The sequence below is a fragment of the Sorangium sp. So ce128 genome, assembly GCF_051525245.1.
Taxonomy (GTDB): Bacteria; Myxococcota_A; Polyangia; order Polyangiales; family Polyangiaceae; genus Sorangium; species Sorangium cellulosum_B.
On sequence record NZ_CP150313.1, the window covers coordinates 8,960,897 to 9,076,239 of the forward strand.

94 protein-coding genes (2 of these 94 running past the window's edge) are annotated in these 115,343 nt (G+C 72.6%); 53 read left to right on the forward strand and 41 right to left on the reverse strand.

What is annotated here, in order from left to right; translation table 11 throughout:
- The 6 genes from WME82_RS34110 to WME82_RS34135 form a co-directional block, all read left to right on the forward strand.
- On the forward strand, positions 1-97 hold the 3' portion of the coding sequence (locus tag WME82_RS34110; RefSeq protein WP_438038709.1) for a VOC family protein. It extends 383 nt beyond the left edge of the window; only the last 97 of its 480 coding nucleotides appear in the window; its start codon lies beyond the left edge, outside the window; the stop codon is at positions 95-97.
- A 21-nt stretch (positions 98-118) separates the two neighbouring features.
- On the forward strand, positions 119-469 hold the full coding sequence (locus tag WME82_RS34115; protein ID WP_438038710.1) for an ArsR/SmtB family transcription factor: 351 nt from the start codon (positions 119-121) through the stop codon (positions 467-469).
- Positions 466-1,020 (forward strand): SRPBCC family protein, encoded by a 555-nt coding sequence (locus tag WME82_RS34120; RefSeq protein ID WP_438038711.1) that lies wholly within the window; start codon positions 466-468, stop codon positions 1,018-1,020. Before WME82_RS34115 ends, WME82_RS34120 begins: the two co-directional genes overlap by 4 nt.
- Before the next feature lie 234 nt (positions 1,021-1,254).
- Positions 1,255-2,748 (forward strand): phytase, encoded by a 1,494-nt coding sequence (locus WME82_RS34125; RefSeq protein WP_438038712.1) that lies wholly within the window; start codon positions 1,255-1,257, stop codon positions 2,746-2,748.
- Positions 2,749-3,111: 363 nt separating this feature from the next.
- On the forward strand, positions 3,112-3,435 hold the full coding sequence (locus WME82_RS34130; protein ID WP_438038713.1) for a Nif11-like leader peptide family RiPP precursor: 324 nt from the start codon (positions 3,112-3,114) through the stop codon (positions 3,433-3,435).
- A 124-nt stretch (positions 3,436-3,559) separates the two neighbouring features.
- Entirely contained in the window at positions 3,560-4,891 is a 1,332-nt protein-coding gene (locus WME82_RS34135; protein WP_438038714.1) for a cytochrome P450, read from the forward strand.
- A gap of 54 nt (positions 4,892-4,945) precedes the next feature.
- On the opposite strand, the gene WME82_RS34140 is transcribed toward WME82_RS34135, so the two are convergent.
- The 3 genes from WME82_RS34140 to WME82_RS34150 all read right to left on the reverse strand — a co-directional run bounded on the left by WME82_RS34140 (position 4,946) and on the right by WME82_RS34150 (position 8,666).
- Positions 4,946-6,376, reverse strand: coding sequence for a cytochrome P450 (locus WME82_RS34140; RefSeq protein ID WP_438038715.1), 1,431 nt, complete (start codon positions 6,374-6,376; stop codon positions 4,946-4,948).
- Between the two features lie 147 nt (positions 6,377-6,523).
- On the reverse strand, positions 6,524-7,723 hold the full coding sequence (thrS, locus tag WME82_RS34145) for a threonine--tRNA ligase (RefSeq protein ID WP_438038716.1): 1,200 nt from the start codon (positions 7,721-7,723) through the stop codon (positions 6,524-6,526).
- A gap of 331 nt (positions 7,724-8,054) precedes the next feature.
- Positions 8,055-8,666 carry a hypothetical protein gene (locus tag WME82_RS34150; protein ID WP_437851875.1) on the reverse strand — a complete coding sequence of 204 codons (612 nt, stop codon included), beginning with the start codon at positions 8,664-8,666 and terminating at the stop codon, positions 8,055-8,057.
- A 334-nt stretch (positions 8,667-9,000) separates the two neighbouring features.
- Between WME82_RS34150 and WME82_RS34155 the strand changes: the two genes are divergently transcribed.
- Entirely contained in the window at positions 9,001-9,990 is a 990-nt protein-coding gene (locus tag WME82_RS34155) for a hypothetical protein (protein WP_438038717.1), read from the forward strand.
- Positions 9,991-10,012: 22 nt separating this feature from the next.
- Here the strand turns inward: WME82_RS34155 and WME82_RS34160 are convergent, their stop codons facing one another.
- A complete protein-coding gene (locus WME82_RS34160) occupies positions 10,013-10,345 on the reverse strand; it encodes a transcriptional regulator (RefSeq protein ID WP_438038718.1) in 333 nt (110 codons plus the stop codon).
- A gap of 233 nt (positions 10,346-10,578) precedes the next feature.
- On the opposite strand from WME82_RS34160, the gene WME82_RS34165 reads away from it, so the two are divergent.
- Together WME82_RS34165 and WME82_RS34170 are read left to right on the forward strand one after the other, a co-directional pair.
- Positions 10,579-13,119: an alpha/beta fold hydrolase gene (locus tag WME82_RS34165; RefSeq protein WP_438038719.1), complete on the forward strand. Its 2,541-nt coding sequence runs from the start codon at positions 10,579-10,581 to the stop codon at positions 13,117-13,119.
- Between the two features lie 361 nt (positions 13,120-13,480).
- Entirely contained in the window at positions 13,481-15,202 is a 1,722-nt protein-coding gene (locus WME82_RS34170) for a hypothetical protein (RefSeq protein ID WP_438038720.1), read from the forward strand.
- Positions 15,203-15,252: 50 nt separating this feature from the next.
- Here the strand turns inward: WME82_RS34170 and WME82_RS34175 are convergent, their stop codons facing one another.
- On the reverse strand, positions 15,253-16,035 hold the full coding sequence (locus WME82_RS34175; protein ID WP_438038721.1) for a class I SAM-dependent methyltransferase: 783 nt from the start codon (positions 16,033-16,035) through the stop codon (positions 15,253-15,255).
- Positions 16,036-16,111: 76 nt separating this feature from the next.
- On the opposite strand from WME82_RS34175, the gene WME82_RS34180 reads away from it, so the two are divergent.
- The gene (locus WME82_RS34180; RefSeq protein WP_438038722.1) at positions 16,112-16,948 is read left to right on the forward strand and encodes an AraC family transcriptional regulator; all 837 of its coding nucleotides are present in this window, start codon (positions 16,112-16,114) and stop codon (positions 16,946-16,948) included.
- Positions 16,949-17,025: 77 nt separating this feature from the next.
- Here WME82_RS34180 and WME82_RS34185 read toward each other — a convergent pair whose 3' ends face one another.
- Positions 17,026-17,907, reverse strand: coding sequence for an OmpA family protein (locus tag WME82_RS34185; protein WP_438038723.1), 882 nt, complete (start codon positions 17,905-17,907; stop codon positions 17,026-17,028).
- A gap of 302 nt (positions 17,908-18,209) precedes the next feature.
- On the opposite strand from WME82_RS34185, the gene WME82_RS34190 reads away from it, so the two are divergent.
- Positions 18,210-19,226 (forward strand): isocitrate/isopropylmalate dehydrogenase family protein, encoded by a 1,017-nt coding sequence (locus WME82_RS34190; protein ID WP_438038724.1) that lies wholly within the window; start codon positions 18,210-18,212, stop codon positions 19,224-19,226.
- 25 nt (positions 19,227-19,251) lie between these two features.
- The gene (locus WME82_RS34195; protein WP_437740691.1) at positions 19,252-20,088 is read left to right on the forward strand and encodes a hypothetical protein; all 837 of its coding nucleotides are present in this window, start codon (positions 19,252-19,254) and stop codon (positions 20,086-20,088) included.
- A 48-nt stretch (positions 20,089-20,136) separates the two neighbouring features.
- Here the strand turns inward: WME82_RS34195 and WME82_RS34200 are convergent, their stop codons facing one another.
- From WME82_RS34200 to WME82_RS34225, 6 genes are all read right to left on the reverse strand, one after another.
- The gene (locus tag WME82_RS34200) at positions 20,137-20,847 is read right to left on the reverse strand and encodes a hypothetical protein (protein WP_438038725.1); all 711 of its coding nucleotides are present in this window, start codon (positions 20,845-20,847) and stop codon (positions 20,137-20,139) included.
- Positions 20,844-21,635: a Smr/MutS family protein gene (locus tag WME82_RS34205; RefSeq protein WP_438038726.1), complete on the reverse strand. Its 792-nt coding sequence runs from the start codon at positions 21,633-21,635 to the stop codon at positions 20,844-20,846. Before WME82_RS34205 ends, WME82_RS34200 begins: the two co-directional genes overlap by 4 nt.
- On the reverse strand, positions 21,628-22,005 hold the full coding sequence (locus WME82_RS34210) for a hypothetical protein (RefSeq protein WP_438038727.1): 378 nt from the start codon (positions 22,003-22,005) through the stop codon (positions 21,628-21,630). The genes WME82_RS34205 and WME82_RS34210 overlap by 8 nt, the downstream gene beginning before the upstream one ends.
- A 921-nt stretch (positions 22,006-22,926) precedes the next feature.
- Positions 22,927-24,135, reverse strand: coding sequence for a serine hydrolase domain-containing protein (locus WME82_RS34215; protein WP_438038728.1), 1,209 nt, complete (start codon positions 24,133-24,135; stop codon positions 22,927-22,929).
- A gap of 175 nt (positions 24,136-24,310) precedes the next feature.
- A complete protein-coding gene (locus WME82_RS34220; protein WP_438038729.1) occupies positions 24,311-24,883 on the reverse strand; it encodes an NUDIX hydrolase in 573 nt (190 codons plus the stop codon).
- A gap of 12 nt (positions 24,884-24,895) precedes the next feature.
- Positions 24,896-26,278: a YcbK family protein gene (locus WME82_RS34225; RefSeq protein ID WP_438038730.1), complete on the reverse strand. Its 1,383-nt coding sequence runs from the start codon at positions 26,276-26,278 to the stop codon at positions 24,896-24,898.
- Positions 26,279-27,067: 789 nt separating this feature from the next.
- Between WME82_RS34225 and WME82_RS34230 the strand changes: the two genes are divergently transcribed.
- The 4 genes from WME82_RS34230 (at position 27,068) to WME82_RS34245 (ending at position 29,739) form a co-directional block, all read left to right on the forward strand.
- Positions 27,068-27,751: a hypothetical protein gene (locus WME82_RS34230; RefSeq protein WP_437851903.1), complete on the forward strand. Its 684-nt coding sequence runs from the start codon at positions 27,068-27,070 to the stop codon at positions 27,749-27,751.
- Positions 27,748-28,221, forward strand: coding sequence for a hypothetical protein (locus WME82_RS34235; protein WP_437294268.1), 474 nt, complete (start codon positions 27,748-27,750; stop codon positions 28,219-28,221). Before WME82_RS34230 ends, WME82_RS34235 begins: the two co-directional genes overlap by 4 nt.
- Positions 28,222-28,223: 2 nt before the next feature.
- Complete coding sequence (gene dtd, locus WME82_RS34240) at positions 28,224-28,676, forward strand: D-aminoacyl-tRNA deacylase (protein WP_438038731.1); 453 nt, start codon at positions 28,224-28,226, stop codon at positions 28,674-28,676.
- 70 nt (positions 28,677-28,746) lie between these two features.
- Complete coding sequence (locus WME82_RS34245; RefSeq protein ID WP_438038732.1) at positions 28,747-29,739, forward strand: ketopantoate reductase family protein; 993 nt, start codon at positions 28,747-28,749, stop codon at positions 29,737-29,739.
- A 52-nt stretch (positions 29,740-29,791) separates the two neighbouring features.
- Here WME82_RS34245 and pdxA read toward each other — a convergent pair whose 3' ends face one another.
- The 3 genes from pdxA to WME82_RS34260 all read right to left on the reverse strand — a co-directional run bounded on the left by pdxA (position 29,792) and on the right by WME82_RS34260 (position 33,386).
- The gene (gene pdxA, locus WME82_RS34250; protein WP_438038733.1) at positions 29,792-30,895 is read right to left on the reverse strand and encodes a 4-hydroxythreonine-4-phosphate dehydrogenase PdxA; all 1,104 of its coding nucleotides are present in this window, start codon (positions 30,893-30,895) and stop codon (positions 29,792-29,794) included.
- On the reverse strand, positions 30,892-31,737 hold the full coding sequence (locus tag WME82_RS34255) for a winged helix-turn-helix domain-containing protein (RefSeq protein ID WP_438038734.1): 846 nt from the start codon (positions 31,735-31,737) through the stop codon (positions 30,892-30,894). Before WME82_RS34255 ends, pdxA begins: the two co-directional genes overlap by 4 nt.
- Positions 31,738-31,940: 203 nt before the next feature.
- Positions 31,941-33,386, reverse strand: a complete 1,446-nt coding sequence (locus WME82_RS34260) for a TldD/PmbA family protein (RefSeq protein WP_438038735.1) — start codon at positions 33,384-33,386, stop codon at positions 31,941-31,943.
- Between the two features lie 647 nt (positions 33,387-34,033).
- Between WME82_RS34260 and WME82_RS34265 the strand changes: the two genes are divergently transcribed.
- Together WME82_RS34265 and WME82_RS34270 are read left to right on the forward strand one after the other, a co-directional pair.
- A complete protein-coding gene (locus tag WME82_RS34265) occupies positions 34,034-36,793 on the forward strand; it encodes a tetratricopeptide repeat protein (protein WP_437912363.1) in 2,760 nt (919 codons plus the stop codon).
- Between the two features lie 85 nt (positions 36,794-36,878).
- The gene (locus WME82_RS34270) at positions 36,879-37,694 is read left to right on the forward strand and encodes a hypothetical protein (protein ID WP_438038736.1); all 816 of its coding nucleotides are present in this window, start codon (positions 36,879-36,881) and stop codon (positions 37,692-37,694) included.
- Here WME82_RS34270 and WME82_RS34275 read toward each other — a convergent pair.
- Entirely contained in the window at positions 37,682-38,653 is a 972-nt protein-coding gene (locus WME82_RS34275) for a uroporphyrinogen-III synthase (RefSeq protein WP_438038737.1), read from the reverse strand. The genes WME82_RS34270 and WME82_RS34275 overlap by 13 nt on opposite strands.
- Before the next feature lie 82 nt (positions 38,654-38,735).
- Between WME82_RS34275 and WME82_RS34280 the strand changes: the two genes are divergently transcribed.
- Entirely contained in the window at positions 38,736-39,041 is a 306-nt protein-coding gene (locus WME82_RS34280; protein ID WP_438038738.1) for a hypothetical protein, read from the forward strand.
- A gap of 171 nt (positions 39,042-39,212) precedes the next feature.
- On the opposite strand, the gene WME82_RS34285 is transcribed toward WME82_RS34280, so the two are convergent.
- From WME82_RS34285 to WME82_RS34295, 3 genes are all read right to left on the reverse strand, one after another.
- Complete coding sequence (locus WME82_RS34285) at positions 39,213-39,767, reverse strand: TerB family tellurite resistance protein (protein WP_438038739.1); 555 nt, start codon at positions 39,765-39,767, stop codon at positions 39,213-39,215.
- A 122-nt stretch (positions 39,768-39,889) separates the two neighbouring features.
- The gene (locus tag WME82_RS34290; RefSeq protein ID WP_438038740.1) at positions 39,890-43,036 is read right to left on the reverse strand and encodes an MXAN_5808 family serine peptidase; all 3,147 of its coding nucleotides are present in this window, start codon (positions 43,034-43,036) and stop codon (positions 39,890-39,892) included.
- Positions 43,037-43,132: 96 nt separating this feature from the next.
- Positions 43,133-43,345: a twin-arginine translocase TatA/TatE family subunit gene (locus tag WME82_RS34295; protein WP_437543838.1), complete on the reverse strand. Its 213-nt coding sequence runs from the start codon at positions 43,343-43,345 to the stop codon at positions 43,133-43,135.
- A 390-nt stretch (positions 43,346-43,735) separates the two neighbouring features.
- On the opposite strand from WME82_RS34295, the gene WME82_RS34300 reads away from it, so the two are divergent.
- The 4 genes from WME82_RS34300 (at position 43,736) to WME82_RS34315 (ending at position 48,020) form a co-directional block, all read left to right on the forward strand.
- A complete protein-coding gene (locus WME82_RS34300; protein WP_438038741.1) occupies positions 43,736-44,347 on the forward strand; it encodes a hypothetical protein in 612 nt (203 codons plus the stop codon).
- A gap of 101 nt (positions 44,348-44,448) precedes the next feature.
- Positions 44,449-45,102, forward strand: a complete 654-nt coding sequence (locus tag WME82_RS34305; protein ID WP_438038742.1) for a DUF2760 domain-containing protein — start codon at positions 44,449-44,451, stop codon at positions 45,100-45,102.
- Positions 45,099-46,976, forward strand: a complete 1,878-nt coding sequence (locus WME82_RS34310; RefSeq protein ID WP_438038743.1) for an Hsp70 family protein — start codon at positions 45,099-45,101, stop codon at positions 46,974-46,976. Before WME82_RS34305 ends, WME82_RS34310 begins: the two co-directional genes overlap by 4 nt.
- 165 nt (positions 46,977-47,141) lie before the next feature.
- Positions 47,142-48,020 carry a transglutaminase family protein gene (locus tag WME82_RS34315; RefSeq protein WP_438038744.1) on the forward strand — a complete coding sequence of 293 codons (879 nt, stop codon included), beginning with the start codon at positions 47,142-47,144 and terminating at the stop codon, positions 48,018-48,020.
- A gap of 178 nt (positions 48,021-48,198) precedes the next feature.
- On the opposite strand, the gene WME82_RS34320 is transcribed toward WME82_RS34315, so the two are convergent.
- Entirely contained in the window at positions 48,199-48,654 is a 456-nt protein-coding gene (locus WME82_RS34320) for a hypothetical protein (protein ID WP_437912366.1), read from the reverse strand.
- Positions 48,655-49,418: 764 nt separating this feature from the next.
- Here WME82_RS34320 and WME82_RS34325 point away from each other — a divergent pair.
- Positions 49,419-50,804: an amidohydrolase family protein gene (locus WME82_RS34325; RefSeq protein WP_438038745.1), complete on the forward strand. Its 1,386-nt coding sequence runs from the start codon at positions 49,419-49,421 to the stop codon at positions 50,802-50,804.
- Between the two features lie 119 nt (positions 50,805-50,923).
- Here the strand turns inward: WME82_RS34325 and WME82_RS34330 are convergent, their stop codons facing one another.
- From WME82_RS34330 to WME82_RS34345, 4 genes are all read right to left on the reverse strand, one after another.
- The gene (locus WME82_RS34330) at positions 50,924-53,365 is read right to left on the reverse strand and encodes a GH36-type glycosyl hydrolase domain-containing protein (RefSeq protein WP_437740715.1); all 2,442 of its coding nucleotides are present in this window, start codon (positions 53,363-53,365) and stop codon (positions 50,924-50,926) included.
- A 349-nt stretch (positions 53,366-53,714) separates the two neighbouring features.
- Positions 53,715-54,695, reverse strand: a complete 981-nt coding sequence (locus WME82_RS34335; protein ID WP_438038746.1) for an aldo/keto reductase — start codon at positions 54,693-54,695, stop codon at positions 53,715-53,717.
- Between the two features lie 219 nt (positions 54,696-54,914).
- Positions 54,915-55,568, reverse strand: coding sequence for a hypothetical protein (locus tag WME82_RS34340; RefSeq protein WP_438038747.1), 654 nt, complete (start codon positions 55,566-55,568; stop codon positions 54,915-54,917).
- Between the two features lie 613 nt (positions 55,569-56,181).
- Positions 56,182-56,691, reverse strand: coding sequence for an OmpA family protein (locus tag WME82_RS34345; RefSeq protein ID WP_438038748.1), 510 nt, complete (start codon positions 56,689-56,691; stop codon positions 56,182-56,184).
- A gap of 131 nt (positions 56,692-56,822) precedes the next feature.
- On the opposite strand from WME82_RS34345, the gene WME82_RS34350 reads away from it, so the two are divergent.
- Positions 56,823-59,684 carry an Hsp70 family protein gene (locus tag WME82_RS34350; protein WP_438038749.1) on the forward strand — a complete coding sequence of 954 codons (2,862 nt, stop codon included), beginning with the start codon at positions 56,823-56,825 and terminating at the stop codon, positions 59,682-59,684.
- Between the two features lie 195 nt (positions 59,685-59,879).
- Here WME82_RS34350 and WME82_RS34355 read toward each other — a convergent pair whose 3' ends face one another.
- Complete coding sequence (locus WME82_RS34355) at positions 59,880-60,749, reverse strand: hypothetical protein (protein ID WP_438038750.1); 870 nt, start codon at positions 60,747-60,749, stop codon at positions 59,880-59,882.
- Between the two features lie 475 nt (positions 60,750-61,224).
- Between WME82_RS34355 and WME82_RS34360 the strand changes: the two genes are divergently transcribed.
- On the forward strand, positions 61,225-64,248 hold the full coding sequence (locus WME82_RS34360) for a beta-propeller domain-containing protein (protein WP_438038751.1): 3,024 nt from the start codon (positions 61,225-61,227) through the stop codon (positions 64,246-64,248).
- A 67-nt stretch (positions 64,249-64,315) separates the two neighbouring features.
- Here WME82_RS34360 and WME82_RS34365 read toward each other — a convergent pair whose 3' ends face one another.
- Both WME82_RS34365 and WME82_RS34370 read right to left on the reverse strand, forming a co-directional pair.
- Positions 64,316-64,582, reverse strand: a complete 267-nt coding sequence (locus tag WME82_RS34365) for a hypothetical protein (RefSeq protein WP_438038752.1) — start codon at positions 64,580-64,582, stop codon at positions 64,316-64,318.
- Complete coding sequence (locus WME82_RS34370; protein WP_438038753.1) at positions 64,579-65,229, reverse strand: RNA polymerase sigma factor; 651 nt, start codon at positions 65,227-65,229, stop codon at positions 64,579-64,581. The genes WME82_RS34365 and WME82_RS34370 overlap by 4 nt, the downstream gene beginning before the upstream one ends.
- A gap of 152 nt (positions 65,230-65,381) precedes the next feature.
- Here WME82_RS34370 and WME82_RS34375 point away from each other — a divergent pair, with 152 nt between their 5' ends.
- The 6 genes from WME82_RS34375 to WME82_RS34400 all read left to right on the forward strand — a co-directional run bounded on the left by WME82_RS34375 (position 65,382) and on the right by WME82_RS34400 (position 70,091).
- Positions 65,382-65,738: a hypothetical protein gene (locus WME82_RS34375; protein ID WP_438038754.1), complete on the forward strand. Its 357-nt coding sequence runs from the start codon at positions 65,382-65,384 to the stop codon at positions 65,736-65,738.
- 187 nt (positions 65,739-65,925) lie between these two features.
- On the forward strand, positions 65,926-66,444 hold the full coding sequence (locus tag WME82_RS34380; protein ID WP_438038755.1) for a hypothetical protein: 519 nt from the start codon (positions 65,926-65,928) through the stop codon (positions 66,442-66,444).
- A gap of 154 nt (positions 66,445-66,598) precedes the next feature.
- Positions 66,599-67,525 carry a Grx4 family monothiol glutaredoxin gene (gene grxD / locus WME82_RS34385; protein ID WP_438038756.1) on the forward strand — a complete coding sequence of 309 codons (927 nt, stop codon included), beginning with the start codon at positions 66,599-66,601 and terminating at the stop codon, positions 67,523-67,525.
- Between the two features lie 149 nt (positions 67,526-67,674).
- On the forward strand, positions 67,675-69,066 hold the full coding sequence (locus WME82_RS34390; RefSeq protein ID WP_438038757.1) for a sigma 54-interacting transcriptional regulator: 1,392 nt from the start codon (positions 67,675-67,677) through the stop codon (positions 69,064-69,066).
- A gap of 64 nt (positions 69,067-69,130) precedes the next feature.
- Positions 69,131-69,613 (forward strand): ribonuclease E activity regulator RraA, encoded by a 483-nt coding sequence (rraA, locus tag WME82_RS34395; RefSeq protein WP_437740728.1) that lies wholly within the window; start codon positions 69,131-69,133, stop codon positions 69,611-69,613.
- 229 nt (positions 69,614-69,842) lie between these two features.
- Positions 69,843-70,091 (forward strand): hypothetical protein, encoded by a 249-nt coding sequence (locus WME82_RS34400; RefSeq protein WP_437543878.1) that lies wholly within the window; start codon positions 69,843-69,845, stop codon positions 70,089-70,091.
- 67 nt (positions 70,092-70,158) lie between these two features.
- Here WME82_RS34400 and WME82_RS34405 read toward each other — a convergent pair whose 3' ends face one another.
- Together WME82_RS34405 and WME82_RS34410 are read right to left on the reverse strand one after the other, a co-directional pair.
- Entirely contained in the window at positions 70,159-72,003 is a 1,845-nt protein-coding gene (locus WME82_RS34405; protein WP_438038758.1) for a hypothetical protein, read from the reverse strand.
- An 11-nt stretch (positions 72,004-72,014) separates the two neighbouring features.
- Positions 72,015-72,620: a hypothetical protein gene (locus WME82_RS34410; RefSeq protein ID WP_438038759.1), complete on the reverse strand. Its 606-nt coding sequence runs from the start codon at positions 72,618-72,620 to the stop codon at positions 72,015-72,017.
- Between the two features lie 42 nt (positions 72,621-72,662).
- Here WME82_RS34410 and WME82_RS34415 point away from each other — a divergent pair, with 42 nt between their 5' ends.
- The 4 genes from WME82_RS34415 to WME82_RS34430 all read left to right on the forward strand — a co-directional run bounded on the left by WME82_RS34415 (position 72,663) and on the right by WME82_RS34430 (position 79,244).
- Positions 72,663-73,205, forward strand: coding sequence for a hypothetical protein (locus tag WME82_RS34415; protein WP_157907074.1), 543 nt, complete (start codon positions 72,663-72,665; stop codon positions 73,203-73,205).
- Positions 73,206-73,343: 138 nt separating this feature from the next.
- On the forward strand, positions 73,344-75,260 hold the full coding sequence (locus WME82_RS34420) for a hypothetical protein (protein ID WP_438038760.1): 1,917 nt from the start codon (positions 73,344-73,346) through the stop codon (positions 75,258-75,260).
- Positions 75,261-75,378: 118 nt separating this feature from the next.
- Positions 75,379-76,488 carry an HPP family protein gene (locus WME82_RS34425; RefSeq protein ID WP_438038761.1) on the forward strand — a complete coding sequence of 370 codons (1,110 nt, stop codon included), beginning with the start codon at positions 75,379-75,381 and terminating at the stop codon, positions 76,486-76,488.
- Positions 76,489-76,943: 455 nt separating this feature from the next.
- Positions 76,944-79,244, forward strand: coding sequence for a CapA family protein (locus tag WME82_RS34430; protein ID WP_438038762.1), 2,301 nt, complete (start codon positions 76,944-76,946; stop codon positions 79,242-79,244).
- Here WME82_RS34430 and WME82_RS34435 read toward each other — a convergent pair.
- Complete coding sequence (locus WME82_RS34435) at positions 79,183-80,532, reverse strand: LA_2272 family surface repeat-containing protein (protein WP_438038763.1); 1,350 nt, start codon at positions 80,530-80,532, stop codon at positions 79,183-79,185. The two genes, WME82_RS34430 and WME82_RS34435, sit on opposite strands and share 62 nt — an antisense overlap.
- 240 nt (positions 80,533-80,772) lie before the next feature.
- On the opposite strand from WME82_RS34435, the gene WME82_RS34440 reads away from it, so the two are divergent.
- A complete protein-coding gene (locus tag WME82_RS34440; protein ID WP_438038764.1) occupies positions 80,773-81,681 on the forward strand; it encodes a M23 family metallopeptidase in 909 nt (302 codons plus the stop codon).
- An 18-nt stretch (positions 81,682-81,699) separates the two neighbouring features.
- On the opposite strand, the gene WME82_RS34445 is transcribed toward WME82_RS34440, so the two are convergent.
- From WME82_RS34445 to WME82_RS34460, 4 genes are all read right to left on the reverse strand, one after another.
- Entirely contained in the window at positions 81,700-82,644 is a 945-nt protein-coding gene (locus WME82_RS34445; protein WP_438038765.1) for an RluA family pseudouridine synthase, read from the reverse strand.
- Between the two features lie 5 nt (positions 82,645-82,649).
- Entirely contained in the window at positions 82,650-84,116 is a 1,467-nt protein-coding gene (locus WME82_RS34450; protein WP_438038766.1) for a hypothetical protein, read from the reverse strand.
- A 62-nt stretch (positions 84,117-84,178) separates the two neighbouring features.
- Positions 84,179-85,759, reverse strand: coding sequence for a hypothetical protein (locus WME82_RS34455; protein WP_437851974.1), 1,581 nt, complete (start codon positions 85,757-85,759; stop codon positions 84,179-84,181).
- Between the two features lie 165 nt (positions 85,760-85,924).
- Positions 85,925-87,262, reverse strand: a complete 1,338-nt coding sequence (locus WME82_RS34460; protein ID WP_012239102.1) for a Stp1/IreP family PP2C-type Ser/Thr phosphatase — start codon at positions 87,260-87,262, stop codon at positions 85,925-85,927.
- A gap of 279 nt (positions 87,263-87,541) precedes the next feature.
- Here WME82_RS34460 and WME82_RS34465 point away from each other — a divergent pair, with 279 nt between their 5' ends.
- Complete coding sequence (locus WME82_RS34465; RefSeq protein WP_437851976.1) at positions 87,542-88,279, forward strand: hypothetical protein; 738 nt, start codon at positions 87,542-87,544, stop codon at positions 88,277-88,279.
- Between the two features lie 108 nt (positions 88,280-88,387).
- Positions 88,388-89,587 carry a tetratricopeptide repeat protein gene (locus tag WME82_RS34470; protein ID WP_438038767.1) on the forward strand — a complete coding sequence of 400 codons (1,200 nt, stop codon included), beginning with the start codon at positions 88,388-88,390 and terminating at the stop codon, positions 89,585-89,587.
- On the opposite strand, the gene radC is transcribed toward WME82_RS34470, so the two are convergent.
- The 4 genes from radC to WME82_RS34490 form a co-directional block, all read right to left on the reverse strand.
- Positions 89,584-90,363, reverse strand: coding sequence for a RadC family protein (gene radC / locus WME82_RS34475; protein ID WP_437851981.1), 780 nt, complete (start codon positions 90,361-90,363; stop codon positions 89,584-89,586). The two genes, WME82_RS34470 and radC, sit on opposite strands and share 4 nt — an antisense overlap.
- Positions 90,364-90,513: 150 nt before the next feature.
- Positions 90,514-91,242, reverse strand: a complete 729-nt coding sequence (locus WME82_RS34480; RefSeq protein WP_437740741.1) for a competence/damage-inducible protein A — start codon at positions 91,240-91,242, stop codon at positions 90,514-90,516.
- A 16-nt stretch (positions 91,243-91,258) separates the two neighbouring features.
- On the reverse strand, positions 91,259-91,630 hold the full coding sequence (gene xseB, locus WME82_RS34485) for an exodeoxyribonuclease VII small subunit (RefSeq protein ID WP_438038768.1): 372 nt from the start codon (positions 91,628-91,630) through the stop codon (positions 91,259-91,261).
- Positions 91,627-93,852, reverse strand: coding sequence for a HEAT repeat domain-containing protein (locus tag WME82_RS34490; RefSeq protein WP_438038769.1), 2,226 nt, complete (start codon positions 93,850-93,852; stop codon positions 91,627-91,629). The genes xseB and WME82_RS34490 overlap by 4 nt, the downstream gene beginning before the upstream one ends.
- Before the next feature lie 153 nt (positions 93,853-94,005).
- Here WME82_RS34490 and WME82_RS34495 point away from each other — a divergent pair, with 153 nt between their 5' ends.
- The 3 genes from WME82_RS34495 (at position 94,006) to WME82_RS34505 (ending at position 98,607) form a co-directional block, all read left to right on the forward strand.
- Positions 94,006-95,898, forward strand: a complete 1,893-nt coding sequence (locus tag WME82_RS34495; protein ID WP_438038770.1) for a radical SAM protein — start codon at positions 94,006-94,008, stop codon at positions 95,896-95,898.
- Positions 95,899-96,115: 217 nt separating this feature from the next.
- Positions 96,116-97,909: a protein kinase domain-containing protein gene (locus WME82_RS34500; protein ID WP_438038771.1), complete on the forward strand. Its 1,794-nt coding sequence runs from the start codon at positions 96,116-96,118 to the stop codon at positions 97,907-97,909.
- Positions 97,910-98,286: 377 nt separating this feature from the next.
- On the forward strand, positions 98,287-98,607 hold the full coding sequence (locus WME82_RS34505) for a hypothetical protein (protein WP_437294315.1): 321 nt from the start codon (positions 98,287-98,289) through the stop codon (positions 98,605-98,607).
- Here the strand turns inward: WME82_RS34505 and WME82_RS34510 are convergent.
- Positions 98,574-99,044 carry a GNAT family N-acetyltransferase gene (locus WME82_RS34510; RefSeq protein WP_437555546.1) on the reverse strand — a complete coding sequence of 157 codons (471 nt, stop codon included), beginning with the start codon at positions 99,042-99,044 and terminating at the stop codon, positions 98,574-98,576. The genes WME82_RS34505 and WME82_RS34510 overlap by 34 nt on opposite strands.
- Before the next feature lie 391 nt (positions 99,045-99,435).
- Between WME82_RS34510 and WME82_RS34515 the strand changes: the two genes are divergently transcribed.
- From WME82_RS34515 to WME82_RS34525, 3 genes are read left to right on the forward strand one after another with little or no spacing between them, the layout of a single operon-like run.
- Complete coding sequence (locus WME82_RS34515; protein ID WP_437912392.1) at positions 99,436-100,299, forward strand: lysophospholipid acyltransferase family protein; 864 nt, start codon at positions 99,436-99,438, stop codon at positions 100,297-100,299.
- Positions 100,296-101,231, forward strand: a complete 936-nt coding sequence (locus tag WME82_RS34520) for an SDR family oxidoreductase (protein WP_438038772.1) — start codon at positions 100,296-100,298, stop codon at positions 101,229-101,231. The genes WME82_RS34515 and WME82_RS34520 overlap by 4 nt, the downstream gene beginning before the upstream one ends.
- Before the next feature lie 35 nt (positions 101,232-101,266).
- Positions 101,267-102,832: a dipeptidyl-peptidase 3 family protein gene (locus WME82_RS34525; RefSeq protein WP_438038773.1), complete on the forward strand. Its 1,566-nt coding sequence runs from the start codon at positions 101,267-101,269 to the stop codon at positions 102,830-102,832.
- 18 nt (positions 102,833-102,850) lie between these two features.
- Here WME82_RS34525 and WME82_RS34530 read toward each other — a convergent pair whose 3' ends face one another.
- Together WME82_RS34530 and WME82_RS34535 are read right to left on the reverse strand one after the other, a co-directional pair.
- The gene (locus WME82_RS34530) at positions 102,851-104,545 is read right to left on the reverse strand and encodes a hypothetical protein (protein ID WP_438038774.1); all 1,695 of its coding nucleotides are present in this window, start codon (positions 104,543-104,545) and stop codon (positions 102,851-102,853) included.
- On the reverse strand, positions 104,542-105,654 hold the full coding sequence (locus tag WME82_RS34535; protein WP_438038775.1) for a hypothetical protein: 1,113 nt from the start codon (positions 105,652-105,654) through the stop codon (positions 104,542-104,544). The genes WME82_RS34530 and WME82_RS34535 overlap by 4 nt, the downstream gene beginning before the upstream one ends.
- A 223-nt stretch (positions 105,655-105,877) precedes the next feature.
- Between WME82_RS34535 and WME82_RS34540 the strand changes: the two genes are divergently transcribed.
- From WME82_RS34540 to WME82_RS34575, 8 genes are all read left to right on the forward strand, one after another.
- Positions 105,878-107,224, forward strand: a complete 1,347-nt coding sequence (locus WME82_RS34540) for a serine/threonine-protein kinase (protein ID WP_437740751.1) — start codon at positions 105,878-105,880, stop codon at positions 107,222-107,224.
- 91 nt (positions 107,225-107,315) lie between these two features.
- Complete coding sequence (locus WME82_RS34545; protein WP_437740752.1) at positions 107,316-108,302, forward strand: AAA family ATPase; 987 nt, start codon at positions 107,316-107,318, stop codon at positions 108,300-108,302.
- Positions 108,299-109,207 carry a DUF58 domain-containing protein gene (locus WME82_RS34550; protein ID WP_437852004.1) on the forward strand — a complete coding sequence of 303 codons (909 nt, stop codon included), beginning with the start codon at positions 108,299-108,301 and terminating at the stop codon, positions 109,205-109,207. Before WME82_RS34545 ends, WME82_RS34550 begins: the two co-directional genes overlap by 4 nt.
- A complete protein-coding gene (locus tag WME82_RS34555) occupies positions 109,204-110,439 on the forward strand; it encodes a hypothetical protein (protein ID WP_438038776.1) in 1,236 nt (411 codons plus the stop codon). The genes WME82_RS34550 and WME82_RS34555 overlap by 4 nt, the downstream gene beginning before the upstream one ends.
- Positions 110,436-111,581, forward strand: coding sequence for a VWA domain-containing protein (locus WME82_RS34560; RefSeq protein WP_437852007.1), 1,146 nt, complete (start codon positions 110,436-110,438; stop codon positions 111,579-111,581). The genes WME82_RS34555 and WME82_RS34560 overlap by 4 nt, the downstream gene beginning before the upstream one ends.
- Positions 111,578-112,732, forward strand: coding sequence for a vWA domain-containing protein (locus tag WME82_RS34565; RefSeq protein ID WP_437543936.1), 1,155 nt, complete (start codon positions 111,578-111,580; stop codon positions 112,730-112,732). The genes WME82_RS34560 and WME82_RS34565 overlap by 4 nt, the downstream gene beginning before the upstream one ends.
- A complete protein-coding gene (locus tag WME82_RS34570; RefSeq protein ID WP_438038777.1) occupies positions 112,719-113,813 on the forward strand; it encodes a tetratricopeptide repeat protein in 1,095 nt (364 codons plus the stop codon). Before WME82_RS34565 ends, WME82_RS34570 begins: the two co-directional genes overlap by 14 nt.
- Positions 113,810-115,343, forward strand: partial view of a BatD family protein gene (locus tag WME82_RS34575; RefSeq protein WP_438038778.1) — the 5' portion only. Its footprint extends 410 nt past the window's final position; the window shows 1,534 of its 1,944 coding nt (coding positions 1-1,534); the start codon lies at positions 113,810-113,812; the stop codon falls past the right edge of the window. The genes WME82_RS34570 and WME82_RS34575 overlap by 4 nt, the downstream gene beginning before the upstream one ends.

The window sequence follows — 115,343 nt, forward strand, 5'->3', positions numbered from 1 at the left end:
GTTCGGCCACCGCTGGTCGCTCGCGACGCGGAAGAAGGCGGCCACGCAGCAGGAGCTGGACGCCGGCGCCCAGAAGCACTTCCCCGCGGCGACGTGAGGTGGCGCGAGGTGACGTGAGATGACGAGCGCGCGCTCCCCGGACGAGACGTTCCGCGCGATCGCGGACCCCACGCGGCGCGCGATCCTCGACGCGCTGGCCGGCGGGGAGCGCTCGGTCACCGAGCTGTGCGCGATGTTCGACGTGACCCAGTCGGCGATCTCGCAGCACCTCAAGGTGCTGCGGGACGCCGGGCTCGTCGCGCCTCGCCGGGAAGGTCGCTCGCGGCTCTACCGCGTCGAGGCCGCGCCGCTGCGCGCGGTCTACGACTGGGCCGCCCATTACGAGCGATTCTGGACGGCCAAGCTCAGCGCGCTCGGCGCGCTGCTCGATCGCGAGGCGGAGATCGCGCGCAGAGGAGGCAGATCATGAGACGCGACCTGCGCATCACCCGCGAATACCCCCACCCGCCCGAGCTCGTCTGGCGCGCCCTCACGGACCCGGCGCTCATCGCCGAGTGGCTGATGCAGAACGACTTTCGCCCCGAGCTCGGCCGCCGCTTCAAGCTCCGGTCGGATCCGGCTCCCGGCTTCGATGGCATCGTGCGCTGCGAGGTGCTGGAGCTCGACCCGCCCACGACGATGCGGTGGTCGTGGCGCGGAGGCCCGATCGACACGGTCGTGGCGTTCCGGCTCGAGGACACGCTCGTCCTCGGCCGCCGCGGCACGCGCCTCGTCGTGGAGCACACCGGCTTCGAGGGCCTGCCTGCGATCCTCGTGTCGTTCCTCCTCGGCGCCGGCAACCGCACCCTCTACGGCCGGACCCTCCCCGCCTTGCTCGACCGGCTCGCGCGCTCCGGGGCAGGCTCGCCCACGGACGCGCGGCGCGGATGCCACGAGGAGCGCGGCCTGTGGTGGGTGCTCGCGCAGGTCCTTGGGCCGATCATTCGGCGCACGGCGCAGAAGCGCGCGGACAGGGGATAGCCCACGTCGGGGCGACGCCGGCCCGTTCACGGGAGGCGCACCCAAAGTTCACGCAGCCGTGGCGCGAGCTCGTCGTGCGCACGGTAACAGCCGTGCGGCCGACAGCCACCACGCTCGTGGCTGCCCGAAAGGAGCCCATCCTCGATGAGAGCCGCTCGATTGCTCGTATCACCCGTCTTGGCGCTGTCCCTGACTCTCGGGTGCTCGCAGCACCTGAACGAGAACGTGAATGCAGTGGGTCACGCGACCTCCGGGTCGCCGGTGATCGGAGCGCGGGTCGAGACGGCGGCGCTGCACAGCTATGACGACGCGCCTCGCACGCCGGACGCGGACGACCCGGCGATCTGGGTGAACGCCAGCGCCTCCGGCGAGGGCCTGGTCATCGGCGTACTGAAGGACGCCGGGCTCCAGGTCTACGACCTCGAAGGAAACGTCGTGCAGACGATCCTGCCCCCGCGCCGGCCGGCGGTCACGTCAGAGGACCCGCCTGTGCCCGGCACGAAGCCCGAGAGCGGGACGAGCGCGTGCCCAGAGAGCGCGTCGGGCGAGACCTACAGCCGCTTCAACAACGTCGATGTGCAGTACGGCTTCGAGCTGATCAAGGCGAACGGATCGACAGAGACGGTCGACATCGCCGTGGTGACCGACCGGGGCTGCGATCGGCTCCGCATCTATGCGATCAAGCCGCAAAGCTCGAGCGGCCCCCTCATCGACATCACGGCGCCGAGCGCGCCGCGCGTGTTCCCGAGCCAGTTCGTTCAGCCGTCCTCGCTCCAGCCGACCGGCGAGCCGTCCGGGGTCCAGGACAACGACCTGGATGATCAGAACACCGCCTATGGGCTCGCGCTGTACCGCCCGGAGGACGACGACGACGGGTACCGCGCCTTCGTGACGCAGCGCAATCGAAGCGCCATCGCCGAGCTCGAGCTGTACGCCGCCGGCAGCGGCAAGGTCTCCTATACCAGGGTTCGTGAGCTCCGGTTCAATCCGGTCTTCACCGTCCCCGGGGCGAGCCCCGGGAGCCCGTCGATCCAGTGGACGCCCTGCCGCGAGGAGCCCGAGAGCGATCCGCAGTTCGAGGGGCTGGTCGTCGACCAGCAAGAGGGCGTGCTCTTCGCCGCGCAGGAGGTGGTCGGCCTCTGGCGCGTGCCGCTCAACGATGCGCTGCCGGCGACCGTCACCGTGCCGGCGAGCCGCCTGATCGCGAAGACCCGCTCGTTCGGCGAGCCGTGGTGGGCTGTCCCCGACGACGGCGAGTACGCCTGCGAGGACACGGCGCCAATAGCCCCGGTCGCCGGGACGATCGCGGCACCCGGCAACCCTTCGGCGGGAGGGTTGCACCTGGAGAGGGACGTCGAGGGGCTGGCGATCTATTACGGCGAGGACGAGGAGGGATATTTGCTCGTGTCGAGCCAGGGAGACGATACGTTTCACGTGTACGATCGGGAAGACCCGACGGACCATATCGCCGCTTTCCAGGTCGAGGGGACGGGGGAGACCGATGGTCACGACGTCGTGAACGTGCCAGCGGGCGGCGACTTCCCGTACGGCCTCTTCGTCGTTCAGAACGGGCAGGCGGGCGGGCCCGCCTCGGAGGATCCGATCAACGGCTTCGAGTACGACGGCTCGACGCAGTTCAAGCTTCTCGGCTGGGAGGATATCGCGGACGAGCTTGATCTCGACGTGGAAGAGGACGAGTTCGACCCCCGCGATCCGCACGACGACTGACCATCGTTTCCTTCCCGGTCCTCGACATCGCTTCTCCTTCTTCCGGGTGCGCAAGCGCCGGCAGGTCCGCGGGCCGCAGGGGCGGTCAGAGAGGAGCCGCTGCGCGAGTTGCGCGAGCGCTCGCGCAACTCGCGCGAGGGCGCGCGCTACGGGCCTCGTGAGGACCACCATCGCCGGCCATTTCCCCTGCCCGCAGCGCTGGCACGGGACCTGCTTTGGGGGAGGGAGACGACGGACCGCACGCGGCACGCCGCCGCCACGGTTCCGCGGCCTCAAGGGGCCCAAAGGAGGTCTGCGCACATGGACGGACAACTCGCCACGACCGGTCTTTCGAGTGTTGACCAGGGGACAAGGGCAGGAGTCGTGAACGACGTGAAGAGGAGCGACGCGCGCGCGTTTCTGGCGCGGGTCGAGGCGGACGAGCGCCTCGCCGAGAAGATGGCGGAGGCCGACGGGGACATGACGCGCATCCTCGCGATCGCCGCCGAGGCGGGCTGCTCGTGCACCGCGCAGGAGCTCGCGAGGGCTTACGAGGAGCACGTGCGCGCGGAGCCTTTCGCCTCGGCCTATGACTTCGGGTATCCCGTGGTCTACCTGAGCCTCCGCGCGCCCTCGGACCTGAGCCATGCGGCCGTGTATCTGAGCCTTCGCGCGCCTTCGGACGCCGGCGCGCCGCTGCCTTCCTGAACAACACGCGCGCACCCGCGCGATCCGGACGGCGACCTCCGCCGCAGCCGTGGAGGGAGGCGCCGTCCTCACCATCACGACCTCGCATTCAAACGACGGCTCTGCGCCCCCAGGAGAACTGGCCATGATCCGATCCCCCGGTCCGAAAGGGCACCCTCTGCACGGCTCCTGGCCGGAGTTCCGTGCGGATCCCCTCGCCTTCCTGCTGGACGGCACGCTGGCGCACGGCGATTTCTTCCAGTTCCGGCTGGGGCTGAAGAAGTGCTTTGCCGTCGCGGATCCGGCCGCGATCCAGAGGGTGTTCTCGGATCGGGAGGGCTTCACGGACAAGACGCCGCCGCACCGGATGCAGGACGCCTATCCGCGGAGCGTCGCCCGCCTCGAGGGGGGTGAGCACCTGGAACGCCGGAGGGCGCTCGCACCGGCGTTTCATCGCGAGGCGCTCCTAACGCGCGCCGAGGGCGCCGCGCGCGTGGTGCGCGAGGCGCTCGCGCGGCTGCGCACAGGCGAGGCGCGCGCGGTGCTGCCGGTGCTCGAGGACGTCGCCCTGCGGAGCGCGTCGATGCTGCTGCTCGGAGAGTCGGGAGAGCAGGTCGTGGAGCGCATCGCGACCGAGCTGCCCCGGGTGGAAGCGTGGCTCGGGCACGCCGCAGACGACGAGATAGCCTATGGCCAGGCGAGAGATGCGCTCGCGGCGTCCATCCTGGCGGCGGCAGAGCACCGCAGGGCAGCCGGGAACCGTGGGACGACCGATCTGCTGGATCCGCTCGTGCGCGCGGTGGACGACGGCCAGATCGACGAACGAGCCTTGATCGACGAGGTCGTGATGATGCTGGTGACGCACGTGCCGACGGCCGCGGCGTCGGCATGGGCGCTCCACGAGCTCGCGCAGCGCCCGGAGGTGCGAAGGCGCCTCGAGGAGGAGCTCGACGCGATCGGCACGCAGGGGATCGGCGCGCAGGGAGCGGAGGTGGAGCGCGCCTCGATCCTGTCGACGGTGGTGCAGGAGACCTTGCGGCTGCACCCGCCCGTATGGGTGCTGGCGCGCGAGGCGCGGAGGGAGTTCCGCCATGGGCCACACGCGGTGAGCGCGGGAGACGAGGTCCTCGTGAGCCCGTATGTCATGCAGCGGCTTCCGCGGTACTGGAAGCGCCCGGAGGCGTTCCTCCCGGAGCGTTTCGAGCCGGGCTCGCCATGGCACGAGGAGCGCCCGCCTTCGGCGTTCCTTCCCTTCGGGCTCGGGATGCGCAAGTGCATCGGCGAGCGGACCGCCGTGCTGCAGATGAAGCTCATGCTGGCGGCGCTGGTGCGGGAGTTCCGCTTCGACCTGCCCGCAGGGTACGAGGCGGGCGCAGGCGGCCGGCGGGCGCTCGTGCCGCGGGATGGGCTGCCGCTCGTCGTGGAGCGCCGCCGGAGGCCGGATCGGCGCCCCCGCGAGCACGAGCTGACGGGATGAAGGCCAGAGCGCGCCCCCAGCCGGCCGCGCGCAAGGAGACCCGGTGAGCGGCGCTCAGGAGAAGCCCATGGGGCACCGCCCAGCAGGCTGCGGCGCGGCGGGCCGGAGCGCCGGCTCCGCCGGGCTGCCCTGGACCGCAGCCGCGCCGCCCTCGTTCGCTCGCTCGCGCTCCCCTTCCAGGATCATCGCCACATCCCCGCTCGGCCCCATGGTGAGCCCGCGGCGCACGTGCTGAATGGGCGCCTGGCTCTCGAGCCGGAGCCGGTATCTCCCGAGGATCGTGCCGAGGACGACCTTCATCTCGTACATCGCGAACGCCGCGCCCAGGCACCGGCGGGCGCCGCCGCCGAAGGCGATGAACTCGAAGGGTGTGAATTTCCGATCGAGGAACCGCGAAGGGCGGAATCGCTCAGGCGACGGGTAGAGATCCTCGCGGCCGTGCAGGAGCAGCGGCGAGGCGGCGATCGCCTCGCCGGCCGGGATGGTATAGCCCTTGAGCTGGAACGGCCTCTTCACGACGCGGGCCACGTCCACCACCGGCGGGTGGAGGCGGAGCGCCTCCAGGCACACCGCCTCCAGGTACGGCAGCGACGCGAGCGCGTCCGCCTCGGGCGCGGGACCGAGCGCGTCGAGCTCGTCGAGGAGGCGCGCGAGCACGGCCGGCTCGCGGTGCAGCCAGTACATCGCCCACCCGAGCGACATGGCCGTCGTCTCATGGCCAGCGAACAGGAGCGCCCGGAGCTGGTCCGCGATCTCGACCTCACTCATGCCCGCGCCGTCGTCGCGGCGGGCGCTCATCATCAGGCCCAGGATGTCCTGAGAAGCGTCCCCCTCCGCGCGCCTTGCCCGGATCTCCTCGAAGAGCAGCGCGTCGAGCGCCCTGGCCGCGCGCTTGTGGCGCGCGTAGGGGCCGAAGCCGGCGAAGTCACGGCGGAGCGCAGGGATGATCATGAAGCTCGGGCTCAGCGACTCGATGAGCCCGAGCACGGCCTCGCGGGTCCTGCCGACGCGCGCCTCGCCCCGCACGCCGAAGACCACGCGGACGATCACGTCGAGCGCGATCGCCTGGGTCGCCGCGAGCATCGAGAACGAGCGGCCCGGCCGCCACCGCGACGCCACGTCCAGGCTGATCTCCGCGATCGCGCCGCCATAACCCCGCATCGCGCCGGCGCTGAACGGCGGGGCGAGCAGCCGCCGATCGCGCCGGTGCCGCGCGCCCGCCGTCACGACCACCGACGAGGTCCCGAAGACCGGCTCGGTCAGCTGGACACCCCAGACATCGAACTCGTCGGGGTCGGCCGTGTAGACCGCGCGGATCGCCTCCGGATCGCCCGTGATGGTCAGTATCCCGTTCGGCGACCTCAGGCGAAACGTGGGGCCGTACTCGGCGGCGTAGCGCCTGAAGACGGGCTCGGAGGAAATGAATCCTGCGCGAATGGTATCCACAAAGCTGAGCGACTTCGGCCCGGGCGGCAGATTTCCCATCGAGCTGCTCCGTGAGGGAACGAGGGTTGTCGGGATGTCCCCGGCCGGAGAAGACCAGGGCGCCGGGGACATTTGGACACGCGGACCGGCGTTCGGTTCCCTCGGTTCCGTGGGTTCCGTCGCTTCCGAGAGATCGCCGGCCCGCGCTCAGGCGAGCGGCGCGCACCGCTGCGCCACCTCGACGACGGCCTCGTCGAGCAGCAGCTCGCGCTGCTGCCCGCCCTCTCGCTCACGGATCGCCACGGAGCGGCGCTCGGCTTCGCGTCTCCCGATCACCGCGACGAGCGGGATCGCCGCCGCGTGCGCGAGGGCGATCTTCCGCGAGAGCGTGTCGTCCCCCGCATCGAGGATCGCGCGCACCCCCTTTCGCTGGAAGCCGAGGAGGACCTCTTCGGCATAGGCGCGCTGCGCGTCCGTCACAGGAACGACGACGAGCTGCTCGGGAGAGAGCCAGAGCGGCAGCGCGCCCCGAGTTTGCTCGAGCAGGATGCCCAGGAAGCGCTCCACGCTGCCGAACAGGGCGCGGTGCAGGATGGCCGGTCGCCGCCGCGCGCCCGACGCGTCGACATAGGTGATGTCGAAGCGCTCCGGCAGCACGAGATCGAGCTGGATCGTGCCGCATTGCCAGCTCCGCCCGAGCCGGTCGCGCAGCACGAACTCGAGCTTGGGCCCGTAGAAGGCCCCTTCCCCGGGCTGCAGCCTGTGCTCGAGCCCTGCGCTCCTCGCCGCGCCGGACAGCGCCGCCTCCGCCCTGTCCCAGACGGCATCGCTCCCGGAGCGCTCGGCGGGGCGCGTCGAGAAGCCGACCGCCATGTCGCGGAAGCCGAAGCCAGCGTAGAAGTCGCGCAGCGCGCTCGCGAAGCGCACGACCTCGGCCTCGACCTGCTCCTCGACACAGAAGATGTGGCCGTCGTCCTGTGTGAACTGGCGCAGGCGAAAGAGGCCGTGGAGCGTGCCGCTCGGCTCGTCCCTGTGCACCATGCCGAGCTCGCCGATCCGCAGCGGGAGATCCCGGTACGACGGCGCCATGCGCGCCACGATCTGCATGTGACCCGGGCAGTTCACGGGCTTGAGCGCGGCGGCGTGATCGTCTTCCTGCAGCCGGAACATGTTCGAGGAGAAATTGTCCCAGTGGCCGCTGGCCTTCCAGATCGCCTGCCGCAGGAGGAGCGGCGTGCGGACCTCTCGATAGCTGTCACGCATCATCTGGCGCCGGACCGCCTCCTCGAGGAGGCGATAGAGCGTGAACCCGCGCGCGTGCCAGAACACCATGCCTGGCGCCTCCTCCTGGATGTGGAACAGGTCGAGGCGCTGGCCTAGATGCCGATGATCGTCTTCGTCGAGCATGTCAGTCTCCGTCGGCGGTGGCCGGCCAGACGGAGCGCTGCAAAGCGACGTGCCCCGTCCGGATCCCGGCGGGGCTTGGTTCCTCGTGTGCTCGTCAGCTCACCGCACGCACACGAGACCAACCCCGCCGGTGCGGGTAGTGGTCGTCGTGGTCGCGGTGAAGCAGGAGCTCACGTGGACAGGTGTATCGCGGCGTCCAGATCTCGTCAAGCCGGACGTCCCTGTCCTGTGGATGTTCATGTCCACGCTTCATGTCCACTCATGTCCACGCTGGCCGCATGGCGGCGCGCCGCGCTGGCGACCCCACGGCGGCGCGGCCGCGCGCACGGCGTCAGCGTGACGGCTCCGGCTCGCCCCGCGCGGCCTCGGCGCCAGGCGGACGGACAGCGACCGCGCGGGACAGGAGCAGCGCGCCGGTGAAGAGGTAACCCGAGCAGGAACGGAAGACATCGTAGGAGCGGCCCAGCAGCGGAGCGCTCCGAAGAATGTCCCCGATGCGCCACATCTCCTCGTGGCGCGTGATCTCGAAGCTCTCGCCGCCGTCGATCATGCAGAAATCGTAGGTCAGGATCACCCGCACGGGGTACGCGCAGCGCGGGAACAGCCGCAGGTACAAGGTGCTGTCGACCAGGGCGCGGCCCGCGTCACGCGGCTCGGAGAGCCGGACGCTCAGCTGAGAGACGTCGAGGTCGAAACGGCCGCCGACGCGAGATCCAGAGAGGCCGACCTGGTACGTCTCGATCCCGCGCACGCGCCGCCACGGATTGACGAACTCGATGCCACGGGCAAGGTAGGGATAGACCTCCTTCTCGAGCGTCGCGATCGGAACCTTCGTGTCGTACATGAGGAGCGAGAGGCGTCGGAAGCGCGCCTCCAGGTCGGCGAGCCCGAGGCGCGGCATCGTGGGGATCGTGAACGGGAGGCAGTTCACCTTTGTCGCCATGTCGTGACTCTCCATCCGGACACGCCCCCGCCCGGTGTGAAGCGCCGGTCCGGGCGCGGAGCGATGAAGGCCGAGACGCAATGCATGGGCCGAGGCGGAGCGTGCTGGAGGTGCGTGCTCTGCGGCGCGTCGCTCCGCCCCGCGCGCCGCGTGTGCGCCGCCGCGCAAGGCGCTCGAAAGGCGCTGTTCTCCGCGTGGTTCAGGGAGAGAATCGGCGCGTCCGCCGTGGATTGCCCTGGTCCCTGGGGCGCCCGCGGTTATCTTCCCGCGCCGTTCGGCACGAAGCGCGCGGCGTTTCGCCCTCTCTGCCGGCGGCGAGTCACGAGGAGAAGAAGTGTCACGGGTTGTGGAGCGCGCAGCGAAGACCGCCAGCTGTCTCACGGAGCGGCGCAGAGCCGCGGCGCGGCGGGTCGCCGCGTTCACGGCGCTCACCCTCGCCTCGGCGGGGTGCGCCGCGCAGGGAGCGCCGGCGCTCGCCGCGCGCGGCGGCGCAGACCCCGGCGCGAGCGCGGGGGCGCCGGCGCCCGCCGCGCGCAGCGGCGCGGACCCCGGCGCGAGCGCGGCGGCAGAGCCGATCTTCCATGAGGCGGAGTCGCTCGCGGGGCGCTACCGCGTGATCGGCGTGCAGCTCTTCGTGCTCGACCAGGCCGCGGAGGCGGGCGCGGCCGGCGGGCGCGGCGCGGCGCGGCGGGCGGCGCTCGAAGCAGAGGCCGCGCGGCTGCGGGCGGGCGTCGCGGCGGCCTACGCCGCGCTCGTCGACGCGCCGGCGCTGCGCGCAGCGGAGCAGCGGCCGCGAGCGCTCCTCGCGCTCGCGCGGGCGCTCCAGGACGGCGGGGACGCGCGCGGCGCCGAGGCGCGGCTGCGTCAGCTCGCCCTCGAGCACCCGGCGTCCGGCGAGGCGGCCGAGGCCTACCTCGCGCTGGCCGACCTGGCGTTCGCCGCGGGGCGCCTCGGCGAGGCGGTGATCGCCTGCGACGGCGCGCTCCGCGGCGCGGCGGGGGCGCCGCTTCGCAAGCGCGCGCTCTACGTGAAGTCGTGGAGCCTGCGGGGCCTCGGTGGCCGAAGCGCCACCGAGGGGGCCATGAGGGCGCTGCGCGCCATCGTGCAGCTCGGCCCCGCGCGCGCCGGCTCGCTGGAGGCGACGATCGACGAGGCCGCGGAGCGAGAGCTCGTCGAGCTCTACGCGGCGCACGGCGATCTCGCCCAGGCCCGCGCCTTCTTCGCGGGCGCGGGCGAGCGCGCGGGCCCGCGGCTGCTCGGCGAGGTGGAGGCCCGCGCCGCGCGGCGCGGGCGCCCGGAGCCGCCCGATCGACCGGCCCTGTGAGGAGCGCCGCCGCCCGGGAGCCTCACCCTTCGCCCGCGTCGATCCGGAACCGCGGCGCCTCGATGCGCTCCCCCCGGCACGCCGGGCAGCGGCTCGGCTTCGCGAGCGACCGCCGCTCGTCGAACGCGTAGCCGCAGCGCAGGCAGCGCGCCGGCGTGACCGAGAGCCGCTCGCCGCGCGCGCGCAGCGAGCGCGCGAGGTGCTCGAGGTGCGGCGCCACGTCGCGCTCCCGCATCCCGAGGCGGGTGGAGAGCTCCCACGCGGTCGCCGCTCCCCTGCGGAGCTCCTCCAGGAGCGCCTGCCGCACCGTCTCCGACCGGGGCACTGGGCTCGGCGGTGGCTTCGGGTCGCTCATCGCTCTCCGCGAGCGTGACACCGCGGCGGCGCCGGTCCAGCGCCGATCGCTCGCAGCCCGCGCGAGCGCGCTCGCGCGCTGGGCTCGCGCCGCGCTCCAGCACCGCACGGCCAGGACAGGCGCACAGGTGCTGCCTCTCACGACGGCGGAGCAGCGCAGCGCGGCACCGACCGCGCGGCCATTGCGCTGCCCACAGCGCGCACGGAGAATGCCGCTCCGGAGAACAGCAGCGCATGATCCCGTGCCCGTCCGACGACGCCCTGGCCACCTGGCTCGCGGGCAACTTCCCGCACGACGACGCGGCGAGCATCCGCGGGCACGTGGCCGGCTGCGACGGCTGCCGCGCGCGGCTCTCGACGCGCCCGAGCGAGAGCGACCTCGGGGCGCCGCTCTTCCTCAACGCGACGCGCCAGCGCTTCGGCGCGAGCGAGCCGCCGCCGTCGCCCCCGCTCTCGTGGGCGCCGCCCTTGGCCTTCGACGACTACCGCGTGGTGCGGCCGCTCGGGCGCGGGGGCATGGGGCAGGTATACCTCGCCCACGACGAGGTCCTCGACCGGCCCGTCGCGCTCAAGTTCGTCGCGGCGGACAGCCCGGATCCCAGGACCATCGAGCGGCTGCGCGTCGAGGCCCGCGCGATCGCGCGCCTCCAGCACCCCAACGTCGTCGCCGTCTACCGGATCGGCGAGGTCCGCGGGCGGCCGTACATCGCCTACGAGTTCGTCGAGGGCGAGCCGCTCGAGCTGCTCCCGAAGCCGATCCCGTGGCCCGCCGCGCTGCGCCTCGCGCTCGGCCTCGCGCGCGGGCTCGCCGCGGCGCACCGGCGGGGCGTCCTCCACCGCGACATCAAGCCGGCGAACGTGATGCTCGACGCGAGCGGCGAGGTGAAGCTGCTCGACTTCGGCCTCGCCAAGCTCGCCGACCGGCCCGGCGCCCCCGCCCTCGACGCGGGCCATCGCGCCGCGCCGAATTCCGCCGTCGCGGCCGCGCCGTGGGCGCTCGCGGACATGTCCGCCCTGACGACCGCGATCCCGGTGGCGCTCGACGCGGCCTCCGCGCTCGGGACCGCGAGCCTCACCGACGGCGGCATGATGATGGGCACGCCGCTCTACCTCGCGCCGGAGCTCTGGGCGGGCACCGCCGGCACGCCCCGCTCCGACGTCTACGCGCTCGGGCTGGTCTTCTACGAGCTGTGCGCGGGCCGGCTGCCTCACGCGGGGCTCGACGTGCACGCGATCGCCAGCTGGGTGACGGCGCGGGCGCTCCCGCCGCTGCGCTCGATCTGCCCCGACGTCCCGGAGATGCTCGCGGCCGTCATCGATCGCTGCGTCCTGCGCGAGCCGGAGGCGCGCTTCGCGTCGGCCGAGGAGGTGCAGGCCGCGCTCGAGGAGACCGAGGCGCTCTGCCGGGCGTTCCAGATCGTCCGCCCCGCGTCGCCCCCCGCGAGCGCGCAGGACGCGGGCGCGGACGTCGTGCGCGCCTCGTTCGAGCGCCTCGCCCCGCGCGCCGAGGCGCTCGTGACGCGCTTCTACGAGCGGCTCTTCGCCCGCGAGCCGGCGCTCCGGGCGCTGTTCCCGCCGGACATGCGCGAGCAGCGGCTCAAGCTCGCCGCGGCGCTGCAGCTCGTCGTCGACAACCTGCGCGCGCCGGACAAGCTGGTCGAGATGCTCGAGGCGCTCGGTCGCCGCCACGCGGCGTACGCCGCGTTGCCCGAGCATTTCGACGCCGTGGGCCGCGCGCTGCTCGAGGCGCTCGAGGAGCTCGAAGGAGACGCGTGGTCGCCCGCCACCGCGCGGGCCTGGGCGGGCGCGTACGCGCAGGTCGCCGAGGCGATGCGGCGCGGGCTCGCGGCCGCGCGGGAGGGGGTGGTCTCCTCCACGCGGGCGCCCGCGCGGCTGCACGCCGCGGAGACCCGCTTCGCCACGAGCGCCGACGCGAGCCTGGCCTACAGGACCGCGGGCGGCGGGCCGATCGATCTGGTGCTGGTCCAGGGGTGGGTGACGCACGTGGAGGCCGCGTGGGAGGGCGCGCTCATCTCCCGGTTCTTCGCCGAGCTCGGCGCGTGGGCACGGCTCATCGTGCTCGACCAGCGCGGCACCGGGATGAGCGAGCGCGAGGGCGCGGGCGCTCCCGCCGAGCAGCAGGCGGAGGATCTACTGGCGGTGCTGGACGCGGCCGGCGTGGCGCGCGCCGCGCTCCTCGGCGTCGGCGCCGGGTTCGCGCCGTGCACGCTGCTCGCGGCGGCGCACCCGGCGCGGGTGCGCGCCCTGATCGCGCTCGGGAGCGCGGCGCAGATGTCTGCCTGGCCGGGGTGCCTCTTCGGGCTCGCCGGCGAGGACGCCGAGGAGGCCGAGCGCGCGCTGCGGAGCGGCTGGGGCGAGCCGCTCTTCCTCGATCGCCTGGCCCCGTCCGCGGCGGAGGACGGCGCGTTCCGGCGCTTCTGGGCCGCGTACCTGCGCCACGGCGCGAGCCCTGGCGGGGCGGCGCGCATGCTCCGGGCACACGCGGCGGCCGACGTCCGGTCCGCGCTGGGCCGGGTGAGCGCCCCGACGCTCGTGCTGCACCGGGCCGGCGATCGGGCCGTCCCGGCGGCGGCCGGGCGCGACCTCGCCGGCCGCATCCGCGGCGCGCGCCACGTCGAGCTGCCGGGCGACGATCACCTCCCCTTCGTCGGCGAGTCAGGTCCGCTGCTCGCCGAGCTGCGGGCCTTCCTTGGCGCGGATGCCGGGGGGAGCCTCGTGCCCGCCGCGGCGCTCGGCGCCGCCTCCGGCGGCTGATGCGCTCGGCGCGGGGCCAAGCACGCGGTGCGTCGTCGCCCGGCTCGCGCCGCGGAGCTCTCGTGGACACTCGTGGGCTCGCACGACGAGCCGCCGGACGCGCGCCCGCCTCTCGGACGCTCGCGCTCGCCGCGCTTCCTCAACCGATGTTTGCCCGCGCCACGATGAGCGGATGAGCTCGAGTTCAGCGTGCGGACGTCCGCGTCTCCGGCTTCGCCCGATACGACTTGAGAGTTCTCCTTATCTCGATGTCTCTCCAGGAAAAAGGAAACATCCTGTCTACCTTGCGATCCCGTGATTCCCCCGCTAGCTTGAATTGATGATGGGATGGTCGCGCCCGCTGACCTGCTATGTCGCTGCCGTGCTTGGCGCATTCGCGAGCGCTTGCTCCGGGACGGAGCAGGGCTCTGCCGGCGCAACGGCAGGCGCGGCGGGCGCAGGCGGGGCGGGAGGCGACGGCAGCGCCGAGAGCGCGGGCAGCGCCGAGAGCGCGGGCGGGGGCGCCGACTGCCCTCCTGGTGAGGAAGGCTGTCCCTGTGGGCCTCTGGGCCAGTGCGACGACGGGCTCCGCTGCGCAGACAGCGTATGTATTTCGGAGTGCACCAGCGCCGATGATGACCCGATGGTCGACGGCGACTGCGACTGGCGGGGAGGCCCGGAGGACCCCTCATTCCAGCGCTCGGATACGTGGGGCACCACGGGGGCAGCGCTCGTCTCCCCCGAGGTCGAGGGCAACGGCAACCCCGGGGCCGGCATCATCGGGAGAGACGCGGTGTGCCAGATGGCCGGCTTCTATCAGCGCCTCTCGATGCCGGACCTCGCGTGCGCCGGACCGCTCCTCCTCACGTTCGCCGCGCGCGTCGGCTGCGAGCTCGCGATGGATTGCCTCGGCCCGCCGGGGGTCGGGGTCCGGATCGACGAAGGGATCACCGATCTCGATCTCATGCCCTCTTCGTCCTTTGCCCCGCAACGCGTGTGCCTGGGAGAGCGCGCCTACGGCAGGCCGATCGAGCTGCTCCTCGCGCCCGCCCGGCGTTCTCCCCTGTGCGATGAGGACACCGGACAGGACTTCACGCTGACGTTCGATGACGTCGCCCTTCAGCCTGATGAAATGAACGAGTGCCCGCCGCCTGGCCAGGTGCTGAACGGCGACTTCGAAGCAGGCGCCGCCGGCTGGAAGGCGACCCCCGAGGGCGGCGTCTCCGAGATCGAGCGCGGCCTGGGCCAGGGCGGCGGCAAGGGCGGACATCTCGCCACCACGCTGTTCTGCCAGGTTCCCTCGCTCGAGGGCACGCTCTCGGCGCCCTTGCCGTCCGCCGCGCTGCCGAGCCCGGCGCTCCGCATCTGGAGCCATGGCAGCCCGGGGGCGATCGTCGACGTGATGCTGAGCACGCACCGGCTGACGGCCCTGACGGGCACGGGCGAGGCGCAGGTCTCCCATGCCTGCTTGCCCCGGTGGGCGCTCGGCATGGCGCACCGCCTCGCGTTCGCCTTCCGGAACCGGCACAGCCAGCCGTGCATGGAGGAGAACAAGCGGGATTTCACGGTGGATGACCTCGCCATCGTCTCTGACGACCGCTGCCCCGGGGACGCGCCGCTCTTCGACCCCGGCTTCGAGAACGACGGCGCCGACGCGGGCCTCTCGCCGACATGGGTCCTCAACGCGGAGGACCCCGCGCGCGGCAGCGCCAGGCTCGCGGTCGACGCTGCGGCCGCGCACGCCGGCGACGTCTCGCTCTCGCTGTCCGTGCGGAAGCCGTGCCGCGAGCCCTCGGCCTCCACCGTGTTCACCGTCCCCGAGCCTCAGGGGACGGCCGGTCCGGCGCTGAAGTTCTGGTACCGCACGAGCCACCTCCTCGCGGCGACCGCCTCCTCGATGCCAGGAGGCGCCCTGGCTGCCAGCGAGCGCTGGACGCAACAGACGATCTGCCTGGATCCGCGCACGGCGGGCATGCCCCAGCCGATCTCTTTCAAGATAAGAGCCAGCGGCACCTGCGATGCGCCGCTCGACGACGAGGCCTTGCACGTGGACGACGTCGAGGCGACGACCGATCCCTCCTGCCCGGCCGCGGCGCTCCCCTGAGCTGCGGAGTCCTGGCGCCTCGATTCGCCGGGCAGAAGGTGCCTCTCGGCTCAGCCGCGCTTCCGGCCCACCAGGATGACGATCGGATAGGCGAAGTGGACCTCGTCCCCCCGGAGCTCTGCGCCCACGCCGAGCGCGTCGACGCCGACGTCGGCGCGGTAGAGGGCCCGGAGCCGGTCCGCTCCGCCGGGCTCCGGGAAGGAGGCCCGGAGCGCGGCCTCGAGCTCCACCTCGAGCCGGTACCGCGTCGTCGTCTCGATCTCCAGCCCCGCCGCGTCGAACAGGGCGCCGAGCTCCCGCTCGGTGAGCGCGCTCGCGTGCGACGGATCGCGGATCTTCTCGGCGGCGTCGTACGCCGCCCGCTTGTCTTCGGCCGGCGCCACGTCGATCACGGCGACTCGCCCGCTCCTCTGGCACACGCGGGCCATCTCGCGCAGCGTCACGAGCGGCTCCAGCAGGTGATGGAAGCTGTAGCGCGTCGTGACCAGGCGATAGCTCTCGTCCGGATAGGGCAGCCGGCTCGCGTCGCCGAGCTCCCAGGTGACGTTGGAGAGGCCGAGGCTCGCCTGCCTCTTCCGCGCCTCGTCCAGCATCGCCGGGACGATGTCGAGCCCCCGCACGCTCGCCACGCGCTGGGCCAGCGCGCAGGCGACGATCCCCGGCCCGCAGGCCACGTCGAGGGCCGCGTCGCTCGGCGCCGGGGCGAGCGCGTCGAGCAGCAGCCCCATGGCGGATTCCGCCGAGTGGGCCCGGACCTCGGCGAACGGCCTGGCCTGGCGGGTGAACTGTTCCTGTATCAACGCATCGTGCGCCGCGGGAGTCGCTTGCTTCATGGCGCTCGAAGATGGACGCGCTCCGGCTTTACGGCTGCCGGCGATCGGACAAAGATCACCGCCGAGAGGCCACGCCTTGCAAGCCCGCGTCCTGACCCCGACGGAGACCACCGAGCACCTCGCGCGGCTCGGGCTCGATCATGCCGGCGCGCGCGCGTTCTCCTACGAAGACGAGCTGCCGGGAGCCGTGTACGGCTGGCACACCCACGCGCGGCACCAGCTGCTCTGTCCTCTGGCCGGCACGGCGCGCCTCGAGGTCGAGGACGCGTCCTTCCTGCTCCCCCCGCAGCTCGCCGCGCTCATCCCCGCGGGCGAGCGGCACGCCACCACCTGCGGCGACGCGTCCATCGTCTCGATCTATTTCGAGCCCGCCGCGTTCCCTTCCCCCCTCGCGGCGGTGAGGATCTTCGAGATCCCCGCGCTCCTGCGCGAGATGGTGATCTACGCGCGCCGCTGGCCGGTCGCGCGGCGTCCGGACGACGCCGCGGCCAACACGTTCTTCGCGGCGATGGCGGACATCATCGGCCCGCTCCTCGATCGCGGCGCCACGTACCGGCTGCCCCGCGGCAAGACGCGGCCGGTGCAGCGCGCGATCGAGTGCGCGCTGCGCGACGTCTCCAGCGCCGATCTCCCGCGGGCCGCGGCGTTCGCAGGGGCGACCGAGCGCACGCTGCGGCGGCGGTTCCGCGAGGAGACCGGCGTCACGTGGCGCGGCTTCGTCACGCGCGCGCGCGTGCTCCGGGCGATCGACCTGCTCTCCAGCCCGGGCGCCAGCGTCACGCAGGTCGCGCTGGACGTCGGCTTTCAGAGCCTCGGCGCGTTCGCCGCCGCGTTCCGCGCCGTCACCGGCCAGACGCCGAGCGAGTTTCGCAGGACCGCCCGGCCATCGCCGGGCGGTGGACACGAGGGCTGACCTGAGCCGGCCTGACGGCGCGGACGCGACCCTCGAAGAGCGCGCCGCGGACGGCGGCGCGCGCCGCGAGGTCGGGGTTACTGCGTGATCGCCCGGAGATCGAGCATCTCTTCGACGCTCGGGACCACGATGAGGTCGCAGCGGCGGTTCTTCTGCCGGCCCTCGTCGGTGTCGTTGGTCGCGACCGGATCGGTGTCCGCGAAGCCCGCCGCGCTCCAGTTCGCGACGGGGAGCGCGCCCCCGCCGCCCTTGACGTCGGCCGGGCTGACGAGGAACACGAGCACCTCGCGGGCGCGCATCAGCGACAGGCCCCAGTTGTCGCGGAACTGGCCGCCCGCGAGCGGCTTGTTGTCCGTGTGGCCGGCGACCTGGTAGTCGCGCTGGAGCAGCGACTTGTCGTTCTTGACGACCGTCGCCACCTTGAGGAGGATCTCCTTACCCTCCTTCTTCAGCGTCTCGCGCCCGGAGTCGAAGAGGACGTCGCCCGGCAGCGAGATGACCATCCGGTTGTTCCGGATGTTCACCGCCAGGCCGAGCTTCGTGAGCTCGTCCAGCTTCTTCTTGAGCGTCTCGAACCGCGCCTTGATCGCCTCCAGCTGGCGGGCGCGGGCCTTGAACTCGGCGAGCGCCTTCTCGCGCTCCTCCAGCGTCGAGCTCAGCTGCGACACCTGCGTGCTCGTCGCCTGGAGGTTCTCGTTCAGCTTGCCGATGTCGACGCCGGCCGCCTCGAGCTGCTTCGTCAGCTCCGCGACCTTCGCCTGGGCCGCCTCGAGCTCCTGCTGCGTCTGGGCGAGGCGGCCCTCCGTGGTCTGGTGCTGGCTCTGAAGGCGGTTGTACTTGTCGAGCTGGGCCTTCCACTCCTCCTCGGAGTAGCCGCACCCCAGCGAGGACGACGCGATCACGGCAGGCAGGAAGGCCGCGAAAGCGGTTCTGCGGCCTTTCAAGACACGAGGGTGCATGAGCACGCTCCTTCACTCTAGTTGGTGAACATGAGCTGGGGCCGAACGCTCGGCCCTCGCCCGGTTCCAGGTGACAGCGGCCTGTCAGGCCGTGCGGAGGCGTACCCTACCGAGGTCGCGCGCGATTGTAAAAGGCCGTATCGAGCCGCCCGACCCGCCGCCTCGCGCGCCTCTCTCCGTCGCCGCACCCCGTCACCGCGTCCGCCGGGCGCGGCGCGCTGACGCGGCGCGTGTATGCGCCATCGCAACACAGGTGCGCTTGTCCATTGTTCCCGCCTGCGCACCTGCTAATGGGACGGCCCATGGCCTATCGCATCACGCTGATCCCGGGCGACGGCATCGGCCCGGAGGTGGTGACGGCGACTCAGGATGTGGTCTCCGCCGCCGGCGTCGCCGTCGACTGGGAGATCCACCACGCGGGCATCGAGGTCGCGAAGCTGACGGGCTCGCCGCTCCCCCTCCCCGTGATCGACGCCGTGCGGAAGAACCGGATCGCCCTGAAAGGCCCGGTGACGACGCCGATCGGGGGCGGGTTCCGCTCGGTCAACGTCACGCTCCGGCAGACGCTCGACCTCTACGCGAACGTGCGGCCGATCCGCAGCCTGCCGGGCGTCGACCCGCGGTTCGACGTCGACATGGTCATCGTGCGCGAGAACACCGAGGGGCTCTACGCCGGGCTCGAGCTCATGATCCTGCCCGGCGTGGCCCAGAGCATCAAGCTCACGACCGAGCGGGGCTCGACGCGCATCGCGGAGTTCGCGTTCCGGTACGCGAAGAAGCACGGCCGGAGCAAGGTGACGATCGTCCACAAGGCGAACATCATGAAGATCTCCGACGGCCTCGCGCTCGACTGCGCGCGGCGGGTGGCCGTGGGGCACCCCGAGATCCAGCTCGGCGAGATGATCGTCGACGCGGCGGCCATGACGATGGTCCGCGATCCGAACCGGCTCGGCGTGATCGTGACGGAGAACCTCTACGGCGACATCCTCTCGGACCTCGGGGCCGGCCTGGTCGGCGGGCTCGGGATCGTGCCCGGCGCGAACATCGGCGACAACGCGGCGGTCTTCGAGGCGGTGCACGGGTCGGCGCCGGACATCGCGGGCAAGGGCTACGCGAACCCGACGGCGCTCGTGCAGAGCGCCGTGATGATGCTGCGGCACCTCGGCGAGCACGACGCGGGCGATCGGATCGAGCGGGCGCTGACGACGCTCTACCGGGCCGGTGAGGTGCGCACGCGCGACCTCGGCGGCGCCGCGAGCACGAGCGACTTCACCCGGGCGCTCTGCGCCGAGATCGAAAGGCCTCGCGCGGAGGCCTAGCGGAGGGCATCCTGATCCCGCAGACGTGGGATCCGCCTTCACGTGGCTGCTCGAGTGGTGCGCCGAGCTCGTCGGCGCGACGGACGGGGCTGCCGGCGCCGCGGGCGACGACGCGAGGCGCCGGCGGCGGCTGCGGCTCTTCCTCGCGCTCTCGTCGCTCGTCGCGGCGAGCTGCTTCCTCAGCGAGATCTGGGGCGTGAAGGGCCTGCTCCCGGCCGCCCTGTTCTTCGCGCTCGCGGTGAAGGCGACGCGCGCCGTCCTCGACGCGCGCGCGTCGCTGTGGCGCGCCGCCGCGCTCGACCTCGAGGACCCGGCGCAGCGCCCGCGCGCCGGCGCGGATCCGTGGTTCTCGCCCCCGACGGCGAGGGTCCTGCGCGCGCTGGCCGCCGTGATCGACGCCGCGCGCCGCGAGCGCTACGCGGCCGCGCTGGAGCGGCTCCCGTCGGTCGATCGGGCCGCGCTCCGGCCCGACGAGGCGCGGCTGCTCGAAGCGGCCCGCGCGCTGCTCTCGCTGGGCCTCGGCGACCCGGCGCGCGCGGCGCAGCAGGCGATCGTCGCGCTGCCCACGGGGATCGACGCCATCGACGCGCGGCTCGGCCGCGTGGTGATCGCCGACGCGTGGAAGAGCCCCGCGCGGCTCGAGGCGATCGATCGCGCGTGGCGGCAGGAGCTCCAGGGCGGCGTGGCGTCCGAGGCGCTCGAGCGCCTCCTGTCGCTGTCGCGGCTGCGCCTCGCGCCGCACGCGGTGGAGGCGCTCCAGCCCGTCGAGGCGCGCGCTCTGTCGGCCGAGGCCTGGTCGATCGGCGAGGAGGAGCTCGCCGCGGCGCTCGAGTCCCGCGCGCGGAGCGGCGTCTACCGCTGAGCCGGCGGCTCACCGCGGCCGCTCACCGCGGCCGCTCACCGCGGCCGCTCACGGCGGCGGCTCGCGCGGCACGGCGGGCGCGATCTCGCGCAGCAGGCGGAGGCCGCCGAGCGAGATCTCGACCACCGCGGCGAGCCGCTCCGCCACGAGCTGCTCCGCCGAGGGCCCCGCGGCGCGCGTCTCCGCGACGAAGGCGAAGCAGCGCCGGCCGGAGCCGCCGAAGGCGACCGCGAAGCCGTCGATCGGGGCTCCCGGCGGGGTGTCGGCGACGCCGATCGCCACGACCGTGTCGAACCCCTCCGGCACGTCGATCCGGCGCTCGGCGGCGGTGAGGCCCTCGCCGGGGCGCGGCAGGTCGCGCCAGAGCCGCGCGCGCGCCTCGCACGCCGCGCGGCTCGCGCGGCCGTCCTCGCGCCAGGTGCGCACGAGCAGCGACGTCGACGAAGCGGCGTGGGTCGCGACGAGCCAGGGGCCCTCGCCGTCCTCGACGCGGAAGCCGCGCGCGTCGGGCAGGGGGAGCCGGAGATCGAAGCGATCCGAGCTGTATTCGCCGAGCTCGCCGTCGCCGAGCGTCGACGCCGCCTGCGCGGGCGTCGCGGGCCTCGGCGGCTCGGGCGGCGCGGCCGGGGCCGGGGCGCACGCGGGTACCAGGGCGAGCAGCGCGGCGGCCGGCGCGAGGGCGCGGCGCGGCGCGCGCGCCTTCGGCTGCGGCCCGTGCCCCGGCGCTCCTTCGGGCTCGGCGCGCGGCTCCGGCCTCATCGCGTGAGCAGCACGAGCAACGCGCCTGCGCCGCCCTCCGCGTCCGGGGCCGTCGCGAAGGCGGCGACGTGGCGGGCGACGCGGCCGTTGCTCAGCCAGGCGGCGATCTCGCCGCGGAGCACGGCGTGGCCGCCGGGCGAGTGGTTGCCCTTGCCGTGGACGATGGCGACGACGCGGTCGCCGTCGCGCTGGCGCTTGCACACGAACGCCTCGACGGCCTCGCGCGCCGCCTCGAGCCTCAGGCCGTGCAGATCGAGGGTGCCGTCGACGGCATAGCGGGCGCGGCGGAGCCGCCTGAGCTCGCGCGGATCGACGTCGAGGCGCCGGCCCTCGATGCGCTCGCTGTCGTCCGTGGTCTCGAACTTGATCCCCTCGATGACGAGCGAGCGCATGCGCGAGCGCGCGTCCTCGTCCGGATCGAACGCGATCGTCGGGAGCGCGGCCCGCTCGACGCGGCTGGCGGTGACCGGGATCCGGGTCGCGCGATCCTCGAGCACGCGGACGCCGGCCATGTAGATGGCGAAGGTCTCGGGGTCGACGGGCCGCGGCGCCGGCTCGGCGCCTGCCCGCGGCGCCGCGCCTGCGCCCGGGGGCGCGGGCGATCTCGCCTTGGGCTTCGCCTCGGTCGAGGCCGCCGTCGCCTTGGGCTTCGCCTCGGTCGAGGCCGCCGTCGCCTTGGGCTTCGCCTCGGTCGAGGCCGCCGTCGCCTTGGGCTTCGCCTCGGGCGCCGGCTTGGCCTTGTTCAGCTGCCGGAGCGTGGAGAACGGCTGATAGAACGCCTCATTCACCTTGCGCGCCGCCGCCTTCGCGGCTCGCTCCGGGCTGGCCGTCGTTCTCGTGTCTCTCTCGCGCTTCGCGCCCTTCGCCATCCCCCAGAACATCGCTCGCGAGGCCGCGGAGTGCAAACCGGACGGCTTCGATGCCGGCGAGCTGCCCGTCCTCGAAGTGCCAGTCGGGGTCGTCGAGGCCGGGGAAGTCGTGCGGGTTGCGGATGTCCTCGGCCGTGAGCGTGGGGATGAGGCGCCGCGCGAGGTCGATGACCTTGGCCCTCTGCGCTCTCTCCATGTCGGCGAGCAGCGCGAAGATGCGAGGGAAGAGCTCGGCGGGCGAGGGGGCGGCGGGCGGGGCGCCTGGGCGGCCCGCGTCGTGAGAGCGCATCGGGCGCAGCATACGCCATCGGGCCGGGCGCGCCGCGCGCCCCCGTCGCGGCGCGTCCGGCCGCGCGCGCGGAGCTCAGCCGCCTCCCGCGCGTGGCAGCCCGGGCTGCGGCGAGGTGGAGCGGGGCCTCCGCCGGCACCCCGAACGGCTCGTCAGGCGCGCAGGCGAGGGCGCGCCGTGACCGACGCCCCCGCCCTACGGTTTCCACGCCGCGCGGCGCGAGGAACGGGGACCCACCCGCCCCCGGCGCCGCTCCTGGATCGAGGTCAGCGAGGCTCTCCGAGGCGCATGATCGGCCCGGGGCGATCCTCTGCCGGCGTTGCCTCGGATCGCCCGGGGTCATGCGGCTGCCCGTATGGATGGAAGTCTCCGTACGGCCTGAAGGGTCTGACCGGCCGGAAGTGCCCATACGGCCTGAAGGGTCTGACCGGCCGGAAGTGCCCATACGGCCTGTGCGGCCAGAATGGCCTGAACGGCCGGAAATGCCCATGATATGGGGCATCATCCGGGGGAATCCTGGCGCCGGGGAAGTCCGAGCTCGTTGTCTCCTCGACGAGCACGAGATCTTGGATGGGCGTCGTGCTCCCCGCAGCAGCCATCTGCGCGGTGCCGAGCGCCATTCCGGACAGCGCCAGGGCCCCGAGCGCTTTGACCAGCTTCATCACGGAATCCTTTCACGATGCGAGCGTCTTGCCGGGCGTCATCCCGTGCGGGCTGCGTCCCTGGCGATGCAAGCGTGAGGCCCGTTCGCGGCGGACCGCTGGCGTCGCGAACGGCGGCGCGGGTTCCTGATAACCGTGGATCGGCGCCGCGCGCGCGCCTCGCACGCCGCGGGGCGTCTCGTGTGCGCGCGGTGGACAGCGACCGGCACCGGCCTGCGCGCGTGCGCGTCGATATCGACGCGACGGTCCCCTTCCCGGCTCAGGGCGTGATCAGGACACTCGACAGATCATCGACGATCCTGCCGACATCACCGCCCTCGAGATTGACGAGCACGGTGATAGAAGCATCCTTGTCGACCGCGTAATAAGACGACGACGTGAAGCCCCAGATACCGCCGTCGTGACCGACCTGGACGCCGAGCGGAGATTCCCGGCGCGACAGCCCGAGGCCGTACCCGGTGACCTCGCCGAGGGGCGCGTCGACCCACGCGGTCATCTCTTCGAGCTCGGCGGGGCCGAGCAGCGTGCCGTCGAGCACCTTGCGGTAGAAGCGCGTGAGGTCGCCCGTGGTCGAGACCAGCGCGCCCGCCGCGCCGGCCGCGGACGCGTCGATCGCGGAGGTCATCTCGACGAGCTCCCCTCGGCTCCGCCCGTAACCGTGCACGAGGCCGGGCAGGGCCTCCTCGGCGCCGTCGAGGTAGGTGTGCGCGAGCCCCGCCGGCTCGAGGACGCGGGCGCGGAGCAGCTCGCCGATGGGCTCTCCCGAGGCCGCTTCGACGATCAGGCCGGCGATGATGTAGTTCGTATTGGAGTAGGCGAAGCCGCGCCCTGGCTCGAAATACGGCGGCTTCGACGCCGCGAGCTCGATGAGCTCCGCGGGTGTCCACGTGCGCGTCGGATCGTCGAAGGCCGCGGTCCAGAACTCGTCGAGCGCCGTGTAGTCGAAGACGCCGCTCGTGTGGTTCAGGATCTGTCGCACGGAGATCTGCTCTCCGCGGGGGATACCGCCGACGTACGCCGAGACGGCGTCGTCGAGCGACAGCCGGCCTTCCGCGCGGAGCGTCAGCGCCAGCGTGGAAACGAAGGTCTTCGTGATGCTCCCTGCGCGGAAGAGATCGCCGGGCTGGATGTCCAGGTCGGCCTCGGTGTCCGCGACCCCCGAGGCGCCGAGCCAGCTGCACCCGCCGAGGTGCACGGCGGCGGCCGCGCCGGGGAGCCGCTGCGCATCCACGGCCGCGTCGAGCGCTCTCTGGAGCTCGACCGAGAGCTCGTCGCAGCCGGCGCCCGGCGTATCGTCCGAGCCGCCGAGTCCAGCGGCGGCGCTGCCGACTCCGACGCTCCCACGGCCCTCGTCGTCCGTGGTGGCCACCACGTCGCGCAGAGCGGGCGAGGAGCTCGTGCACCCCGCGAGCAGGACAACGCCGATACAAGAAGAGAAGAAGGCGGTCGGCCGAAGGACACGGCTCATCAATCGGGTCTCCATGGCTTCCCCGTGAGGTCCATTGCTGCGCTCCGCCGCGCCGCTCCCGATCTCCAGGGGCGGCCCGCGAAGGACGGGCATCAAGACGCGACGGGTCCGACCGTGTCAACCGGCCCGCAAAGATGCGGGTGCTCTCGCTCACGCAGGACGTCGATAACGCAGCTTATGGCGTGAGTCGGCAGACAGGCCGTTCCCACGAATCATGCGCGACGGCGAGCGCCCGCAGCAAGGTGATCACGGCGATCGAGTGGCTGATCCGGCCGTCCTGCATCGCCGCCCTCACGTCATCTGCGCTCATCACGACCGCTTCCGTGCTCTCGTGCTCGTCACCCTCGGGCTCGCCGACCCGCCGCGCGCCGCGGGCCAGGTAGAGGAAGCAGCGGTTCGCCTGGAGCGCAGGATTCGGGTGCACCCACCCGAGCGTCTCGAGCGACTCCACAGCATACCCCGTCTCCTCCAGGAGCTCGCGCGGCGCAGCGGCCGCCGGCTCTTCCCCTGGATCGACGAGGCCGCCAGCCGTCTCGATGGTCACCGCGTCGACCCCGTGCCGGTACTGCCGCACCAGGACGAACTGACCTTCATCCGTGATCGCGGCCACCGAGATCCAGTCGGCGAGCTCCAGCGTGAAGGCAGGATAAGACGCGCCCGCGGCCATGACTTCATGGCGATGGATCGCGAGCGGACCGAACGTACCGGCGAGCGCCGAGGCGTGCCGGCGAGGAATCGTGATACCCATCCCGCCTCACTACTACGGCGTGCCTCTCGCCGCCTTCTCCGGCACCGCTCCTGTCTTCTCCGTCACCGCTCCCGCCTTCGCCTGCGTCGTGCTCGCCGTCTCCGACGCTCCCGCCTTCGCCTGCGTCGTGCTCGCCGTCTCCGGCGCCGCGCTCGCCGTCTCCGGCGCCGCGCTCGCCTTGTCCGGCGCAGGGCCCGCCATCTTCTCCGGCGCCGTGCTCGCAGACCTGTCGCGGCGCTCCCGCCGGAGCACCTCCTCCGCGTCCTCGCCGGGCATCCGCTCGGTCGCCCCTCGCTCTTCGTCCTGTGGCGGCGGCCACGCGGTCACATAGCGGGGTGCCTCGCCGGGTCCGGACGCATCGATCCACGAGACGCTCCCCGTCCCTGGCGCGCGCACGTCGACGTGCACGAACGAGCTGTTCGGATAATACCCGCAGCCCGTGTCGGCGAGCGCGCGGCAGGCGGCGGCGAGCTCATCGTTCCGCACCCCGGCGATGCGCAGATCGAGCGCCCGGCCCGTCTGGTGCAGGCTGCCCTGGCTCTGCGGCCGGTACCCGCTCACGAGCGACACGAGCCGGCCCGGGTACCGCCGCGCCAGCGCGTCGATGCGGGAGAGCAGCCCGGGATCGAGCAGCCGTACGCCGGGCGCGATCTCCCCTCCCTGCACCCAGCTCGCCCTGCTCCCGGCGGCTCGCGGCGCATCGCCGGCGCGCCGCCCCTTGCGGCCCGCCGCTTCCGGCCTCCGCGCGGGCGCGCCCTCGTCGGACAGGATGGGCCGCGGCGTGCCCCACGGGCGCGCAAGCAAGGAGAGGGCGCGCCGGGCCTCCTCGCGCGGCTTCCCCTTGCAGTCGACCAGCTCGAGGCGCTCGGGCTCCAACCCGCTGCGATCCATCGACAGCACCGGTCCGTGGCACGGCTTCGGAGGCGCCTCCCGCTCCACCCCCTTCTTCGCCCCGCGCCGCTTGCTCTCGGCCGTGCGCGCCGCCCGCCTCTTCTCCTTCTTCCTCTCGCCGCCCGCCTTCTTCTTGGCGACCACCTTTTTCCCGCCGCCCGCCTTCGCCGAGCCGCCCGCGTTTTCCTCCGCGTCTGCAGCCGCGTGCGGCGCCTCCCTGCGGGTACGAGCCCTCCCCCTCCGGTCCCCCGCCGCGCTCGTCTTCTCGTCACCGGTCGCCGCCGAGGCGCTCTTCGCGCGACGATCGGGCGGGCTCTCCCGCGTCTTCGTTCGCGGAGCTTGCTCCGCGCCTGCGGGGCTCGCCGGCGCGCGGTCCCGACGGGCCTGTTCGCTCTCCTCTTCCCCCGATTCCCCGGACCTCTCGGCAGCAGCGTGCGCCCTGGGCAGCGGCTCCGCGAAGACGGGCCCCGCCAGGATCGCCGGCACCGCGATGCTCACCAGCACCGAGAGCGCGGCCGCGCGAGCACGCCTCAGGCGCGCACGCGGCTCCCCCCTGCGCACAGCTCCCCCTGTGTCCCGCGGCGCCGCGCCTTCACTGCTCACGGATCGAAGGCTCATCATGGAAAGCTCCAGTCGGGTCGGGTGCGAGTGCCATCCGCCAAGGAGCGGATCTCCCAGACGCGGCGTCGCCGCCCGTCCGCAGGATGTGGGATTGGGAAGGGCAGTCAGCGGTCCGCTTCTTGAATCGACCTGGGACGAGACCGGCAACCTCGAAACAGCGTCTCCGAGACGCCCCTCGCGGAAGCTCGCAAGCTCGGAAGGCAACCTCGGAAGGGAGACTCGGAAGGCAAGCTCAGAAGGGACCGAACCCTGAGGACAGGAATGGCATGAAGTGCGGAGGGCAGCCCAATTTTCTGCGGCGCTGACCAAAGGCTGTGGTAGGAACCCAGCTGCCTCGCGACTGCGGTCGGGTCGTGAGCGCGGCTCCGGGGTGCATGGGGGCAGAGCCCCTCGTCACGCGGTCCGCGGTCGGGTATCGCCCGGCGCACCACGCACTGCGGCGTGGCCCTACCTTCACGATCAACGCAGCCAGCGTGATCAGCGCGGAGATAGGCGTCGCGTCCCTTGCGCAACATCGTCCGGGCCATCGCGGATCGCGGGGGAAGCGCCCGGCCCAACACGCACCAGCCTCATTCACCACAACATCGATGCAAGCGGGGCGCCACACGCGGGATGCGGAAGCCGAACCCGGTGGCGCGTCCATGATCGCTCCGAGGTCACCAGGGGCACGACATGCGGCGAATTCGTAGAGACGCAACCAAGGTCTGGCACAATCCCGAGCTCCACACGGCCTATGGCCCTGGTCAGCCGAACAGCGCGGGGCTGCCGCGTCCGACGCAGAGCGGCGAGGACCGGCGGGCAGCCAAGCAACACCGCGCCGCGCTCGAGGCGCTTTTCTCTCCGCGCAAGGAGCCGGAGGCAGAGGACAGCAAGGGCGGGCGCGTCAAGTCCGGACGCGACGCCGCGTCCAAGGCGCCGGGGCGCATCGTCCTCGCGCCGCCTCCGCAGAGCGACCCGAAGGCCGTCGAGCGCCAGCGGCTCCTGTCGAAGCTGCTCTGCGCGTCGGGCCGGCCCAACATCTCCAAGGCCGCGAACGAGTTCCTCCGCGCCGGCCACGCCTTCCCCGCGGAGCAGGACGTGTACCTGCAGCTGCTCGAGCACAGCGACGAGCAGCGCATCCAGGAGGCGATCGACGAGCTCGCGGGCATCCTCGTCGGCGAGCTGCCGAAGCGTCGCGCCGTGCTCGAGTCGCGGCTCCGCCGCATCGAGGAGTTCGCGGAGGAGCCCGCGACGCGCGAGGCCGCCGAGCGGCTGCGCCGCCAGGTGAGCGGCAGGCCCGAGGCCCCGGCCGCGGACGGCGCGGCCCGGGGCGGCGCGGGCGGGGGCGTCTCCGAAGCGAGCGGCGAGGCGGAATGACGCGCGCGGAATTCGAGGCCGAGCTCCGCAAGCTGATCCAGGCGTTCGAGACGGGCACCGGCAACGAGCGGTGCGTCGCGTGCGTCTCGTGCGAGCGCTGCGTCGACTGCACGTTCTGCCGCAACTCGAAGGCGCTGCAGCGGTGCCACTACTGCGTCGACACCCAGCGCTCCTCGGACAGCACGCACTGCCGCGGCTGCCGCGATCTCATCGCGTGCAGCCACTGCGTCGCGTCCGAGCGGTGCACGCAGTCGTCGTACCTCGTGCGCTCGGTCGACTGCACCGGCTGCACCTACTGCTTCGGCTGCGTGGGCCTCGTGCGGAAGGACTTCCACATCCTCAACCAGCCTTACGATCGCAGCACCTACTTCAAGCTCACGGCCAAGCTGATGCGCGAGCTCGGGCTGAGCGCGGGCACCGGGGCGGAGCCCGCCGCCGCGCCGAGTCGGAGCGCGGCCGCGCAGCGCTAGCGATGCGCGCGGTCGTTCAACGCGCGCTCGGCGCGCGCGTCGAGGTCGGAGGCCAGGTGGTCGGCGCGATCGAGCGCGGCCTCGTCGCCTTCGTCGGCGCCGCGAAGGACGATGACGACGCCGACGCCGACCACGTCGCGAGCAAGCTCGCGGGCCTCCGGGTGTTCAGCGACGACGCCGGCAAGATGTCGCGGGCGCTCGCGGACGTGCGCGGCGGCGGCGTGCTCGCGATCAGCCAGTTCACGCTCTTCGGGGACGTCCGGCGCGGCCTGAGGCCGAGCTTCGACGGCGCCATGGAGCCCGTGCGCGCCGAGGCGCTGTACGATCGCTTCGTCGCCGCCTTGCGGGCCCGCGGCCTCACGGTGGCCACGGGCCGCTTCCGCGCCGACATGCGCGTGTTCGTCGAGAACGACGGCCCGGTCACCATCCTCATCGATTCGAAGCGGACGTTCTGAGGGATCTGCCGCGATCGGCGGCGACGGCCACCCCCTTTTCCCCGAGCGCCGCGCAGGCTACGGGGGAGCCATGCGGGTCACCATCGTGGGCGCGGGGGCGCTCGGGCGGATCTACGGCGTGCGCCTCGCCACCCAGGGAGACGACGTCACGTTCGTGGTCCGGCCCGAGCGCGCCGGCGACGTACGGCCGTTCGTGGTCGAGCAGGTGAACGGCGCCGATCGACGCGACACGCTCGATCGCCCGCGCCTCGCGGCCGAGATCCCGGCCGACGCGGACGTCGTCCTGATCACCGTGCGCTTCGATCAGCTCGTCCCGCGCGCTGACCTCGGCGGCGCCGCGCAGCGCGCCGCGGAGGGCAGGTCGGTGGCGGATCTGCTCCGCGGCGGCCCGGCCGCGCCCGCCGTGGTGCTCACGCCGCTCCTGCCCAGGGAGCGCGCCGACCTCGAGGAGGCCGCCCAGCGCCGCATCACCCCCGCGATGCCGGGCGTCTCGGGCTACCTCGACGAGCGCGGCGTGGTCCGCGCCTGGATCACCGAGCTCGCGCCCACGCTCATCGACGAAGAGGGAGGCGCCCCCGCGGAGCGACCGCCGCTCGAGGAGCTCGCGCGCCGCCTCACGAGCGCCGGTGTCCCGGCGCGGCTCGAGCCCGACGTGGGCGCGCAGAACGTGGCCACCACGACCGCGTTCTTCCCGCTGATCGCCGCCATCGACGCGGGCGGCGGCGCGAGCGCCCTCCTCGAGAACGACGGCGTGCTCCGCACCGTGATCGAGGCCACCAGGGAGTCCGTGGCGCTCGCGGACCGGCTGGGCAAGGTGGCCCCGTGGACGAAGCTCCTCCTCCGGTTCATCGGTCCGCTCACGCTCAAGCCGGGCGTCGCGCTCGTGCGCCTGCTGGCCCCGGAGTTCTTGCGGTTCCTCGACGTGCATTTCGGCCCCAAGCTCCACGCGCAGCACCTCGCGATGGGCGCCACCGTCCTCGAGATGGGCCGAGAGCGCGGCGTGAGCATGCCGGCGCTCGAGCGGCTGCTCGCGCACCTCGGCGGCCGCCCACGGGCGCGCTGAGCCGCGGCCTCCTGCGCGCGTCGGCGTGCCGCGGCGTCGGCGTGTCGCGGCGTCAGCGCGCGCGCGCGGCCGCGAGCTGCGCCGCGAGCACGATCGCCTCGCGCATGCCGCGCGGGTCGGCGCGCCCCGTTCCCGCGAGATCGTACGCGGTGCCGTGGTCGACGCTCGTGCGCACGATCGGCAGGCCGAGCGTGACGTTCACGGCCTCGCCGAAGCCCAGGAGCTTGCTCGGGATCGTCGCCTGGTCGTGGTACATGGCGACGACCCCGTCGAGCGCGCCGCGCGCCGCGAGGCGGAACGCCGTCTCCGCGCCGACGGGCCCGGTCAGCTCCGCCGCCGGGCCCGAGCGCGAAAGCCGCCGCGCCGCGAGGCGGATCCCCGGCGTGATCCGCACCTGCTCTTCGTCGCCGAGGAGCCCGCCTTCGCCTGCGTGCGGGTTGAGCGCGGCGACGGCCACGCGCGGCCTCTCGCGGCCGAGATCGCCGAGCAGCCGCGCGAGCCACACCGCGGCGCGCGCCACCTCGCGCGGGCTCACCGCGTCCGGCACCTCGCGCAGCGGCACGTGGGTCGTCACGAGGGCGGTCACGAGCTTGCCCGAGGCGAAGGCCATCGTGACCTCGCGCGCGCGGAGCCGCCGGCCCAGGTGCTCGGTGTGCCCGAGGAAGTCCGCGGACCCCGGCGCGCCGCTCGTGGCGATCGCGTGCTTCGACGCGGGCCCCGTGACCAGCGCCGCAGCGACGCCATCGCGGACCAGATCCGTCGCCGCGTCGATCCAAGCGAGCTGCGCCGCGCCGTCCTCGGCCTCGGGCCGACCGAACGCGCTCGGCCGCGAGAGCCGCGCGCTGCCCGCCCAGAGCCCGATCGAGCCGGGCGCGAGCTCCTCGACGGCGGCGCGCCCATCGACGACGACGAGCCGGCGGGCCGCGACCCGGACGAGCTTCGCTGCCCGCCGGATGATCGCCTCATCGCCGACGAGCACGCAGCGCGCGCCCTCGACGGACGCCGCGCCGGCCACGGCCACCTCGGGGCCCACCCCGCTGGGGCACCCGACGCTGATCGCGATAATCGGCGGCCCGGCGGGGCGCGAGCGACCGCCGCCGCGCGCCGCACCGGCGGCGGTCGTTCGCGCGCCGCCGCGGCGAACCGGCGACGTCATCGGGTGATGCGCCGCTCGCGCCCGGGCGGCGTGGCGTCGTTGGCCGAGGACGCCGATCGCCCCTTGGCCTGCGCGGCCTCCTCGTCGTCGCCGTCCTCGTCCTCGTCGCCCTCGTCGTCGCTGTCCTCGTCCTCGTCCTCGTCCTCGTCGCGCAGCTCTCCGCGCTCGTCGCCCTGGGCCTCCTCGCCGGCCCCGCTCCGCTGGAGCGCCCTGCTCGCATCGCCGCCCTCGGGACCACCGGCGCCGGGGATCGGCGACTCGAGGCGGTACCCGGCCCCGCGCAGCGTGACGAGCGGCAGCGCCGCGCCGAGCTTCGCCCGGAGACGCCTCACGTGGATGTCGACGGTCCGCGCGCCGCCCTCGTACTGGCTGCCCCAGACACGGCGAAGAAGCTCTGTCCGCGACACAACTTTTCCGCGGCGCTCACACACGTACGAGAGCAGCGCGAACTCCTTCGCGGTGAGCGGCACGTGCATGCCGCCGACCGAGACGTCGTGGGCCGCGCGATCGATGACGATCGCGCCCACCTTCACCCGCTCCTCGGTCGCGAACTCGCTGCGGCGCCACTCGACGAGGCGCACGCGCGCATAGAGCTCGGCGGGCACGTACGGCACGAGCAGGAAGTCATCGAAGCCGCTGGACGGCTCGATCCGCGCGATCTGCGCGACGCTCACGGCGACCAGCGCGCCGACCTCCTCGAGGCGCGGCTCGCGGCGCAGCGCGCGCAGCGCCGCGGCGGCCAGGTCCGGCCTGTCGAGCGCCTCGACGACGATCGCCCGCGCCTTGCTCTCGTCGTCGTGGAAGAGCCGCGGTGGATCATCCCAGAGATCCAGGGTTCGCACGTCAGCGCCCAGCGAGCGCAAGACCGATGCGGCACCCTCGTCGCGCTCCAGATCCGGTCCGTGTCCAACGATGGCTATGAACGAGCGACGCGCCATGAACGCCCCGTATACGGGTGTCACGACGGGCCGGCAAGACGCACCGCGCTAAACCCACCAATACCGCTGCGGGGCTTACCTTCCGCCTGGCGTTCCAGCCTTGAAAATCAGCCGATCCGCGTTCCGCCGACCGTGATGAGATCGATCTTGATTGTGGGGCACCCAACACCTACGGGGACGCTCTGTCCGTCCTTGCCGCACGTCCAGATGCCGTCGGAGACGGCGACGTCGTGGCCGAGCATGGTGACGCGCCGGAGCACCTCGGGGCCGTTGCCGATGAGGTTCACGCCCTTGAGGGGCGCGGTCAGCTTGCCGTCCTCGATGAGGTAGCTCTCGGTCAGAGAGAACACGAAATCGCCGTTCGAGATGTCGACCTGGCCGCCGCCGAACTTCTTCGCGAAGACGCCTCGCTTCACGGACCTCACGATCTCCTCGGGATCATGCGGGCCCGCGAGCAGGATGGTGTTCGTCATCCTGGGCATCGGCGCGGCGGCGAAGCTCTCGCGCCGCCCGTTGCCGGTCGGCGTGAGCCCGAAGTGCCGGGCCGAGAGCCGGTCGTGCATGTACCCGACGAGCTTGCCGTTCTCGATGAGCGTGCTGCGCTCGGGCTCGTGGCCCTCGTCGTCCACGTTGATCGTGCCGCGCGACTGGAGGAGCGTGGCGTCGTCCACCACCGTGCAGAGCGAGCTCGCGACGTCCTTGCCGATCTGTCCCGCGTAGTTGCTGGTCCCCTTGCGGTTGAAGTCCGCCTCGAGCCCGTGCCCCACCGCCTCGTGGAGCAGGATGCCGCTGTCGCCCGGGGCGAGCACGACGTTCATCTCGCCGGCGGGCGCGTCGCGGGCGTCGAGCATCGCCACCGCCTGCCGCGCGGCCTCCTCGGCGTGCCACTCCGGCGACTTGCCCTCGAAGTAGGCCGTCGTCATGCGCCCGCCGCCGCCGCTCGAGCCTTCCTGGCGCTTTCCGCCGCGCTCGGCGAGCGCGCGAACGCCGAAGCGGATGAGCGGCTGGACGTCGTGCGCCATCCGCCCGTCGCTCGTGGCCACGAGGACCTCGCGCACCTCCTCGACGAAGCTCGCCTCCGCCTTGACGATGCTGGGATCGTAGGCGAGCGCCGCGGCGCTCGCGCGCTCGAGCAGCGCGCGCTTCGCGAGCCCGGGGGCGTCGAGCGAGATGCTGGGCAGCTCGTAGCGGGTCGGCAGCTCGCGGCGCCTGAGCTCGATCTTCTCCTTGCCGCCCGAGCCCGTCGCGATCTGCGCCGCCGTCTCGGCCGCGCGCCGCATCGCCTCCCAGGTGAGGTCCTCCGTGTACGCGTACCCGGTCGCGTCTCCTCGCTGGACGCGGACGCCGACCCCCATCGACACCCCACGCGAGGCCGCCTTGAGGATCCCCTCGTCGAAGGTGAACCCGCCTCCGGCGCGGTACTCGAAGAAGAGGTCAGCGTAATCACCTCCCTTGGACAGGGCGACCGAGAGGAGCCGCTCGCAAAGCGCGGCGTCGACGGCATTTTCCTCTCCAGGAGCGAACGGGGCACGGTAGGCCTGGCTGCGCGACATGGTGCCCAACTCTAGGTCCATTCGCCTGGACGGTCGAGAAACGGCGGCGCTCCGGTGCGCCCTCCCGCCGACGCCCGCGCTCGGCCCCGGCGGCGGCCGAGCTCGCGACCTACCCCCCTGCCCTCTCATCCGGCGCGGCGCGCATACATCGCCCGCGCGGCACGGGCACGCCGCGACCCCGCGCCCCCGGCGATCGCCGGGTCGCGCGACCTCCAGCGAGGCGGCCGCGGGTCGCGGAAGATCGCACGAAATGTGCAACAAGGCCGCTCGACTGCTAGGCTTAACGCTGTCTTCGCGGGAATGGCGGCGCTCGCCACCTTCCCCGCGATCTTCGCGAATCCCCGGCCGTTCAGCGCGTTCCTACAGGGTAGGGCGCGCTCTTCGACGCGCCTCGACCGGACCGCCCAGCGTCCGACCGGGGCGGGGGCTCGCGGCCACCGCGCCAGGCGGTCGCCGCGTTGCCGGACAGAGGCCCCCGGGGGCCGCACACTGCAAACAAGCACCTTCGCGGTAGCTTCCGGAACTTCCGGTGCCGCGCGCTTGTACGTGGTGGCGGGATTGGCTAGGTGTTTTTTAGGCGAGGTGAGGGATGCCGACGAGGCGCCCGAGCAGCGCCTTGCTGCCCTCAGCAGGAGATTTCCATCGCCGTGGCGGTCGATCGCGACAAGGTACTCCAGACCGCGCAGAAGCTGGTCGAGCGGAAGCGCTTCGACAAGGCCATCGCCGAGTACCAGAAGCTGGTCGCAGACGATCCGAAGGACGTCCGCACGCTGCTCAAGATCGGCGACCTCTACCTGAAGACGGAGGAGTACGTCGAGGCGATCACCACCTACGAGCGCGTCGGCCAGTTCTACTCCCTCCAGGGCTTCGCGCTCAAGGCGATCGCTGTTTACAAGCAGATCCGCGAGATCATCCACAAGCACGTCCCGCAGTACGAGGATCGCTTCGGCCACATCGTCCCGCGCCTCGCGGAGATCTACACGCAGCTCGGGCTCACGAGCGACGCGCTCGCCGCCTACGACGAGGTCGCGACGCGCCTGCTCCGCGCGGGGCGCGACCGCGACGCGATCGACATCTTCAAGCGGGTCGTCGACCTCGACCCGAACAACCCCCTCGCCTATCTCCGCCTCGCGGAGGCGCTGATCCGTGTCCGCGACTACGACGCCGCGATCCAGCGCTTCGGGACGGCGGCCGAGCTCCTGCTCAAGCTCGGGCGGCGCGACGACGCGCTGAAGGTGGTCGAGCGCCTCCTGCAGCACCGCCCGGACGCCCGATTCGCCCGCATGGCCGCCGAGATCTACCTCGACCGCGGCGACCAGAGCGACGCGATGTCGGCCCTGACCAAGCTCCAGATCGCGTTCAAGGAGAACCCGCGAGACCTGGAGACGCTCGCGCTCCTCGCCCGGGCCTTCGACCTGCTCGGGCAGCCGGCCAAGGCGATCGAGGTGCAGAAGGAGTCGGCGCGCATCGCCAAGGAGGCCGGGCGGGTCGATCAGTTCACAGCGCTCGTCTCGGCCCTGATCACGCGCGCCCCGAACGACGAGGGCGTGCGCCAGCTCGCCTCCCAGATCGCGCCCTCGTCGAGGAACACGCGCGCGTCGATCGACGTCGAGCTCGAGGAGGAGGAGGACGAGGAGGCGGAGGAGCTCGACGTCGAGGACGACGAGCCCGCGTCCGCGGTGCCGATCCCGCTCCGCGCGTCGCAGCCCTCGACGTCGCCGATCGCGAGCCCGCGGCAGCTCGTCGCGCACGCCGAGAGCCTCCGCCGCGACCGGCAGTACGACAAGGCGGTCGCCCTCCTCAAGGGCGGCGTCGCCCGGCTGCCGGCCGCTCGAGAGCTGCGCGAGAAGCTCTGCGATGTCCTGATCGAGGCGGGCGACCAGGACGCCGCCGTCGAGCAGATGCTCGCGTTCGCGCAGCAGCTGGCCAGCGAGGACGCCGTCGACGACGCGGCGAGGCTCCTCGACGAGGTGCTGCTCCTCGATCCCGACAACGCCCAGGCCACGGAGATGCTCAACCTGCTCGGCTACGCCGTGCCGCAGGAGGAAGAGCTCGCGGAGGAAGACGCCGCCGGTCCGGAAGCCTCGCCGACGGCCGGCGAGAACGACGCGTATGCGTCCGAGGTGCCGAGCCAGGACCTCTACGACCCCGACGCGCCGCTGCCCGCGTACACCCTCGATGAAGACGGCGTCGTCGAGGCGCTCCCCCGGCGGCCCGAGCTCGTCACGCACCTCGACGATCCGTTCGCGAACGAGCCGCCGCTGCCGAGCTTCCCGATCGAGGACGTCGAAGAGGTCGAGGACGTCGAGGAGCTCGAGGCCATCGACGACGAGGAGGAGGAGACGGCGTCGGTCAACCCGAGCCGCGTGCCTGAGCACCCCCTCGCCGTCGCTGCGTCCCAGGCTCCGCCCCCGGCGTCCTCGATACCTCCCCCTCCCGTGCTCGCCGCGCCGCCGCCGGCCCTGTACAGCCCGGTGTCGGGCCGACCGGCGTCGGTCCGGCCGGTGTCGGGCCGCTCCGTGCCGCCAGGCTCCTTGCGGCGCGCGGACGCGCTCGACGAGGACGCGCTCGAGGAGGTCGAGTTCTTCGCGCAGCACGGGATGTTCGACGAGGCGCGGAACATCCTCGAGGAGCAGCTGGCGCGGCTGCCGAACCACCCGCTCCTGATGGAACGGCTGCGCGAGGTCACGGAGCTGGCCTCGGACGCGCGGGTGGTGCGGGCGGCGACCGACAACGAGAGCGGCACGCGGGCCGTCCCGCGCGGCAGCGAGCGGCCGGACGAGGATCGCGCGTTCGACATCGCCGAGTCGCTCAAGATGATCGACGAGCTCGAGGTCGTGCCGGGCTCGGTGACGGGCGTCCAGGACGATCCTCGGCAGATCAGCGTCGAGAGCGTCTTCGAGCAGTTCAAGGCGGGCGTCGCGGCGCAGATCTCCGAGTCCGACGCGTCGACGCACTACGATCTCGGCGTCGCCTACAAGGAGATGGGCCTCTACGCCGACGCCATCGGCGAGTTCGAGCTCGCCTCCCGCGACCCCGGGCGAGAGTGCGTCTGCCAATCGATGATCGGCGTCACCCACCTCCAGATGGGCGACATCGAGGCAGGCATCGACGCGCTCATCCGCGGGCTGCACGCCTCGCACAAAACGGTCGAGCAGGAGCTCGCGCTGACCTACGAGATCGCGAACGCCTACGAGATGCGCGGCGTCCCCGAGCAGGCGCTCTACTACTTCCAGCGCGTCGCCCGGATGAGCCCGAGCTACAGCGACCCGCGCGGCAGCGTGGCGGAGCGGCTGCGCCGCATCGACGTCCCGAAGCCGGCCGCGCGCGCCGTCGGCGCCGAGATGATCGCGGACGAGTTCGACGCCGCCTTCGACGATATGCTCCCGAGCGGCAAGCTGCCCTGAACACCGCTCGCGCGCGGTCGCGCGGGTGCGCCCTGGAACCGCCAGAAATTGGGCCACGGCGGGCGCTCTCCGGTACCGGACGAGCATGAACCGACCGCTCCTCCTCGCCGCCCTCACCTCGGTCCTGGCTGCCGGCTGCGGCGCCGGGATCGAGACGAACGCTCGCTCCGGTCGCCCGCAGGACGCCTCCGCCAAGGTGGCGGCGCAAGCGCGGCGCGAGGTCCCGCAGCGCGCGAAGGGCTCGCTCGACGAGCGCGGCCCGATCGCCGAGCAGGCGCCCGGCGCGCGCAAGCCCGGCGATTATGTGGCCTACCGGTTCTCGGGCAGCTTCAGGAAGACGCCGCTGCTCCTCACGCAGCGGGTCGTCGCGCGCGAGGGGGACGTCCTCGTGGTCGACGTGACCCTCGAGGACGGCAAGCAGACCGAGGCGCTGCGGGTCCGCATGAGCGACGAGCCCAGCAGGCGCGGTGAGATCCTCGGCGCGGCGTGGATCGACGACGGCGCGGAGCGGCCGGCGACCCTCTCGGCCTACGACGCGATGATGGCCAAGACCGCGCTCGCCGCCGACGAGAACGAGGACGTGCTCGGCAGCGAGGCGGTGAACGTCGAGGTCGGCGGCTCCTCCCTCCCGTGCCAGCGGACGAGCTTCCGCGTGCGCATCGGCAAGACGAAGGCGACGATGCGCACGCTCCAGAGCGACGACTTCGCCTGGGGCGACGTGGGCGGTGAGATCACGGCGGAGGACGGACGCGTGCTCTACCGCGCCGAGCTGATCGACAGGGGCCACGCGGACACGGATGAGCGCGCGGCCGCCGGCGCAGAGCCCGGCCCCGCGCCCCGACCGGCGACCGTGGCGCGCTCCGCCGACGAGGACGAGGCGTACGACGACTACGAAGACTGAGCCGGCAGGGGCGCGTCGCCCTGATTTCCCTTCGCGACGAGGATCTCGATCGAGCGCGCGGCCGCCGCTTTGACCAGGTGGCCCATCTTCGGGTGCTCGGGCTCGAAATCCGGCTCGATCCCCTCGGCGCGCAGCGCCTCCGTGCAGACCGGCCCGATGGACGCCACCACGCCCCGCGCGAGCGCGGCGCGCAGCCGCTCGACGAGCCCCTCCTCGGCCGCCACGAGGAGCGCGTGCTCGACCTGCGCGCGGCTCGTGAAGAGCGTGATCGCCGCGCCGCCGTCCGCCATGAGGCGGAGCGCCTGCCGGAGCGGCGCCGTGTCCTCCGGGAGCGCCCAGCGGTACACCGGCACCGGCGTGACCTGCGCGCCGGCCGCCGAGAGGCTCGCGTAGAGCTCGTGGCTCGGCGCGCCGTGCTCCTGGACGGCGACGCGCTTTCCGCGCAGATCGCCGAGCGCGCTGACGGCCTCGACGATCTCTCGCCAGGTGTTCGGCTCGCGGACGGTGATGAAGCGGGTCAGACCCAGCTCGCGCAGCGCCGCCGCCGGCTTGGGGCCGCGCACGACGAGCTGCACGGAGGAGAGCGCCGCCGCCAGGAGAGATACGCCCTGGGCGTCCGTGCCACCGTCGCCATCGGACGCCCCGTCGCCGCCCTGGTTCGACTCGAGCGCAGGCGCCGCCTCAGCCACGAGCGCCCGGGTCCCGACGCCGGTCATCAGGATCACGAGGTCGAACTCGGCGCCCGCGAGGCGCCGCGCGAAGTCGAGGGCGCGCTCGTTCCTCTCGATGGGCACCTCGCGGAGCGTGGGCGCCGTGACGGGCACGCCGCCATACCGCTGGATCAGCGAGGCCATCTCGGAGGCGCGGCGGCTCTCGAAGCAGATGACGCGGCGCCCGGCGAAGTCAGACGGCGCGGGCGGAGACGGACGGTCGTTTCGTGGGTGGGTGGGCGTGCTCACCCGCTCAGCATAGCCCGGGTCCGGCGCTGGCGGGTTTCGGGCGGTGGACCAGTTTGCTAAGCTCCTCCATGTGAGCCATCCGATGAGCAACGAGGCTTCCGGGGTCCAGGGGAGCGGGCTCTCGCGTGCGACGTCGGAGAACGACGCCGGCCCTGATCCCGTCATCGGCGCGGGCATCGCGCTGCTCGGCATCTTCTTGATGGGGGTGGGGGGCGCGCAGGGCGCGCACTACCTCTTCAACTTCGGCGTGCTCGTGGCGGTGCTCGGGGCCGTCCTGTTCGTCCTGTTCGTGGCGCTCACGGCGCTGAAGCAGCGACGGGCGCTCGGCCTCGCGAGCCGCGCTCCGAGCCCCGAGGTCAGCGCCGAGCAGCGCGACGCGCGCGACTGATCAGGCGAGCGCCACTGGCGCCCGGCAGCAGCGCGACGCGCGCGACGGATCAGCCGAGCGGCGCTCGCGCCCCACAGCAGCGCGGCGCGCGCGAGGGCTCAGACGAGCGCGCTCGCGCCCCACAGCAGCGCGACCTACGCGACGGATCAGACGAGCGCGCTCGCGCCCGGCTCACGCCGGGGGCTCGCCGCCGGGATCGCTCCGGTCGTCCGGTGGCGCCGAGGAGCCAGCCTGACGGCCGGCCTCGACGGAGAGATCGGGCTCGATGTCAGCGAGCGAGACGCCGAGCTCCTCGGCGATGCGCTCGATCTCGGCCCGCTCGGCCGGCGTGGGCGCGCCGTCCGCCGCCGCGAGCCGGATCAAGAGGCGCACGACCTCCACGCGCTCGCTCGCGTTGCAGAGCGCCTTGAGCTCGCGGTAACAGCGGTCGACCTCGCCCTCCTGGAGCGCGGGCAGCTTGCCCTGGAGGGCGTTGAACACGGCCTCGACGCCGCTCGGCGCGAGCCCGTCGACGTGCGTGAGCAGCTCGCGGAGCAGCTCGTCTTCCTTGTCGGAGAAGCGGCCATCGACGCAGGCGACCTTGCCGAGCAGGACGATGACGGTGGCGATGTAGCGGAGGACGACCGCCTCGTCGTCCGGGAGCGCCGTGCGGAGCTCCGTCAGGAGGGCGTCGAGGTTCGGGAACGAGCCCCCCTGCTTCAGGCCGAGCCAGGCGAGGAGTCCCACGTGATGAGGCTACCAGATCCTCGCCGGGCAGGGCAGCCCGGCGGAGCCCCGCCCTCTACGCCCGTCACCGCGGTCGTCCATGTCGCCGTCGCTGTGGTCGCCTTCGTCCATTCCCCAGCGGACTACTCCTCGCCGCCGCGGTCCGCAATCCAATCGTCCACGGGGTTGTCGGACTTCGGGGTCTTCAGGATCGAGCCATCAGGCCCGTCCTTGCGCACCACGAGCGTGCGCCGCGTCGTGGTGTCGGGCGTCTCGCGCGCGACCACGGTGATCACGTTGACCCCGGGCCGGAGCGGCGCCTCGAACGCGAACTCGGCCTTCTTCGGGTCGGCGCCGTCGCGGTTCGACTTGTAGTAGAGCTTCCGCGACCCGACGAAGATGAAGGTGTCGAGCAGCCGCTCGCTGTCCGACGCCGTCCCCGTGATCTTCATGGTGCCGGCGGTCGTCGCCAGCGCCGCCGCGGCGATGTCCAGCGTCGGCGGCGCGTGCGAGTAGAGGTCCTCGAACGCGACCGCCGCCGGGGCCGGCCCGCCGCCAGGGGCCACCTCGCGCGCCGCGACGAACGCGAAGCGCCCCGCGCCGAGGTCGATCTTGAGGAACCCGCCTGGCGCCTCGCCGAGCACCTTGACCACGGCGCCCGCCGGGAGCCGGCCGAAGCCGCGCGCGCTCGCCTCGGGCGACGGGAGCAGGGTGGCCCCCTCCGCCCCAGCCTTCATGGTAGAGCCGCCGCCCTGGAGCTGGATGCGCGGCGAGATCGGGATCTTCACCTTCTCGCTGGCGAACTCGCGGAGATCACGATCGCCGACCGAGAGCGTGAGGGTCGCCTCGGGCTCCGACAGGTGCTGCTCCACGTCGAAGCTGAAGACCACCTTGCGCACGTCGCCCGGCTTGATGTTCGAGACGTCGAAGCGCCCCGCGTGCAGCATGAGCCCGTCGCCCGACAGGTTCGCGATGTTCGCCTGCGTCTCGTACGACGGCCCCTTGCCGACGTTCTTGACGGTCAGGTACATGCTGACCCGCTCTCCCTTCTGGATGAGCCCATCGCCGTTGCCCTCGCGGTCGTCCGCGATCTGATAGGCGTACTGGAAGAGCGGCCGGTCGAGCGCGCGCACCGTGGGCCGGATCTCGACCGCCGGCGGCTCCGGCGCGGCCGCGACCTCGAACTTCACCTTGAGGCCGTCGCTCCGCGAGAGGGCGTCCATCGGGATCGTGCAGACGCGCTTCTCGTTCGCCTTCCTCGGCTTCGTCGAGCCGACCTTCCGCCCCTCGACCTCGCACCAGCCGAGCGGCGCCTTCGCGCTCTTCGTCTGGCCGGGGCCGATCTTGCCGAAGATGAGCTCCTTGCTGTCGAAGTACGGGTTGTCGCTCTCCGTCGTCCCGCGGAGCCGGTAGACCGGCTGCTTTCCGTTGTTCTTGACCGTGACCCGGAGCTCCATCGGCTGCCCCGCGGTCACCTCGGCGTTGGGGCGATCGGTCTCGACCTTCACGTCGAGCTCGGACTTCGCCGCCGGCGTGGCCCCCTCGGGCGCGTCGGACCAGTCGACGCCGAGCTTCGTCAGCTCGGCCGCGACCTTGCCGAGCTCCTCCTTGCCGACCTGATCGATGTAGTCGTGCATCGCCCGGAGCTGCTGGAGCCTCGGCGTGGAGGGCGGCATCCGCGCGGCGAGCTCCCGCGCGAAGCGGATGGGGAAGTCGACGGAGAAGTCCTCGTCGATGTCGCCCCCGCGCTCCCGCAGCTGCTCGCGGTCGGCGCTCGTGAGCTGGTAGCGGACGACCTCGGACGGCTTGCCCGCGGCCGCCGCGCGCGCGTTCGAGAGGTGCGCCGAGAGATCGCGCTCCCGGAGCCCATCCTTCTGGACCGTGAGATCCATCTCGAGCTCGTCGACCGTCATCGGATCGAGCTCGATGTCCGGCGTGACGCCGACGCCCTGGATGGAGATGTCGCCCGGCGTCAGGTACTGCGCGATCGTGAGCTTGAGGGCCGCCTTCTCGGCCGTGACGTCGGGGAAGACGAGCTGCACGCTGCCCTTGCCGAACGTCTGCGAGCCCACGATGACGGCGCGATCGTTGTTCTTCAGCGCGCCGGCCACGATCTCGCTCGCGCTCGCGCTGTTGCCGCTCACGAGCACCACGATCGGGTACAGCGGCTCGGTGCCCGGCCCCTTGGCGCGCTTCTCCTCGCGCCCCTCGGAGGCGCCGACCGTGGACACGATGACGCCGTCGGCGAGGAACTTGTCGGCGATGCGCGCGGCCTGGTCGAGCAGGCCGCCCGGGTTGCCGCGCAGATCGAGCACGAGCCCCTTCAGCTGCCCCTTGCTGCGCAGCCCGTCGAGCGCCGCGTCGAGCTCCGCTGTCGAGGTCGCCTGGAACGTCTTGAGCCGGACGTAGCCGACGCCGCCCTCGAGGGCGCGCGACTCGACGGACCTCACCTTGATCACCTCGCGGGTCAGCTCGAAGGCCTTCGGCCCCTGCCACCCTCCCTCGCCCTCGCGGGTCACCCACACGGTGACCGGGGTGCCGGGATCGCCGCGGAGCCTCCGCACAGCGTCGTCGAGCGGCATGTTGAGCGTCGACTCGTTGTTGATCTTCACGATCCGATCGAGCCGCTTGAGGCCCGCCCTGCCCGCGGGCGTGTCGGGCATCGGGTTCAGGACGGTGAGCATCTGGTCGCGGATCGAGATCACGACGCCGAGCCCGCCGAACGCGCCCGACGTGGAGAGGTTCATCTCTTTGTACGCCTCGGGGCTCAGGAACGACGAGTGCGGGTCGAGCGTGTGCAGCATGCCGTTGCACGCGGCGTACTCGACGTCCCGCAGATCGACCTCCGTGCCGCGGAGGTTCTTCTGGAGGAAGGTGAAGACCTCGCGGAGGCGCGCGGAGACGTCCCAGGGGCCCTGGATGTTGTCGATCCGGAACTTCTTCTCGCTGGTCTCGACGCGGACGGTGACCTCGTTCGGGTCCTCGTTGAGGACGATCACCTGCGCGACGTCGCGCTGGACGGCGTTGAGCGCCGACAGCAGCATCTCCTTCGGCTTGACGCGATCCGGCTCGACGTACTTGTCCCGGATCATCTTGAGCGTCTCGTTGACGGCCTCGAGGCGCGTGAGATCGTACGGCGCCTTGGCCACCTGCCCGGTGACCGCGAGCGCCGGCTCGAACCCGCGCCAGAGCCCGCCAGGGCCGAACTGAAGGACGAAGTACGCTGCCAGCGGGAACGCGGCGGAGACGACGAGCGCCTTGGCGATGCGCTCCAGGGGTCGGTGAGGCATACGGCGATCGAGTATAGACGCACCCCAGCGAGCGTCGACCGACGTCAGCGCTCGATCGCCCCGAGCGCCCCCGAGCGCCGCGTTCCAGCGCGGGCGCTACACGGGCTTCTGCGTGTCTTCTTGCTTCTCTTCGGGCTTCGCCGGCAGCTGCTTGGCGGGATCCTCGTCCTCGTCGTCGCGGATCCCCTTCTTGAAATTCCGGATGCCCTCGCCGATCCCCTTCCCGATGTCAGCGATCCTCCCGGCGCCGAAGAGGAGCAAGGCGAGGCCGATGAGGAGAGCGATTTCGAGCGGTCCGATGCGGCCCATAGCGTTGATCCCTTGAAGGCTGCCGCGCGCTCGGCGGCAGGTCGGCGGGCCACGGCCCGGTTTGCGTCGACCCATACCACCCATCCTCCGCACCGGCAATGCAGCGGTTCGGAGCGCTGAGACCCGTGCTAGGCTCGCGCACCGGCTTCGCTGGAGGAGAGACGAGGCGCGTGTGCACCCGCTCACTCCGCCAGCGGTTCACAAATCAAGAACGGCTTGACGGCCCAAACGGGATCGCCAGCCGGCCGGCCCGGACGCCAGCCTCGGATGAGGCCGGCGGTGATCCATGGCTTGAGCCCTCGCAGGCTTCGCGACAGTCGACACGGGGAAAACACGATGCCGATGAACCGCTTGAATCGAAAGGCAGCGCATTGTCTGGCAGGAGCGTCGGTGGCAGCGGCGGTGCTCGCCGGCGCCGCCGGGCGCGCGAACGCTCAGGAGGCGAGCGAGGGCGACACGGTGAGCGTCGACGGCAAGGGGATCGTCGGCGGCGCGCTGCTCGGCGGCGAGGTCGTGATGCTGACCATGGGGGCGATCGGGGTCGAGCGCGCCTGGCCGTACCTCGTGTTCGGCGGGCTCGGCGCGGTGGGCGGCGGCGTCGCCGGCTACTTCGTCGAGGCGGCGGATCCGCCCGCGGAGGTGCCGCTCTACATGCTCGCCGGCGGCATGGCGCTGGTCATCCCGACCCTCGTCGTCACCCTGAACGCCACCGCGTACAAGCCCCCCGAGTCCGACCAGAGCGAGCCGATCCGCAACGAGCCGGCCGCGGAGCCCCCGCAGCCGGGGATCAACGTCCAGCTCACGACGGACGCCGCGCAGATCCTCCGGCGGGCCCGCTGGGAAGAGCCCCGGCTCGGCCTCGTCGACATCACGCCGCGCCGGGTCGCGCTCGGCGTGCCCGCGCTCTCGTTCAAGCCGCTCTACTCGCAGGACGAGATGTTCAAGTTCGGCGTGGCGCAGGGGCACGAGGTCCGCGTCCCCGTCCTCCGGGCGACCTTCTGAGCGGCCCGGGGTCGCCCCGGGCGGCGGCGCGGGGCAGGCGCCCCCCCGCCCCGCGCGCCGGTCTCTGTGCCGATCCCTACGCTCGGCGTTAGGCTCTCGCCGTGGCCGACCTCCACGATCCTCCGCTCCCCTGGTCCACGCGGCTCTGGTTCGCCTTCGCGTGCTTCTTCCGCGTGCTGTTCGATTCCCAGTTCGCCGCGCGGGCCTGGCAGGCGCGCGCGTCGGTCGCCGCCCTGCCGCCGGCCGAGCGCGCTGAGCCGCGACGGCTCGAGCGAGATCGCGCAGGCGGCGCGCCCGCGGCCCCCGAGGCCGCCGCGGCTGCGGCGAGCGAGCCCGCCCCCGCGCCGCACGCCGCCCCCGCGCCGCACGCCGCGCCCGCGGTGAGCTCGGCGCTCCAGCTGCTCTCGCTGCTCCAGCGCGAGGGGCGGCTCGTCGACTTCCTCGAGCAGGACATCGCCTCGTTCGGCGACGCGGACGTCGGCGTGGCGGCGAGGATGGTCCACGAGGGCTGCCGCAAGGCGCTGCGCAGCCACGCGAAGCTCGCGCCCGTGCGGCGCGAGGACGAGGGGGAGAAGGTGACGCTCGAGGCCGGCTACAACCCCTCCGAGATCAAGCTGATCGGCAACGTGTCCGGGACCGCGCCCTACAGAGGGGTGCTGCGCCACCGGGGCTGGCGCGCCGACGACGTCTCGCTGCCGACGCCGGTCGCCGGCCACGACGCCAGCATCATCGCCCCCGCGGAGGTCGAGCTATGAGCGCGCGCTACATCATCGGCATCGATCTCGGCACCACCCACTGCGCGCTCGCCTACGCGCGCCTGCCCGAGGACGGAGCCGACGCGCGGCTCACGCCGTCGCCCGAGGTGATGGCGGCCCCGCAGCTCGTGGCGCAGGGGACGCTCGATGCGCGCCCGCTCCTGCCCTCCTTCATGTACATCCCTCACGAGAGCGAGGGCCCCCAGGCGCTGCCCTGGGACGCCGAGCGGCGCTTCGCCGTCGGCGAGCACGCCCGCGCGCGCGGCGTCGACGCGCCGGCGCGCCTCATCTCCAGCGCGAAGAGCTGGCTCAGCCACGCTGGCATCGACCGGCGCGGATCGACGCTCCCGCTCGGCGCGCCCGAGGACATCGAGAAGATCTCGCCCGTCGAGGCGTCGTGGCGGTACCTCGAGCACCTCACCGAGGCGTGGGATCACCTGTTCGCGAAGGACGATCCGGCGCTCGCCCTCGCGAAGCAGGAGATCGTGATCACGGTGCCCGCGTCGTTCGACGCCGCCGCGCGCGATCTCACCGTCGAGGCCGCGAGCGCCGCGGGGTTCGAGGACCTCACCCTGCTCGAGGAGCCGCAGGCCGCCGTGTACGCCTGGATCGACGCGGCCGGCGAGGCGTGGCGCAAGCACCTCCACCCGGGCGACGTGCTGCTCGTGATCGACGTCGGCGGCGGGACCACCGACTTCTCCGCGATCGCCGCGGTCCCGCGCGACGGCTCGCTCGAGCTCGTCCGCGTGGCGGTCGGCGACCACATCCTGCTCGGCGGCGACAACATGGACCTCGCGCTCGCGCACGTCGTGAAGGCGAAGCTCGCCGCCGAGGGCAAGGAGCTCGATCGCTGGCAGATGACGTCGCTCACCCACGCCGCGCGCGTCGCGAAGGAGCGGCTGCTCGGCGATCCGTCGATCAGCGAGGCGCCGATCGCGATCGCCGGCCGCGGCTCGAAGCTGCTCGGGGCGGCGATCCGGACCGAGCTCACGCGCGACGAGATCACCCGGACGCTCGTGGACGGGTTCTTCCCCGAGGTCCCCTCGTCCGCGCGCCCCGCGACCCGCGCGCGCGCCGGCCTGACGCAGCTCGGCCTCCCGTACGCGCAGGACCCGGCGATCACCCGCCACCTGGCCGCGTTCCTGGGGCGGCAGGCCGGCGCGACGTCGAAGCTTCCGGGCTTCGCCCCGCAGGGAGGAGCGAACGCCGAGCCCGGCCGCGCGCCGCTCCTCCTGCACCCGACGGCGGTGCTCTTCAACGGGGGCGTCATGAAGAGCGCGGCGCTGCGGGAGCGGCTGGTCGCGACGCTCGGCGCCTGGCTCGAGCAGGACGGCGCGCCCCGGCCGCGGGTGCTCCCGAGCGACGACCTGGATCTCGCGGTCGCGCGCGGCGCCGCCGCCTACGGCCTCGCGCGGCGCGGCCGCGGGCTCCGGATCCGCGGCGGGACAGCGCGGGCCTACTACGTGGGCATCGAGGGGGCGGTCCCCGCGGTGCCCGGCCTGGAGCCGCCCATCACGGCGCTCTGCCTCGCGCCGTTCGGCATGGAGGAAGGCACCGAGGCGACGCTGCCGCCGCAGGAGTTCGGCGTGGTGGTCGGCGAGCCGGTGCGCTTCCGCTTCTTCAGCTCGTCGGTGCGCCGGGATGACCAGGCCGGGACCGAGCTCGAGAGCTGGAAGCCCGGAGAGCTCGAGGAGCTCTCGCCGATCGAGGTCACCTTGCCCGCGGAGGGCCGCCGGGAGGGCGACATGGTGCCGGTGCAGCTGCGCGCGTCGGTCACCGAGGTGGGGACGCTGCTCCTGGAGGCGATCCCCCGGGAGGCGCAGAAGCCGAACGAGCGCTGGCGGATCGAGCTGTCGGTGCGCGCCGAGGCGTGAGCGCGGGGGTGCCCGCGTCCGGAGCAGCCTGAAGCGGCACGACCCGCCGTCGGTCCCGAAGCAGAGCGCGCCGGCGCGCGTTACCCTCGTAGCGCGCCGCAGCATGCAGCAGGCAGAGGGGCCGAGCGCGAGGCCAAGCCGGAGCGCGCTCATCGAGGACACGACATGGCACCGACGATTCGCAGGCTCCGCGTCGTCCATTCGACGAGATATACCTACGATCGCCCGGTGGAGCGCAGCGTGCACAAGCTGCATCTCTGCCCGGTGCACGACCGGGATCAACGGGTGCTCTCGCACACGCTCACGATCGATCCCGGCGTGACCACCGTGGAGTTCGAGGACGTCTTCGGGAACCGGGTCACACGCTTCGAGATCACCGCCCCGTATACCGCGCTCACGATCTCGGCCGACTCGATCGTGGAGCTCTGCGACGCCGATCCGTTCGCCTTCGCGAAGAAGAAGATCCGGCCCGCGTTCCCCCTCGTCTGGATGCCCTGGGAGCAGGCGATCATCGCGCCGTACGTGCGCCCGGCGGAGCTCCCCGACCCCCAGATCCAGGCGCTCTTCGATTACGCCATGTCGTTCGTCGAGAAGAACGACGCGGACCTGATGGAAACGCTCTTCGCGATCAACCTGACGCTCTTCCGCGAATACCAGTACGTGCCGGGCTCGACGAACCTGGCGACCACCCCGTACGACGTCTTCGTGAACCGGCGCGGGGTCTGCCAGGATTTCGCGAACCTGTTCATCTGCATGGCGCGGCTCCTCGGCATTCCGGCGCGCTACGTGTGCGGATACCTCTATACCGGCAACGTCGGCGCGAGCCGCGCCGGCTCCGACGCGACCCACGCGTGGGTGCAGCTCTACATCCCGAACATCGGCTGGAAGGGGTTCGACCCCACGAACGGCGTGCTGGCCAGCCTCGACCACGTGCGGGTCGGCTACGGCCGCAACTACATGGACGCAACGCCGACAGCGGGGACGCTCTACACCGCCGCCGCCGAGACAATGAACGTCGATGTGACGGTGAGCGAGGTCGACTAGGTCTCTCCGCGGGATCGCCCGCGCAACGACAGGCGCCTGTCGCAGCGAGCACACAACGACAGGGGGGAGCGCGAAACGGCGGCCGCGGGCGAGGCAGGCGTCCCGCCCCTCCCTGCGGCCGCAGCGTGAATCGCCGAAGGTCGCTCGGACGGATCCGCGAGACCTCGGCGCGTCGCGATCACTGGCCGTCCTGGAGACAGGCGGTGCCCTGCTCGATGCACGCGCCCTCAGCGGTGGTGGCCGCCTCGGTGCCGCACGCCTCGCACGCCTCGTCCGCTACTTCGTCCGTTGTGCACGCGACATAGCAGGGGTCGCCGTCCGCCGCGCCACATGCCTCGCAGATACACTGCGTAACTGCCTGGTATTTCGGGATCGAGGACTCGCAGAGGTCCGCCGGGTCGGCGTTGGCCACGAGAGGCGCCGAGCAGGTCACACACTCCTCGCTGCCGCCCGTGCCGCCGCCACCGCCCTCGCCGCTGCCGCCCTCGCCGCTGCCGCCCTCGCCGCCCGTGCCGCCGCCGCCGCCCTCGCCGGCCGAGCTGCTCGCGGTGGTCCCGCCGCCCGAGCCCGTCGTCGTTTCGGTGTCGTCCCCGCACCCTGCGGAGAAGGCGGTCGCGCCAAGGATGAGAGCCATCGAGCCCATGCTGACAAGATTAATATTACGCATGTTGTCCTCCGGCGCGCTCGAACGAGCGCCCGTCGTCGATCGTCGCTTCGTCTGTCAGTCCCAACGGGACTCGCCGGTCGCGACAACCCCCGCGTGCCGGCGGCGGCACACTACTCCACCCAGGCTGTGACGCTCAACTATCTTCCATGCGGCGCGCGAAAACAGCTGTCGGCGCCTCACCCGGTCGCGCGACCCCAAACACCATGGCATGCGCGCTGAGGACGAGCCCAGCAGCGCCCTCGACTCGGGGATCGCCCGACTCCGACGCCCGGGCGAAACCACACCGAAATCGCGCGTCGCGAACCGCGCGCATCGCCGTGGCCGGGGGGCTCGCGGCGAGCGTCGCAGCGAATGCCGCAAGTCGCGAGTTCCGAGCCTCCTTGTGCTCCACGGAACGCCGCGCCGTCGCCGGGATCGCCGCAGCCCGCGCCGCGCGCTGCCCGCAGCGCTGCGCGATCTCGATGCCTCGCGCGAATCTGGAGATGGCGGTGGACGCCGCCGGGAGCGTGCGCCTTTGACGACTTGAAGGTGGAAGTTGGAAAGCGCTCGTGACAGCGGCCCTGGAGCACGGATCTGCTATGATCAGAGGCGCGGCGCCTGCGTCGCGCGCGATCGCAGAGCCCGGCCTCGCGCTGCGATCGCGCGCGACGGGCGCCAGCGATACGGCCCCACGCGCGCCGCGCAGCGACGGCGACGCGCGGGGCTCGTCGCGCGTCACGGGGGAGGGCACGATGAGCATTCGGTTGCGCGTGTTGCGCGTGTTGCGCGTGTTGCGCGTGTTGCGCGTGTTGCGCGTGTTGCGCGTGTGTCTGGCGGCGACGCTCGTGGGCCTGTGCGCCTGCGCGAGCACGACCGTGCAATGGCCCTCGCCGGAAGGGCAGCCGAAGCTCCCGCCCTCACGGGAGATCAACGCCGTCGCGCGGCCGGACGCAGCGCGCTGCGCGGCGATCGTCGGGGCCACGCTCATCGACGGCCGGGGAGGGCCGCCCGTGCGCGACGCCGTCGTCGTGGTCCGCGGCGACCGCATCGTCGCCGCGGGCGCGCGCGGCGCCACCGACGTCCCGGACGGCGCGGAGGTCGTCCCCGGCGCGGGGCTCTGGGTGCTGCCCGGCCTCATCGACGCGCACTTCCACCTCGACGGCGATGACCGGCTGCCCGGCGTCGTCCTGCAGCGCGGCGTCACCTCGCTGCGCGAGCCGGGGAACTGGATCGAGGCGTACGACGCCGCGCGCAAGCTCGGCCCGACGCCGCGGCTCTTCCTGGCGGGGCCGCTGCTCGACGCGCCGTATCCGGCCTATCCGGAGAGCGCGATGCTGGTGCGCGACGCGGCCGAGGCGCGCTGGGCCGTCGATCAGCTGGTCGAGCGCGGGGCGTCGGCGATCAAGGTCTATTTCCGCCTGCCCCTCGGGCTCGTCGAGGAGGTCGCCAAGGCCGCGCACGCGCGCGGGGTGATCGCCGTCGCGCACCTCGAGACCGTGGACGCCGCGGCCGCGGTCCGCGCCGGGCTCGACGGCATCGAGCACATCACGTCGCTCGGCACGGCCCTCGTGCCGCCGCGCGAGGCGGAGCGCTACCGCCAGTCGGTGATCGCCGACAACGACGCGCGTTTTCCGGGGCGCTTCGAGGTCTTTCGCGGCATCTCCCTCGGCGCGCCGCGGACCCGAGCGCTGCTCGGGCTGCTCGCGGCGCGGGGCACCTTCCTCACCCCGACGCTCGCCATCTTCGAGCGCCGCGCCGGCGACGCGGGCGCGACGGAGACCCAGGTGCGCGGCTTCGATAACATGATGAAGCTCACCCTCGCGGCGCGCCGCGCCGGGGTGCGGGTGGTCGTCGGCTCCCACGGCAAGGCGCCGGGCGCCGAGCGAGGGTGGGCCTACCAGCACGAGATGGAGCTGCTCGTCGAGAGCGGCCTCTCGCCCATGGAGGTCCTCGTCGCTGGCACGCTGGAGAACGCCAGGTACTTCCGCGCCGACGACCGGCTCGGCAGCGTCGAGCCGGGCAAGCTCGCCGACCTCGTCCTGATCGAAGGCGACCCGCTCGCGGACATCCGGGCGATGCGCCGCGTGAAGCGGGTGATGCTGAACGGGAGGTGGGTCGGCCCAGCCCAGGCCGAGTGAGCCGCACGCGCGCTCGCCGCCGCAGGCTCGGCGCGCGCGTTACGTGGAGTCGCGCGGACAGGACGAGCGCACGCGGAGCGCGCCGCCGCCATCGCGCGGCGCGCTCCGCCAGAGGGCCTTCAGCCCATCTCGATCTCGACGCGCACCGTCGAGCCGGCCGGCGACAGGGGAATCACGTTCCCCGCGACGGTCTTGCCGTCCACGGTCAGCTTCTTCACGCCCTTGCACACCCCCGAGTTCTTGACGCTGATCTCGTAGGTGGCGCCGCGGAAGCGGCGGGAGATGGAGAAGCTCTTCCACGCCTTGGGCACGCAGGGATCCAGCTTCAGGCCGTCGTACTGGGGCTGCACGCCGAGGATCCCCTGGCTGACGGACACGAACGTCCAGGCCGCGGTGCCGGTGAGCCAGGCATTCTTGGCCTCACCGAAGACCGGGGCGTCCTTGCCGGCGATCATCTGCGCATAGACGTAGGGCTCGGCGCGATAGGTCTCGATCTGGCTCTCCTTGGCCGAGGGGCAGATGGAGAGATAGTACTCCAGCGCGCGCTCCCCTTCGCCCAGGAGACACCAGCCGAGGTGGATCCAGGTGTTGTTGTGGCAGAAGATGCCCGCGTTCTCCTTCACGCCCGGCGGATACGAGGTGACCTCGCCGAGCTCGAGGTGATAGGTCGAGTACGCGGGCTGCTGCAGAACGATGCCGTTCTTCGTGTAGAGGTGCTTGTGCACGCTCTCCATCGCCTGCTTGGCGCGGCCGTTGTCCGCGCCGGCGCCGCCCAGGACGCACCAGCCCTGGCTCTCGATGAAGATCTTCCCCTCCTCGTTCTCCTTGCTCCCGACCGGCCGGCTCTCGGCGTCGTAGGCGCGGCGGTACCACTCGCCGTCCCAGGCCTCCTTCTCGACCACGGCCAGCATCTCGGCGTACTGCTCGCGCATGCGCGCGGCGTCGGACTTCTGGCCCATCCAGTCGTACAGGGCGGCCATCTCGCGGCTGGCATAGAGGAAGAGGCCGGCGATCATCACGGACTCGGCCTTCGAGTCCTTCACGTCGCCCGCGGTCTGGAAGCTCTCGTTGGGCTCGGTGCTGAAACAGTTCAGGTTGAGGCAGTCGTTCCAGTCCGCGTGGCCGATCAGCGGCAGGCCGTGCGGGCCCCGCTTCTTCATCGTGTAGGCGATGGACGTCTCCAGGTGGTGAAGGAGGTCCTCCTTGGAGCCCGGCTTGTCGGCGTAGCCCACCGCCTCCTTGAGGATGCCCTTGTCGCCGGTCTCCTTGATGTACGCGCACGTGGAGAGGATCAGCCACAGGTGATCGTCGTAGAAGTCGCCGCCGATGTCGGCGTTCCCCTTCTTCGTCAGCGGCTGGTACTGGTGGTAGCAGGTGCCATCGCTGAGCTGGGTGGCGGCGATGTCGAGGATGCGCTGGCGGGCGCGCTCGGGGACGAGGTGCACGAAGCCCAGGAGATCCTGGTTCGAGTCGCGGAAGCCCATGCCCCGGCCGATGCCGGTCTCGTACATGCTGGCCGACCGAGAGAGGTTGAAGGTCGCCATGCACTGGTACTGATTCCAGGTGTTGAGCATGCGACTCGCGTGCTCGTCCGGGCAGTCGGCCTGGAAGTTCGAGAGGATCCCGGCCCAGTCCGCCTTCAGCTGGGCGAACGCGCCGTCCACGACGCCCGGCGCCGAGTACTTGGCGAGGATCTCCTTGCCCTTCTGCTTGTTCAGGACGAAGGGCGCCTTGAACTTGGGCAGGTCACCGTGGTCCACGTACGAGAGCACGAAGCTCATCGTCTCGCTCGCGCCGGGCTCGAGCGAGAGGCTCACCTGGTGGCTGCCGATCGGGTTCCAGCCGAACGCCTTGGAGTTCGTGGCCTTCCCCTTGGCCGGCACCTGGGCCTCGTGGAGGCCGTGGTGGACGCTGCCGCAGAAGGCGTCACGGCTCGTGTCGAACCCGTCGATGGCGCGCGTGCAGGCGAAGAGCGTGTAATGGGAGCGGCGCTCGCGGAACTCGGTCTTGTGGTAGATGGCGCTCCCCTCGATCTCCACCTCGCCGATGGAGTAGGTGCGCTGGTAGTTCGTCATGTCGTTGAGCGCCTCGAAGAAGCAGAACTCCTGATAGGAGAAGAGCTGGATGTCCTTCTTCGAGCCGCTCTTGTTGGTGACCCGGGTGCGCCAGATCTCCACGTTCTCGCCGGGAACGATGAAGTAGAGCACCTCCACCTCGACGCCGTTCTTCTCGCCCGTGATCTTCGTGTAGCCCAGGCCGTGGCGGCACTCGTAGCGATCGAGGGCCGTCTTGAGGGGCTTCCACATGGGGTTCCACACGACCCCGCCGTCGTTCACGTACAGGTAGCGCCCGCCGAGGTCCATGGGCACGTTGTTGTACCGGTAGCGCGTGAGCCGGCGCAGCTTGGCGTCCTTCCAGAACGTGTAGCCGCCCGCCGTGTTGGTGCAGAGGCCGAACATCTCGTCCGAACCCAGGTAGTTGAGCCAGGGCAGCGGCGTGTCGGGCCGGGTGATGACGTACTCGCGGCTCTCGTCGTCGAAGTGGCCGTACTGATTGCTCATGGACGCGCGGTCTCCGTGGATAGCGACAGAAAAAAACCCGGAGGCTGCGCTGCCCCGGGTCGGATAAGCCGATGATTGTCAGGCCTGGGGCCTCCGAGCGAGCTCAGAGGGCCGCCACTCTAGACCCCGGCACCTCCGCTTGTCAACGGGGCCTGGGGGCGCGCTCGCCGGCGTTTTGCCAGGAAGAACGCCGCGCTCCGTCGCGCGCTATCGCGTGTTGGCGCGTGTTGGCGCGTGTTGGCGCATGGCTCGTGTGCGGCAGACAACCCGTGATTGCAGCGAAGGAAAAATTTTACACACCGCAGCTCCGCGGGCCGCGCCTCGCTCGCGGAGCCGCGTATCCGCCGCTTCAACCGGCCTTGAACGTGTCGTAACGGCCGGCGCGCGGCGCGACGCGCGCCTCCAGCGCGGCGCGCTCGGCGGGCGGCATCGGGAAGGAGAGGGACCGCGCGCCCAGGTTCTCGCGCACCTCGGCGATCGACGAGCAGCCGATGATCACCGTGTCGGCGTGGCTCGCCGCGTAGCGGATGAGCTCGGTCGCGCTCGCGGCGCGATCCTGGAGCAGGCGGCCCGCGGCCATGATCTTCATGCCGATGACGCCGACGCCGCGCCGCCGCGCCTCCTCGACCACGGTCGTAAGGAACGGGAGCCGCGCCGGATCTGCGGGGTTGACCGCGCAGAGCACGGTATCCACAGGATAACGCCGCATCGCCTCCAGGAGGATCCGCGGGTCGTGGTGGCCGGTGATCCCGACGTGGCGCACGCGGCCGTCCGCCCTGGCCTGCTCCACGGCCTCGATGGCGCCCCGCTTGCCGAAGATGGCGTCGAGCTCCTCGAGCTCCCGCAGATCGTGCAGCTGCCATGAATCGAGGTGGTCTGTCCCGAGCCGACGCAGGCTGTCGTCGAGCAGCCGCAGCGCGCCGTCGCGATCGCGCGCGTGGGTCTTGGAGGCGAGGAAGACCTGCTCGCGCGCCTTCGGGCCGGCGGCGCGGAAGGCCTCACCGTAGTAGTCCTGGCTCTGCTGGTATGCAGGCGCGGTGTCGCAGTACCTGACCCCGAGGCGCAGGGCCTCCAGGATCACGGGCACCGCCTCGCGGTGACGGCCGGTCGTCCGGAGGATCCCCTCGCCGCCGAGCGACACCGGCTCCACCTGCGCGCCGGTCCGCCCGAGCGTGCGCGCCGGCGCTTCGCCGGCCGCAGGCGCCGCAGGCGCCGCAGGCGACGGGCGGCCGGCTGCCCCGACCGCCGCGGCCGCTGCGGTCGGGGCGACCGCTCCCGGCACGTCACGACGGCCACCATCGGCACTTCCCGTCTCGCTCGGCTCGCGCATACGGCCCTCCTGGAGAGGACTCTACCAACCGACAGGTCGCACGTAAACCGAGGCCTGGATCCATGCAGTCACGCGGCTCGGGCGAGCGGCGGCGGGTACGCCGCTCTCCTCATCGAGGCCGCGGCCCGGGGGGCTGACGCCGTCTTCAGCGTGCAGCCGAGCGAGGGGCAACCGTCAGGGACGAGCCTTGGGCACGCGGAGGTGGCCGTCGGCCCCTCGCTACCACCGGTCGTCGTCGTCGTCGTCGTCCGACCGATCGTCGTCCTCGAACACCAGCCTGCCAATCACCACCTGGCGCACTGTCGTGGGGTAATAGGCCGTGACGGCGGCCGTGCTCCAGGTGTGCCCGACGATGGCGTCCGAGGTGTTCCTGTAGAGCCTCATCGTCCCGTAGCCGGCGCCGGAGGCCCCCCGGCCGCTCGAGGCGTACCTGGAGTCGGACGAGCCGTGGTGCGTGCTCGTCGAGTCGACCACGCTCACCTCGAACTGGAATGTGCCCGCGACGAGGGGTGTGACGGGGAGCTTCGCCCTCGGCGCCCGGCGGAGGATCGCGACGTGCCCGGTCGACGACTCGCCTGCGGGGTAGCGGATGGCGATGATGTCGGCGGCGCGCGCGTCCTTGGGGTCGTGGATCCTCTCGAATCCGTTCTCCTCGACGATGGCGTCGTAGTAGGCGGCCGCGCTCGGGCTCCGGCTGCCCAGCCAGTCGTCGAGCGACGCTTCGGTGAAGCCGTAGCCCCGCTTGAGCAGCTCCGTCAGGAAGGTGGCGCACTGCGTCCGGTTCGCGTAGCGCCGCGCGCCGGCCACACCGGCCCAGCTGATGAAGCTGGGGCTCGAGTTGTATTCGTTGTTCTCAGGGCTGATGTTGTCCACGAGGCTCTCCGCCCACCTGAGATGGTCGGCGTGATGCGCATCGGCGGTGCGCGGCGAAAGCCACGCGAGCCCCGGAAGGACGAGACAAGCGATCTCCAGCATACGACGACGAACGCTCGCCATGATCCACCTTGCAATGCAGTGAGTTGCTCGAACTGGCGCGTCGCACTCAGCGCGCGGATTCCCGTGATGTATTAAGTACGATCGAGAGACGCCGTTCAATACAAATTTGCAACACAATCATCTTTGGGAGTCGCTTGTCCCACAGGCGCACAGACGGACAGGCATCCTCGCGCTCGCGCTCGCGCGCCGTGCGCCTCGCGGGGCGCACGGCGATGCGACCGACGTGACCCACGTGACCCACGTGACCAACAACCAGTGGGGCAGTGCGCAGTAACCCGGCAACCCGGCAACAAACCTCGCGACCGCTGCCCCGCACAATGCGCGAAGTACGCGACCGCGCTGACGTCGACGAAATCAGTCGATTTCGAATGAGGGTCTGTGTTAACCTGGCCTGTTGTTCCGATGCCCGGATGGCCGGGGGAGCAGGCGCGGGGAGGAGCGTGTCGGACCTGGAGCGACGAGCGGGCGGCCTCGTTCGGCCGCCAGCCGGTCACTTCGACTTGATGCGGAACTCCACGCGCCGGTTCATGGCGCGGCAGCCCTCGTCGTTCGTGAAGCAGAGCGGCGCGCCGGCGCCGTACCCCGGCGCCGTCATCGGCGTCGCGACGCCGCGCTGGACGAGGTAGCGGACGACGGCGTTCGCGCGGCGCTCGGACAGCTTGATGTTGTGCTCCACGCTGCCCTGGTTGTCCGTGTGGCCCTCGACCGTGAGCGCGGTGATCTCCGGGTGCGTCCGCAGGATGTTGGCCACCGCGTCGAGGACCGAGAACGACTCCGGCCGGATCTCGTCCTTGTCGAGGTCGTAGAAGATCGGCCGGGCGATCTTGATGCGATCCCCCTCGATGACCGCCTCGGCAGGCGCCGCCGGCTGGACGGCCACGGGAGGAGGAGGCGGCGGCGGCGCCGCGCTGGCCGCCACCGACATCTCGGTCGTCGCCGACCCGCACCCCGCCGCAAGGGCGCCCAGGACCACAAGCCAGATCGCTCGGTTCGCTCGCATTTCGCGGCTCTAGCACGGGGAATCGCCCGGAAGAACCGGAAGAAACGCGCGGGCGCGCGCGGGCCGGCGCGGCGGCGCGCCGGACCTGCGGAATGCGCCGCGGCGATCCAGTATCGTTGCTGCGCGCACGCATGTCCGCCCCCGCGAAGAGCCCGAGCCTGATCGTCGGAATCGACCTCGGCACCACGCACACCGTCGTGGCGTGGGCGGAGCGCGACGCCGGTCCCGGTGCGATCCGCGTCTTCTCGATCCCGCAGCTCGTGACCGCCACCGAGATCGAGGCGCGCCCGCTGCTGCCGTCCCTGCTCTACGCGCCCCTCCCCGGCGAGGCGCCCGCCGATCCGTTCGGCGACGCGCCCTTCGCGATCGGCGAGCATGCGCGCCGGCGCGGCGGCGAGATCCCCGGGCGGCTCATCGCCTCGGCGAAGAGCTGGCTCTGCCACCCCGCCGTCGACCGCACGGCGCCCATCCTGCCATGGGGCGCGGCCGAGGAGGCGGCCTCCCTGCCGCGCGTCTCGCCGCTCGACGCGAGCGCCCGGATGCTCGCCCACGTGCGGCGCACCTGGGACGACGCCTTCCCGGAGCGCCCGCTCGCGGCGCAGGAGGTCGTGCTCACCGTCCCGGCCTCGTTCGACGAGGTCGCGCGCGAGCTCACCGTCGAGGCCGCCCGCCGCGCCGGACTCTCGGCGCGCCTCCTCGAGGAGCCGCAGGCCGCGTTCTACGACTTCATGCGGCTCGCCGGCGCCGAGGGCCTCGACGCCCTGCTCGACCGCTCGGGCGGCGAGGCGATGGTCCTCGTCTGCGACGTCGGCGGCGGCACGACCGATCTGTCGCTCATCCGGGTCGCCCGGGGCGCTGGCGCGGCCAAGGGCCACCTTGAGGTCTCCCGCGTCGCGGTCGGCCACCACCTCTTGCTCGGCGGCGACAACATGGACCTCGCGCTCGCCCACCTCTCCGAGCCGCGCCTCGTGGGCGCAGGGGAGAAGCTCGACCCGGCGCGCTTCGGCCAGCTCGTACTGGCCTGCCGTGCCGCCAAGGAGCGCCTGCTCGCCGGCGGGGCCTCGTCCGGCGGCGCCGGCAGCGCCGCGCCTGCGCCGCCGGACGACGCGCCGGTCACGGTGCTCTCGCACGGCGCGCGGCTCGTGGGCGGCGCGCTGACGACGCGCCTCGGCCGCGACGAGGTCGAGGGCGTCGTGCTGGACGGCTTCTTCCCGGACGCGCCGCGGGACGCCCGGCCGCAGCGCGGGCGGAGCGGGCTCGTCGCGTTCGGCCTGCCCTACGAGCGGGACGTCGCGATCACCCGGCACGTGGCCTGGTTCTTCGCGCGCCACGCCCCGGAGGCGCGAGGTCCGACCGCGCTGCTCCTGAACGGCGGCGTCTTCCGCGCCCGCCGCGTCGCGGAGCGCCTCGCGCAGGTCGTCGAGCGCTGGGGCGGCCCGCCGCTCGATCTGCTCCCGCACGCCGATCCCGACCTCGCGGTGGCGCGGGGCGCGGTCGCGTATGGCCTCGCCCTCGCGGGCCGCGGCGTGCGCATCGAGGGGGGCGCGGCGCGCGGCTACTACGTCGGCCTCGAGCCGCCCGCCGGCGGGGGGCCGCGGCCGGCGGTCTGCGTCGTGCCGCGCGGCGCGAAGGAGGGCAGCGTCCACGCGGCGGCCGGGCGGACCTTCGCGCTCGTCGTGGGGCGCCCGGTGCGGTTCGACCTGTTCGCGTCGGACGACGCGCGCGTCGCTCGCGCGGGCGACCTCGTCCCCCTCGAGGACGACCGGTTCGAGGCGCTGCCGCCGATCGCGGTGGCGTTCGACGCGGGGGACGCGGCGCGCGCGGCGACCGGCAAGCAGGCGGAGGTGCGGGTGCAGATCGAGGGAGAGCTCACCGCGATCGGCACCCTGGATCTCGCCTGCGTCGAGGTGGACGCCGCGGCGCCGCGCCGCTTCCGGCTGGCGTTCCAGCTGCGCGAGGACGGCCGCGGCGCGCGCGCCGCCGAGGCCGAGGGCGGCGCCCCGGCGGAGCGGGCGCAGGCGAGGCCTCACGCCGCGGCGGCGCCGGGCGGCAAGCGCCTCGACGAGGCCCGGGAGGCGATCGAGCGGGTGTTCGGCAAGGGGCGGCCCGACGTGGCGCCGCGGGAGGCGAAGAACCTGGTGCGCGAGCTCGAGCGCGTCCTCGGGGAGCGCGCCACCTGGACGACGGAGACCGCGCGGGCGCTGCTCGACGCCCTCGTCCCGAGCGCGCGCTCGCGGCGGCGTTCGGCCGATCACGAGCGCGTCTTCTGGTCGCTCGCCGGCTACTGCCTCCGCCCCGGGTTCGGCGACGCGGGCGACCCGGCGCGCGTCGCCGCGCTCGCGCCGCTCTTCGCCGAGCGGCTGGCGTTCCCGCAGGAGGCGCGCTCCTGGCAGCAGTTCTGGATCGCCTGGCGCCGCATCGCGGGCGGCCTCGACGAGCCGCTGCAGGTCGCGATCCGGGATCTGGCGGATCCGTTCCTGGCCCCGGCCGAGCAGCGGCTGAAGAAGCCGAAGGGGGTGAAGCCGGAGGCGCTCGATGATCTGCTCGAGCTCTGCGCGTCGCTCGAGCGCGTGCCCGCCGGCCGGCGGAGCGAGCTCGGCGCGTGGATCCTGGAGCGCACATGGACCGACCGCGACGCGCGGCTCTGGGCGGCGATCGGCCGCCTCGGCGCGCGCGTTCCGGCGTATGCGAGCGTCCACCATGTGGTGTCGCCGGCGGCGGCCGAGCGGTGGATAGACCACCTGCTGCGCGAGAAGTGGCAGGATCTGCCGTCCGCGGCGCCGGCCGCGGTGCAGCTCGCGCGCAGGACCGGGGACCGGGCGCGCGACGTCTCGGACCGGGTCCGCGGCGAGGTGGAGCGGCGGCTCGTCAAGGTGGGCGCCCCCGAGGCGTGGCTCAAGGCGGTGCGCGAGGTGGTGGCCGTCGAGGAGTCCGAGCGCGCGGCGTTCTTTGGAGAGGGGCTGCCGGTGGGGCTGCGGCTTGTGAGCGAGTAGCAAAAGCCCTTCTGCGCGCTTCGAGGTCCACTGGCGGCCTCACTTCCAGAAAGAGCAGGCGCCGTCCACACCCCCGCAGACCACCTCCGGGCTCAGGCGGTCACAGGTCGAGATTCCTTCGCTCGGCGGGTGATCATGGCAGAGATCGCCGCCGCAGCGGTCAGCGGCGAAGTCGGCCCCTGAACTGCACCCGCCCTACTCGCCGGAAGCCGCCCCGATGCATGCCTCGAGCTCCGGCGTCGCCCGCCAGCCGCATTTGCCCGACGCGCCCCGCTCGCACACGCTGTGCTCCTTGTAACACGCGTACTCCTCGAGCCACTCGCACGTGGTGACGATATCCACACCCTCGTCGGCGCAGATCTGCCCGCTGCAGCCGGTCACCACGCACGGCGCAGGCTTGTCGCCGCCAATGCACGCCTCGAGCTCCGGCGTCGCCCGCCAGCCGCACTCGCCCGACGCGCCCCGCTCGCACACGCCGTGCTCCTTGTAACACGCGTACTCCTCCCGGTACTCGCAGGTCGTGGCCACGTCCTCATCTGCGCAGACCTGACCGCTGCAGCCGGTCACCACGCACGGCGCAGGCTTGTCGCCGCCAATGCACGCCTCGAGCTCCGGCGTCGCCCGCCAGCCGCACTCGCCCGACGCGCCCCGCTCGCACACGCCGTGCTCCTTGTAACACGCGTATTCATCGAGCCACTCGCAGGTCGTGACCACCTCCTCATCGGCGTCGGCACAGACCTGACCGCTGCAGCCGGTCACCACGCACGGCGCAGGCTCGCCGCCGCCAAGGCACGCTTCGAGCTCCGGCGTCGCCCGCCAGCCGCACTCGCCCGACGCGCCCCGCTCGCACACGCCGTGCTCCTTGTAACACGCATATTCCTCACGGTACTCGCAGTCCGTGACCACGTCCTCGTCCGCGCAGACCTGGCCGCTGCAGCCGGTCACCTGGCACGAGGCCGGCTCGCCGCCCGCCACCCCACCTCCCCCAGGGTCAGCCCCCCCGCCCTCGATCGGGCCCTGACAGCCTTTGCCCTTGGCGCCGGTGAGCAAAGGTACGAAGAGCATGAGCATCGCAACGACAAGTCGGTGACGTTTGCTGAAAAGATCCATCGTCAAGCCTCCTATCAAGAGATAGACGAACCTGCCATTCGGCAGCCGCGGGCGCCAGGATTCACACCTCGTGCCAAGCACGGCGCCGGCGCCCCCCCACGCATCCACGCGCGCAGACGCGATGCTCTGGCGATGACGAGCAGCCGCCCACAAACCGCGTGAGCCGCCTCCAGGTCATGAGAGCTCACCCCGGGATCGGGGCATCGAACATCGTCACGGCGCACGCCTTGCGGGCAGGCCCATGACCGCCGGCAACCCGCCGGCCGCACACTCTGGCACAGGCCGCGGTAATACCCGCAAATTCCTTGGATTTTTCGCGAAGCTCCGCGTGGCCCGTTATTTGCTAAGTGCGCCGGGCACGGGACCTGAACAGCGCACGCGCACCGGCGCAGACATGACGCCCTGTGTCTCGTCCTCAACGAGGTGAACTATGACCTTCCTGTCTCGAACTTACGCCGGCTGGCTCGTCCTCGCGACGGCGGCGGCCTCGGCCGGACTCACCGGCTGCGGGAAAGGCTCGACGGGGCCTTCCTCCGAAACCGGCTCGACCGATTTCATCTCTGACAATCCGAGGGCCGGCGGTGGAAGAGATACGGCCGGGGATGGCGGCGAGGGCTCAGCGGGCACCGGAGGCGACGGCGCCCCGACCGCGCCCCCGGCCGACGGCGACGCCGAGCGCGCGATCACCGAGGCCGACATCATCCAGGTCAAGGACGGCAAGCTCTACGCGCTCTCGCAGTACTCGGGGCTCAGCATCATCGACATCTCCCGGCGCGACCGGCTGAGCCTCCTCGGGCGCTACCGGGCGAGCGGGATCCCCTTCGAGATGTACCTGCGCGACGGGGTCGTCTACGCGATGTTCTCGTCGTGGACCCAATACATCTACGACGCGGCCACCGGCGAGTACTCCTACGAGCAATCGAGCCACATCGAGGCGCTCGACGTCTCCGACCCGGCGGATATCCAGCAGATCGGCTCGTTCGACCTGCCGGGCGCCATCTCCGACTCGCGCATCGTCGGCGACGTGCTCTATACCGTCACGTTCGAGGACGGCGGCTGCTGGGGGTGCAAGCAGTCGCGGAACACCACGATCACCTCCCTGGCCGTCGGCGCCCCCGCCGAGATCGCCGTGGTCGATCAGCTGAGCTACGACGACGACCCCAACGACTACGGGTGGCAGCGCAGCGTGAGCGTCACCCAGGACCGCATGTACATCGCGGGCATCGAGTGGGACGGCACCGACGAGGGGCACTCCACCATCCAGGTCGTCGACATCTCCGATCCCGGCGGCGCGCTCGTCGAGGGCGCGAGCGTCGAGGCCGTCGGCCAGATCCAGAGCCGCTGGCAGATGGACGAGCACGAGGGCGTCCTCCGCGTCGTCAGCCAGCCCGGCCTCTGGCGGACCGACGCGCTGCCCGGCGTCCAGACCTTCGCCGTCGCGTCCTCGCAAGAGCTCACGCCCCTCGGCTTCACCGAGCTCACCCTGCCCAGGCCCGAGACGCTGCGCTCCGTGCGCTTCGACGGCGACCGCGCCTACGCGATCACGGCGGAGCAGACCGACCCGCTCTTCACCATCGATCTCAGCGATCCGGAGCACCCCGCCCAGCTCGGCGAGCTCGAGATGCCCGGCTGGGTCTACCACATGGAGCCGCGCGGCGACCGGCTGCTCGCCCTCGGCTTCGACAACGCCGCCACGGGCGGCTCGCTCCACGTCTCGCTCTTCGACGTCTCCGACCTCGCGAAGCCCACGATGCTGGAGCGCGTCCATTTCGGCGGCGACTGGGCGAGCTTCGCCGAGGGCCAGGACCGGATCCACAAGGCCTTCACCATCCTCGACGATCTCGGCACCATCCTCGTGCCCTACAGCGGCTGGGACATCGACGAGGCCGAGGGCTGCGGCTCGTACGAGAGCGGCGTCCAGCTTGTCGACTTCACGGCCGACACGCTCACGAAGCGCGGCTCGGCGCCGGCGCGCGGCCAGGCGCGCCGCGCCTTCGTCCACGACACGCGGCTCTTCGCCGTCTCCGACCAGGAGGTCGGGACGTTCAACATCGAGGATCGCGACGCCCCGGTCGAGGCCGCCGACCTGGCCCTGGCGACGGTCGTCAGCAACACGGTCGCCACCGGCGATCTCGTGATCCGCATGGGCGCGGACTGGTGGACACAGGCCGCGGCGCTCGAGGTCGTGTACGCCGCGGAGCCGGGGCGCGCCGAGCCGATCGGGAAGCTCGACCTCGCGACGCTGGCCTCCGGATCGAAGAGCGACTGCTACGGGTCCGGCCTCGTCAACGCGCAGCTCTTCGCGCACGGGCAATACGCCTACCTGCTCTGGCCCTCGTACGCGGACTCGACGAAGACGAGCCTCGCCGTCATCGATCTCACGAACCCCGAAGCCCCCCGGATCGCGAGCCAGCGCGATCTGCCGTTCACCAGCAACGCGCTCTACTATAACGGGTACTACGGCAGGGTCGTCCCCGCGGGCGCCGCCGTGGTCCAGGCAGGGAGCACGCTCGTGCTCCGCAACGTCGAGGACCAGTACTACTACTACGAGGACGGCAGCGGCGCCCCGCCGCCGCAGCCCCGCGATCCGTCGCTCGAGATCATCGACCTCTCGAACCCGTCGAGCCCGACGCACCGCTCGCTGCCCCTGCCGGACGGCGCCGGTTACACAGGCCTGCAGCTCGACGGCACCACCGTGCTGACGTCGCACTGGGTGCCGCTGTCGAACGACGCCTCCAGGGCGCGCTTCTACATCGACCGCATCGACGTGGCCGATCCCTCATCGGCGGTCGTGCGGACGCCGGTCAACGTGCCCGGCTCGCTGCTGACCTTCGATGCCGCGTCGGACCGCGCGCTCACGATCGATTACGAGGCGGTCGAGCTCGAGGTCGCGAGCTACCAGGAGTGCTACAGCGCGTTCAGCTACTACGCTGAATTCGTGCCGGCGAACCAGGAGAACTACGATGGCCCCGGCGTCTGCCGCGGGACGCGCCACACCCTCAAGCTGCTCGACGTCGGCAGCGCGAGCGCGCGCCTCCGGGACGAGCACACGCTCGACGACGACACCCGCCTGGACCAGGTGTTCGTGGGCGATGACCGCGTGTTCATGTACACCTCCGGGTACTACGCCGTGGGCGACGCGGTGGGCGGGGGCGCGTACTCGTCCGGGATCCTCGTGGCCAGCGGGCTCGAGGAAGGCAGCATCGATGTCGCGATGAAGGAGCTCTCGAGCCCCGACGCCGGCTGGCCGCGCGCGGTGGACGGGACGCGCCTCCTCCTCGCCGGCTACAACCCGCCCGGGCTCTCGGTGCTCGACGCGGCCGACCTCGACGAGCTGACGCTCGAAATGAAGGGCGAGCTCTCGTCGTACGTCTCGCAGGTGACGATCTCCGGCGACACCGCGCTCTGCGCGCTCTGGTACCACGGGCTCGAGGTCGTCGACCTCGGCGACTGATCCACGCGCCGCCCCTTCGCCGCGCACCGCTCGTCACGGGCAGCGCGGCGAAGGCGCCGCCCGGCCGCTACCCTCCGTAGATCTGCCCGATCTTCTGCACCGAATCCCACACGTACACGCAGCCCGAGCTCAGCAGGAGCCCCGGCAGGATCACCGCCGACCAGGCGAGCGTGAGCCGTGTGCTCGGCGCGAGGCGCTCCGTCTCCACCAGCTCCACCAGCGCGTCGCGGGCGAGGCGCCGGACCGCGTCGGCCCGGGCCGGTTCGAGCGGGGCGACCGGCGGCAGATCGGCGAGGCCCCTCGCCAGAGGATCCTCTCCTGAGAACGGCTTCATCGAGAACCTCCTCGCGTCTGTCCATCCGTCGCATCCGCGGCGTCCGCGGCGGAGATCGAGGTCGTCGATCCCCGCCGGGGCCGCTCAGCATTTCGCCTTTCGAGGCGGGCCGCAAGCTCGGCGCGGGCGCGCGACAGGCGCTTGCGCGCGGCGTCCTCGCGGATGCCGAGCACCTGGGCGACCTGCGCCGTGTCGAGCCCCTCGACGGCCCCGAGGAGCAACACCTCGCGGTGCACCGCCGCGAGGTCGCGGAGCGCCGCCTCCAGCGCCGCCACGTCGGCTCGGGCGTCCGCCGTGCCCTCGGGCTCGGGCGCGGCCGGCGCGGGCTCGCGGGAGAACAGCGCGGCGCGGGCGAGGTCGAGCAAGGCGGAGCGGCGGTGGCTCCGGTAGCGGTTCCTGGCGATCGTGAACAGCCACGCGGCGAGATCGGTGTCCTCGGCGAGCCGGCCGGCGTGGCGCGCGACGGCGAGCCAGGTGTCCTGGAACAGATCCTCGGCGACGTCGCGCCGGCCGGAGAGGCGCACGAGGAAGGTGAAGATCCGGGGGTGGTAACGCGCGTAGAGCTCGTCGAAGGCGCGCGGATCGCGGCGCCTCAGGCGAGCCGCGAGCTCGGCGTCGGACGGAGCTGCTGCGCCCTCCCTCTCCACGCCGGCATAACGCGCGAGGGCTGCGGGCGTGACAAGGAAGTTTTCCGGTCACGGGATCCGCGGCGCCGCGTTGGGGCTCGTGAAGGCCGGCGCACACGACGGCGGCGACGACACGCGGCAGGCAGAGAAGAGCAGACGAGAGGGAGGCACCGATGTTCGATTTCTTCGTCGAGGGCGGCTGGGGGATGTGGCCTATCCTGGTCTTCGGGATGGTCACGGTCGGCGCGGGGCTGCAGTTCGCCCGGCGGCCGGAGCCCGGGAAGCTCGGGTTCATCGCGGCCATGGGGCTGACGACGCTGGTCGCGACGATCCACGCGACGTGGATCGACCTCGGCGCGGTGTTCAGCGCCCTGTCCGACCCGGCGAAGGTGCCTGACGGCGAGCTCGCGCGTGTGCTCATCGTGGGGCTGAAGGAGAGCACGCGGCCCGGGTCGCTCGGCGGGTTGCTGCTCGCCATCGCGTGCCTGCTCTCGGCGGTGGGCGTCCTGCGCGCCGGTCGGGCGGCGTGATACGCGGCGCGGCGGCGCGCGCCGCGGCGAGCCGCGCGACGCGCATTCGTGAGCGCCGGCGGGCCACGCGGCCGCGCGGCCGCGAGGACGCACGCTCCCCGGCGGAGGGGGCGGCCGGGAGCGCGGCGGCGGGTCTCGCCCAGCGCCGGCGCTTGGCGCCGGGGCCCGGGTGCGGCACACAAGGTCCATGGGCAGAGCCGAGCTCGCGCAGCTGATCGATCGCGATGGCCTCGACGCCTCGGATGGCTCTCGAGGCCGCCTCGCGATCGCCGTCCCGGCGGCGTGGGCGCGCGACGGCGCCGAGATCGAGATCGCCGTGCCCGCCCGCGTCACCTGCGCCCGCTGCGACGGCGGCGGCTGCGACAGCTGCGCCCGGAGCGGCGCCCACCGCGCCCCGGCGGAGGTCGCCGCGAGGACGCTGCGGCTCCGGCTCCCCCCCGATCTCAGCGGCGGCGTGACGCTCCGCCTCGTGCGCCCGTTCGGCGAGCACGCCCCGCTCGATCAGCTCCTCGTCGAGCTCCGCGAAGACGGCGCGGCGTCGCCGGGCGTGCACCGCGTCCCGCCGCCCCCGTCGGACGCGCTCGCGGGCTCTCCGACGGCGAACGGCGGGCGCTTCCGTAGGCTCGGCGCCGAGCTCGGCGCGCCGGCCCTCATCGCGACCCTCGCCGCGATCGCGGCGGTCCTGGGGCTCCTGCTCGGCCGCTGAGCGCGCAGGGGAGGCGGCGCGCTCCGCCCTCGGTCGACGCGGGCGAGGCCGGCTGGAGGGCCTCGCTGCCGTGCTTTGCTCATGCTAGCGAGAGGCCCGCGGACGCGCGCGGGAGCCGACCGCACCGCCACCGCCGCGCAGGGAGAGCAAGCACATGAGTCTCAGCGAGCCCATGCGGGCCAGGATCGCCACCATCATCCGCGAGAGCGATGTCGTCCTGTTCATGAAGGGCACGCGCACCGTGCCGCAGTGCGGGTTCTCCGCCACGGTGGTGAACATCCTCGACGAGCACCTCCCCGAGTACCAGACGGTGGACGTGCTCTCGGATCCCGCGCTGCGCGACGGCATCAAGGAGTTCTCGAGCTGGCCCACGATCCCGCAGCTCTACGTCCGCGGCGAGTTCGTCGGCGGCTGCGACATCGTGAAGGAGCTGCACGCGACCGGGGAGCTCGTGAAGGCGCTCGGGCTCGCGCAGGGCGAGGCGCAGGCGCCGCCCACGCTCCGCGTGACCGCGGCGGCGCTCGCGGCGTTCGCGGCCGCGAAAGAGTCCGAGGCCGACTTCGTCCACATCGAGATCGACCCGTCCTACAACTACGGCCTTTACTTCGGCCCGCGGCAGGCAGGTGACGTCGAGGCCCAGGCGGGCGGTGCGGTGTTCCTGCTCGACCGCGCGAGCGCGCGGCGCGCCGAGGGGCTGTCGATCGACTTCGTCGAGGGCCCCTCCGGCGGCGGCTTCAAGCTGGAGAGCCCGAACGAGCCGCCGAAGGTCAAGCAGATCTCGTCGACCGCGCTCAAGGCCCTTCTGAACAGCGGCGAGGCGATCGAGCTGTTCGACGTCCGGACCGAGCAGGAGCGCAAGATCGCCACGATCGAGGGGGCCCGTCACCTCGATCAGGCAGGGCAGCGGTACCTGGAGACGCTCGCGAAGGACGCGCGGATCGTCTTCCACTGCCACCACGGCGGCCGCAGCCAGGCGGCCGCCGAGCACTACCTCGCGAAGGGCTACAGGAACCTTTACAACCTCCAGGGCGGAATCGATGCGTGGTCGCAAGATGTCGACCCCTCGGTGCCGCGGTACTGAGCGCCTCGGCCAGAGGCACGCCCACAACGAGCAACCGCACACCCACGACGAGAGAGGCGCGGGCATCGCTTCTCGATAGATTTTTTCAACCACAACGGCCAACATCCGAGAGCCTTCAGGGCCGGCGTGGGATCATGTATGCGTAAGGTGTGGGTGCCGACGATCAGTCGACGATCAGGGCGTCCGACACCGCGCCGTCGGCGTCGCCGGAGGGGGCGACGCCTGGCCTGGTGGTCATCTTCGCCCGCGGCCAGCCTGCCTGCGCGCCGATCCCGCTCGAGGGCGGCGCGGTCGTGCTGGGCCGCGCAGCGGCGGACGACACGGTGGTGGTCGAGGACGAGCAGGTGTCGCGCCGGCACGCCCGCATCGCGCTGTCGGGCGCGGGTCTCCGGATCACCGATCTCGGCAGCAGGAACGGCACCTTCGTCGATGGAGCGCAGATCGAGGATCAGGTCTTCTCGTCGCTCCCGCGCGTGATCCGGCTCGGGAGCACGCTGCTGCGCTTCACCATGGACATCGAGCCGTTCCAGCGCGGCGGGGTCCTGGAGCACGAGGACGGGCTGGTCGGCCCCACGCTCAGGCAGGTCCGCGAGGCGATCCACCGCGCGGGGATGCGCGGGGATACCTTGCTGCTCACCGGGCCGAGCGGCTCGGGCAAGGAGCTCGGGGCGCGCGCCTACCATGCGGCGACGGGGCGGGGCGGCCCCTTCGTCGCCGTGAACTGCGCCGCGATCCCGGAGGGCCTCGCGGAGCGGCTGTTCTTCGGGGCGCGGCGGGGCGCCTACTCGGACGCGACCGCCGACGCCGAGGGCTATATCCAGGCTGCCCACGGCGGCACGCTGTTCCTCGACGAGATCGCGGAGCTCGATCCGTCGGTTCAGCCGAAGCTGCTCCGCGTCCTCGAGACCCGGGAGGTGGTCGCGCTCGGCGACACGCGCCCGCGCAAGGTGGAGTTCCGCCTGTGCGCGGCCACGTTGAAGGATCTCCAGGCCGAGGTCGCGGCGCGCCGGTTCCGGGACGACCTCTATTACCGGATCGGCCGGCCCGAGGTGCGGATCCCGTCGCTGACGGAGCGGCTCGAGGAGATCCCCTGGCTGGTGGCGGCGGAGCTCAGGCGCACCGGCGCGCGGCTCGCGCCGGGGGCCAGCTTCCTGGAGTGCTGCGCGCTGCGCGCGTGGCCGGGCAACGTGCGGGAGCTGCTCTGCGAGGTGAGGCAGGCGGGCCTCGCGGCGCTCGCGGCCGGGCGCACCGTCGTGGAGGTGGCGGATCTCGCGCCGTCCGCGGGCCTCGACATCACGGAGGTCGCGAGGCGCACGCCGGCGCCGCCGGAGATGCGGCGGCTCGCCATCGAGACGGCGTTGCGGCGCGAGCAGGGGAACGTCACGCGGGCGGCGCGCTCGCTCGGGATGCACCGGAACCAGCTGCGCCGGTGGCTCGCCCGGCATGGCGTCGACTCGGCGGCCTTCGCCAGCGCGGGCAAGCGCAAGGGCGGCGCCTCCCTCCCCTCCGCCAAGGACGGCGAGCGCCACGAGCCCTCGTGACCGGCGGCGGATGAGCGGTTGAATCCAACGGTCGACGACCTAGGAAGGCGGACGGGGAGTCTTCATGAGCTCAGAGATCAGAACCACGGATCTATGCGACGAGCACCCGGACGTCCTCGTCGCCGATCCGATCTTCCGGGATTACGGCGGAGCTCGGCTGTTTCACGGGCGCATCACCACGGTGAAGGTCCATGAGGACAACGTGCTCGTCCGCAAGGCGCTCGAAGAGCCCGGCCAGGGGCGGGTGCTGGTCGTGGACGGAGGCGGCTCCCTCCGCTGCGCGCTCCTCGGAGACAACATCGCCGCCATGGCCCACCAGAACGGCTGGGCCGGTGTGATCGTTCACGGGTGCATCCGCGACGCGGAGGCGATCGGCCAGATCCCGATCGGCGTGAAGGCCCTCGCGACGCACCCGAGGAAGAGCGCCAAGAAGGGCGCGGGGGACCGCGACATCGCCGTGACGTTCGCCGGCGTCACGTGGGTTCCTGGCGAGCTCGTCTATGCCGATCATGACGGCATCGTTTGCGCGCAGGCGCAACTTGCCTGAGAGCCCGCACACGCGCTCGCGTCCCAGGTGCGGCAAAACGCACGTCCCTGGGCGCTTTTGCCACACCTCGAGAGGAGGGCGCGCGGCGGCTGCGCCCGGTATGGCTGGGCTCGGATCCGGTCAGGACGCGTGAACGTCGCGCGCCGCGTCGAAGCGCGCCAACTGGCGCGGCCAATGCATCACGAGCAGGGAAGGAGCGATCAACACTCGTAGAATCGGGAGGACAAGAATGGGCAACATCACATCGGAACTGAAGAGCGATCTGAACAAGAGCCTGGAGTCGCTCCAGACCCTGCGCGACGAGATCCGCGTCAGGCTCCACCTTGCCGGCATGGACGCGAAGGACGCGTGGGACAAGCTGGAGCCCAAGCTCCTCGACGCCGAGAAGCTGGCCGACGACGTCTCCGAGGCCTCGCGGCACGCGCTGCGCGAGATCGTGGAGAAGGTGAAGGAGTTCCGCTCGTCGCTCCCCTCCTGATCGCCGCGCCACCGCGGCGGAACGAGACGGAATCGCGACGAGATCGAGGTGGGGGCGCGACGCCGGGTCAGCCCCGCAGCGCGGCCGCCACGACGCGCGCGACGCTCCCCCACCCTGGATCCGCCGCGCAGGCCGCGAGCCGCTCCCCGACGACGTGGGAGCGCCGGTGATCGTAGAAGCCGGGCGGCCGCGGGAAGGCGGTGAGCGGCGCGCGCAGGAGGGTCTTCTCGACCTGCGCGAGCATCGCTGTGTTGTGCACGAAGCCGAGCCCGCTCTGGATGTCGGCGAGCGTCGAGCCCGGGTGGCCACCCCAGGGCGGGACGACGGCCGCGTGCGCGGCGGCGGGCGCCTGGTTCACCGCGATCACGCCGTACCGAAGCTCGAGCAGCGCGCGGTCGAGCGCGGCCCCGACGGCGGGGTCCTCCTCGCTCATCGGGTGCGCCACGATCGTCGCGCCAAGGCTGCCCCGGAGCCGGTCGTTGCAGAAGCGGGTCGCCGCCTCCAGGAACTCCACCGGATCGCTCGAGCCGACCTCGACGACGGAGAGCACGCCGCCGAGCGGCTCGGTCGAGAACAGCGGCTCGGCGGCGTCCGACGCGGCGAGCCCGGCGATCAGCGTCCAGGGGAGCTCGCCCGGCCCTGGCGCGCCGATCCGCGCGACCCCGCACGGCAGCGGCACGTCGGCGGAGGCCTCGAGGCGCTCGGGCTCGATCGGCGCGCGCCCGGCCGTGAGCCCGGCGTACCGCGCCTCGGCCTCCGGGTGGGCGGCGCGCCGCGGCGGCACGGCGGCGAGCGCGCGGCGCAGCATCCGGAAGAGCAGCGGCCGCTGCGTAAAGCCCCTGGGCAGCACGAGGACGCTCGCGGCATGGCTGCCGTGCGACGCGCCGCTCACGACCTGGCTCGCGAGGCACCTCGCCTGGAACCAGAGCTCGTCGCCGCCGTAGAGCCACGGCATCACGAGGACCGGGCTGGCGCCGCCGAGCGTGGAGGAGATGGGCTTGTCCAGCAGCCGCTCTCCCGACGCCCGACGGCGCGCCTGCGGCAGGCCCGGTGGCCCCCAGACGAGCGCGTCGTGCGCGCCCGCCGGGCCGGTGACGTGGACCTCCGAGACGGCGGGGTGAGCCGCGAGGTAGGCGCCCGACTCGGCGCCGCCGTAGACGAAGCGGAGGAGCCCGCGCGCGACGAGCGGCGCGAGGGCGCGCTCGACAAGCGCGCCGAGGGGCGCGCTCCGCGGGCTCATCGCGAGCGCCACGACGCGCCCCTCTACGAAGAGCTTGTGCAGCGCTTCCCGGAGGGGGACGCCGGCGACGTCGCCGGCGCCGAGCACCAGCGCGACGCCCCCTTCGGGGTCGCGCCGCTGGTAGAAGCGCGCCTGCTCTTCCCGGACGCCCTCGCGCGTCGCCCCGGGCTGCATCAGCACGCGCACGCGGAGGGGCCCGTGCAGGGCGGTGTCCTTCAGGCGCGTCGGGAACACCTCCACCTCGATCCGGCCGTCCGCGCGGGCGCGCACCGCCCCGCGGCCGAGCCGGGGGCGTCCGCGCGCGGCGATGTCCTCGAGCGCCTCGGCCAGGCGGCGCACCTGCGAGAGCGTGACGCAAGGCCCCGCGAGCCACGCCTCGCCGCTCGCCGCCGAGCCGGGATCGAGCCCCCGGTCGGCGCACGACGCCTCGACCTCGGCGCGCGCGGCGGCGAGCAGGCCCGGGAGCGACGAGCGGAGCAGGGAGGCCTTCTCGAGGGCCGGCATGCGAGCGAACCCGAGCGCGGCGTCGCCCAGCTCGGACAGCGCACGATCGAGCTCGGCCGAGGGTGTCTCGGCGCCGCGCTCGGCGCGCGGATCGACCGCCGGCACGGCCGCGGCGGCGCTTCCGGGCGCGAGTTCTGTGACGGCGACGACTTCGGGGACTGGCGGCATCGGGACGGAGATTACAGGCTGGAGATCGCGCGCGCGAGCGCGGCGACGGTTCGCGGCACGCGTGTAGCCGGCGTGCTCGGGATTCGGTACAGTCCACCGCCATGGATTGCGCTTTCACCACGGGTCTGGGCCCCGCGCGCGCGCCCTCCTCCGGGGCAGCTCTCCGCCCGGCAGCTTGCGGCCTCCTTCTCGGCCTCGGCGCGCTCCTCCTCGCGCCAGCGGCGACAGCGCAACAGAACGCTCAGCCGCTCCCGCAGGGCCAGGCGCAGCCCGGCGGAGCTGCCCAGGCGCCGTCCGGGTATCCCCAGCAGCAGGGGTATCCTCAGCAGCAGGGGTATCCTCAGCAGCAGGGGTATCCTCAGCAACAGGGGTATCCTCAGCAGCAGGGGTATCCTCAGCAGCAGGGGTATCCTCAGCAAGGCTACCCTCAGCAGCAGGGGTATCCTCAGCAGCAGGGGTATCCTCAGCAAGGCTACCCTCAGCAGCAGGGGTATCCTCAGCAGCAGGGGTATCCTCAGCAAGGCTACCCTCAGCAGCAAGGTTATCCTCAGCAAGGCTACCCTCAGCAGCAAGGTTATCCTCAGCAGGGATACCCCCAGCAAGGTTATCCTCAGCAAGGCTATCCTCAGCAGCCGCCTGGCTATGGTCAGGGCTATGCCTTGCCGGCCGGGCCCCCACCACCCCCGAAGCCCCCCGAGTCCACCTGCTGCCGCTGGTCGGTCCGCTACAACGCCCTGGATCTGCTGTTCGGGAAGATGACGTTCGAGGGCGAGGTCGCGATCATCGGGCCGCTCACCATCGGGATCGCGCCGTCGTGGATCTGGGGCTCGCTCGAGGACGCGTCGCTCGACACGACCGGCTACGCGCTGGCGGCCGACGTCGGCGTCTACGTCGAAGGCAAGGCGCTGCGGGGCTTCTGGGTGAAAGGACGCCTCGGCTACGAGTCGTTCGAGGCGGTCATCACCCCTCCCGGGCGGCTCGAGGGCCGCGGCGATGTGAGCAGCGTCGTCCTCGGCGGCATGGTGGGAAGCACGAACGTGCTCAGCCGAGACGGCGGATTCGCCATGTCGGGAGGCTTCGGGATCGGCGTGGCGCTCGCCGATCCCGTGACGATCACCGCGGGCCCCTACCAGTATTCCTTCTACGAGAAGGCGGGGAAGATCAAGCTCATGGGGTCGCTCTCGCTCGGCGTCGTCTTCTGATCGACGCCCTCGCCTGTTGGTCGCCTGCCACGGGAGAGGCGACCGGCGGCGGAGCCCTCGCGCGCGGCGCCCGCGCGGGACGGCCGGCGGCGTCCCTGGAACTTGGCCCCACGCGCGGCGACGTGGGACTCCTGCACCATGCCCTCTCGCATCGCCCGCCGCCCCGGGCCGGCGCTGCTGCTCCCGTTCCTGGCGGCGCTCCTGTCGATCGCGTTCGCCCTCCCCGCGCGCGCGTGGGTCGAGGTGCACATCGCCGGAGACGACGTGCGCCTGTCGATCGACCGGGCCGGCGCCGCCACGGTCGAGCACAAGGTCACGCTGAAGATCTCGGGCGGGCCGCTCCGCGGGCTCGACATCCAGGGCGTCGACCCGGACGCCCAGCTCGATCAGGGCAGCTACGCCGTGCCCTTCAAGGCCGCAGAGGCGGGCTCGCTCGCGTCCGCGACGCCGGTCGCGATCGAGCTCCTGCCGCCCGACCCCCGGCCGCGCGAGGACGGCACGCGCCGGCCGGCGGCGATGCGGGCCCGCTTCGACGGCAAGGGGCTGAGCCGCGGGGTGTTCGTGCTCTTCTTCCGCTACCGCACGGACCTCATGAAGCGCGGGCTCATCCGGCAGGACGGCCCGAGCTCCCGCGTCTCCTGGAGCGGCCCCGTCTGGGACGACGGCTACGACTCGGCGCGGCTCACCGTCGCGCTCCCGGCCGCGCCCGACGAGCCGCGCGTCGACGAGGCGCGGGACAGCGAGGCGGGCGAGGCGCCGTCCCCCGACGCGCTCCCGGCGCCGACGACGCTCTCCACGCTCCGCCGCGCGCTCGACAAGGACGAGCTGGAGCTGCTCCGCCCGTACGCCCCCAAGGCCGAGCCGATCCGGTGGGCGATCCGCGCCGACGCGCGCGCCTTCCAGCCCGAGCCCGCCGCGGCGAAGCCCGGGGCCGACACGCTCGGCCGCATCTCGGACGCCGCGGCCGGCAGCCCCGATCGCGGCCGCACCCTCTACGTGGCCGCGGGCGTGGTCCTCTTCGCGCTCTACAGCGCCCTCGTCGCGCTCAAGGCGCGCGAGCACGAGCGCCTCGCGCGCGCCGCGGGCGCCCTGCCGCGGCCCCTCGTCCCGATCCCGCTCGCGCCGCGCGCCGCGCTCGCGGGGCTCGCGCTCGTCGCCGGCGTCGCCCTGGAGCTCCTGCTCAGGGACGGCACGCCGGGCGCCGCGCTCGTGGCCGCGGCGACCGCGCTCGCGGCGCACCGCACGCCCCGCCCGGAGCGCGCCGCCGCGACCTTGCGGCGCCCTGGCAAGTGGCTCCCCATCGCGGAGGCCGAGGCGTTCCGCGAGCCGCCGCGGGCGCGCGGCGTCTACCTCGACGTGTCGACGCGCGCCGGCAAGGCGCTGCTCGTCGCGCTGCTCGCCGGGCTCGGCGCGGGCGTCCACGCCGTGGCGGCCGCCTCGCCGTACCACGCCCACCTGCTGGCGCTCGACGCGACGGCGCTGCTCGCGATCTTCTGCACCGGCCGGCTCGCCGAGCTCCCCGCCGATCCGGCGGCGCGGCCGGTCGCGTTCCTGCGCGACGTCGCGCGGCGCGTGCGGCGCCTGCGGAAGGCGCCCGCCGGCGCCGCGGCTGGGGCGCAGGAGCTCCGCGTCGTCGGCCGCCTCCGCATCCCGGACGGCAGCCCCGACGCCGACGAGCTCCGGCTCGGCCTCTCGCCGCGCACGGCGCTCCCCGGCTTCGTCGGGATCGAGGTCGGCGTCGTCTACGCGCCCGGCGCCGGCGGCGCCATCGGGCTGCCCGAGGTCCTGCTGCGCGTCGCCCCCGGCTCTCCGTGCGAGCGCGCCGTCGAGGGGCTCGCGAAGAGCGGCCGTTCCTCGCGCGGCCGGCGCCCCGGCGAGCGCGTGCTCGCGTTCACGCCGCGCCTGCCGACCGCGAGGATGACGGCGGCCATCGCCGCCGCGCTGGTCCGCGCCGCGTCCACCCCGCCCGCGGGCGCCACGCCGGCGAAGCCGTCCGGCGCCGGGGCGACCCGCGCGCCGCGCCCCCGCAAGAAGGCGGTCTCCGCTGCGGCGTAGCGCCGGGTCAGCCCCCGTCCCGACACGCTTTCGCGATCCGCGAGCCCCTCGCCAGCGTTCGTAAGCAGTCGTAACCATTCGTAGACAGCGCGCGGACATCTCGATATATGGCCGCGCGATGAGCTTTGGAGTTGCGAGCTCGAGCTTTCTTACGCGGTTCCAGCCCATGCGCACGCCGCTGCTCGTCAGCGAGCGGATCTACGCTGCTGCCGGGGGCTTGCTCGGGCTGCTGGCCACCGGGTTCGTGATGCACGCTTGCCTTGGCCCCACCGCGCACGCGCCGCTCCTGATAGCGCCGATCGGCGCTTCGACCGTGCTCGTGTTCGGGGTCCCCGCGAGCCCGCTCGCCCAGCCCTGGTCCGTGCTCGGCGGCAACGTGCTGGCGGCCGTCATCGGCGTCACGGCGGCTCGCGTCATCCCCGATCCGCTGTGCGCCGGCGCCGTCGCGGTCGCGGTCACCATCGCCGTCACGAGCCTGCTCCGGTGCTTGCACCCGCCCGCGGGCGCGGTGGCGCTCACAGCGGTCATCGGCGGCCCGGCCGTGACGAGCCTGGGCTATCACTTCGCGCTCATGCCGGTCGCCATCAACTCCCTGCTGCTCGTGGCAGCGGGGCTCGTGTTCAACAACCTGGTGCGCCGCAGCTACCCGCACGTCGTGACCTTGCCTGTCTCGCCCCACGGCACCGCCGATGCCCCGCCCGAGCTCCGCGTCGGCTTTTCGCCGAGCGACATCGACGCCGCCCTCGAGCGCCTCGGTACGCCGCTCGACGTCGAGCGCGACGATCTGATCGCCCTCGTCCGGCACGTCGAAGAGGAGGCGCACCGGCGCCTGCGCGGAGGCGTCACCTGCGGCGAGATCATGTCGCGCGATCTGGTCACGATTCACCCCGACGATCCGAGCGCGCTCGCGCTCCGCCGCCTCCGCGAGCGCGCCCTGCGCGTCTTGCCGGTGGTCGACGAGCGAGGTGTCGTGCACGGCGCGATCGACGTCTCGATCGCGTCTGCGATGCCCGAGGCCACCGTGCGCGACCTGCCGTCCATCTACTTCGAGACCGCCGGCGAGGACACGCCGATCAACGAGCTCTTTCGGCTCCTCTCCCGCGGGCGCGTGCACGAAGCGCTGATCGTCGACGCCCAGATGCGCCTGCGCGGCATCGTGACCCAAACCGATCTCCTGGCCGTGATCGGCCGCGCGCAGCTCGCCAAGGGCTCGGCGCTGGTCGGGTAGCGAGCCCAGGGCAGTACGCCCCTATGCGACACAGGCGCGCATCGCCACAGCGCACCATCCATGCACACGCCTTCACGTGCAGGAACACCTGCCAGGCCGACAACCGACAAGACGACAAATCGCCGGCTGCTCCACTCGAGCGTATAGCGAGCGATGATCAAAGCATGATAGTCTCGAGATAATCGTCTTTGTCTCCAGCGCCATCGCTGAAACGGATCGAATCGTGCATGGGTCGGCGCTCTCGCGGCCTTTTCAGCGAGGGCTGAGCGGCCGTCGACGCTCGCGACCCCGTCGTCGGCCTTGGTCACCTCGGAGTTTGGCCACACGGCACATTTGCACGTCTGCGCGTTTGCACGTTTTGCACGTGTTGAGCCGGCCCTGAAGGAGCTCTGGCGCCCATCACGCCTGTTGAGGTCATCCGTCCTCGAACAGGCACCAACCGATCGGGAGCGAACATGGCAGAAAGACCCCTTGTCCGCGTCATCACCTCCACGCCGCTGTCGGTGTGCGCTGCGGCCTGCGCCTGGCTCGCCGCGGGCGATGCGTCGGCGGCGTTCCAGTTCGACGCCACGGAGGCCGCGTACGACGCGACCTACGCGGCGGCCCCCATCGACGTGACCGGCGTCGTCGTCGACGAGGCGGGGTCGCCGATCGCGGGGGCGGAGGTGACGGCCATCGGCTGGGGGAGCGGCGCGGTCAACCACGGCGAGATCGCGTTCACCGACGGCGCGGGCGCGTTCACGCTGGCGGCGCTCGCGCGGCGCTCGGTCCTGCTGCGCGTCGAGGTCGACGGGTACTACGGCGAGATCGTCCCTGCCGATCTGCACCTGCCGCTCGCCGAGGCGGCTGCCGGGGTCGGCCGCGTCGTGCTGACCGAGCAGCGCGCGGGCCGCGCCCGGATCCTCGTGGGAGGCGACACGATGTTCGGTCGGCGCTTCATCGACAGCGACGAGGACGGCATCGAGGGAGAGGTGGGCGATCTGATCCGCCCCGCGACACGGCAAGCCGACGCGAGCGCGATCCTCTCCTTCCTGCGCGACGTCCTCGCGTCGGCCGACTACACCCAGGTCAACCTGGAGTGCCCCGTCACTGCCAACCCGCAGACGCCCCACCCTTACAAGTCGTTCACGTTCTTCTCCTACCCCGAGACGGTCAGGGCGCTCGCGCTCTCCGGCGTCGACGCCGTGAGCCTCGGCAACAACCACATGTTCGATTACCTGGGGGCAGGCGTCGCCGACACGCTCACCGCCGTCCCGAACGCCGGCCTCGACTGGTTCGGCGCAGGGCTCGACGAGACGATGGCGAAGGGCACCGTGCTCTACCGGACGCTCGGCGGCGTCGACGTGGCCTTCCAGGGGTTCAACCAGCTCGTCAACGACGGGACGACGCTCCCGGAGTACACGCTCACCGCCTCCGACGGGCCTCCTCCCAAGGCCGGCGCGCTCGAGCTCGGCCTCACCGAGATCAGCGACTTCATGGCGGAGGACGCGGTCGGGCGCTTCGCCATCCCGGTGCTGCACGGAGGCATCGAGTACAGCGACTATCCGTCGTCCGGCATGCGGCGGCGGTTCACCCAGCTCGTCCAGAAGGGCGCCGGCATGGTCGTGGCGCACCACCCGCACACGATCCACGGCATCGGGCTGTACAACGCCGGCGCCGACCCCCGCTATATCTTCATGTCGCTCGGCAACATGGTCTTCGATCAGGACGTCTTCGAGACGTACCAGTCGTACCTCGCCGCCATCGACATCGACGAGGACGCGAGCGGCAACCGCGCGGTGCACCGCGTGCAGCTCATCCCGTTCCAGAACGAGGACTACGTCCCGAAGCTCGTGGGCGGCGCCTGGCTCGGCCGGGCGATCCGCCACATCGGTCACCTCTCCACGACGCTGCCGGCGGCGCCCGCGCCCGGCGAGGCGGCGGACGGCATCACAGGGGCGGTCGTGTTCGCGAGCGGCCCGCGGGCCGCCGCGGCGAGCAGCGCCTCGCAGTACACGACGAGCGATGCGGTCGAGACGCGGAGCGTACCGCTGACGAGCCGCCGCACAGGCCCCCTCGCGCACCTGCGCTCGAACCCGGCGGACTCGCTCGCCGCCGTCCGGACGACGGCCGCCGCGAGCTGCGATTACGGCCGGGAGATCATGCTCTACGGCGACTTCGAGGACGGCGACGTCGACGACACCTCCCACGAAGGCTCGATGTGGTCGATGAGCGAATTCCGCTACATCGAGAACAGCGTCGTCCACGGCGGGACCGGCGCGATGGTGTTCCTTCGCAAGTCGAGCAACACGACCGAGGCCTCGACAAGCATGAACAACCGCGTCAAGTTCGAGCCTGGCCGCAAATTGACCCTGACCGGCTACATGAAGGGAAACAACGCCGGCCAGATGCGTGTGCAGGTCTACTGGTACACGAGCGGCGGGACCAGCGTGTCGAACAGCGTCGTCTTCACGCGCGCGGCTGGCACCTACGGCTGGCAGCCGTTCACCGTCGACCTGACCCCGCCGTCGAACGCGGGCTCCGTCCGGTTCTATTTCAGGGCGGGTGTGCCGGCGAGCGGCGAGGCCACCTCGTTCCTCGACGACGTGTCGCTCATCGAGTGGGAGGGCACCGTCGCCGACAGCTCCCTCGGGTTCGCGTTCGCCACGCCGAACGACTGGAGCTTCGTGCGCTGCACCGCCACGGATCCGGCGCTCACGAGCCTCGGCGTGACGATGACGCACCGGTCGTACGCGCTGGCCGCGGCGACGCCCTGAGCGCGCCGCCGCGGCCGGCGAGGGCAGCGGGCGCGGCGGGCGCGCGAACACGCCGAGCGGCGTCGAGCAGGCCGAGCTCGACGCCGAGGCAGAGCTCGGGCCCGCCGCCGATCTCGAGCGCGCCCTCGCCCCGCAACGTCACGTAGCCGCCGGCGCAGACGAACGGCGAGAGGCGCTCCGCCAGCGCGTACGAGGCCGAGACGCGCGCCTTGAGCACCTCGTTTCGCCCGGGGAGATCCCCCTGGAACGGGCCGCGGTGGTAGGCGCCGACGTCGGCGCTCAGCGAGAGGTCCTCGACGTCGAGCGGCAGGCGCGAGCCCATCGCGAGGCCCACGGCGTACAGGGGCTCGCGCTCCGCCGCGCGCCCGTCGTCGACGTCCGGCGCCTCCGGCGCGCGCGGCTCGCTGTGGAGCCCGAAGCTCAGGATCGTATAGGCATACCGGCTCGAGAACTTGAGGCCGACGTTGCCGTGCAGGCCGGTGCTCCCCCAGAGCGCGAGCCGGATCCCCCCCTCGCGCGGCAGCGGGAGGAGGCCGAGCGACTCCCCCTTGAGGTTGTCGGTCACGTTGATGACGCCGATCTGGAGGCCGTCGATCTTGCGGGCCACGTTGATGATGCCGATCTGGAGCCCGCGCTGCTCCTGCGAGACGTTGATGGCGCCGATCTGGAGCCCATCGACCCGGCCGATGTTGACGCCGGCCGCCTGCACGCCCGTCACCTGCCCGCGAGCGACGTTGACGGCGCCGGCCGCCTGCAGGCCGTCGACGTCCGCGTACGTCTGGTTGGCGACGCCGGCGATCTGCGCGCCGGTGACCGTCGTGCTCGCCCACCCGAAGAGCCCCGCGAGCTGCACCCCCGCGAGCGGGGCGTCCGCGAAGGCGAAGCCCCCCGCGAGCTGCAGCCCCTCGGCGCGCCCCGAGACGACGCTCGCGATCCCGAGCTGGAGCCCGCGCAGATCCCCCGACGTCCACGAGAACAGGCCGACCTGGGCGCCGTCCACGAACCCGACGCGCCCGAGCAGGAGCGCGAGATCGAGGTGGGTGGCGAGATCGGGCGCCGTGGCGTTGGTGCTCAGCGGGAAAATGAGCGACAGGTTGACGGGGAAATAGGGCGTCTCCGGGCCGCGGCGCACAGGCTCGCCGCCCGCGCCGCCGGCGCCGGACGGGTCGCTCGGCCAGGCCGACCGCGGCGGGGCGCGCCCGGGCGCCGCGTCCGCCAGCTGCTGCGCGGAAGCGCTGCGCGGCGCCAGCACGGCCGGAGCGGCCGCGCAGGCCGCGAGGATCGGCACGGCCTGGAGAGGACACCTCGCTCGGCGCGCGCGCGGCGACATCGCACCATCGTACACGCGTGCAGCGCCGAAAGGCTGCTCCGCGGGCGAAGAATCGAGCGGCGTCGACGGCGGTGCCGCGTGGATCCATCACAGCACCCCTGACCTCGACTTCCGCGCGCTGCTTCGATAGCCTGCGTGTGGGCGCTGCGCCGTGGACTCGCCATCTGCGCCGCGCCCACGCGCCACGGACTCGCCACCATGAAGCCATCGTCTCTCGCGCCCGTGCTGGCCCTCTCCACGCTCGCTGCCGGCTGCGGCTCGGAGCCTGAAGGCCCAGACCTCGTGTGGCCGATCGGGGGGACGGACGAGATCCAGCCGATGTCGTCGAGCTTCGGTCCCCGCCTGCAGACCTCGCGCGATGGCGTCTACGACTTCCACCGCGGCATCGATATCCCCACCGTCATGGGCACCCCGGTGTACGCGGTCGCCGACGGAAAGGTGATACGCGCAGGCCGCTACCAGGATTTCGAGGACGTCGTGGTGCAGATCGAGCACTGCGATCAGCCGGGCGCGTGCCTCTACAGCACCTATATCCACCTGGCGATGCCGCTCGTCGAGACCGGCGATCAGGTCGGGCGCGGTCAGCACATCGGCTATACCGGGCTCGCCGCCAGCAGCCTGTTCCCCCACCTGCACTTCGAGATCCGCGAGGGAGGGCACGAGAAGGTGTACTGCGTGCACCCGCTCCGCTTCCTCCCCACGCCGGACGGGCTGCCCCCGGCGCTCTCCGTGCGCCGCACCGACGAGGACTCCACGTCGAGCGTGTCGGTCGAGGTCGAGGCCACCCTGCCAGGCATCTCCCCGGGCCTCGTCGAGCTCGCGGTCGCGACGTCCAGCCGGTCGACCGGGGAGGTCATCGAGGAGCGCGTGTTCAACTACGAGGAGTGGAACCGCAAATATACAGGGGAGGGAGACGCCGCGACCATCGACGAACAGAGCCTCGGAGGCATCCGGATCGAGCCGGCGAAGTTCAACGCGCAGTCCGCGGCGTACGTGATCGCGTTCCGCTTCAGCGACCTCGGCGGGACGGCGTCGGCCGACGACCTCCAGATCACGGCGCGGGCGCGCGACGTCGACGGCCATGTCGTCGAGGCGCGCGCGCGCTGAGGCGACGCGGCGCGCGGCTCAGGCCTCGCCGACCAGCGCCGCCATGTCCGCGGGCAGCGACGACGTCACCACGAACGCAGGCACCGCGTCGCTGCCGCCCCACCCGATGTAGTGCGCGTGCAGCGCGTGGCGGCTCAGCCCCTCCACCGCGGGCCCGCCGTAGAGCACGTCGCCGGCCAGCGGGTGCCCCACCGACGCGAAGTGCGCCCGAATCTGGTGCCGCAGCGCCCGCGGCGCCCGCGCCTCGACGAGCTCCCAGAGCCCCACCTGCCGCACGCGCTTGTACATCGTCGCGGCCGGCCTCGGGGCGTATCGCGCCACGTCGCGCGGGTGGATGCACGGGTAGACCCGCTTCTTGTCCTTCGGGTGCGGCGCGAGCGGCACCTCGATCGAGCCCATCTCGGGAAGATCGCCGATCTGGCAGATCAGCAGGTAGCGCTTGTCGAGCCGCCCCTCCTTCAGCCCTGCGCCGAGCGCCGCGAACGCCGCGGCCGTGCGCGCCGCGAGCACGAGGCCGCTCGTGTCCGTGTCCAGCCGGTGGCAGAGCCCGGGCTCCCGCGGAGAGAAGCCGATGCTCGCCATCTCGGGGTACCGCGCCACGAGCGCGTTGGCGACCGTGCCGCGCTCGCCCGGATGGAGCGGCGCCGTCGGCACCCCGGCGGGTTTGTTCACCACCACCAGGTCGTCGCGCTCGAGCACCACGTCGAGCGGCGCGGAAGGATCCGGCGTCGCCGCGCCGGAGGCCTCCGTGGGCTCCACGTCGACCTCCAGCACCTCGCCGGCCGCCGCCACGTCGCCCTTCGACGCGCGCCGGCCGGCGCCGCTCTTCCCCACGCCGAGGACGCGCACGCGCCCCTCGGAGAACAGCCGCTTCGCGCCCGCACGCCCCAGCCCGGGGAGAAGCTGCACGAGCAGCTTGTCGAGGCGCGTCCCTGCATCCAGCTCGGTGATCGTGATCTTCATAGCTCCTACGGAATCGCCCCCTGCCACCCGAGGCCGAGCGCGGGCGCTCGCCGGCTCCCGACCACGCTCTCTCCTATCACTCCCAACATGGGCAGGCCGAACCGGTTCCACGAGGGGCCCGCGCTGCGGGCTCCAACGCCGGCAGGGCGGGTCACGCGCCACGCTACGCCCGCCCCGAGCAGAAAGCCCGCGGCCGTGGCGCCGACCCAGGCCCGCTGCTGCGCCTCGGTCGGGGACTCGAACACGAGCGGGCTGGCGAGCGCGGCGGCGCCCAGCCCGCCGAGCATCGCGCCCACGTCGATCGCCAGGATCTCCGACGGCGTGACGTCGAGCTGCGTGGCCGCCGCGGCCGCCGCCAGCCAGCCGAGCGCCGCGCCGTAGCCCATGCCAGCGATCGGCGTGCGCTGCACGTCGCCCCGCCCCGCCCACTCGACGAGCCCGCCCAGCATGAGCCCCAGCCCGCCGCCCGACTGCGCCATCAGCGCGCCGCCCTCGGACATCCGGCCCAGCGAGAGCCCGAGCGCCGCCAGCGTGATCCCGGCGGTCCCGCCGATCAGCCCGGACGCCCAGCGCTCCTGGGCCGGATCCGCCGCGTGCTGCGCGAAGCGGCCCTGGTAGATCAGGTGCCCCGCGATCGTCGGCCACCACGTGCCGGACCCGAGGTACCACGCGTCGGCCACGCCGACGTCCCACTCCTCCGCGATGATGATCGCGCCGCCGAGCCCGATGCCGGCGCCGACCGCCAGGAGCGGATAGAGCAGGCGCGGATCGTCCGAGCCGCTCGATCGCTGGATCGAGAAGCCCACGAGGCCTCCGTAGAGCGTCGCGTTGGCCGCGAGCGTCGCCTTCCCCATGCTGCGCGCCGGCGTGGCGAGGCGCCCGCGGCACCGCTCGGGGCACGGCGCCTCGCGGGCCGACGCAGGGGCCGCGGCGGCGCCGGCGTCGAGCTCGGCCAGGAGATCGCGGAGCATCACCGCGGCGCGCGCCGCGAGGTCGTCCCGCGCGACGCGCTCGACCCGCACCCTCAGCGACGTCGATCCGCCGGACGCAACGGCGAGCCTGAGCTCCACCTCGTCGCCGCGCAGCTCGAGGCTCGGCGCGATGAAGAGCTCGTCGCCGGAGCGCGCGCGCTCGATGAGCTCGGCCTCGTCGGGGCGCGATCGCGAGGCGACGCGGCCCGCCAGATCCACCGAGAGGCCGAGGTCCTGCGCCGTGTCCGACAGGAGCGCGTCGAGCGCGCTGGCGAGCGGCGCGGCGCGCTCCTCGGCCCCGGGCGCGACCGCGGTCGCGAGCACCACGGCCGATCGCGACGGCCGATCGGGTCGCGGCGGCTGCGCCGGTCGCTCGTCTCCCCCGGAGCGCGCGGGCAACGCCGCGCCTTCGGGCTGAGCCGACGCTGGCAGCGCCGCGGCGAGCGCCGCGGCGAGCGCCAGGGCGCCCGCGCCACCGCGGAGGTGCCAGGGGTCGATCATGGGGTTGCTGCTTCGGCCAACGGCGACGCTCGCCGCGATGGCCACGCCGCTCGGGGCGTCGATCAGAACATGAACGTGCCGCTCGCGAAGAGGTCGAACGTGTTGCTGTCGTTGACGTAGAAGCGGCGGCCGACCGCGTTGATGGTCGGGCGGTAGTTGGGGTTCGGGCTGCCGGTGACGGTGAGGCGCCCGTCCGCGTCCTGGCGGCGGCAAGGCCCTGCCGCCCCGAGGCTGTCCTTGAACTGGGAGTTGCACGGCTGGTCGCCGCCGATGCCGTGCCCCCCGTCGTGGCGGAAGCCCGCGCCGATCTGGAACTTCACGAGCTCGGCCGCCCGCCACGTCACGCTCGCCGAGGCGCGGTACGAGCCGTACGGCTGGACGTCGCTGAGCCCCGTGAAGTACGTCCGCTGCGAGCCCTCGTCGACGATCGACGGCGAGCAGGCCCTCGCATCGCCCGTCCTGCACAGGTCCGGGTCGTACGCGTCGTTGTCGCGGAACGCCGCCCACTGCGGCTGGCGCAGCGAGCTCGCGTCGCTCGAGCCCAGCGCGTCGAACAGCTCCGAGTAGTCGCGCCCCTCGGAGTGGTACTCGCCGGTGAAGCGCAGATCGAGCGTGAGCCCGGTGTACTTCTCGCGGTTCTCCCAGGGGACGATCAGCACGCCGAGCATCACGCTGCCGACGAGCGGCGGGTGGTTCACCAGCGACGTCTTCAGGTCGGTGAGGCCGTAGTCGCTCGACTCCTGCTGGAACTCGAACAGCGCCTTGAACCCGCCGTACGGCTCGACGTACTTGATCCGCTTCGACAGGTACGTGTGGACCTCGAGGCCGATGGTGCCGCGCGACACGCCGGGGTCGCGCTGGGCGACCCTCTGCCCCTCGAACTCGCTGTCGCTGCTGTTGTTCCGGTTGACGTCCGTCGGATCGGCGCACTTCACCTGGCCGCTCTTCGGCGACTCGGTGCAGGCGTGCATCGGCTCGCTCACGGGGAAGCGCCCCTCGACCCCGAACAGCCAGGTCGGCTTCGTCCGGTCGCGCGCCTGGTTCATGATGTTCACGTCGAGGCCGACGGCGAGGTACTCGATGCCGCTCCGGTTCGGCGACGTGAAGGGCATCTGGAACAGCTGCTCCCCGGGGGCCCCCGCGAGCGCGACGGCCTGCGCCTCGGCCCCGGCGCTGCCGTTGAGATCGGTGAGCTCGCGCGCGTGGTTCAGGATGAGCGGCATCCTGAGGTAGAGCGCCAGGTCCCGGTAGAGGCCGACGTCGAGGCGCAGGTTGAGCTTCGAGGTCGCCTCGTTGTAGGTCGCCACGTTGAGCAGGTTCGACGTGTAGCCGCCCGACGACAGCCCCGGCCCGGCGATGCTCGTCTCGCGCCGGATCTTCGCGCTCTTCGTCGCGTACTCGAAGCCGAAGCTGAAGTTCAGATCAAAGGTGTCGCCGTCGTCGAAGGCGTCGACGACGCTCGTGATCTCGCCGGTCTCCATCATGAGCCGCGGCTCGGTGGCGCTCCGCGGCTCGTCGGCGGCCGCGGGGGACGCCGCGAGGAGAGCCGCCGCTAGGGCCGCGAGCGACGCGAACGCCGAGCCCCCAGCCACGTTGATGGCGACGCGAGCGAGATGGCCTTCGCAGTACCTTCTGCCGTGCATGCTCATGGTTATCCGTCGGACGGACGCTACCGGCCGGGGTAGGAGGGTGTCAATCCGCGAATCGCTCGCCCGGCTCGCGCGGTCTCGCCCCGCCGCTCCCGCCGCGGCAATCCGCTCCGTTCCGCTCCGTTCCGCTCCGCTCGGCCACGGCCGCGGGGGCGCCGTTCAGCGCGCCGAGGAGCGCTCCTCGGGGGCGAACGGGCTCTTCCCCTCCTCGCTGTCGGGGAAGATCTCGCTCGTGATGTCCTCCGCGGCGAGCTCCTCGCGGGCGGTGCTCAGGTCGCGCGACGTCTGATCGAGCCGGTCGGCGAGCACCCCCAGGAACTGCCAGAGCAGCTTCACGGCGAGCTCGTGCTCCTTGCGGAGGATCTCGAAGAAATCGGCGCGCCGGACGGCGATGAGCTCGCTCTGCTCCACGGCCGAGACGGTGGCCGAGCGCGGCATGCTGCGGATGAGGGCCATCTCGCCGAAGTGCTCGCCCGGGCCGACCTCGCTCAGCACCGATTCGCCGCGGATGATCCGGACGAGGCCCGAGAGCACGATGAAGAGCTCGTCGCCGCGATCGCCCTCGCGCACCACGATCTGGCCGGGCTCGAACGAGAGCACCTCGGCGACCTGCATGACCCGGAGCATCTCGCGCTCCTGCAGGCGCGCGAAGAGCGGCATCTTCGCGAGCACGTCGCGCTTCAGCGCGAGCAGCCGGGCGCGGACGCTGTCGCGGTGGTCGCCCTGGCCGAGCCGGACGAGGATCGCGGTGATGTTGTCCTTGCCGCCCTTCCTGTTCGCGAGATCGATGAGGCCGTTCGCGGCGATCTCGCCGTTCTCCTCCTCGAAGAACGGCTCGAGCTCCGCGGTGTGCGCGATGTACCCGTGGAGCCCGTCCGACGCGAGGAGGAACTGGTCGCCCGGGAGCACCTCGATCGTGAGCGTGTCGACCTCGACGCGCTCGTACACGCCGACGGCGCGCGTGATCGCGTTCTTCTGCGCGACCTTCTCGATCTGATCGCGCGTGAGCTTGCCGCGCTTGATGAGCTCGTTGTAGACGGTGTGGTCCTCGGTGACCTGCTGGATGCGCCCCTCGCGGAGGAGGTAGATGCGGCTGTCGCCGACGTGCGCGATGTAGCCATGCGAGCCGGCGATGAGGAGCGCGGAGAGCGTCGTGCCCATGCCGCGCTTCGTCGTGTCGGCCTTCGCTTCCTCGTGGATCCGGGCGCACGCGCGCTGGACGGCGTGCTCGAGCAGGCTGAGGACCTCCTTCATCGCGGCGCGCCGCACGTTGCTGCGCGCCTGGTTCTCGATGAGGTCCCGCTCCTTCTTCAGCTCCTCGTGGATGATGCGGACGGCGAGCGCGCTCGCGACCTCGCCTGCGGCGTGTCCGCCCATCCCGTCGGCGACCACGAAGAGCGCGAGCTTCTTGTCGACGAGGTAGTTGTCCTCGTTGTGGTCCCGCATGCGGCCGACGTCGGTGGCCGCATAAAACCTGATGTTTTCGGACAGGCCCATCGGTTCGGGCAGGCTAACCGAGGGCGCGGGAGGAAATCACTACCGATTGCGCCCACCGCGAACTAGACGGTGGAGGACGTCGACGGAAGACCTCCTCCCGTCCATCGCGCCCTCGCCGCGCCCGGGGCGTGCCCGCTGGCGGACGGCGCGTGCGGCGCGGCGCGGCGCGGCGCGAGCAGGAGCGGCGTCGGGAGGCGCTCGGGGGGCGGGTGGGGAATCGACCGCGTGGCCGCGGTTGCGAGCGGCGGTACATTCGGAGCGCGTAGAATGGGGGGTTGTATGCGGCTCGTCCTCTTCGATAACACCGACGTCGGGTGGGGTAGCGCGCGGCGGGCAAACGGCGCGAGGCGGCGCGATGGCGCGGCGGCGCGCGCGCACCCAGCTGCGGCGGACTCCGCCGGTTCCGCCGAGACCGGGGACCTCGAGGTCCTGGGTGAGGCCGTGGGCGCGACGATCGGGCTCACGCCGATCTGGCGCGCCGGCGCGCTGCTGCACCGCATGACGGGCGCGGCCGACGCGTGGCAGTCCGCCGCGAGCTGGGCCGAGGCGCTCGGCTGGGCGGCGCGCGCCGCGCGGGAGCGCGGCCGGAAGATCGCGTCGCTGCAGGCCTGGGGGCACGGCGGCTGGGGGTACATGCGCATGGGCGCGACGCGGCTCGACGAGGCCGCGCTCCGGCCCGGCTCGCCGCTCGACGAGGCGCTCGACGCCCTGAGGGCCGAGCTCGCGGGGCCGGACGCCCTCGTGTGGCTCCGCTGCTGCAGCGCCTTCGGCCACACCGGCCGGTCCTTCGCGCAGGCGCTCGCGAGGCGGCTCGGCTGCCGCGTCGCGGGGCATACGTACATCATCGCGTTCTACCAGAGCGGGACGCACTCCCTGCGCCCGGGCGAGACGCCGTCGTGGGATCCACACGAGGGCGTGCGCTTCGACGGCGGGGTGCCGACCGGCGCCAAGTGGTCGTCGCGCGGGGCGCCGAACACCGTCTCGTGCCTGGCGGGCGATCTCCCGCAGGGCTACTGACGCCGAAGGCGCGGGTGAGGCCCCGCCGCGGGTGAGGCCCCGCCGCGGGTGAGGCCCCGCCCGCTCGGGCGCTCGACCCGCGCCGCCGCGCCGGCGTACGCTGCCGCCATGACGTCGTCCGGAGCGCAGCGAGCGCGCGCGCTCGATCTGCTGGGCCGCGGAGACATGGCGGGCGGGATCGCCGGGCTCGAGGGGCACGTCGCGGGCGCGCCGGACGACGCGGGGGCGTGGCTCGCGCTCGGGGCCGCGTACGCGGCGGAGGAGCGCTGGGCGGACGCGGCGAGGGCGCTCGCGCGCGGGGTGGAACCCGGCGGAGGGGAAGAGCAGATCGAGGCGCGCCTCGCCTACGCCCGCGCCCTGGTCCGCCTCGGCCGGCTCGACGAGGCGGCCGCGGAGCTCCGGCGGGGCGCGGCGATCGAGCCGCCCGATCCGCGGGCGCTGCGCGAGCTCGGGGTCGTGCTCTACGATCTGCGCCTCTACGACGAGGCGGCGCGCTGGCTCGCGCGCGCGTGCGAGGCGGCGCCGGAGGACGCGCGGGCGGCCTTCGCGCTCGGACTCGCGCACGAGGCGCGGCGGGAGGTCGCGCCGGCCATCGCGGCCTACCGCGAGGCGGTGAGGCGCGCGCCCTCGTTCGCCGACGCCCGGCTCACGCTCGCGGACGCGCTCGCGTCGATCGGGGAGCACGAGCGAGCGCTGGGCGAGCTCGAGGCGCTGCTCGCGCGCGAGCGGAGCCACGAGCAGGCGGCGAGGAACCGCGAGGTGCTGCAGCGCGCGCTCGCCGAGATGCGCGCGCGCCGGCTGCTCGGCAAGACGGAGCGGGAGCTCGCGCGGTCGGCGCTCGTCATGGAGGCGCAGCTCAGGCGCCGCGAGGCGCGCGCGGCGCCCGCGACGGCGGAGGGCGCCGCAGCGCGGCAGATCGTCCGCTACACGGCGCCGCTCCTCGAGCTCCACGTGACCCTCGACGCCCCGAACAATGGCCCCGGGAGCGGCGCGATCGAGGCGCTGCACCTCGCGCTGACCGATCCGGACCGCGCCGCGCGCGCAGAGGACGACGTCTTCAAGGTCACGGTGATCGGCGAGGACGGCCGGCAGGCGCCGGTCAGCTACGCGACGGGCGCGTCGCTCACGCTCGTGCGCGAGGCGATCGGCTGCCCGATGACGCAGGCGAGCGCGCTCTATACCTCGCTGCTGAAGGGGAGCCCGTCGGTCGACTGGGGCGGCGCGACGCTGCGGTTCGCGAGCGTGCCAGGCACCGGCGGGGCGCCCGGCGGAGAGCGGCACGGCCTCCTGGTCGGCCAGCGCGCCTAGCCTCGGCTCGGCGGGGTGGCGCCGCGCGGCGCGTCGCCGGGCGCGATCATCCCGAGATCGAGCAGCGAGGAGTAGTGCCCGTCCGGCGCGAGGATGACGTGGTCGACGAGCGGCACGCCGATCACCTCGCCGGCGGCGGCGACCGCGTTGGTCATGGCCACGTCCTCGGGCGACGGCGCCGAGTCGCCGCTCGGGTGGTTGTGCACGAGCACGAGCGCCGAGGCCGCGTCCGAGAGCGCGGCGCGCAGGATGTCCCTGGCCGTGACGGAGCACCCGTGGAGCCCGCCCTGCGCGACCCTGCGCGCTCCCCTCATCCCGTTGCGGCCGTCGAGCGAGATCACCCACATCTGCTCGTGATCGAGCGGGCCGAGCTGCGCCGCGCACCACGCCGCGATCGAGGCCGAGGTGCGCACCGGAGGCCGCGGGCGCACCGCGCGCTCGAAGGCGCGCCGCCCGAGCTCGAGCGACGCGGCGATCCGGAGCGCCTTCGCGAGCCCGAGGCCGGGGTGCTCGGCGAGCGCGTGCGGGCCGAGCCGCGCGAGCCCCTCCAGCCCGGCGAAGCGCGAGAGGAGCGCGGCGGAGACGAGCGTCACGGGGGTGCCGACCAGCCCTGTGCCGAGCACGATCGCGAGCAGGTCGGCGTCGCCCAGCGACCAGATCCCCTCCTCGAGCGCTCGCTCTCGCGGGCCGACAAAGGCGGCCAGCGCAGAGGGGTCGTCGGTGCACGTCTCGGGGAGGTGATCGGACAGCAGGGCGGCGCGCTTCCACGGGCTCATGCGCGAGCGACAAGCACGCGGCGGGCCCGACTGCCGGCCCGGGGCGCCGCGGGGGCGCGCGCGCCGGCGGGGCGGCGGAACGGCGGCGGAGGGTGGCGGCCGCCAGGGCTGCGCGCCATCGCCCGGAGCGGGAACGGAGACGCGCGCGCGTCACTCGACGCGGACGATCGTCTCCGCGGGGAGGCTCTCGGCGAACGCGTCGCGCGCCGCGCGCACCCTCGCCTCGACGAGGCCGTCGAACGTGAGCTTCGTGCGGTACTCGACGCCGGACCACCTCGGATAAGAGCCGATGTCGACGTCGCGGTGGGCCTCGACCACGCGGTCGAGCATGGGCTTGAGCTGCCCCTCGTCGAGGGTCGTGAACACCGCGAGCGAGACGAACGGCGCCCCGCCGGAGAGCTCCGCCTGGATGAGCGCCTGCTTCGCCCGGAAGATCTGCGGCACGCCGGGCAGCATCCACACGTTGCGCATCACCACGCCGGGCCACGCGGCGCTGCCGCCGGTCACGAGCCGCGCGCCCTCCGGGATGCGGGCCATGAGCAGGTGCCCCTCGGTGAGCCGATCGCCGTAGTAATCGCGCAGGAGGCTCTCGATGTTGGGCGCGCTGACCACCGGCACGCCGAACGCGCGCGCGACGCCCGCGATCGTCAGGTCGTCGTGCGTCGGGCCCACGCCGCCGCTCGTGAAGACCCAGTCGTGCGACGCCGCGAGCGCCCGCACCTCGGCGGCGATCACCTCGATCTCGTCGAGCACCATGACCGCCCGCTCCAGCCTGACGCCGAGCGCGCGCAGGGTGCCCGCCAGCACGAACAGGTTCTCGTCAGCGATCTTCCCGCTGAGCAGCTCGTTGCCGATGATCAGCGCCGCTGCGGTCCTCATGTCACCCTTCTTCCGCTCAGCTCTCGAACTCGCGCGTCACCGGGCGCCCGTCGGCGTCCATCCCGAGCAGCTCCTCGACGCGCTTCTCCGCGCGATCGAGGCGCTCCTGCGCCGACCGCGAGAGGCGGATGCCCTCCTCGAAGAGCGAGAGCGCGCGCTCGAGCGGCAGATCGCCGCCCTCGAGCTCCGCGACGATCTTCGCGAGGCGGCGCGTCGACTCCTCGAACGACATCGCGCCGGCGCCCGCGTCGCCGCTCCGCGGAGCGCGGTCGGCCTCGGCCTTCGCCGACGCCCCGGCGGCGCCGGGCTCCGCGCTCGATTCGACGCGTGATTCGGCGCGTGATTCCACGCCCGCGCCCTCGTCCGTCGCGTTGCTCATCGTCGTCATGAGCCAGCGTCCCCCGGGGGTGCGGCCGGCGCAAGCAGGACGGCGCTCGCGCCGGGCGGCACCGCCGGCACGAGGAGCACGCCGTCGGGATCGGCCACGACGGGGACCGCCAGCCCATCCGGCCGGACGAGCCGCGCCGGACGCGAGGAAGCGCTCCCGGACGCGCTCCGGTCGTTCGGGACGATGGCCACCCACACGACGCCCGTCGCCAGCGCGGAGCGCGGCCGATCGAGCGCCCGTGCGTCGGCGCCGGAGAGAGCGGCCCGCGCGAGCGCGCGCACCCCTTCGTCAGGATCGAGGTCCCGCGCCGCGACGAGGACGCGCCTGCGCTGCACCTCGGTGCGCCGGGACAGGCCGCGGACGATCGCGCGGCGCACCGCGGGGTCGTCCTCGAAGCGGTACGCGCGGGCGAGAAGGGAGACGCTGTCGGGCATCGGGTCGCTCCCGAGGCCGAGCGCGACGTGCGCCCGCACGACGGGATCGCTCCCCTCGAGCAGCCGCTCGATCCTGCCGCGGACCACCTCGTCGTCGCGGGCCGCGAGCGCGCGGGCGGCGAGCGGCGACAGCGGTCCGCCCGCCTCCGCGAGGGCGGCGAGCCGCGAGGTCGCGATCGCCCCGCCCCCGGGCTCCGCGAGCAGCGCGACGCCGGCGGAGATCGCCGCCGCGTCTGGCGCCGGGTCGCCGCTCTTCGCGGCGCTCGCGGCGCCGGGCGGCGATCCGGCGCCCGACGCGGCGAGCGCCGCGAAGAGCGGCGCGAGGGCGGCGAGGGCGCGCTCGCCCCGAGCGAGCGCGCCGCGCGCCGCCGCGTGGACCGCCGCGCGATCGCAGGAGGACGGGGAGCAGGCGCCGACGACATCGACCGCGTCGCGGAGGCCGAGCGCCACGGCGCCGAACACCCCGACGGCGCGATCGCTCGACCCGCTCGGCGCGGCGAGCGCGGCGCGCAGCCGCTTCTCGAGCGCCTCGGGCGCGTCGCGCAGCACGAGCCCGCGGACCACCCCGGCGCGCAGGCCGAGCCTGCGGAGGTCCGCGTCCTTCGCGGCGCGCGGGCCGTCGAAGAGCTCCGCGACCGCGGCCCGCGCCTCGGCCCCCGGCATCGTCGCCAGCGCGAACGCGGCCGCCGTCGCCAGCTCGGGGCGCTCGTTCAGGACCCGGCGCAGCTGCCGCGCCGCCTCCGCGCCGCCCGCGCGGCCGATCGCCGCGACCGCGCGGGGCCGCGCGTCGTCCGGGAGCAGCGGGAGAGCGCGCGCGAGCGCCGGCGCGAGCCGCTCCGCCGGCCCGAGCTCGGCCAGCCTGAGCCCCTCCATCCGCCCGAGCTCGGATCCGAGCAGCGCGGCCACGGCGCCGGCCGCCTCCGGCGCGCCGAGGTACACGAGGATCTCCGCCGTCGGCTCGAAGAGCCCCGGCTCTGGCTTGCGGAGCCACGCGCGGGCCTTCGCCAGCGCCGCCTCGTCGCCGAGGCGCGCGAGGGCGCGCGCCGCGGCCACCTGCGCCGCCCTGTCGCCGCCCTCGAGCATCGGCCGGAGCGCCGCGATCGCCCGGAGATCGCCGAGATCGCCGAGGAAGCTCGCGAGCGCCGGCTCGAGCCGCTTGCGGCTGCCGAGCAGGAGCTGGAGCGACGCGGGCGGGTGCGCCTTGATCGCGCGCGCGGCGGCCTCGCCCGCGGCCCCGCCCTGCACGATCGCGTTGACGAGCACGCCGAGCGCGCGCCGCTCGCCCGTGCGCGCGAGCGCGAGGGCGGCGGTGCCGCGCAGCACCTCGCCGAGCGGCGAGGCGGCGCCGCGCGCGGGCGCGCTCTCCGAGAGCTCGCGCGCGAGGAGCTGGCGCACGCTGTCGCGCTGCGCGTGCGGCGCCAGCGCCCGCACCGCCGCGAGGCGCGTCCTGGGATCGCGCGCCCCCGGGGCGCCGTGCTGCTCGAGCGCGGCGAGCAGCGCGCTCACCGCCTCCTCGGTGCCGATCGCCCCGAGGCGCTCGATGCCGCGGAGCCGCGCCGCCGGGTCGCTCGACGAGAGCAGCCGCTCGCCGACGGCCACGCCGAGGCTGCCGCGCAGCGGCGTCGCGCCGGCCTCGGCCCCCGCGGAGGCCTTGCCGCCTTCCTCCGCGGCCTGCGGCGCCCGGGCGGTCCGCGCGACCGGCTGAGGCGCTGCCGGGCCCGCCATCGCGGTGGCCGCGAGCGCCGCGGCGAGGCCCAGGGCGCGGGGGGTTCCAGGGAGGAATCGCATTCGCTGCGCCGCACTATCCCGCGATCGACGGCCCGCTGTCACGCCCCAGGCCGAGCCGTGTCAGCGCCGCGTGACAGCCTGGAATTTGATGGAAGCACGCGCTAGGTCGACCTACCGTGCAGCCGCGAAATGCGGCTGTGAGAGAGGTGACGCTTGATCGACCTGGTACGGACACTGGAAAAGGCCATCACGGTCTCCGCCGACAAGGCGTGGCCGGTCTTGCAGCGACTGAGCCGCCTCGGCGGCGAGCCCAGGCCGTTTCACCCGAAGTGGAGCGACAAGCCGATCCCGAGGGGCGGCGAGCGCACGAAGCCCCCGCTCGGCTGGCCTCGCGAGACGGACAGCCTGTGCCCGCGCTGCGTCAAGGAGGCGCGCGACGAGATCCTGAGTGGCAGAGCGGACTGGACCAAGCTCATCACGGACAAGCCCGGGGAGATCCGCGCCAGCATCGTCGCGCGCGATGGGCGCGTGGTCATGGAGAAGACGTGCCCGAAGCATGGCTTCTTCTCGGACACGATCTCGATCGACCCGGCGTTCCTGGCGCGGATCGAGCGCCTCTTCGGCGGCCGCGACGTCGAGATGACGAAGGACAGGATCCACAACCACGGATCCAGCACCATCCGTTACGGTCGCGGCGCGGTGCTCACGGTCGACCTGACGAACCGCTGCAACATGATGTGCGACCCGTGCTTCATGGATGCCAATCAGGTCGGCTACGTGCATGAGCTCTCCTGGGAGGAGATCACGCGGATCCTGGACGACGCGGCGGCGGTGCGCCCGCGCCGCCAGATGTCGATCCAGTTCTCCGGCGGCGAGCCGACGCTGAGCCCGCACTTCCTCGACGCGATCCGGTACGCGCGCGAGAAGGGCTACTTCGCGGTGCAGTGCGCGACGAACGGGATCCGCTTCGCGGACGAGCCGGGCTTCGCCAGGAAGGCCAAGGAAGCGGGCCTCCGGATGGCGTACCTGCAGTTCGACGGGGTCACGAACGCCGCGAACGGCCACCGGAAGATCGGGAACCTCTACGACGTGAAGCTGCGGGCGATCGAGGAGCTCTCGGCCGCCGGGATCGACGTCATCCTGGTCGTGACGATCGTCAACGGGGTCAACAACGATCAGGTGGGGCCCATCATCGACTTTGCGGTCCAGAACGCCGACAAGATCACCGTCGTCAGCTTCCAGCCGGTCAGCTTCACCGGCCGCGACGAGGACATCTCCGACGAGCTGCGCGAGAAGCAGCGCTATACGCTGAGCCACCTCGCGCACGACATCGCCCGGCAGACCGGCGTGACCGACCCGCTGCGCGACTGGTTCCCCCTGTCGGCGCTCAGCCCCTTCGGCAACGTGACCGACCTCCTCGACGGCCCCGACAAGGACTGGGGGCAAATCAACTGCGGCTGCCACCCGAACTGCGGGATCGGGACCGCGCTGTTCGTCCACAAGAAGACGAAGCAGATGGTCCCGCTGCTCGACTTCATCGATGTCGAAGGGCTGCTCTCCGACCTGCGCGCGATCTTCGACGCGGGGCAGAGCCGCGCCCTCACGAAGGCGCAGGTCGTCGCAGCGCTGCTGCGCCATTACCAGCCGGACAAGGCGCCGCCCGGCTTCCACCTGGCGACGCTCGTGAAGCAGTTCTTGAGCCAGACGGGCGCCGCGCACGCCGGCGAGGGCGACGCCCGCGAGTACGAGTGGCGTGTCCTTTTCGTCGCGGGCATGTGGTTCCAGGACCTGTTCAATTACGACTTCCGCCGCACCGAGATGTGCATCATTCCGTACGGAACGCAGCTCGGCGAGATCAGCTTCTGTGCGTACAACACCGGGGCTGGATGGCGGAATATCCTCGAGAAGATGAAGGCCAACGCCACGGTGGCCGAGTGGTACAAGAAGCACGGTAGGCACCCTGTCTATGCGAAGAATCAGGATCTTCCTTTACCGACCTACGACAACCCCCTGACGATCATCGAGCACGACCTTGCGTTGCGCGAGCGCGAGCAGGGCGGCGCGCGCTCACGGCGGACGGCCAGGCGGCTGCCGATCGTGAGCTGATCGCGCCCCCACGCCGCGCGCCGCCAGGGCAGCGCAGCGCAGCGCTGCCCCGGATCGCCGAGAGACAGGTCACGTGAGCCGCTGGACTCGGCGATCGGTCGCAGGGCACCTCACATCGACACAGAATCCGGTTCTCCTCGCGGCCGTGTGGGAGGAGGCTCGCGTGAGCGGCGCGGGAGTCGTGGAGAACGCACCACGCATGGTGTAGTCTGGTCACGTGACCTTGCACGCGGGCCGCTATGAGAGCTTGCGCGCCATCGCGTCAGGCGGCATGGCGACGGTGTATCTCGGGCGGGCCCTGGGCGCCGGCGGGTTCGAGCGCCTCGTCGCCCTGAAGATGATGCACCCGCACATCGCCGCGGAGCCCGAGTTCGTGGCGATGTTCCTCGACGAGGCGCGCCTCGCGGCGCGGGTCCGCCACCCCAATGTCGTCGCGACGTTCGATCTCGTCGAGGACCCGCTGTTCCTCGTCATGGAGTACATCGAGGGGCCGTCGCTGCACAGCTTGCTCCGCACGTGCGCGCGGGCGAAGCGGCCCGTCCCGCTCGGGATCGCGCTCCGCATCTTCCTCGACGTGCTCGCGGGTCTCCACGCCGCGCACGAGCTCACGGGGGGCGAGGGCGAGCCGCTCAACCTCGTGCACCGCGACGTCTCGCCGCAGAACGTGCTCGTCGGCGTCGACGGCATCGCGCGCATCACCGACTTCGGCGTGGCCCGCGCCGAGACGAGGCTCATGTCGACGCGGGGCAACGCGCTCAAGGGCAAGCTCGCCTACATGGCGCCCGAGCAGATCCGGGCCGCGAACGTCGACCGTCGCAGCGACGTGTACTCCGCCGGCGTGGTGCTCTGGGAGATGCTCACGGAGGAGCGCCTGTTCAAGGCCGACAACGACGGCGCGCTGCTCGCGCAGATCCTCCAGGGCGCGCCCACGGGTCCGCGCGGGGTGGTCCCGTCGGTGCCGGCCGCGCTCGACCAGATCTGCCTGCGCGCGCTGCGCACCGACCCCGACGATCGCTTCCCGACCGCCGCGGCGTTCGCCGAGGCGCTGGAAGACGCAGCCACGCAGACGCCGGGCCTCGCTGTGTCGTCGCCCCGGGCGGTGGAGGCGCTCATCAAGGAGGTCGGTTTGCGCGGGCCGCCGGAGAGCCTCACCGCGCCGGTCAGCGCGCGGGGCGGCCCCGCGTCGGCGCCCCGGTCGGGGCGATCGCCGCTGAGCCAGCGCTCTCCGTTGAGCGATTCTCTGCCCCTGAGCCCGCGCTCTCCGTTGAGCGATCGTCTGCCCCTGAGCCAGCGCGCTCCCCTGACCCAGCGGAGCGTCGAGGCGGCGCAGGACAGCTCGGGCGCCGAGGGCAGCGCGCCGGGGCTGGGCGCCGTCGTCTCCGAGGCCGTCTCCCGCGGCCGGCACCACATCGTGCGCCGCCGCGTGCTCGCCAGCGCCTGCGCGGTCGCGCTCGCGGTCGGGGCGGGCGCCTTTCTCGCCGCCGGCCAGCAAGAGCCAGCCGCTCCCTTCACGGCGGAGAGCGGCTCTGCCTCCCGGATCTCGTCCTTCTTCCCCGCCGCCGCGGCGGCCAGCGGGCCGGTCCAGGTGGCCGCGCCCGGGCATCCCGGCGAGCTGGCCGGGTCCGCGGTCCCCGGCGGCTCCGCTCAGGGCGCTGTTCCCGACAGCTCCGCTCAGGGCGTGATTCCCGGCGGAGCCGCCGCCCCTGACCGGTCCACCCAGGGCTCCGCGCCCGGTGGGCCCGCGCAGGTCCCTGCCCCCACCGCCCACCGTGCGACGAGCCCCGCCCCGCGGCCGAGCTCCAGAGCGACCCCGCCCGCGGCCGTCAAGCCGAGGACGAGCCGGCCCGACACGCGCACGACCAGCGGATCCACGGCCCCGACGGCGAAGCCGGTCACCCGCTCATCGACCGTTCGGAGCGCGGCGCCGAAGACCGCGCCAAAGGCGCCAGAGCCGAAGCGGAGCGCTCCGCGGACGACCTCCCGGACGCCCTTCAAGCCATCCGGCCTGTGACGCACGCAGGGCTGTGACGCACGACGTCACCGCGGAGATAGCCCAAGACGGTACGTGCGCATGGATCCAGCGCGCCCCCCCGGGCGAGCCATGATCCTTTTCGCCGCCTCGTCCAACACTCCGACCATGGAGACACGTCCAACACCCCGACGACCGCGAGCACCCGCGACCTCGGCGCCGATAACGCGACGTCGGGTCGCGCTATCGCACATTGAACGCACGGCGTCGCCTACATGCTCACGGAAGACAGCAGAACGTCAGTGGCCGCCTCACGAGCGCGATAGGGGAGGTAGGCTATTCTTGTCGTGGGGCGGTATGTGCTCGCCCAAGTGAAAGACGCGCCGCGCGTCGGACGTTACCCCGGGGGGAACCAGCTCATGCGCTCGCTTTTTGAGCAGGTCGTCGAGTGCTGTGGCCTCGCACCCGCGTTCGCCAGAAAGATCATCCAGGAGGCCTGCGAGCGGAGCGATGTGTCACCGCCCGAAGCGATGACGCCAGCCGATCTCATCCGCACGCTCCCTCACATCCGCCAGGCCCTCGGCGTCTTCCTCGATCCTGGGGAGGTGGCGCTGAAGACGGCCGCGATGCGAGCCCTCGTCAAGGGCTCCTGGCCGTCGATGGCCGCGGTCGTCCCCCCTGGTTCGAACCAGGAGAGCCGGACCCCTCAGGACGAGCCGAAGGCCAAATCGAGCTCGTAGAGCTCGTAGTGCGAACGCCGCATTCCGAGCGCGACATACGTCGACTGCGCTCGCGCGTTCGCGGTCTCCACGTACAGGCGGATACCGCATACGTCCCCCGCGTCCGCCGCCATCTCGTGGACTCGCCGATACAGCGCCCGGAAGACCCCGCTGCGCCGCTGCGCGGGGGTCACATAGACGGACTGGATCCACCAGAAAGTGCCGTTTCTCCAGTCACTCCATTCGTAGGTGACCATCAGCTGCCCGGCCATCTCGGACGCGTGCTCGGCCACCAGATAGAACCCTTTGGCGGCATCCGCGATCAGCGCGGCGGCGCCGCGGAGGGTGGTGGCGGCATCCAGCACCTTGCCCTCCGTCTCGAGCGCCATGGCCCGGTTGTTCGCCGCGATCAGCGCGGCGTCGGTGGGCGCCGCCCGGCGGATCACGAGCGCTGTCACGAGGCGACCTCCCGGCGGGCGTCGCAGGGACGTTCTCCGGCCGTACGGCCGGAGAGCGCGGAAGCGCGGCAACGGATCGACATGGCCGACCCCATACCGCGGGCAGCACGGCTGCTCAATGACCACACGCACCACGCACACGACGCGCGGCGCCTCGATCCAGCGACGAGCCAGCGACGAGCGCGCGGCCGGGCCGGTGACGACCGGCCGCGAAGCCATCGCCGCGGCGCGTTATGTTTCGAGGAGCGATCCTCGACGAGAGCGCCCGGCGCTCGGCGCGTGGTCCATGGCTCCGCCGCGCCGGCTGCCTCTTGCGGCGGTTGGCGGAGGTTGTGCTCCTCGCCCGATCGCGCATACCCTCCGGGCGCCGAAGCCTCCCGGAGGGTGACCCTTGACACTGCTCGTCAGCGACTCGATTGCCCAGCGCGTCCAGCGGCTGGAGATCCCTTTCAACAGCTTCGGGGTCGATCCTTACGGCATCTCCCAGAAGCACCTGGGTCTCTTCTTCTCCCTCCTGGACTTCTTCTATCATCATTACTTCTCGGTGGGCGTGACGGGCCTGGAGAACGTCCCCGCGCGCGGGCGGGCGATGCTCGTCGGCAATCACTGCGGGGGAGTCGCCATCGACGGGGCGATGGTGGTCGCGTCGATGTTCTTCGCGATGGATCCTCCGCGTCTGGCCGAGGGGATGGCGGAGAAGTTCATCAATCGCCTCCCCTTCACCTCGCTCTGGTCGAGCCGCACGGGGCAGTTCACCGGCCTCCCCGAGCACGCGAGCCGCCTCCTCGAGGACGAGCGGCTGCTCATGGTGTTCCCCGAGGGGGCGCGCGGCACCGCCAAGCTCTACAGCGAGCGCAACTCGCTCGTGCACTTCGGATCGGGGTTCGTCCGGCTCGCGATGAAGACGAGGACGCCCGTCATCCCCTTCGGCTTCGTCGGCGGCGGCGAGGCGGTGCCGACCATCGCCAACTCGTACACGATCGGCCGGCTGTTCGGCGTGCCGTACATCCCGATCACCCCGTACCTCATCCCGGCGCCGCTGCCGGTCCAGCTGGAGATCACGTACGGCGAGCCGATGACGTTCGCCGGGACCGGCGCCGAAGAAGACGAGGTGATCCTTGGCCACGTCGAGCAGGTGAAGGCGAGGATCGCAGAGCTCATCGAGGCCGGGCGAAAGCGGCGCCGCGGGAAGCTTTCGGTGGACTTTCGCGGCGCCACGTCGCCCAGGCCCGCCTCATCGAAGGAGCACGCATGAGGGTCCTCATCCCAGGGATCACCGGCCAGCTGGGCCGCATGGTCGCGACGCGCCTCCTCGAGGAGGGGCACGAGGTGATCGGCATCGACCGGCGGCCGTGGCCGACCGCCCCGGTCGGCATCGAGATGCACAACGTGGATCTGCAGAAGCGCGCCGCGGAGGACGTGTTCCGCAAGACCCGGCCCCAGGCCGTCATCCACATGGCGACCGTGACGCACCTCGTGGAGCAGACGGAGGAGCGGTATCGGATCAACCTCGGCGGCACGCGCGTCGTCTTCGACAACAGCCGCGCCTGCGGGGTCGAACACGTGATCTTCGTCGGCCGACACACCTACTACGGCGCCGGCCCCGAGTCGCCGCTCTACCACACGGAGGAGGATCCTCCGATGGCGGTGTCCACCTTCCCCGAGCTCGCCGACCTCGTCGCGGCCGATCTCTACGCCTGCACGGCGCTCTGGCGCGCTCCCGAGCTCTGCACGACCGTTCTCCGCATGTGCTACACGCTCGGCCCGACAGGCCACGGCACGCTGGCGAGCTTCCTCCGCGGCCCCCGCGTCCCGTACGTGCTCGGGTTCGACCCGCTGTTCCAGTTCATGCACGAGCAGGACGTCGTGACCGCCATCTGCCTCGCCCTCGAGAAGCGCATCCGCGGCGTCTACAACGTCTCTGGCCCGCAGCCTGTGCCCCTGTCGCTCATCATCCGGGCGGCGGGCCGGGTGGCGGTGCCCCTCCCCGAGTTCGTGCTGCGCAACGCGTTCGGCCGCTTCGGCCTGCCGAAGCTTCCTCGCGCGGCGCTGACCCACATCAAGTACCCCGTCGTCGTGGACGGGGCCGCGTTCCGCGCCGCGACCGGGTTCAAGCACGCCATCGACGAAGCCCAGGCCATCCGCGAGTACCGCGACGCCCACCCGGTCCCAGCGAGCCGCCCCTGAGCCCGGGATAAGGTATCATGAGATAAGGAGGTCCGATGTTGTCCGAGAAGGTCAAGCAGTTCGCGCCGGCCAGGCTCACCGCGGACATCGACGATCTGCCCGAGCCGGAGAGGAGAGCGCTCGGCAAGCTCATCGAGGCTTCGCGGCAGCTCGATCCCGTGTTCGATCGGCAGGCCTACGCCGGGAACCCGGAGCTCCGCGAGAAGCTCGTCGCGGACGGCACCCCGGAGGGGCGGGACAGGCTCGCCTACTTCGACATCATGCGCGGCCCTTGGGACAGGCAGGATCACCACCGCCCCTTCGCCATCGACAGGCCCCATCCTCCTGGCGCTGGCTTCTACCCGGAGGATCTCTCGGCCGACGAGCTCAACGCGTGGGTCGAGCAGCACCCGGGCGACAAGGAGGCCTTCAACAACCTGTTCACGCTCATCCGCCGGGACCAGGGCCGGCTCGTCGCCGTGCCGTACAGCCAGGCCTACGCGGCGTGGCTCGGCCCCGCCGGCGCGCTCCTCGAGGAGGCCGCGGCGCTCACCGCGAGCGAGAGCCTAAGGCGGTTCCTGAGGTCGCGGGCCGCTGCGTTCCGCTCCGACGACTACTATGCATCCGACAAGGACTGGATGGACCTCGACAGCCGCGTCGAGGTGACCATCGGCCCTTACGAGACCTACGAGGACGAGCTCCTCGGCCTCAAGGCCTCGTTCGAGTCGTTCGTCACGGTGAGCGACCCCGACGCTTCCCGGAAGCTCTCGAAGTACAAGGAGCTCCTCCCGGAGATGGAGCGCAACCTGCCTGTCCCCGAGGACGTGAAGACCGCGCGCGGCGGGGAGAGCCCCATCCAGGTCGTCGACCTCGTGTTCAGCGCCGGCGACGCCCGCAAATCGGTCCAGACGATCGCGTTCAACCTGCCGAACGACGAGCGCGTGCGCGCCGAGAAGGGGGCCAAGAAGGTCCTGCTCCGCAACGTCATCGAGACGAAGTTCGAGCTGATCATGCGCCCTATCGCCGAGCGCATCCTCGACCCGGCGCAGCTCGATCACCTGTCCTCCGACGCGTTCTTCAACGAGACGCTCTTCCACGAGCTCTCGCACAGCCTCGGCCCTGCGTTCACGACCGTGAGCGGGGAGCGGGTCGAGGTGCGGATCGCGCTCGGCCCGACGTACTCCGCCCTCGAGGAGGCCAAGGCCGATGTGATGGGCGCTTACAACGTCCTCTTCATGATCCAGCGAGGCCACTTCGCGGCCGATTTCAGGGAAAAGCTCCTCATCTCCTATTTCGCAGGGCTCTTCAGGAGCACCCGATTCGGCGTGGCCGAGGCGCACGGCAAGGGGGCCGCGCTCCAGATCAACCGGTTCCTCGAGGAGCGCGCCGCCCGCTTCGACCCGGCGACACGGCGCTTCACCGTCGACGCCGAGGAGCTCGAGGCCGCCATCACCCGCCTCGTCCGCGATCTCTGCATGGTGCAGCACCGCGGCGACAGGCAGGCCGCCGGCGAGCTCCTCGCCAGATACGGAGAGGTCTCGGAGCCGATGCAGCACGCGCTCGGCGGCCTCGAGGGGATCCCGATCGACATCCGGCCGATCTACCCGCTCGCCGGCGAGTGAGCCGCCGGCGAGCGGCGCTCACGGCCCGATCTGCACGAGGAACGCGTCGCCGGCGCCCTGGCTCACGGCCGTGGCTGCGCCGCGATCGAGGACGCCGTCGAAGCGGCCGGTCACCCAGCCATCGCCGAGCAGATCGACGGCGACGGCGGCGCCGCGCTGCTCGCCCGAGTCGCCGAACGAGCGCAACCAGATCGGGTTGCTGGCAGGGTCGAGCTTCGCCACGAACACGTCTGCGGCGCCCGTGGCCGAGTGCGCCTCCGTTCCGACGTCCAGGTTCCCCAGGAAGGAGCCGGTGAGGAGGATGTTGCCCGCGAGATCGACCGCGACGGAGGCGCCCTCCTGGTCGGCGTCGTCGCCGAAGTCCTCGCACCACTGCAGGACGCCGTTGTCGTCCAGACGGATGAGGAAGACGTCCTTGTCTCCATTGCTCGTGAGCAGCGACTCGCCGAGGTAGATCGCTCCCCGGAACGAGCCGGTCACGAGGATGTTGCCCGCTCCATCGACGGCCACGCCGAGCGCCTCGGCCGCGTTGGTCGCGTCGGCCGCCTTGCTCCAGACGTGATCGCCCGAGGGGTCGAGCTTCGCGACGAACAGGTTGGTCTTGGCGTCGGTGGTGAGCGGCCTCTCGCCCCCGAAATCGACCTCCCCGCTGAACCAGCCGACGACGACGATGTCGCCGTCGCCGTCGACGGCGACGCCGGTACCGGCCTGATCTCCCTGGCCGCCGAACCGCTTGGCCCAGTCGACGTGGCCGGCGGCGTCGAGCTTGACCAGGAACGCATCGCTCCTGCCGTGGCTCTCCAGGGTGAACCGCTCGCCCCGGCGGCCCTCGCCGAAGTCGAGCGTGCCCGAGAACTCGCCGGTGATGAAGGCGTTCCCCGCCTGGTCCACGGCGATCGCCGCCGCGTGTTGCGTGGCGTCGTCGCCGAACCGCCGGCTGAACTGGTGCGCCCCGGTCGCGTCGAACCGCGCCACGACGACGTCGGCGCGGCGGCCGGCGCCCTCGAGCACGCCGCCGCCGAAATCGATGTCGCCGGCCGCGCTGCCCGCGAGCACCACGTCGCCCCCCGGCGCGAGCGCGACCGCCCGGGCGACGCTGTCCGCGAAGCGGCGGCCGAACCGGAACCGACCCTCGCGCGTGGAGGCGTCGCGGGAGAACGAGACGAGGAAAGCGTCCGGCTCGCCGAGCGCGCCCAGCTCGTCCGACGGACCCGCGCCGAGATCGGTGCTGCCCGACGCCGAGCCGACCACCACGACGGCGTCGGCGGAGGCGGCGATGCCCAGGCCCTGCTGAGCGCCGGCCCCGCCGAGCGCGACGCTGTGCACGGGGTCGCCCGTGCACGCTCGCCCGTCGCAGTTCTCGTCCTCGGGCGTGGCGCAGCTCTCGAACGCGGGCAGCACCTGGCCGACGCAGGCGCCGACGTCCGTCCCGTCGTCATTGCACGCGGCGACGCCGGCGACGCAGAGGCCGACGCCCTGCGTGCCCTGCGGCCCCGCGTAGCAGGCCGCCTCGGTGAGGGGAACGCAGATCTCCTGAACCTCGCAGCCACCGCCCGCCCCGTCGCCGCCGCCGCCGCCTCCCCCCGCGCCCACCGGCACGGGATCCGCCGCGACGTCGGGGAACGGCGCGATGAAGGCGCACGCGCCGAGGCCGGCGCAGGCGAGGGCGAGCACGGCGACGACGCCCGCTCCGGGGCGAGGTGCGCCGCTCACAGCACTCCCCGCACGGCGACCCCGGCGCCGTCCGCGCCGACCCATGGCGAGAGCGCCGTCGGGCGGGGGGCGCGCGGCGCCGCGGGCGCAAGCCGCCGCCCGGCGGCGTCCGGAGGAGCCGCGGGCGAGGAGGACGAGGGCCAGAAGAGGTAGGCGGCGAAGCCGCCCGCGATGACGGCGGCCCCGGTGAGCACCGTGCTCGTGACGGCGAGCGCTTGCCCGCGATCGTGCAGCGCCTGCCGCTCGCCCAGCGAGCCCGGGGCAGGGTTCTCGTTCTTCTTCAGGAAGCTGTGCCGCACGTCGTACGCCATGGCGCCCGTGACCACGGCGCCGGCGGCGAGCGCGGCCGCCGTCCCCACGACGACCACCGGCGAGATGCGCGGGCCGGGCGCGGGCGCGCTGGGCAGCGCCTGGCGCGCGGGCGCGCTCGACCGCAGGACCGCGAGCGAGCGCTTGCGGCCGAGCTCGGCCCGCAGCTCGACGACCGCGCCCGTCTCGGCCTGCACCGTCGCCTCGAACCGCGCCGCATAGTTCTCGGCCGCCACCACGACCCGCCGCGCCCCGGGGCTCACGAGGATGGCCGCGCCGACGAGCGCGGCGTGGATCGGCTCACCATCGATCTCGACGCGCACGCCGGTCGCGTCCTCGGGCAGCTGCAGGACGATCTGCGACGTCTTCACGCGAAGCTTCTCTAGTCGTGCCCGCGACTCCCTGGCGAGCGCGATCTCGTTCCGCGCGGTCGCGCCGGACGCAGCGAGCTCAAATGCGTTGAGCGCCTCGACGACGTGGCCGAGCGCCTCGTGACAGACGCCGAGGTGATACCAGAGAGGTGGGGACACGACGATCTTGCTGATGCGTTCGTACGTCTCCAGCGCCTCTGCCCACCGGCCGCCGTCCTCCGCGGCGAGGCCGAGCGCGAAGAGGTGCCGCGCGGACGCGAGCTCCGCGGCGCTCGGCTTGTGGGCCGCAGCGAGAGCCGCAGTGTCGCTCGCGACCGCGGCCGGCGGCGCGCGGCTGGCGCCCTCCGGGGAAGGCTCGGCGAACGCAGCCGGACCGACGCCGACCAGGGCGAAGAATACCACTCCGCCGATGGTGATCCGATGCTTCACCCACGCCTCCTTCCATCACCAAGCGATAGAGGCAGTCTAACCGTACTCACGCCGACCGATCCTCGACAACTGGAAAATTGTTTGAGATTAGCGTCCGATCCTGGAACGCTCTTGCACGACCCGCCTGGAACGCTCTCCCACTGTCGGTGAGAGCTTCAGCATGGTCGGACTCACGACGACACAGGAGTCGCAGGTACGAGCTGTGATAGCGCCCGTCGATCTTGTGCCAGGCCAGCTTCTCGGCCGCTATGAGCTGCTGATCGCCATCGCGCAGGGCGGAATGGGGACGGTGTGGGCGGCCCGAGAGCGCGGCGGGGCGGCGGGCGACAAGATCGTGGCAGTCAAGACGATGCTGCCGGCGCTCTCCAGCGATCCGCGCTGCAAGCGCATGTTCCTCACGGAGTCGCGCATCGCCTCCCGGATCAAGCACCCCAATGTGTGCGCGATCCTGGATCAAGGTGAGCAGAGCGGGGTGCTCTACTTCGTGATGGAGTGGATCGACGGCGACGCGCTCGTGGCGCTGCTCGGCGGCAGCACCCGCAAGCAGGGCAGCCCGCTCCCCCTGCCCGTCGCGGTGAGGATCGCGATCGAGGCGGCGCGGGGGCTGCATGCGGCCCACGAGCTACGGGACGACGGCGGCGCGCTGATCGGGCTCGTTCACCGGGACGTCTCGCCGCACAACATCCTGATCACGCGGGACGGCTCGGTCAAAATCGCGGATTTCGGCGTGGCCAAGGCCATGGCGCAGGTGGACAACCCGACGACCAACACCGGGCACATGAAGGGCAAGATCCTCTTCATGGCGCCCGAGCAGGTCTATAGCGAGCAGCTGGACCGGCGGTCCGACGTCTTCGCGCTCGGGATCGTGCTCTATCAGCTGACGACGGGCACGCACCCGTTCGCCGCCAGCCACGACCTCGCGACGATGGCGCGCATCGCGCGGCCCGAGCCGGTCGATCCGCCGGGCCCCCTCGTCCCCGGGTACCCCCCCGCGCTCGAGGCGGCGGTGATGCGCGCGCTCGCCAAGGATCCGGCCGAGCGCTTCGCGACGATGGCCGAGCTCGCGGACGCGCTCGAGGCAGTGGACGCCGCCCTCGGCAGCCGCCCTGGCGAGGTCACGGGGTACATCCGCAACGCGCTCGCCGCGCGCACCTCGCGTCGCACGGCGCTGATCAAGGACGCCTTGCGCGCCGCGGAGGGCCGGGCGCGGGGGCGCACCCCCTCGCGCCTGGACCCGCGCCGCCGCGCACGGACGATCGCGACCGCGGCGGCGCTCGTCGCCTCGGGCGCGCTGCTCGGGGCGGCGACGCTCCTGTGGATCGGCCTCGGGGAGGGCCCCGGCGCGCCGCCCGTGGCGGTGCCCGCGGCGCCGGCCGTCACGGTGGAGCCGCGCCCGGGGGTCGCCACCGCCGAGCCGCGCGCCCCGGAGCCCGCGCGCGTGTCAGAACCGGCCCCGTCCACCGCGCCCGCGGCGCCGCCGTCCTCCACCCCCGCCGCGAGCGCGAGCCCGCCTCGCTCCCGATCGCCTGCCGAGACCGGGCGCGCCAAATTCCGCGAGCCCGGCTTCTAGCGCGCGCCGCGGCCCCGCCTCGCGCCGAGGAATATTCGATCGGCGCCGGTTGTCCTCGGGCGGCCGGGCTTGCTATGAGCTCCCACCCGTTATGCACGACGTACGCGCCCTGAACGAGCTGGTCGCCAAAGAGAGCGCCTTCATCGACACCCTGCTGAACGAGGTCGGCAAGGTCATCGTCGGCCAGACGTACATGATCGAGCGCATCCTCATCGGGCTGCTCACCGGGGGACACGTCCTCCTCGAGGGCGTCCCGGGCCTCGCCAAGACGCTCACGGTGCGGACGCTCTGCGACGCCATCCACGCGAAGTTCTCGCGGATCCAGTTCACGCCGGATCTGCTGCCCGCCGACCTCATCGGCACCGTCATCTACAACCACCAGAAGGGCGACTTCACCTCGAAGCTGGGCCCGATCTTCGCGAACCTCGTGCTCGCCGACGAGATCAACCGCGCCCCGGCCAAGGTGCAGAGCGCGCTCCTCGAGGCGATGCAGGAGCGGCAGGTCACGATCGGCGACACGACCTACCCGCTGCCGAGCCCGTTCGTGGTCATGGCGACCCAGAACCCGATCGAGCAGGAGGGGACCTACCGCCTCCCGGAGGCGCAGGTCGACAGGTTCATGCTCATGGTCAAGGTCGGGTACCCCGCGCGGGCCGAGGAGCGGCAGATCATCGACCGCACGACGGCCGTGATCGAGGGCAAGGCCGCGAAGGTGACGACCCCCGAGGAGCTCGTGTCCGCGCGCAAGGTCGTGCGCGACGTGTACATGGACGATCGCGTGAAGGACTACATCGTGGACGTGGTCTTCGCGACGCGCGAGCCCGGGCAGAAGGGGATGCGGGAGCTGAGCAGCCTCATCGAGTACGGGGCGAGCCCGCGCGCCTCGATCGCGCTGGCGCTGGCGGCGCGCGCGCACGCCTTCCTGCGCCACCGGGGCTACGTCACGCCGGAGGACGTGAAGGCGATCGGCCCCGACGTGCTCCGGCACCGGGTCGTCCTGACCTACGAGGCGGAGGCCGAGGAGGTCACGTCCGAGCAGATCGTCCGGCGCGTGTTCGAGGTGGTCGAGGTGCCGTGATCAAGGCCTCCGGCTCGAAGAACCCGCTGCCGCCGGAGCTCCTGAAGCAGCTCCGGCGCATCGAGATCCGGACGCGACGGCTCGCCAACGAGCAGCTCTCCGGGACGTACTCGTCCGTCTTCAAGGGGCAAGGGCTCTCGTTCCGCGAGGTGCGCGCCTACCTGCCCGGCGACGACGTGCGCTGGATCGACTGGAACGTCTCGGCCCGCATGAGCGAGCCGTTCGTGAAGGTGTTCGTCGAGGAGCGGGAGATGACCGTCATGCTGGTCGTCGACGCCTCGCAGAGCGAGCAGTTCGGCACGCGGCGCGCGTCGAAGGCGCGCGTCGCCGCCGAGATCGCCGCGCTCTGCTCCTTCAGCGCCATCAAGAACAACGATCGCGTGGGCCTCGTGCTCGCGACCGAGGCCATCGAGAAGCTCGTCCCGCCGAAGAAGGGGGACAAGCACGTGATGCGCGTCATCCGGGAGATCCTCGGGCACGAGCCGAAGTACACGGGGACGAACCTGAAGCTCGCGCTCGAGACGCTCGTGAAGGTCGCCAAGCGGAGGAGCGTGGCCTTCGTGATCAGCGATTTCTTCGCCTCCGGCTTCGAGCGCTCGCTCTCGCTCGCGAGCGCCAAGCACGACGTGATCCCGGTGATGCTGGTCGACCCGCGCGACGAGGAGCTGCCCGACGTCGGGCTCGCGACGTTCGAGGACCTGGAGACCGGGGAAGAGGTCGTGGTGGACACCGGCGACCGGGCGGTGCGCGACCACTACCGCACCGCGATGCGCAAGCTCCGGAGCGACCGCGACAAGCTGTTCAAGAAGCTCGCGCTCGACGCCGTGGTGGTGAAGACCGGCGAGAGCTTCGTGAGCCCGCTGCGCGACCTGTTCGCCAAGCGGGCGCGGAGGCTCAGGCGATGAGGACGCGTCGCTCCGCGGTCCACGCCGCGCGCGGCGCGAGCCCGCTCGCGTGGGCCGCGCTGGCGGCGGCGCTCGCGTGCGCGTCGCCGGCACGATCGCAGCCGGACGCCGGCGGCGCCGGAGGGCCCGCCGCTGACGACACCCCGCCGCCGCCGCCTCCGGCCCCGGCAGCCACGGAGCGCGGCGAGAGCGTGTGGGCCTCGTGCGCGGAGCACGTGCCGCCCGGCGCGACGCGCCCCCGGATCGAGGAGACGTTCCCGAAGAACGGGTTCAGCGGGTACGCGGCCCACCTCGAGATCACGGTCACGCACGGCAAGGGCGAGGCGGTGCTGCCGGAGGGCTTCAAGGTCCAGGGCGACAGCGACGCCGCGCGCGCGATCCAGAAGGCGGGGTTCGTCCTGCCGGAGGCCGACGCGGGCGCGGGGCCGACCAGCACGACGACGGCGACCGACGACGGCGCCACGACCAGGCTCGTCATCCCGTTCGTCCCGCTGCCCAAGGAGCCCGGGAGGAGCGCCCTCCTGCTGCCGCCGGTGCCGATCGCCGTGTCCCGCGCGAGCGGGGAGCTCGTCACCGTCTGCACCCGGCCGCACGAGATCGTGATCGAGGACCCGATCGCCAACGAGCGGGATCCCAAGGTCAAGCCGAACCCGCCGCCGCGGCCGCAGCGGGAGGAGTGGGTGCTCGCGAAGCAGCTCACGGCCGGCATCCTCATCGGCGCGGCGCTCGGGCTGCTCGTGGCGTGGCTGGTCCGGCGCTGGCTGCGCCGGCCCCGCGTGGTGGCCGCGCCGCCGCCCAAGCTGCCGTGGATCGCCGCGCTCGAGGAGCTCGAGGCGCTCCGGCGCTCCGACCTGCTCGGCGAGGGGCGGACCGGTGAGTACTTCGACCGCGTGAGCGACTGCGTGCGCAAGTACCTCGGCGCGCGGTACGGCTTCGACGGCCTCGAGACGACGAGCGACGAGATGCGGGACCTGCTCGCGCGGGTGCGCCCGCCCGTGCCGGTGCTGCCGCAGATCGCGCGGTTCCTCGCCGACTGCGACCTCGTGAAGTTCGCGCGCCTCCAGCCGAGCGAGGCCGACTGCCTCACGGCGCTCGACGACGGCGAGAACATCGTGCACCGCACGACCCCGCCGGCGGTGCGTCCCGGCGACGGCGCCGGCCCCCGGAGCTCGCCCGCCGGCGGGCAGCAGCCGCCCGCTCGCCCGTCCCGGGCGCCAGAGGAGGCGCCTTGAGCCGCACGAAGCGCGCATCGCTTGCCCTCATCGCGACGCTCGTCGTCGCCGCGCTCGCCTGCGTGTACCCCTACCTCGCGCGCCGCGACGCCTGGTCCTCCGCGAGCTGGCAGAACCCGTGGTTCTTGCTCGCGCTCATCGCGGTGCCCGTCGTCTGGTACTGGGGCATCTTCGCGGAGGACGCGCGCAGGCCGCGGCTCCGGCTCGGCACGGTCGCGCCGCTCGCGCGCGGGCCGCGCGGCCTGCGCAGCCACCTGCGCGACCTGCCGGGCGTGCTGCGCGCCGTGGCGCTCGCGCTGCTCGTCCTCGCGATGGGGCGGCCGGTCAGCGTGCTCCGCGAGCAGCGCTCGGACGACAAGGGCATCGACATCGTCGTGGCGCTCGACCTGTCGGGCTCGATGCGCGCGATCCTCGATGCGCGGGCGAGCGATCTACCCGGCCAGCCGAAGCTGCCGCGCGGCAAGCGGCTGACCCGGCTCGACACGGCCAAGCTCGTCCTCCAGGACTTCATCAGCCGCAGGAGGACCGATCGCCTCGGCGTCGTCGTCTTCGGCAAGGCCGCCTACGTGCTGTCGCCGCCGACGCTCGACTACCACCTGCTGACGCAGATGGTCTCGCAGATGACGCTCAACGTGATCGACGGCAGCGCGACGGCGATCGGCGACGCGCTCGGCACCGCGGTCGCCCGCCTGCGCAGGAGCGACGCGCAGTCGAAGGTCGTCATCCTCCTGACCGACGGCGACTCCAACGCCGGGGCCATCTCCCCCGAGTACGCGACCCACCTCGCGACCTCGCTCGGCGCGAAGGTCTACACGATCCAGATCGGCACCGACGACGAGGTCGAGGTCGAGGACGGCATCGATCTCTTCGGGCAGCCGCGCTACGTGCGCCACCGCTTCCCGGTGAACCCCGCGCTGCTCCAGGAGATCGCGCAGAAGACCGGCGGCGCGTCGTACGTGGCGACCGACGCGAAGGCGCTCGCGGACAGCATGCACGACGTGCTCGACCGGCTGGAGAAGACCCGCTTCGAGGCGTCGAGCGCCGCGTACGAGGATCTCTTCCCGTTCCTGCTCCTGCCCGGGGTGTTCCTGATCGGGCTCGACGCGCTCCTGCGCGCCTGGCTGCTCCGGAGGTTCCCGTGAACTTTGCGGCCCCCTGGTTCCTGCTCGGGACGGCGTTCGCCGCGCTGATCGGCCTCCTGCTCATCCTGGGCGGCTTCGGCGTGGCGCGCGCCATCAAGCGCTTCGGCGACGAGGATCGCGTGAAGGCGCTCACCACCGCCGATCCGGCGAAGCGCCGCGCCTGGAAGGGCGTGCTGCTCGTGCTCGCGACGGCGCTCGCGTTCGTGGCCGCGGCGCGCCCCCAGTACGGCAAAGGCACGCGGCTCGTGCCGGCGACCAACGTCGACGTGGTGGTCGTGCTCGACTACTCGAAGAGCATGTACGCGCGCGACGTCGAGCCGTCCCGCATCTTCCGGGCGAAGGTCGAGGTCGCCCGCCTGATCAAGGATCTCGAGGGCGCGCGCTTCGGAGCGGTCGCGTTCGCCGGCGAGCCGATGGGCTTCCCGCTGACCGCCGACGGCGCGGCGATCGCGCAGTTCTTCCGCCAGCTCGACCCGAACGACATGCCGATCGGCGGCACGGCGATCGCGCGCGCGCTCGACCAGGCGAACGAGCTCCTGAAGCGCGACCCGAAGTCCGCCGAGCACAAGCGGATCATCCTGCTCGTCACAGACGGCGAGGACCTCGAGGGCTACCCGCTGAGCGTCGCCCAGGCGATCGGCGCCCAGGGCACGACGATCCACGTCGTTCAGATCGGCGGGCGCACGCCGGAGCCGATCCCGGAGATCGGCCAGGACGGCCGCATCGTCGGGTGGCGGACGGATCGCCAGGGCAAGCCGCTCACTACGGAGCTGTCGCTGTCGGGCGAGCAGCAGCTCGCGTCGATCGCGCAGGCGACGCCGGGCGGGCAGATCATCCGCGCGGAGAAGGGGACCACGGGCATCGAGACGATCGCCGCGGAGCTCAGGCGGCAGATGAAGAGCGAGCTCTCGGAGCGGGTCGAGACGGTCTACGCGGACGTCTACTTCTACCCGCTCGGCCTCGCGATCCTGCTCCTCATCGCCGAGGTGTTCCTCAAGGACGCTCCGCGCCGTCGCTTCGTGGCGACGCGCCCCGAGGCCGCGCCGAAGCGCGCCGCGTTGCTGAAGGGGCGCCCGCTCGGCGCGGACCTCGCGGCGGGAGCGGGGCAGGCTTCCGGGGGCAACGCGGGAGGGCCGCATGCCGCGTCGTGATCGCAAGCGCGTGGATCTCGCCGGGTTCTTCGCGCGCCGCGGGCGCTGGATCGCGATCGGGCTCGCCGCCGCGTGCCTCACCGGGGCCGCGTTCTCGGCGGCGACCGGGTGCAGCGGGTGGGATCCGACGTCCCCGTTCGAGCGGAACGCGCCGGCGGTCGACCAGGCAATCCGCGATCTCGACGCGGGCAACCTCGAGTCTGCCGAGCAGGCCCTCGAGAGCTACCTGGGGACGGGGCCGTGCAGCGACGCAGGCATCGGGCTGCCGGACTCCGTGCGCCAGAAGCCGAACGGCTCGTTCGATCTCGGGCTGACGCTGTTCCATCTGGCCGAGCGCTACGGTCATCGGTTCGGCGACGAGGAGCTCGCGGACGGCGGGCCGGAGCAGGAGCAGCGCGACGCGCTGCGCGGGATCGAGATCGACTGCGCGCTGGTCCTCCTGAAGTCGATCGGGGCCGATCCGAGCGTGCCGGCCGACCTGCGCGCGCGGGCCCGTTACCTCTCGGGCAACCTCGAGTTCTTGCGGCGCAAGTACGAGGACGCCGTGACGTATTACGACCAGGCGCTGGCCATCATCCCCGGGGTGCTCGAGGAGGCCGGCGGCGACGGCGTGGGCCGGGACGCGGCCTGGAACCGGGCGATCGCGCTGCGGCGCATCGAGGACCAGAAGGACGCCGCGCCGCCGGACGCCGAGCCCGATGCGCCGCCGGACGCCGAGCCCGACGCGCCGCCGGACGCCGAGCCCGACGCCGAGCCCGACGCGGGCGACGACGGCGGCGACCAGGACGCGGGCGACGACGGCGGCGACCAGGACGCGGGCGACGACGGCGGCGACCAGGACGCGGGCAACGACGGCGGTGACCAGGATCAGAGCCCTGACGCTGGCCCGCAGGACCAGACGCCCGACGCCGGCTCACCCGAGCAACCCGAGCCACCGCGCGAGCAGCCCCAGGAGCCGCCGCAGACCGGTCGGCAGGACGATCGCATCCTCGACCAGCTCGAGGAGGCGCCGACGTACCAGGAGCAGGAAGCGAAGAACAAGGCCGGTATGCGGCGCGGCCGCGGCATGGAGGACAAGTGACGCGCCCGCTCGCGCTCGCCCCCCCGCGCCTCGCGCCGCTCGCGACCGCGCTGCTCGTGGCGTTGCTCGCGTTGATCGCCCCGCTCCGCGCGCGCGCCCAGCAGCAGCCGGAGCTCTCGGCGCGCGCGAGCTCCACCGACGTCGAGGTCGGCGAGCCGTTCACGGTCGAGGTGAAGGCGCTCGTCGAGCGCGGCGCCGGCATGCCCTCCGATCCGGAGCTGCGTGTCCCGCCCGACCTCTCCATCGTCTCCGGCCCGAGCATCGGGACGCAGATGAAGACCCAGCTCGGGGGCGGCGTCATGATCACGCAGCTGGGCATCAGCGCGACGTGGCAGATCGTCGCGAACAAGCCCGGCCGCTACACCATCCCGGGGCCGACGATCTCGTGGAACGGCAGGCGCCTGCCGGCGGCTCCGATCATGATCAAGGTCGCGCCGGCGAGCGGGCGGCCTCGCCGGCCGAGCAACCCGTTCCTGTTGCCCGGCGGCCCGCTGCATGGCTTTCCGTGGCCGTTCGGCGGCTCGGGCGGCCTCTTCGACGACGAGGCGACCCAGGACGAGCCCGAGCCCGAGGCGACAGAGCTGGCGATGCCGCGCGAGCCGGACCCGGTGGTGTTCCTTCGCGCCATCCCCGACAAGACGGCCGCGGTGGTCGGCGAGCAGGTCACGGTCTCGTTCTACCTGTACTTCCGCGAGAACGCCGAGATGACCGAGCCCCGCGCAGCGCCCGCCGCGGACTTCCTTCGCCACCCGCTCCTCGAGGACCCCCGCAACGAGCGCCCCGTGTACACGCGGGTCGGCGGGCACCGCTACGCGGCCCGCCTCGTCGACAAGCTGGCGCTGTTCCCGCTGAAGACGGGCGAGCTGCACACGGGCAGCATGCAGACGCGCATCACCGGGCGCCGGATCGGCGCGCGCGTGCTGCGCGAATCGAACGACGTCGTCGTGAAGGTCACGGAGCCGCCCCTCGCCGGCCGCCCGTCCGGCTATGTCGTCGGCGACGTCGGTCAGTTCACGCTCAAGGCGACGGTGCAGCCGCGCCAGATCGAGCAAGGCGGCTCGGTGGCCGTGACCGTGCAGATCGCGGGCACCGGCAACTTCCCCCAGTCGCTCCGGGTGCCGGAGCGGACCGGGCTCGAGTGGCTCGACCCGGAGAAGCGCGACGCGATCGAGCCGCGCGGCGGCGCGCTCGGCGGCACCCGATCGTTCGGCTACGTCGTCCGGATCCAGGAGAGCGGCGCGGTCGATCTCGGGAAGGTCGAGCTCCCCTACTGGGATCCGGCGCAGAAGCGCTACGTGGTCGAGCGCGCCGAGCTCGGCGTCGTCCAGGTCAGCCCGGTGGCCCCTCCGGCGTCGTCCGGGCCGCCGTCCAGGGCGCCTCGCGCCGAGGGCGACGGCGCTGGCCGGGGCGAGCCGTTCGCCGGCATGCCGGGGCTCCGCACGTCGCTCGGCCCGCACGCCCCGCCCGCGACGCTGCCCCTCGACGGCGCGCCGTTCTGGCTGCTCCTGGCCGCGCCGCCGCTCGTCGTGA

What these genes read in the sequence shown, in the direction of transcription:
- WME82_RS34115 (WP_438038710.1), top strand. Translation starts at nt 119, where the DNA reads ATGACGAGCGCGCGCTCCCCGGACGAGACGTTCCGCGCGATCGCGGAC.
- WME82_RS34120 (WP_438038711.1), top strand. Translation starts at nt 466, where the DNA reads ATGAGACGCGACCTGCGCATCACCCGCGAATACCCCCACCCGCCCGAG.
- WME82_RS34135 (WP_438038714.1), top strand. Translation starts at nt 3,560, where the DNA reads ATGATCCGATCCCCCGGTCCGAAAGGGCACCCTCTGCACGGCTCCTGG.
- WME82_RS34140 (WP_438038715.1), bottom strand. Translation starts at nt 6,376, where the DNA reads ATGGGAAATCTGCCGCCCGGGCCGAAGTCGCTCAGCTTTGTGGATACC.
- thrS (WP_438038716.1), bottom strand. Translation starts at nt 7,723, where the DNA reads ATGCTCGACGAAGACGATCATCGGCATCTAGGCCAGCGCCTCGACCTG.
- WME82_RS34150 (WP_437851875.1), bottom strand. Translation starts at nt 8,666, where the DNA reads ATGGCGACAAAGGTGAACTGCCTCCCGTTCACGATCCCCACGATGCCG.
- WME82_RS34160 (WP_438038718.1), bottom strand. Translation starts at nt 10,345, where the DNA reads ATGAGCGACCCGAAGCCACCGCCGAGCCCAGTGCCCCGGTCGGAGACG.
- WME82_RS34165 (WP_438038719.1), top strand. Translation starts at nt 10,579, where the DNA reads ATGATCCCGTGCCCGTCCGACGACGCCCTGGCCACCTGGCTCGCGGGC.
- WME82_RS34175 (WP_438038721.1), bottom strand. Translation starts at nt 16,035, where the DNA reads ATGAAGCAAGCGACTCCCGCGGCGCACGATGCGTTGATACAGGAACAG.
- WME82_RS34185 (WP_438038723.1), bottom strand. Translation starts at nt 17,907, where the DNA reads ATGCACCCTCGTGTCTTGAAAGGCCGCAGAACCGCTTTCGCGGCCTTC.
- WME82_RS34190 (WP_438038724.1), top strand. Translation starts at nt 18,210, where the DNA reads ATGGCCTATCGCATCACGCTGATCCCGGGCGACGGCATCGGCCCGGAG.
- WME82_RS34200 (WP_438038725.1), bottom strand. Translation starts at nt 20,847, where the DNA reads ATGAGGCCGGAGCCGCGCGCCGAGCCCGAAGGAGCGCCGGGGCACGGG.
- WME82_RS34210 (WP_438038727.1), bottom strand. Translation starts at nt 22,005, where the DNA reads ATGCGCTCTCACGACGCGGGCCGCCCAGGCGCCCCGCCCGCCGCCCCC.
- WME82_RS34215 (WP_438038728.1), bottom strand. Translation starts at nt 24,135, where the DNA reads ATGAGCCGTGTCCTTCGGCCGACCGCCTTCTTCTCTTCTTGTATCGGC.
- WME82_RS34220 (WP_438038729.1), bottom strand. Translation starts at nt 24,883, where the DNA reads ATGGGTATCACGATTCCTCGCCGGCACGCCTCGGCGCTCGCCGGTACG.
- WME82_RS34230 (WP_437851903.1), top strand. Translation starts at nt 27,068, where the DNA reads ATGCGGCGAATTCGTAGAGACGCAACCAAGGTCTGGCACAATCCCGAG.
- WME82_RS34235 (WP_437294268.1), top strand. Translation starts at nt 27,748, where the DNA reads ATGACGCGCGCGGAATTCGAGGCCGAGCTCCGCAAGCTGATCCAGGCG.
- dtd (WP_438038731.1), top strand. Translation starts at nt 28,224, where the DNA reads ATGCGCGCGGTCGTTCAACGCGCGCTCGGCGCGCGCGTCGAGGTCGGA.
- WME82_RS34245 (WP_438038732.1), top strand. Translation starts at nt 28,747, where the DNA reads ATGCGGGTCACCATCGTGGGCGCGGGGGCGCTCGGGCGGATCTACGGC.
- pdxA (WP_438038733.1), bottom strand. Translation starts at nt 30,895, where the DNA reads ATGACGTCGCCGGTTCGCCGCGGCGGCGCGCGAACGACCGCCGCCGGT.
- WME82_RS34260 (WP_438038735.1), bottom strand. Translation starts at nt 33,386, where the DNA reads ATGTCGCGCAGCCAGGCCTACCGTGCCCCGTTCGCTCCTGGAGAGGAA.
- WME82_RS34270 (WP_438038736.1), top strand. Translation starts at nt 36,879, where the DNA reads ATGAACCGACCGCTCCTCCTCGCCGCCCTCACCTCGGTCCTGGCTGCC.
- WME82_RS34280 (WP_438038738.1), top strand. Translation starts at nt 38,736, where the DNA reads ATGAGCAACGAGGCTTCCGGGGTCCAGGGGAGCGGGCTCTCGCGTGCG.
- WME82_RS34290 (WP_438038740.1), bottom strand. Translation starts at nt 43,036, where the DNA reads ATGCCTCACCGACCCCTGGAGCGCATCGCCAAGGCGCTCGTCGTCTCC.
- WME82_RS34295 (WP_437543838.1), bottom strand. Translation starts at nt 43,345, where the DNA reads ATGGGCCGCATCGGACCGCTCGAAATCGCTCTCCTCATCGGCCTCGCC.
- WME82_RS34310 (WP_438038743.1), top strand. Translation starts at nt 45,099, where the DNA reads ATGAGCGCGCGCTACATCATCGGCATCGATCTCGGCACCACCCACTGC.
- WME82_RS34315 (WP_438038744.1), top strand. Translation starts at nt 47,142, where the DNA reads ATGGCACCGACGATTCGCAGGCTCCGCGTCGTCCATTCGACGAGATAT.
- WME82_RS34320 (WP_437912366.1), bottom strand. Translation starts at nt 48,654, where the DNA reads ATGGCTCTCATCCTTGGCGCGACCGCCTTCTCCGCAGGGTGCGGGGAC.
- WME82_RS34325 (WP_438038745.1), top strand. Translation starts at nt 49,419, where the DNA reads ATGAGCATTCGGTTGCGCGTGTTGCGCGTGTTGCGCGTGTTGCGCGTG.
- WME82_RS34330 (WP_437740715.1), bottom strand. Translation starts at nt 53,365, where the DNA reads ATGAGCAATCAGTACGGCCACTTCGACGACGAGAGCCGCGAGTACGTC.
- WME82_RS34335 (WP_438038746.1), bottom strand. Translation starts at nt 54,695, where the DNA reads ATGCGCGAGCCGAGCGAGACGGGAAGTGCCGATGGTGGCCGTCGTGAC.
- WME82_RS34345 (WP_438038748.1), bottom strand. Translation starts at nt 56,691, where the DNA reads ATGCGAGCGAACCGAGCGATCTGGCTTGTGGTCCTGGGCGCCCTTGCG.
- WME82_RS34350 (WP_438038749.1), top strand. Translation starts at nt 56,823, where the DNA reads ATGTCCGCCCCCGCGAAGAGCCCGAGCCTGATCGTCGGAATCGACCTC.
- WME82_RS34355 (WP_438038750.1), bottom strand. Translation starts at nt 60,749, where the DNA reads ATGCTCTTCGTACCTTTGCTCACCGGCGCCAAGGGCAAAGGCTGTCAG.
- WME82_RS34360 (WP_438038751.1), top strand. Translation starts at nt 61,225, where the DNA reads ATGACCTTCCTGTCTCGAACTTACGCCGGCTGGCTCGTCCTCGCGACG.
- WME82_RS34365 (WP_438038752.1), bottom strand. Translation starts at nt 64,582, where the DNA reads ATGAAGCCGTTCTCAGGAGAGGATCCTCTGGCGAGGGGCCTCGCCGAT.
- WME82_RS34375 (WP_438038754.1), top strand. Translation starts at nt 65,382, where the DNA reads ATGTTCGATTTCTTCGTCGAGGGCGGCTGGGGGATGTGGCCTATCCTG.
- WME82_RS34380 (WP_438038755.1), top strand. Translation starts at nt 65,926, where the DNA reads ATGGGCAGAGCCGAGCTCGCGCAGCTGATCGATCGCGATGGCCTCGAC.
- grxD (WP_438038756.1), top strand. Translation starts at nt 66,599, where the DNA reads ATGAGTCTCAGCGAGCCCATGCGGGCCAGGATCGCCACCATCATCCGC.
- rraA (WP_437740728.1), top strand. Translation starts at nt 69,131, where the DNA reads ATGAGCTCAGAGATCAGAACCACGGATCTATGCGACGAGCACCCGGAC.
- WME82_RS34400 (WP_437543878.1), top strand. Translation starts at nt 69,843, where the DNA reads ATGGGCAACATCACATCGGAACTGAAGAGCGATCTGAACAAGAGCCTG.
- WME82_RS34405 (WP_438038758.1), bottom strand. Translation starts at nt 72,003, where the DNA reads ATGCCGCCAGTCCCCGAAGTCGTCGCCGTCACAGAACTCGCGCCCGGA.
- WME82_RS34420 (WP_438038760.1), top strand. Translation starts at nt 73,344, where the DNA reads ATGCCCTCTCGCATCGCCCGCCGCCCCGGGCCGGCGCTGCTGCTCCCG.
- WME82_RS34425 (WP_438038761.1), top strand. Translation starts at nt 75,379, where the DNA reads ATGAGCTTTGGAGTTGCGAGCTCGAGCTTTCTTACGCGGTTCCAGCCC.
- WME82_RS34430 (WP_438038762.1), top strand. Translation starts at nt 76,944, where the DNA reads ATGGCAGAAAGACCCCTTGTCCGCGTCATCACCTCCACGCCGCTGTCG.
- WME82_RS34440 (WP_438038764.1), top strand. Translation starts at nt 80,773, where the DNA reads ATGAAGCCATCGTCTCTCGCGCCCGTGCTGGCCCTCTCCACGCTCGCT.
- WME82_RS34445 (WP_438038765.1), bottom strand. Translation starts at nt 82,644, where the DNA reads ATGAAGATCACGATCACCGAGCTGGATGCAGGGACGCGCCTCGACAAG.
- WME82_RS34450 (WP_438038766.1), bottom strand. Translation starts at nt 84,116, where the DNA reads ATGATCGACCCCTGGCACCTCCGCGGTGGCGCGGGCGCCCTGGCGCTC.
- WME82_RS34455 (WP_437851974.1), bottom strand. Translation starts at nt 85,759, where the DNA reads ATGCACGGCAGAAGGTACTGCGAAGGCCATCTCGCTCGCGTCGCCATC.
- WME82_RS34460 (WP_012239102.1), bottom strand. Translation starts at nt 87,262, where the DNA reads ATGGGCCTGTCCGAAAACATCAGGTTTTATGCGGCCACCGACGTCGGC.
- WME82_RS34465 (WP_437851976.1), top strand. Translation starts at nt 87,542, where the DNA reads ATGCGGCTCGTCCTCTTCGATAACACCGACGTCGGGTGGGGTAGCGCG.
- WME82_RS34470 (WP_438038767.1), top strand. Translation starts at nt 88,388, where the DNA reads ATGACGTCGTCCGGAGCGCAGCGAGCGCGCGCGCTCGATCTGCTGGGC.
- radC (WP_437851981.1), bottom strand. Translation starts at nt 90,363, where the DNA reads ATGAGCCCGTGGAAGCGCGCCGCCCTGCTGTCCGATCACCTCCCCGAG.
- WME82_RS34480 (WP_437740741.1), bottom strand. Translation starts at nt 91,242, where the DNA reads ATGAGGACCGCAGCGGCGCTGATCATCGGCAACGAGCTGCTCAGCGGG.
- xseB (WP_438038768.1), bottom strand. Translation starts at nt 91,630, where the DNA reads ATGACGACGATGAGCAACGCGACGGACGAGGGCGCGGGCGTGGAATCA.
- WME82_RS34490 (WP_438038769.1), bottom strand. Translation starts at nt 93,852, where the DNA reads ATGCGATTCCTCCCTGGAACCCCCCGCGCCCTGGGCCTCGCCGCGGCG.
- WME82_RS34505 (WP_437294315.1), top strand. Translation starts at nt 98,287, where the DNA reads ATGCGCTCGCTTTTTGAGCAGGTCGTCGAGTGCTGTGGCCTCGCACCC.
- WME82_RS34520 (WP_438038772.1), top strand. Translation starts at nt 100,296, where the DNA reads ATGAGGGTCCTCATCCCAGGGATCACCGGCCAGCTGGGCCGCATGGTC.
- WME82_RS34525 (WP_438038773.1), top strand. Translation starts at nt 101,267, where the DNA reads ATGTTGTCCGAGAAGGTCAAGCAGTTCGCGCCGGCCAGGCTCACCGCG.
- WME82_RS34545 (WP_437740752.1), top strand. Translation starts at nt 107,316, where the DNA reads ATGCACGACGTACGCGCCCTGAACGAGCTGGTCGCCAAAGAGAGCGCC.
- WME82_RS34555 (WP_438038776.1), top strand. Translation starts at nt 109,204, where the DNA reads ATGAGGACGCGTCGCTCCGCGGTCCACGCCGCGCGCGGCGCGAGCCCG.
- WME82_RS34570 (WP_438038777.1), top strand. Translation starts at nt 112,719, where the DNA reads ATGCCGCGTCGTGATCGCAAGCGCGTGGATCTCGCCGGGTTCTTCGCG.